This is a genomic window from Paenibacillus thalictri (assembly GCF_004307995.1).
In the GTDB taxonomy this organism is placed as follows: Bacteria; Bacillota; Bacilli; order Paenibacillales; family NBRC-103111; genus Paenibacillus_AF; species Paenibacillus_AF thalictri.
Genome location: NZ_SIRE01000013.1, coordinates 1 through 115,343, shown reverse-complemented (window position 1 = coordinate 115,343; position 115,343 = coordinate 1). Strand labels below are relative to the sequence as shown.

Annotated in this window: 100 protein-coding genes and 2 pseudogenes (1 of these 102 running past the window's edge); 17 read left to right on the top strand and 85 right to left on the bottom strand. The window is 49.3% G+C overall.

The window, feature by feature from the left end; genetic code table 11:
* On the bottom strand, nt 1-1,551 hold the 5' portion of the coding sequence (locus tag EYB31_RS19150; RefSeq protein ID WP_131015018.1) for a DEAD/DEAH box helicase. It extends 363 nt beyond the left edge of the window; only the first 1,551 of its 1,914 coding nucleotides appear in the window; it begins with the start codon at nt 1,549-1,551; the stop codon falls past the left edge of the window.
* Nucleotides 1,552-1,860: 309 nt separating this feature from the next.
* On the opposite strand from EYB31_RS19150, the gene EYB31_RS19145 reads away from it, so the two are divergent.
* Complete coding sequence (locus EYB31_RS19145) at nt 1,861-2,499, top strand: nitroreductase family protein (protein ID WP_131015017.1); 639 nt, start codon at nt 1,861-1,863, stop codon at nt 2,497-2,499.
* A gap of 136 nt (nt 2,500-2,635) precedes the next feature.
* Here EYB31_RS19145 and EYB31_RS19140 read toward each other — a convergent pair whose 3' ends face one another.
* From EYB31_RS19140 to EYB31_RS19060, 17 genes are all read right to left on the bottom strand, one after another.
* Nucleotides 2,636-4,525, bottom strand: a complete 1,890-nt coding sequence (locus EYB31_RS19140) for a D-apionate lactonase family protein (protein WP_165452490.1) — start codon at nt 4,523-4,525, stop codon at nt 2,636-2,638.
* An 80-nt stretch (nt 4,526-4,605) separates the two neighbouring features.
* Nucleotides 4,606-5,598 (bottom strand): ABC transporter permease, encoded by a 993-nt coding sequence (locus tag EYB31_RS19135; RefSeq protein WP_131015015.1) that lies wholly within the window; start codon nt 5,596-5,598, stop codon nt 4,606-4,608.
* Nucleotides 5,595-7,106: a sugar ABC transporter ATP-binding protein gene (locus EYB31_RS19130; protein ID WP_131015014.1), complete on the bottom strand. Its 1,512-nt coding sequence runs from the start codon at nt 7,104-7,106 to the stop codon at nt 5,595-5,597. The genes EYB31_RS19135 and EYB31_RS19130 overlap by 4 nt, the downstream gene beginning before the upstream one ends.
* A 27-nt stretch (nt 7,107-7,133) precedes the next feature.
* The gene (locus EYB31_RS19125) at nt 7,134-8,114 is read right to left on the bottom strand and encodes an ABC transporter permease (RefSeq protein ID WP_131015013.1); all 981 of its coding nucleotides are present in this window, start codon (nt 8,112-8,114) and stop codon (nt 7,134-7,136) included.
* A 124-nt stretch (nt 8,115-8,238) separates the two neighbouring features.
* On the bottom strand, nt 8,239-9,279 hold the full coding sequence (locus tag EYB31_RS19120) for a sugar ABC transporter substrate-binding protein (protein WP_131015012.1): 1,041 nt from the start codon (nt 9,277-9,279) through the stop codon (nt 8,239-8,241).
* 127 nt (nt 9,280-9,406) lie between these two features.
* Nucleotides 9,407-11,023 carry a response regulator gene (locus EYB31_RS19115; RefSeq protein WP_165452489.1) on the bottom strand — a complete coding sequence of 539 codons (1,617 nt, stop codon included), beginning with the start codon at nt 11,021-11,023 and terminating at the stop codon, nt 9,407-9,409.
* On the bottom strand, nt 11,001-12,749 hold the full coding sequence (locus tag EYB31_RS19110; protein ID WP_131015010.1) for a sensor histidine kinase: 1,749 nt from the start codon (nt 12,747-12,749) through the stop codon (nt 11,001-11,003). The genes EYB31_RS19115 and EYB31_RS19110 overlap by 23 nt, the downstream gene beginning before the upstream one ends.
* An 80-nt stretch (nt 12,750-12,829) precedes the next feature.
* Complete coding sequence (locus EYB31_RS19105; RefSeq protein ID WP_131015009.1) at nt 12,830-13,129, bottom strand: Dabb family protein; 300 nt, start codon at nt 13,127-13,129, stop codon at nt 12,830-12,832.
* 128 nt (nt 13,130-13,257) lie between these two features.
* The gene (locus tag EYB31_RS19100) at nt 13,258-14,877 is read right to left on the bottom strand and encodes a response regulator (RefSeq protein WP_131015008.1); all 1,620 of its coding nucleotides are present in this window, start codon (nt 14,875-14,877) and stop codon (nt 13,258-13,260) included.
* The gene (locus tag EYB31_RS19095; RefSeq protein WP_131015007.1) at nt 14,877-16,619 is read right to left on the bottom strand and encodes a sensor histidine kinase; all 1,743 of its coding nucleotides are present in this window, start codon (nt 16,617-16,619) and stop codon (nt 14,877-14,879) included. The genes EYB31_RS19100 and EYB31_RS19095 overlap by 1 nt, the downstream gene beginning before the upstream one ends.
* Before the next feature lie 7 nt (nt 16,620-16,626).
* Nucleotides 16,627-17,445, bottom strand: coding sequence for a carbohydrate ABC transporter permease (locus EYB31_RS19090; protein WP_131015006.1), 819 nt, complete (start codon nt 17,443-17,445; stop codon nt 16,627-16,629).
* On the bottom strand, nt 17,442-18,323 hold the full coding sequence (locus EYB31_RS19085) for a carbohydrate ABC transporter permease (protein WP_240762584.1): 882 nt from the start codon (nt 18,321-18,323) through the stop codon (nt 17,442-17,444). Before EYB31_RS19085 ends, EYB31_RS19090 begins: the two co-directional genes overlap by 4 nt.
* 72 nt (nt 18,324-18,395) lie before the next feature.
* The gene (locus EYB31_RS19080) at nt 18,396-19,733 is read right to left on the bottom strand and encodes an ABC transporter substrate-binding protein (RefSeq protein WP_131015005.1); all 1,338 of its coding nucleotides are present in this window, start codon (nt 19,731-19,733) and stop codon (nt 18,396-18,398) included.
* Nucleotides 19,734-19,838: 105 nt separating this feature from the next.
* Nucleotides 19,839-21,533, bottom strand: a complete 1,695-nt coding sequence (locus EYB31_RS19075) for a ribulokinase (RefSeq protein WP_131015004.1) — start codon at nt 21,531-21,533, stop codon at nt 19,839-19,841.
* The gene (locus EYB31_RS19070; RefSeq protein ID WP_131015003.1) at nt 21,523-22,239 is read right to left on the bottom strand and encodes an L-ribulose-5-phosphate 4-epimerase; all 717 of its coding nucleotides are present in this window, start codon (nt 22,237-22,239) and stop codon (nt 21,523-21,525) included. The genes EYB31_RS19075 and EYB31_RS19070 overlap by 11 nt, the downstream gene beginning before the upstream one ends.
* A 33-nt stretch (nt 22,240-22,272) precedes the next feature.
* Entirely contained in the window at nt 22,273-23,133 is an 861-nt protein-coding gene (locus EYB31_RS19065; protein WP_131015002.1) for a phosphogluconate dehydrogenase C-terminal domain-containing protein, read from the bottom strand.
* 84 nt (nt 23,134-23,217) lie between these two features.
* The gene (locus tag EYB31_RS19060; RefSeq protein ID WP_131015001.1) at nt 23,218-24,261 is read right to left on the bottom strand and encodes a Gfo/Idh/MocA family protein; all 1,044 of its coding nucleotides are present in this window, start codon (nt 24,259-24,261) and stop codon (nt 23,218-23,220) included.
* Nucleotides 24,262-24,451: 190 nt separating this feature from the next.
* On the opposite strand from EYB31_RS19060, the gene EYB31_RS19055 reads away from it, so the two are divergent.
* Both EYB31_RS19055 and EYB31_RS19050 read left to right on the top strand, forming a co-directional pair.
* Nucleotides 24,452-25,264 (top strand): sugar phosphate isomerase/epimerase family protein, encoded by an 813-nt coding sequence (locus EYB31_RS19055; protein ID WP_131015000.1) that lies wholly within the window; start codon nt 24,452-24,454, stop codon nt 25,262-25,264.
* Between the two features lie 69 nt (nt 25,265-25,333).
* Nucleotides 25,334-25,969, top strand: coding sequence for a GntR family transcriptional regulator (locus EYB31_RS19050; protein WP_131014999.1), 636 nt, complete (start codon nt 25,334-25,336; stop codon nt 25,967-25,969).
* Nucleotides 25,970-26,076: 107 nt separating this feature from the next.
* Here EYB31_RS19050 and EYB31_RS19045 read toward each other — a convergent pair whose 3' ends face one another.
* The 19 genes from EYB31_RS19045 to EYB31_RS18955 form a co-directional block, all read right to left on the bottom strand.
* Complete coding sequence (locus EYB31_RS19045; protein WP_131014998.1) at nt 26,077-27,108, bottom strand: Gfo/Idh/MocA family protein; 1,032 nt, start codon at nt 27,106-27,108, stop codon at nt 26,077-26,079.
* Complete coding sequence (locus EYB31_RS19040; protein WP_240762582.1) at nt 27,108-27,980, bottom strand: sugar phosphate isomerase/epimerase family protein; 873 nt, start codon at nt 27,978-27,980, stop codon at nt 27,108-27,110. Before EYB31_RS19040 ends, EYB31_RS19045 begins: the two co-directional genes overlap by 1 nt.
* Before the next feature lie 17 nt (nt 27,981-27,997).
* Entirely contained in the window at nt 27,998-29,629 is a 1,632-nt protein-coding gene (locus EYB31_RS19035) for a type 2 periplasmic-binding domain-containing protein (protein WP_165452488.1), read from the bottom strand.
* Between the two features lie 30 nt (nt 29,630-29,659).
* Entirely contained in the window at nt 29,660-30,532 is an 873-nt protein-coding gene (locus EYB31_RS19030) for a carbohydrate ABC transporter permease (protein ID WP_131015128.1), read from the bottom strand.
* Between the two features lie 23 nt (nt 30,533-30,555).
* The gene (locus tag EYB31_RS19025) at nt 30,556-31,407 is read right to left on the bottom strand and encodes an ABC transporter permease (RefSeq protein ID WP_131015127.1); all 852 of its coding nucleotides are present in this window, start codon (nt 31,405-31,407) and stop codon (nt 30,556-30,558) included.
* 165 nt (nt 31,408-31,572) lie between these two features.
* Nucleotides 31,573-33,216 carry a response regulator gene (locus EYB31_RS19020; protein WP_165452487.1) on the bottom strand — a complete coding sequence of 548 codons (1,644 nt, stop codon included), beginning with the start codon at nt 33,214-33,216 and terminating at the stop codon, nt 31,573-31,575.
* Entirely contained in the window at nt 33,209-34,963 is a 1,755-nt protein-coding gene (locus EYB31_RS19015) for a sensor histidine kinase (protein WP_165452486.1), read from the bottom strand. The genes EYB31_RS19020 and EYB31_RS19015 overlap by 8 nt, the downstream gene beginning before the upstream one ends.
* Nucleotides 34,964-35,064: 101 nt before the next feature.
* Nucleotides 35,065-36,132: a Gfo/Idh/MocA family protein gene (locus EYB31_RS19010; protein WP_131014994.1), complete on the bottom strand. Its 1,068-nt coding sequence runs from the start codon at nt 36,130-36,132 to the stop codon at nt 35,065-35,067.
* A gap of 215 nt (nt 36,133-36,347) precedes the next feature.
* A complete protein-coding gene (locus EYB31_RS19005) occupies nt 36,348-37,256 on the bottom strand; it encodes a dihydrodipicolinate synthase family protein (RefSeq protein WP_131014993.1) in 909 nt (302 codons plus the stop codon).
* Nucleotides 37,257-37,308: 52 nt separating this feature from the next.
* Nucleotides 37,309-38,271, bottom strand: a complete 963-nt coding sequence (locus EYB31_RS19000; protein ID WP_131014992.1) for a phosphoglycerate dehydrogenase — start codon at nt 38,269-38,271, stop codon at nt 37,309-37,311.
* 78 nt (nt 38,272-38,349) lie between these two features.
* Nucleotides 38,350-39,657 (bottom strand): nickel pincer cofactor-dependent isomerase, group 22, encoded by a 1,308-nt coding sequence (locus tag EYB31_RS18995; RefSeq protein WP_131014991.1) that lies wholly within the window; start codon nt 39,655-39,657, stop codon nt 38,350-38,352.
* 90 nt (nt 39,658-39,747) lie between these two features.
* Complete coding sequence (locus EYB31_RS18990) at nt 39,748-40,578, bottom strand: carbohydrate ABC transporter permease (RefSeq protein WP_131014990.1); 831 nt, start codon at nt 40,576-40,578, stop codon at nt 39,748-39,750.
* Nucleotides 40,579-40,589: 11 nt separating this feature from the next.
* The gene (locus EYB31_RS18985; protein WP_240762580.1) at nt 40,590-41,462 is read right to left on the bottom strand and encodes a carbohydrate ABC transporter permease; all 873 of its coding nucleotides are present in this window, start codon (nt 41,460-41,462) and stop codon (nt 40,590-40,592) included.
* Nucleotides 41,463-41,532: 70 nt separating this feature from the next.
* Nucleotides 41,533-42,858 carry an ABC transporter substrate-binding protein gene (locus EYB31_RS18980; RefSeq protein WP_131014989.1) on the bottom strand — a complete coding sequence of 442 codons (1,326 nt, stop codon included), beginning with the start codon at nt 42,856-42,858 and terminating at the stop codon, nt 41,533-41,535.
* A gap of 211 nt (nt 42,859-43,069) precedes the next feature.
* Nucleotides 43,070-44,740, bottom strand: coding sequence for a response regulator transcription factor (locus tag EYB31_RS18975; protein ID WP_240762578.1), 1,671 nt, complete (start codon nt 44,738-44,740; stop codon nt 43,070-43,072).
* Nucleotides 44,712-46,463, bottom strand: coding sequence for a sensor histidine kinase (locus EYB31_RS18970; protein ID WP_131014987.1), 1,752 nt, complete (start codon nt 46,461-46,463; stop codon nt 44,712-44,714). Before EYB31_RS18970 ends, EYB31_RS18975 begins: the two co-directional genes overlap by 29 nt.
* A 180-nt stretch (nt 46,464-46,643) precedes the next feature.
* Nucleotides 46,644-48,776, bottom strand: coding sequence for a beta-galactosidase (locus EYB31_RS18965; protein WP_131014986.1), 2,133 nt, complete (start codon nt 48,774-48,776; stop codon nt 46,644-46,646).
* Between the two features lie 222 nt (nt 48,777-48,998).
* Nucleotides 48,999-49,706: a response regulator transcription factor gene (locus tag EYB31_RS18960; RefSeq protein ID WP_240762576.1), complete on the bottom strand. Its 708-nt coding sequence runs from the start codon at nt 49,704-49,706 to the stop codon at nt 48,999-49,001.
* Between the two features lie 20 nt (nt 49,707-49,726).
* Nucleotides 49,727-51,838, bottom strand: coding sequence for a sensor histidine kinase (locus EYB31_RS18955; RefSeq protein WP_131014984.1), 2,112 nt, complete (start codon nt 51,836-51,838; stop codon nt 49,727-49,729).
* A gap of 219 nt (nt 51,839-52,057) precedes the next feature.
* Between EYB31_RS18955 and EYB31_RS18950 the strand changes: the two genes are divergently transcribed.
* A complete protein-coding gene (locus tag EYB31_RS18950; protein WP_131014983.1) occupies nt 52,058-52,786 on the top strand; it encodes a hypothetical protein in 729 nt (242 codons plus the stop codon).
* A gap of 341 nt (nt 52,787-53,127) precedes the next feature.
* Here the strand turns inward: EYB31_RS18950 and EYB31_RS18945 are convergent, their stop codons facing one another.
* The 3 genes from EYB31_RS18945 to EYB31_RS18935 form a co-directional block, all read right to left on the bottom strand.
* On the bottom strand, nt 53,128-54,333 hold the full coding sequence (locus tag EYB31_RS18945; protein ID WP_131014982.1) for a TolB-like translocation protein: 1,206 nt from the start codon (nt 54,331-54,333) through the stop codon (nt 53,128-53,130).
* 71 nt (nt 54,334-54,404) lie between these two features.
* Nucleotides 54,405-55,430, bottom strand: coding sequence for a LacI family DNA-binding transcriptional regulator (locus EYB31_RS18940; protein WP_165452485.1), 1,026 nt, complete (start codon nt 55,428-55,430; stop codon nt 54,405-54,407).
* An 80-nt stretch (nt 55,431-55,510) separates the two neighbouring features.
* Nucleotides 55,511-56,758: a nickel pincer cofactor-dependent isomerase, group 22 gene (locus EYB31_RS18935; protein ID WP_131014980.1), complete on the bottom strand. Its 1,248-nt coding sequence runs from the start codon at nt 56,756-56,758 to the stop codon at nt 55,511-55,513.
* Between the two features lie 370 nt (nt 56,759-57,128).
* Between EYB31_RS18935 and EYB31_RS18930 the strand changes: the two genes are divergently transcribed.
* Complete coding sequence (locus EYB31_RS18930; protein ID WP_131014979.1) at nt 57,129-57,446, top strand: hypothetical protein; 318 nt, start codon at nt 57,129-57,131, stop codon at nt 57,444-57,446.
* 126 nt (nt 57,447-57,572) lie between these two features.
* On the opposite strand, the gene EYB31_RS18925 is transcribed toward EYB31_RS18930, so the two are convergent.
* The gene (locus EYB31_RS18925; RefSeq protein ID WP_131014978.1) at nt 57,573-57,788 is read right to left on the bottom strand and encodes a hypothetical protein; all 216 of its coding nucleotides are present in this window, start codon (nt 57,786-57,788) and stop codon (nt 57,573-57,575) included.
* A gap of 553 nt (nt 57,789-58,341) precedes the next feature.
* Here EYB31_RS18925 and EYB31_RS18920 point away from each other — a divergent pair.
* Both EYB31_RS18920 and EYB31_RS18915 read left to right on the top strand, forming a co-directional pair.
* Nucleotides 58,342-59,505 carry an iron-containing alcohol dehydrogenase gene (locus EYB31_RS18920; protein ID WP_131014977.1) on the top strand — a complete coding sequence of 388 codons (1,164 nt, stop codon included), beginning with the start codon at nt 58,342-58,344 and terminating at the stop codon, nt 59,503-59,505.
* 33 nt (nt 59,506-59,538) lie between these two features.
* Nucleotides 59,539-60,249, top strand: a complete 711-nt coding sequence (locus EYB31_RS18915; RefSeq protein WP_131014976.1) for a cyclase family protein — start codon at nt 59,539-59,541, stop codon at nt 60,247-60,249.
* A gap of 217 nt (nt 60,250-60,466) precedes the next feature.
* Here EYB31_RS18915 and EYB31_RS18910 read toward each other — a convergent pair whose 3' ends face one another.
* The 6 genes from EYB31_RS18910 to EYB31_RS18885 all read right to left on the bottom strand — a co-directional run bounded on the left by EYB31_RS18910 (nt 60,467) and on the right by EYB31_RS18885 (nt 67,614).
* Nucleotides 60,467-60,946 (bottom strand): carboxymuconolactone decarboxylase family protein, encoded by a 480-nt coding sequence (locus tag EYB31_RS18910; RefSeq protein WP_131014975.1) that lies wholly within the window; start codon nt 60,944-60,946, stop codon nt 60,467-60,469.
* Nucleotides 60,947-61,039: 93 nt separating this feature from the next.
* Entirely contained in the window at nt 61,040-61,951 is a 912-nt protein-coding gene (locus EYB31_RS18905) for an RNA polymerase sigma-70 factor (RefSeq protein WP_240762610.1), read from the bottom strand.
* A 407-nt stretch (nt 61,952-62,358) separates the two neighbouring features.
* Nucleotides 62,359-63,354 carry a D-2-hydroxyacid dehydrogenase gene (locus EYB31_RS18900; protein ID WP_165452484.1) on the bottom strand — a complete coding sequence of 332 codons (996 nt, stop codon included), beginning with the start codon at nt 63,352-63,354 and terminating at the stop codon, nt 62,359-62,361.
* A 77-nt stretch (nt 63,355-63,431) separates the two neighbouring features.
* A complete protein-coding gene (locus EYB31_RS18895) occupies nt 63,432-64,310 on the bottom strand; it encodes a carbohydrate ABC transporter permease (RefSeq protein WP_131014973.1) in 879 nt (292 codons plus the stop codon).
* 69 nt (nt 64,311-64,379) lie between these two features.
* Nucleotides 64,380-65,348, bottom strand: a complete 969-nt coding sequence (locus tag EYB31_RS18890) for an ABC transporter permease (RefSeq protein WP_131014972.1) — start codon at nt 65,346-65,348, stop codon at nt 64,380-64,382.
* Nucleotides 65,349-65,376: 28 nt separating this feature from the next.
* Nucleotides 65,377-67,614 (bottom strand): helix-turn-helix domain-containing protein, encoded by a 2,238-nt coding sequence (locus EYB31_RS18885; RefSeq protein ID WP_131014971.1) that lies wholly within the window; start codon nt 67,612-67,614, stop codon nt 65,377-65,379.
* A 208-nt stretch (nt 67,615-67,822) separates the two neighbouring features.
* On the opposite strand from EYB31_RS18885, the gene EYB31_RS18880 reads away from it, so the two are divergent.
* The 4 genes from EYB31_RS18880 (at nt 67,823) to EYB31_RS18865 (ending at nt 73,265) form a co-directional block, all read left to right on the top strand.
* Nucleotides 67,823-69,391: an extracellular solute-binding protein gene (locus EYB31_RS18880; RefSeq protein WP_165452483.1), complete on the top strand. Its 1,569-nt coding sequence runs from the start codon at nt 67,823-67,825 to the stop codon at nt 69,389-69,391.
* Nucleotides 69,392-69,773: 382 nt separating this feature from the next.
* Complete coding sequence (locus tag EYB31_RS18875; RefSeq protein WP_131014969.1) at nt 69,774-71,312, top strand: type 2 periplasmic-binding domain-containing protein; 1,539 nt, start codon at nt 69,774-69,776, stop codon at nt 71,310-71,312.
* 114 nt (nt 71,313-71,426) lie between these two features.
* Complete coding sequence (locus EYB31_RS18870) at nt 71,427-72,350, top strand: ABC transporter permease (RefSeq protein ID WP_131014968.1); 924 nt, start codon at nt 71,427-71,429, stop codon at nt 72,348-72,350.
* 42 nt (nt 72,351-72,392) lie between these two features.
* On the top strand, nt 72,393-73,265 hold the full coding sequence (locus tag EYB31_RS18865) for a carbohydrate ABC transporter permease (protein WP_131014967.1): 873 nt from the start codon (nt 72,393-72,395) through the stop codon (nt 73,263-73,265).
* A gap of 88 nt (nt 73,266-73,353) precedes the next feature.
* Here EYB31_RS18865 and EYB31_RS18860 read toward each other — a convergent pair whose 3' ends face one another.
* Complete coding sequence (locus tag EYB31_RS18860) at nt 73,354-75,612, bottom strand: helix-turn-helix domain-containing protein (RefSeq protein ID WP_131014966.1); 2,259 nt, start codon at nt 75,610-75,612, stop codon at nt 73,354-73,356.
* A gap of 283 nt (nt 75,613-75,895) precedes the next feature.
* On the opposite strand from EYB31_RS18860, the gene EYB31_RS18855 reads away from it, so the two are divergent.
* Nucleotides 75,896-77,911, top strand: coding sequence for an alpha-amylase family protein (locus EYB31_RS18855; protein ID WP_131014965.1), 2,016 nt, complete (start codon nt 75,896-75,898; stop codon nt 77,909-77,911).
* Nucleotides 77,912-77,921: 10 nt separating this feature from the next.
* Nucleotides 77,922-78,257 (top strand): annotated as a pseudogene (locus EYB31_RS18850) (hypothetical protein); the annotation flags it as partial.
* A 41-nt stretch (nt 78,258-78,298) separates the two neighbouring features.
* Here the strand turns inward: EYB31_RS18850 and EYB31_RS18845 are convergent.
* The 3 genes from EYB31_RS18845 to hxlA form a co-directional block, all read right to left on the bottom strand.
* Entirely contained in the window at nt 78,299-78,721 is a 423-nt protein-coding gene (locus EYB31_RS18845; RefSeq protein ID WP_131014964.1) for a winged helix-turn-helix transcriptional regulator, read from the bottom strand.
* 187 nt (nt 78,722-78,908) lie between these two features.
* Nucleotides 78,909-79,466, bottom strand: a complete 558-nt coding sequence (hxlB, locus tag EYB31_RS18840) for a 6-phospho-3-hexuloisomerase (protein WP_131014963.1) — start codon at nt 79,464-79,466, stop codon at nt 78,909-78,911.
* A gap of 5 nt (nt 79,467-79,471) precedes the next feature.
* Nucleotides 79,472-80,104 carry a 3-hexulose-6-phosphate synthase gene (gene hxlA / locus EYB31_RS18835; RefSeq protein ID WP_131014962.1) on the bottom strand — a complete coding sequence of 211 codons (633 nt, stop codon included), beginning with the start codon at nt 80,102-80,104 and terminating at the stop codon, nt 79,472-79,474.
* A gap of 387 nt (nt 80,105-80,491) precedes the next feature.
* On the opposite strand from hxlA, the gene EYB31_RS18830 reads away from it, so the two are divergent.
* Nucleotides 80,492-81,454 (top strand): carbohydrate kinase family protein, encoded by a 963-nt coding sequence (locus EYB31_RS18830; RefSeq protein ID WP_131014961.1) that lies wholly within the window; start codon nt 80,492-80,494, stop codon nt 81,452-81,454.
* A 22-nt stretch (nt 81,455-81,476) separates the two neighbouring features.
* Here the strand turns inward: EYB31_RS18830 and EYB31_RS18825 are convergent, their stop codons facing one another.
* The 34 genes and pseudogenes from EYB31_RS18825 to EYB31_RS18660 all read right to left on the bottom strand — a co-directional run bounded on the left by EYB31_RS18825 (nt 81,477) and on the right by EYB31_RS18660 (nt 113,387).
* Nucleotides 81,477-82,157, bottom strand: a complete 681-nt coding sequence (locus tag EYB31_RS18825) for a class I SAM-dependent methyltransferase (RefSeq protein ID WP_131014960.1) — start codon at nt 82,155-82,157, stop codon at nt 81,477-81,479.
* 90 nt (nt 82,158-82,247) lie between these two features.
* Nucleotides 82,248-82,961, bottom strand: coding sequence for a glycosyltransferase family protein (locus tag EYB31_RS18820; protein WP_165452482.1), 714 nt, complete (start codon nt 82,959-82,961; stop codon nt 82,248-82,250).
* 175 nt (nt 82,962-83,136) lie between these two features.
* Nucleotides 83,137-84,255 carry a response regulator gene (locus EYB31_RS18815; protein WP_240762608.1) on the bottom strand — a complete coding sequence of 373 codons (1,119 nt, stop codon included), beginning with the start codon at nt 84,253-84,255 and terminating at the stop codon, nt 83,137-83,139.
* On the bottom strand, nt 84,242-85,993 hold the full coding sequence (locus tag EYB31_RS18810; RefSeq protein WP_165452481.1) for a sensor histidine kinase: 1,752 nt from the start codon (nt 85,991-85,993) through the stop codon (nt 84,242-84,244). The genes EYB31_RS18815 and EYB31_RS18810 overlap by 14 nt, the downstream gene beginning before the upstream one ends.
* Before the next feature lie 265 nt (nt 85,994-86,258).
* Nucleotides 86,259-87,197, bottom strand: a complete 939-nt coding sequence (mdh, locus tag EYB31_RS18805; RefSeq protein WP_131014956.1) for a malate dehydrogenase — start codon at nt 87,195-87,197, stop codon at nt 86,259-86,261.
* A 17-nt stretch (nt 87,198-87,214) separates the two neighbouring features.
* Nucleotides 87,215-87,475 (bottom strand): annotated as a pseudogene (locus tag EYB31_RS18800) (BMC domain-containing protein); the annotation flags it as partial.
* A gap of 5 nt (nt 87,476-87,480) precedes the next feature.
* Nucleotides 87,481-87,753, bottom strand: a complete 273-nt coding sequence (locus tag EYB31_RS18795) for a EutN/CcmL family microcompartment protein (RefSeq protein WP_131014954.1) — start codon at nt 87,751-87,753, stop codon at nt 87,481-87,483.
* Nucleotides 87,754-87,765: 12 nt separating this feature from the next.
* Nucleotides 87,766-88,482, bottom strand: coding sequence for a hypothetical protein (locus EYB31_RS18790; RefSeq protein WP_131014953.1), 717 nt, complete (start codon nt 88,480-88,482; stop codon nt 87,766-87,768).
* A 7-nt stretch (nt 88,483-88,489) separates the two neighbouring features.
* Nucleotides 88,490-89,146, bottom strand: coding sequence for a phosphate propanoyltransferase (locus EYB31_RS18785; protein WP_131014952.1), 657 nt, complete (start codon nt 89,144-89,146; stop codon nt 88,490-88,492).
* A 45-nt stretch (nt 89,147-89,191) separates the two neighbouring features.
* Nucleotides 89,192-89,485: an ethanolamine utilization microcompartment protein EutM gene (eutM, locus tag EYB31_RS18780; RefSeq protein ID WP_131014951.1), complete on the bottom strand. Its 294-nt coding sequence runs from the start codon at nt 89,483-89,485 to the stop codon at nt 89,192-89,194.
* A gap of 12 nt (nt 89,486-89,497) precedes the next feature.
* Complete coding sequence (locus EYB31_RS18775) at nt 89,498-91,045, bottom strand: acetaldehyde dehydrogenase (acetylating) (protein WP_131014950.1); 1,548 nt, start codon at nt 91,043-91,045, stop codon at nt 89,498-89,500.
* A gap of 57 nt (nt 91,046-91,102) precedes the next feature.
* Entirely contained in the window at nt 91,103-91,753 is a 651-nt protein-coding gene (gene eutL / locus EYB31_RS18770; RefSeq protein ID WP_131014949.1) for an ethanolamine utilization microcompartment protein EutL, read from the bottom strand.
* Complete coding sequence (gene eutC, locus EYB31_RS18765) at nt 91,737-92,825, bottom strand: ethanolamine ammonia-lyase subunit EutC (protein WP_131014948.1); 1,089 nt, start codon at nt 92,823-92,825, stop codon at nt 91,737-91,739. Before eutC ends, eutL begins: the two co-directional genes overlap by 17 nt.
* A gap of 35 nt (nt 92,826-92,860) precedes the next feature.
* Nucleotides 92,861-94,225, bottom strand: coding sequence for an ethanolamine ammonia-lyase subunit EutB (locus EYB31_RS18760; protein WP_131014947.1), 1,365 nt, complete (start codon nt 94,223-94,225; stop codon nt 92,861-92,863).
* Nucleotides 94,226-94,262: 37 nt separating this feature from the next.
* Nucleotides 94,263-95,699 carry an ethanolamine ammonia-lyase reactivating factor EutA gene (locus EYB31_RS18755; protein WP_170318253.1) on the bottom strand — a complete coding sequence of 479 codons (1,437 nt, stop codon included), beginning with the start codon at nt 95,697-95,699 and terminating at the stop codon, nt 94,263-94,265.
* Between the two features lie 132 nt (nt 95,700-95,831).
* A complete protein-coding gene (locus EYB31_RS18750) occupies nt 95,832-96,341 on the bottom strand; it encodes a EutP/PduV family microcompartment system protein (RefSeq protein ID WP_131014945.1) in 510 nt (169 codons plus the stop codon).
* 14 nt (nt 96,342-96,355) lie between these two features.
* Nucleotides 96,356-96,697: an ethanolamine utilization microcompartment protein EutS gene (eutS, locus tag EYB31_RS18745; protein WP_131014944.1), complete on the bottom strand. Its 342-nt coding sequence runs from the start codon at nt 96,695-96,697 to the stop codon at nt 96,356-96,358.
* Nucleotides 96,698-96,738: 41 nt separating this feature from the next.
* Entirely contained in the window at nt 96,739-97,872 is a 1,134-nt protein-coding gene (ald, locus tag EYB31_RS18740) for an alanine dehydrogenase (protein ID WP_131014943.1), read from the bottom strand.
* A 37-nt stretch (nt 97,873-97,909) separates the two neighbouring features.
* Complete coding sequence (locus EYB31_RS18735) at nt 97,910-98,557, bottom strand: RraA family protein (protein WP_131014942.1); 648 nt, start codon at nt 98,555-98,557, stop codon at nt 97,910-97,912.
* Nucleotides 98,558-98,571: 14 nt separating this feature from the next.
* The gene (locus EYB31_RS18730) at nt 98,572-99,111 is read right to left on the bottom strand and encodes an alpha/beta hydrolase (protein WP_131014941.1); all 540 of its coding nucleotides are present in this window, start codon (nt 99,109-99,111) and stop codon (nt 98,572-98,574) included.
* 304 nt (nt 99,112-99,415) lie between these two features.
* Nucleotides 99,416-100,381, bottom strand: coding sequence for an ABC transporter ATP-binding protein (locus EYB31_RS18725; protein WP_131014940.1), 966 nt, complete (start codon nt 100,379-100,381; stop codon nt 99,416-99,418).
* Nucleotides 100,362-101,360 (bottom strand): ABC transporter ATP-binding protein, encoded by a 999-nt coding sequence (locus tag EYB31_RS18720; protein WP_131014939.1) that lies wholly within the window; start codon nt 101,358-101,360, stop codon nt 100,362-100,364. The genes EYB31_RS18725 and EYB31_RS18720 overlap by 20 nt, the downstream gene beginning before the upstream one ends.
* Nucleotides 101,361-101,419: 59 nt before the next feature.
* Nucleotides 101,420-102,316 carry a nickel transporter permease gene (nikC, locus tag EYB31_RS18715; protein WP_131014938.1) on the bottom strand — a complete coding sequence of 299 codons (897 nt, stop codon included), beginning with the start codon at nt 102,314-102,316 and terminating at the stop codon, nt 101,420-101,422.
* Between the two features lie 15 nt (nt 102,317-102,331).
* Nucleotides 102,332-103,252 carry a nickel ABC transporter permease gene (nikB, locus tag EYB31_RS18710; RefSeq protein ID WP_131014937.1) on the bottom strand — a complete coding sequence of 307 codons (921 nt, stop codon included), beginning with the start codon at nt 103,250-103,252 and terminating at the stop codon, nt 102,332-102,334.
* 41 nt (nt 103,253-103,293) lie between these two features.
* A complete protein-coding gene (locus tag EYB31_RS18705; protein WP_165452480.1) occupies nt 103,294-104,865 on the bottom strand; it encodes an ABC transporter substrate-binding protein in 1,572 nt (523 codons plus the stop codon).
* A gap of 85 nt (nt 104,866-104,950) precedes the next feature.
* A complete protein-coding gene (locus EYB31_RS18700) occupies nt 104,951-105,730 on the bottom strand; it encodes an HpcH/HpaI aldolase family protein (RefSeq protein ID WP_165452479.1) in 780 nt (259 codons plus the stop codon).
* Nucleotides 105,731-105,749: 19 nt separating this feature from the next.
* On the bottom strand, nt 105,750-106,574 hold the full coding sequence (locus EYB31_RS18695) for a carbon-nitrogen hydrolase family protein (RefSeq protein ID WP_206105471.1): 825 nt from the start codon (nt 106,572-106,574) through the stop codon (nt 105,750-105,752).
* Nucleotides 106,574-107,173: a GntR family transcriptional regulator gene (locus EYB31_RS18690; RefSeq protein WP_165452478.1), complete on the bottom strand. Its 600-nt coding sequence runs from the start codon at nt 107,171-107,173 to the stop codon at nt 106,574-106,576. The genes EYB31_RS18695 and EYB31_RS18690 overlap by 1 nt, the downstream gene beginning before the upstream one ends.
* A gap of 115 nt (nt 107,174-107,288) precedes the next feature.
* Complete coding sequence (locus EYB31_RS18685; protein ID WP_206105470.1) at nt 107,289-108,191, bottom strand: acetamidase/formamidase family protein; 903 nt, start codon at nt 108,189-108,191, stop codon at nt 107,289-107,291.
* 30 nt (nt 108,192-108,221) lie between these two features.
* Nucleotides 108,222-109,121, bottom strand: coding sequence for a methylisocitrate lyase (prpB, locus tag EYB31_RS18680; protein WP_131014932.1), 900 nt, complete (start codon nt 109,119-109,121; stop codon nt 108,222-108,224).
* A gap of 31 nt (nt 109,122-109,152) precedes the next feature.
* Nucleotides 109,153-110,601, bottom strand: a complete 1,449-nt coding sequence (locus EYB31_RS18675; RefSeq protein ID WP_131014930.1) for a bifunctional 2-methylcitrate dehydratase/aconitate hydratase — start codon at nt 110,599-110,601, stop codon at nt 109,153-109,155.
* 291 nt (nt 110,602-110,892) lie between these two features.
* Nucleotides 110,893-111,387 carry a DUF2231 domain-containing protein gene (locus EYB31_RS18670; RefSeq protein ID WP_131014928.1) on the bottom strand — a complete coding sequence of 165 codons (495 nt, stop codon included), beginning with the start codon at nt 111,385-111,387 and terminating at the stop codon, nt 110,893-110,895.
* The gene (locus EYB31_RS18665; protein ID WP_165452477.1) at nt 111,377-112,702 is read right to left on the bottom strand and encodes a sensor histidine kinase; all 1,326 of its coding nucleotides are present in this window, start codon (nt 112,700-112,702) and stop codon (nt 111,377-111,379) included. The genes EYB31_RS18670 and EYB31_RS18665 overlap by 11 nt, the downstream gene beginning before the upstream one ends.
* Nucleotides 112,695-113,387: a response regulator transcription factor gene (locus EYB31_RS18660; protein WP_131015122.1), complete on the bottom strand. Its 693-nt coding sequence runs from the start codon at nt 113,385-113,387 to the stop codon at nt 112,695-112,697. The genes EYB31_RS18665 and EYB31_RS18660 overlap by 8 nt, the downstream gene beginning before the upstream one ends.
* Nucleotides 113,388-113,591: 204 nt before the next feature.
* Here EYB31_RS18660 and EYB31_RS18655 point away from each other — a divergent pair, with 204 nt between their 5' ends.
* From EYB31_RS18655 to EYB31_RS18645, 3 genes are all read left to right on the top strand, one after another.
* Nucleotides 113,592-114,131 (top strand): FMN-binding protein, encoded by a 540-nt coding sequence (locus EYB31_RS18655; RefSeq protein WP_131014924.1) that lies wholly within the window; start codon nt 113,592-113,594, stop codon nt 114,129-114,131.
* 10 nt (nt 114,132-114,141) lie between these two features.
* Nucleotides 114,142-115,011: an FAD:protein FMN transferase gene (locus EYB31_RS18650; RefSeq protein ID WP_131014922.1), complete on the top strand. Its 870-nt coding sequence runs from the start codon at nt 114,142-114,144 to the stop codon at nt 115,009-115,011.
* A 77-nt stretch (nt 115,012-115,088) separates the two neighbouring features.
* Nucleotides 115,089-115,343: helix-turn-helix domain-containing protein (locus EYB31_RS18645; protein ID WP_131014920.1), on the top strand; the 255-nt coding region annotated here is incomplete at its 3' end.

Sequence of the window (115,343 nt, the reverse complement as noted above, 5' to 3'; positions counted from 1 at the left end):
GTCGTAGCGGTCTTTGACTCTATACAAAATCAGCATGTCCGAATAAGGAATGCCGCGTTCATCCCGAAGGAATCGGATTTGCGCCGCAATATATGCAATCTCTTCATGCAAACTGCCAAAACGTTTGATCATCGGCTCGGGACCGGAGCGCCTTGTGCTTTGGGGCGGTATGATCTCCACGCCTTTGGTGGAGCCTTGAACTACACTATGCTTAAGAACCGAATGCCGTTGATAGAAATCCCAGGCGAACCGGACAATTTGGGCCGTGTTGCGGTAGTTGACCGTCAATATTTTGGAACGGCCGCGGAAGTTGAGGCCAATGTCTTGAAACAGGCTGTTTTTTCGCTTCTGAATCGATTGAGCCCGATCCTCCACAATCAGCAGGGACTGGGTCGCCGGATTCAACACATAGCTGAGCAATTTGAGCCATTCGGGCTCGAATTCCTGCCCTTCGTCAATAAGGATCGCGTCGTAAGTCGGAAGAATCGCTTGCTTTTTTTCCAGTTTGCCAAGCAAAGCGGGAATTGCCTCTTCTCTTGTTTGCAAATCGTTCTGCAGCCATTGGTGAAAGCCGCGGATCTTCACTTGATCTCCTGCTCTAAGCCCATTCGCATTGATCATTTCCAGCAGGTCGAGTAAATCCTCGGGTTCGCCGATCATACGTTCAATCAGTTGCTCCAAGTTACGAGCCAGCGGAATGCTGTAACAAAGCACAAGGATGTTCCAATCGGGGTGCGCTTTAGCCAAAATTTTAGTCCGTCTGGCCAGCACCCATGTTTTCCCGCTGCCTGCCACTCCGCGAATCAAGCGGTGCTTGTCTCCCAAATGCTGGGCAATGCTGTCCTGGCGCAGGTCCATCGTCATATTGTGCCGGGATAACAAATACTGGTCTTGGTATGAGGCAGCTGGCTTGTACGTCATGCTGAGCCTGGATTCGGGATAAAAGCTGTAGCGGATTGCGCGAATATCTTCGTTGGTCAGGATGTACCATCGATGATTCCAGCTCGTAAACATGTTATGTAATTTCTCAATCAGCCGATCGGTGGAGAAACCGTCTTCTTCCGGATCCATCTCATCACGGCACAATACAAGTTCCTTATTAATCGCTTCGAAAAGTCGTCCCTGTATGAACGCTTCCGTCTTCATGCGGGTGAATACCGCTCCAAAACCAATTTCAAATTTCAATTGACCGGCCCATTTGCCGCTGCGCACAATGAGCTTATCCTCTTTTTTTACTTGCTCCGCCACATGCTGTGCGCTTCGCTTGGCTTCCTTCAGCGGATTCTCTACTACTGACACACCATTGGAAGTATGTACTTGCCATTCGTGTTGATCGACATGCACCAAAGCATTCTTTTCGTAATCGTTTGTTTCCAGCACGACAATTCCAAGATCGGGACCAACAATCACAAAATCCGGCCGTCTTCCGTCAATCTCCGGCTTATACAGAACCATATAGTCGCTGGGCAAATATTGCTTCAACGTTTGAAATAATACACGTTCGCCGACGGAAGCCAAACGGGAAATCGTTTCCGGAATCATATAAGCCATTTTTGTATCACCCCATACCATTGTATTGACGGCACAGATCCATCGACGCCCTTCCATACACAGTCGCCAAAACTAAAAATGCCACCTCTATTGGTGACATAATGGAATAAGAGCTCCGACCTTTTTATACTTGTCTTCATCTTATCATACCGGTAGTCATTGTCAATAAACTTTGTGTTTGCACGGACCGGTACACGGTGCAAAGCGGGAATATATAGAAATTACCCTTGACATAACGAACATAATTTAATATCTTAATATTAAGATATTAAACTTTAAGATTATCCAACAAATGGGAGGGAACCCGTCATGAAATCGGAAACCGAAATGACTGCACTCATTAAAGCCCGCAGATCCCCCAATAAATTTATTCCCGGAGTGGAAATACCGGATGAAGATCTGCAAGAAATATTTAATCTTGTCAAATTCGCCCCCTCCGCCTTCAATCTGCAGCATGTGCATTATGTGGTCGTTAAAGATGCCGAGCTGAAAAACAATGCGCTCTACGAAGCCGCCAATAAGCAGTACAAAGTTAAGCTGGCTTCCGCGGCCATCGTGGTTCTCGGCAGCATGAACGCTTATAAAGACGTAGGCACGATCAATGAAGGACTGCTGAACTTGGGCTTCATGAGCAAACAGGAATACGACATGACGGTCGACTCCGTGCTCAGCTTCTACGAAAACAGAGGCCAAGTGTTCCAGCGTGAGGAAGCCATCCGCAATGCGAGCTTATCCGCAATGCTGATGATGCTGGTCGCCAAAGAGAAGGGCTGGGATACTTGCCCGATGATTGGTTTTGATCCTGAAGCTGTACGTCGTGTGCTGCACATTCCCGAGTCGTATGTTCCGGCCCTGCTCATTACGATCGGCAAAGAAGACGTCTCGAGCCAGGGGCCTCGCGGCTACCGCAAGCCGGTGGGCGAGTTCGTCAGCTTTAATACGTTTTAACCCATTTTACACATCGCCGGACAGGCTGGTGCGATGAGTTACTTTTTACGCATAGTTCCGGAAAATGAATTTGGAATGACAAACAGGGACTTCCATTGAAGTCCCTGCTCTATGAATTCACTTCTTGTACCGGGCATCAAGAGCGCGATGGCTGCTCGGCTGGATCGATTCGCACAACCGCATAAGGCTTTAATGCAAGCCGGATTACGGCCTCGCAGAAAGATTCATGTACCGCGTTGCGGTATGTTTCAGATTCATACATCGCCTCTTCGAACGTATCTTCATCCAGCTTGCGAACATTTCTGCCCTTCGCTTCAGCAAACTCCACGGTAACAGCTTGTGTTTCAGCGGTGAGGTTGGCGATTAGCAAGCTTGTTCTGCCATCCTTATGCAAACCAAGCGCTTCTATCGTTTGAGGAGCGGACGAACTTGCGGCCATCAGCTCGCCTCCACGGAAATCACCGATATCCGCCAAGATGTGGAACACGGGAAACATACACGCCGCATCGGCAGCCACTCCGCGATCCCCAAATGTTTCATAATAAGTAATGGCCTGAACGATTTCGGAGACGGACAAATTGTTCAGACTGCCCAAGGTCCATGCCGCGCAAAACAACGATTGCTGCCTCGGATCCGATCTTTCCTCTTCGCTTAACCCATCCGTTGTGCCGGCAGCATCGGGATTGAACCTTTTCTTTAACGTGACGGGGCCAACGGACAAGGGGAGTCCCCCCGTAAGGACGGCGGCCGAGCTCACAGTAGCCGCCTGAGCGGCCAGCGTTTCGACAAGCGAAGTCAGATCGAAAGCATGCACCTGTGGATTGATGCTGTATGCAGCCCAATCCATGTGGCTCAGGGGCAATATTGCCCGATTAAACTGAGCGAAATAGGCGCGGCTTCCCCCTCCGACAGCAACAGCGATGCCCGCTGTGACCATCAGTTGCCTCAGCAGCTGCAGCAAGGCCTCGGAGCTCACGTGGGTATCCTTTTCGTACAGGAACATACGCGAAATCAGCTCCGCTCGCTTGTTCAGCGCTAAGTATGACGTCAATTCGGCAAGCCGCTCGCCATGTCCGTCCGCAATCAGATCCAGCTCCAACTGCAGCTGAAGCCCCTGCGCCGTATCCAACGCTTCTTGCAAACTTACACTCCACTCCAAATCCGTGGTCAGATCCAGCTCGGCCCGCATATGACCCGGGTTGAGCCGCCGGACAAGCTCCATTTCCTTCGGCTTAAGATCATGTTTGGGCAGCAGCATGCCAATGGAAGGAAGTGCTTGTCTTCTCCCTTCATCCACTATCAGCCGTATTTGGCCGGTTGTCGCAGATCGTTCGAGCCGTTCAGAGTTGGTTAATGCGCTTGCTTGAAGCGTTATTTTCTGACAAAATCGCTCCCCCTGCCGCACCTCTGCCGGATAAGGATAGGCGAGCGGAGTGCAGTAGGTTTTGAAGGAAGCGTCGGTCCAATTGCGCTGATCCTCCATTTCGAATAATTCTCCCGTAAAAGCCAGCTCCGCCTTAACGCGGCCTTGCACCGCATACCGGATGCCGGTCATAGGAGGGAAGGGCTGATGTGGAGAGATGACTTGCGGAAAATGACCCGTAATCCAGCCATCCGGCGTCTTGACTTCGGTCGGAGTTCCGGCCAATTCCATCGGGTGCAAAATACAAAATCCGATGCGATTTTTGTAAAACCGGCGCCCGGCTGCGCCGTCCATCGTAAATTCCAACAGGCCGCCGCTTGTCCCCTTGATTTGTCCCTTCCATGCAAAATCAATATCGCCTCTCTGATGTACGGCAGTAAACGCCACTTCAAACACTTCAGGCTGCCGGCTTATGGACATCTCCGTGAACACAGGGACAATCGTGCCCCAGTTGCTGTCCCGGACAGCGGAATATAACCCGCGCACCACTTCAATTCCGCCGAAACGGATATCCCGCAGCATCCCCGCCTCAAAGACCGCGGAGAGCGGGCCGGCGTGCAGTACGGTTTTCTCGGGCAGCGGTTCATCGTTTCCATATCTCATGCGTGCTAATGTGAATGAATTGCGCTCCATTTTAAGCCTCCTTCGTTTTTTCGAATGCTGCAACAGCAATCCAACGCCGCTTACGATTGCCGTGCCGTTCGTATTTTTCTTTTTCCGAGTTTCTCCAATTGTTTATTTCTTACACTGTCAATGAAGACGGCGAGAAAAATAACTCCCCCGCTAATAATCGGATAAATATACGGATCTGCATTAATGATGACCAGCCCATTCTCAATCATAAGAATCAGAATCGTGCCCAGCACCGTACCCGGAAAAATATTTCCCCGGCCCCCGAATAAGCTGGTGCCTCCCAGCACCGCAGCCGCTACGGCGATAAACTCCCGTTGATCACCGAATTTGGGCGCAACGGTGCCAAGCTGCGCAATCGCCACAAGACCTCCCAGCGCCGCAGCGAAACCGCTGATGACATATACGCCGATCAGGATCCGTCTCACCGGAATACCCGCCTTCTTCGCTCCGTCGGGATCGTTTCCAACCGCATATACCTGCCTGCCGAAAGTCGTAAATTTCAACACAAAATAAGAAATGAGGATGACAACCGCAAACAGCAGTACCGGAACAGGAATGCCGGCCACCGAGGAAAAGCCAATTTTCAAAAACGCTTCCGGCAATTTGATCTCCCGGGTGTTGGTAATCATGAGCCCTAAGCCACGGCAAATATACAGCATACCCAAGGTGACGATAAACGCCATAATTTTGAATTTATACGACACATAGCCGTTGACCCATCCGACCAGCAAGCCGGCCGCCAAGATCATGATTACGCTTGCCCATATCGGCAGTCCGAGCTGCAGCATTTTGGCGGCAATCGTCGCGCATATAAACATGATGGAACCTACCGACAAATCAATTCCGGCAACAAGCAGCACAAACGTCATGCCGATAGCGACAATACCTATCGAAGAGGATTGCTGGAGAATATTGATGATGTTTTTCAAATCGAGAAACTTATCGGATAACATGCTAAAGACGGCAAACACAAGAACAAATAAAATGACAGATGCGTAAGTATAGATCACCTCCGTAATTTTCTCGAAGACTGTTTTGTTCATACGGATGCTCCTCCTAATGCATATTTCAAGATCGTTTCCCTGTCGAAATGCTCACGCTGCACATTTGCGGTAATTTCGCCGCTGTTCATGACAAGTATTCGATCGCACATCCCGATCAGTTCCTCCAACTCCGAAGATATCATCAATATTCCCGCGCCCTTCTCTGCAAGCTGGTTTATAATCGTGTACACATCGTATTTTGCCCCGACGTCTATACCGCGTGTCGGTTCATCCAGTATAAATACGGAAGGATCGTTAATCACCCATTTGCCGATGACGACTTTCTGCTGATTGCCGCCGCTTAACGTTCGAACCTCCTGAATTTCGGGATTTACAGAAGCAATACGAATCATGCCGGCTGTTGTTTGTACTTTTTTCCACAGGGGGGTCTTGCGAATGAATTTCCAGATGCCGCCGGCGAATTTGGGCAGCGCCACCAGAGACAAGTTGTCGGCGATGCTGTTTTCCATAAGCAGGCCCTCCTCGCGGCGGTTTTCCGTTAAGAACGCCATCCCCATCTCAATGCATAATCGGGGCGTCAGCTTTTTCAGCGGTTTCCCTTTATATCGCACTTCCCCAGCGCCGTAAGGATCCAGACCAAACAAAATTCTAGCCAGCTCCGACCGGCCCGAGCCCATTAAGCCGGATATCCCGACCACTTCACCGGCGCGCAGTCCCAGATGAATGTTTTCCACGATGCCTTCCTGGGACAACCCTTTAACTTCGAGAAGCATATCCCCGGTCTTGCTGTTTCGCTGGGGGTAGAGCTGATTCATTTGCCGGCCGACCATCGCAGTAATCATCTGGTCCATCGGAATATCCCGGCTGCTGTCTTGACGGACGACCTCTCCATCGCGTAACACAACGATTTCATCGCAAAGACGGTAAATATCCTGCAAAATATGCGATATATAAATCATCGAAATCCCCTGCCGCTTCAGCGTCTCGATCATGGCAAACAACTTCTCCGCTTCCCTTGCGGTAAGCGAGGTCGTAGGTTCGTCGAAGATAATGATCCGCGCCTCCTGGCTGATCGCTTTGGCAATTTCGACCAGCTGCCGTTCCCCTTGGGACAGCTTCTCCACCGGTGTATCCGGGGATACCGGCAGTTGAATCATCTGCAGTATTTCTTCGCACCTTTGGCGTATCCATTTCCGGTCAATGACCGGAAGCCCCATGAACCGTTTTTGGGGAAATTCGGAAATGAATATATTTTCGGCAATCGTCAAATTTGAAAATAAATTCAGCTCTTGGTGGATAAACGCAATTTTGGCTTTATAAGCATCTATTGGATTTTGGGGAGCATAAAGCTGGTTGTCCAGCAGTACCTGACCCTTATCATAAGGGAGCACCCCGCCAAGAATATTCATCAGCGTAGACTTCCCGGCTCCGTTCTCTCCGACTAAGCCTAGAACTTTTCCCTGCTCCAAGGAGAAGTTTACATTTTTAAGTACCGGGATACCGAAAAAACTTTTACAAACATCTTTATATTCAAGGATTGCCGCCATTTCTACACCACCTCCATAAGGTCACGATCACGCCGCAGATAACTTTCCTCGCAATGAGTCCACCAGCGCTGCGCCCAAAATGATGGCTCCTTTAATCATCATAATCGTAAAATAAGAAAAACCCATCAAATTCAAGCTGTTGTCAATCAAGGTAATAAACAGCACTCCAAAAAGCGTCCAAAGCACCTTCCCTTTGCCTCCGAACAAGCTGGTTCCGCCGATGACGGCCGCGCCCACCACATCAAGAAACATCCCTTTGGCCATAACCGGAGATCCCGTCTCCAACCGGCCGGTTAGCAGAATAGCGCCGATCGCGCCGCAAATCGCGCTTAAGACATACACAAAGATGATCATTTTATTCACTTGAATGCCTGAAATTTCCGATGTTTTGGCATTGCGGCCAATGGCGTAAATCCAGCTGCCAAACAAAGTTTTGCTGAGCATAAAATGAATCACGAGCATCGCCCCGCCAACGATGAATGCCGCATTAGGAATGGAATAAAAACTGCCTTTGCCCAGCATGGTGAACGATTTAGGCAAATTATATACGGGCAGAGACCGTGTATACCAAATGGCAATACCGCTTAAAATCATCATAAGCGTTAAAGTTACGATAAAAGGAGGCATCTTGATTTGCGTCACGGCAAATCCGTTAAACCAGCCGATCACCGCTGCAAGCAAAATAGTGATCATGATGGCCAGCGGGGTAGCCAGCGGACTTCCCGATAACGCGCCTCCATCGGATGTAATTAAAGAACCGCCTACGATACTGCATAAGGCGACAATCGAGGTGACAGATAAATCGATGCCTCCGGTAATAAGCACAACCGTTTGCCCGACTGCAATGACCAATAAAGGAAGCATGCTGGTGAAAATATTAAACAGATTGTCTCCCGTCGCAAAAATCGGATTAATGAACATAAATCCTACAAAATATACGATGCATAAATACAGCACAAGATATTCCGACAGCAGCGCTTTGCGCAATCGGCTTAACTTAGCAGCCATTTTAATACCCCATTTCAAACATTGTGTGTTCCGTTGCCGCGGAAAAAGGGAGGTGAAAGCTCCCCTCCCTTTTCTCGTGGCCACTGAAAAAGTGAATGCTGCATGAGCGAATCATGCTTGCCTGCTATTTCACGCTGGATCCCCACATCTGCGCTTCTTTTTCTTTCAGATTCCCCTGATGAATAACGAAGCCGGGATCATATATAAACTCCTGAACCTTTTTACCGTCCAGCATATCAACTACCGCTTGTACCGCAGACTTGCTTTCAAAATAAACGTCCTGCACGCCGTCTGCATCCAAATAATTGTCCTTCAGCATCTTGTAGGCGGTATCATCGCCATCAAACCCGCCTAATATGACATGCCCCGGTTCACCGATTTTCTTGTATTTGTTTGCCGCCTTCAGTGCGGATACCAGCGACGGAAATAAGAAGTCGGTCGAACTGAAGACAAAATTGATATCCGGGTTCGCTTGCAATGCGTTGGTCACTCCGGCAAGCGCTTTCTCCTGGTTCCATTCGGTTGGCACTTTGGCTACAACATCGATAATGTCTTTATTTTTTTCAACGACCTCCAGGAAGCCGTCTCTTCGCGCAATGCCGTTCTGATCGCCCAAATCGCCAATTAAGATCATCGCTTTGTACTTGCCGCCTTGTTTCCTTGCCTGATCCACCATGTATTGCACCGTTTCGGCCGTTATTTTTTTGTTGTCCGCTACAACCGTTGTGGAAACGGCATCGGTTTTCGCTGGAGGCCGGTTGTATAATACGATCGGAATCTTAGCATCATTAGCCGCCTTAATCATCGGAATAATCGTTTTTTCGTCTTTCGGGACAATAATAATTCCATCCACTTTCTGCGCTATAAAGTTTTTCACCTGTTCCAGCTGACGGTTCGAATCGCCGTCCGCAATCGCCTCAACAACATCGTAACCGCGGTCTTGAATATCCTTCTTGATTGCATTAAAACCTACAACCCAATACGAAGTTTGCAACGTCTCGAAGGAAACCCCGATTTTGAGCTTCTTTTTCCCCTTTGCCGCATCGTTTGCCGCAGGTGCCGCCGTTCCGGGCTTGGCAGACCCGTCAGAGCAGCCGGACATTACGGATACTGCCAACAATAGCAATGCCAGCACCGCAAAACCCGCCTTTTTGAACTTACTCATGTTCCCACCTCTTCTGAATTATTCGTTTGATCTCGTGATCTCGATCACTGAATTGATTATAACAACGAACCGTCGAACGCTGAATGAGGGTAATGTGTTGTCTTCTTTCAAAATCGAGCAAAACAAACTAACATTTTAATATATCGCTGGGGTTAAGCCCGTTCAATTTTTTAAATAATGAGCTGAAATACGGAACATTTTTATAGCCGACCATTTCGGCAACTTCATAGATCAGATGGTTGCCCTCAGCCAACAGCTTTTTGGCCTTTTCCATCCTCACTTTAATTAAGTAATTGGTAAAAGTTAGTCCGGTCGCTTTTTTAAACAGCTGGTTCAAGTAATATCTTGAAATAAACACTTTGGCCGACAGCTCGTCCAGCGTAATATCATCGGCGTAGTTTTCATGAATGTAATGAATCATAAACTCCACAGCCTGTTTATGCTTGAAGTTATCCTTGAGCCGGCGATGAGTTTGAGCAAAAATGACCGTAAGCTCTTGCAACAGCCATTGTTCCAATTGCCCGGTTTCAGTAATGGTGTTAAATGCATCCATGTGATCCGGCCTTTGTTCAAATGGTTCCACCGTTACCTCCGAATCATAAAGCGCATAGGTAATGATCGCCCACACTTCCCTGGCTAATATCCGCAGCTGCGCAGGGCTCAACGGCTCTGCCAGCTGTTTTAATTGGGCCATATGTTCTCGTATGCATGCAAATGCCTTCTCCTCTTGCTGCATGCGCAAAGCATCAGCCAACCGCCAGAAAAAATTCGCCGATCGGACGGTCAGTTTGCCCCATTCGGGATCAAAACTGTTCCCTCGGCCCGCGTCGTTACCCGACCGCTGCAAGCATACTTCCTGATACGCTTCTTCCGTAGATTCGAAAATATGCTCAATAGCCGTCTTCAAGCTCCCTATTCCAATACAAACATCCAGCCGTAAGAAATGTCCGATACATTGTTGAATATGCCCGCTTAATTTTCGCGTTTTCTCCATCACGGTATGGACATCGCTGCCGGGATCGGTGTGGAGCACCACGATCAAATATGTGCTGTGCATTTGTACGCAATCGGACAAAGGCCAATCTTGCTGCAAGAGCTCCTCGATGATGTTGGTGATCGCAAAGCGAAACAGATTGCGGTCGGTATTGGTCGCCTTCAGAAGCCGTTCGGTCGGCATCAATTCGATGCCTAACACCAAGTGGCTTTTGTCACGCCAGAAACGCTTCGATTCAGGGATCGACTGCTCGCCAATCTCCTCTTTCTGCAGCGATCCGAGCACAAGCGATTTCACCCATTCCTTGGCTGCAAAAGGTTCATATTGCATCAGCTTGCTCTGCAGCTCTCCATGCTCCAGCTTCTGCAGTTCCTCTTCCTCCAGTTGTTGAATCGCCTTTTCCAACACAAGGCGAATATCGTCTATCGTGACCGGCTTGCTTAAATAATCATTCACATTTAATCTCAGCGCTCTTCTCGCATAATCAAAATCGGAATAACCGCTTAATATAATGATTTGCCCCGGATAATGATCCTGCCGAAGCTGCTCGATCATATCCAGTCCGTTCATGACCGGCATGTAAATATCGGTCAGCACGATATCCGGCTTGGTTGAGCGAATCAGCTCCAGCCCTTTACGGCCGTCCATCCTTTCTCCCACACATTGGGCATCCAGTTCATCCCACGGAATTACGTTCCTCATTCCTTTTAACGCATTAAAATCGTCATCAATAATGGCTATCTTCCACAAAGTGTTCCCCTCGCTTTATTAACGTTTTCTCGTAAAGGGCAGGCAACTGCACAAGCACGTGCGTACCTCCGGCAGATCTGTTATTCATTTGAATGCCATAGGGTTGTCCGAAATACGCATCCAGCCGCTCCTTCACGTTCCGGATCCCATATCCCCCCATGCTGTTGCGGTCTGCTTCATTCCACCCTGCGTGAAGGCCGATGCCGTCATCTTTAATGTGTATCAGCACATCGTCCTGCTCGCGCAGCAAGGAAATGGTCAAATGGCCGGACGGCCGTTCATGAAATCCATGAATGACGGCATTTTCCACAAATGGCTGTAATGTCAGCTTAGGAATGTACAACGGATACAGCTCCGGATCGATAGCGATCTCATACGTCAGGCGGTTTTCCCAACGAATCCGCTGGATATCCAGATAACATTGAATATGCGTCAGCTCATCCCGGATGGTGATCATCCCTTCCCCCTTGGACAAGACGATCCGAAACATTTTGCCCATTAAAGACAAAATTTTGCTCATTTTAAGCTGACCTTCTTCAATAGCAATCCAGTTGACCTGATCCAATGTGTTGTATAAAAAGTGGGGGTTTATGAGCGCTTGAAGCGTCTGAATTTCGGCTTCCCGGCGCTGTTCGTACTGAATTTCCAACGATTTATATAAAGATTCGATACGTTCCACCTGCAGACGGTAACCTCGAAACAACAAGCCAAACTCATTCTCGTAATCATAAGGCAACGCCTTGGTATTAAAATTCAGGGAAAACGAATTCATTATTTTCAGCAGCAAATAAATCGGTTTTGTAAAATTTCTGGACAACGCAAGCGTCACGAAAAGAGCAAAAATCAGGGCGGCCGCGCCGACAATCAACAAAGTTAAAGCCATATCTACGCTTCCTTTAGTAATGAGCTGCCAAGGGGTCACTTCGATCAAATAAATATCGGTATAAAAAAATTTGGACCAGACAATCAGCCCGTCCTGCTCCAGCTTCTGAAAAAAACCGGCCTCCCCTTTCATTTGTTGAATATAAGGTACCGCCTTGGATAACAACGCCGTATCCCCGGTTACAGTAAGCGGATAACCGTCGGCGTTAACAAGGAAGCGGTTAGCGCCCATATAATCTTTGATCAGGGCAGTCCGCACATTAATCAGCAGGAATGCTTCCGTGTTCTTAGGCTGATCGGTTATCTTCAACATATAGCTGATAACCGGGATTTCTCCCCCCATGCCGCGTATTTGATGCTCGCCAATCCACATGGAATCCGTATTCGCGTTTTCGATTTGCGTATACCAGGATTCCTTAAACAGATCTTCTTTGGGAATAAAATATACAGTTGCCTTAGGGTCCTGCTCGACGGGATTGTCCACATACAAGTGCACCGATTGGATAATGGGCGTACTATATTTGATTTGAGCCATATTGTACTGCACATTGACATATTTCTGGGACAATTGCTCCGCAGAACCGGACTGGTCGGAAATGTAGTCCAATACTTTGTCGTCCCGTGAGGCGATCAGCGCCTTCTGTTCAATGATCAACAGCTGGGCCGAAATTTTTTTGCTGAATTCATTCAACAGCTGCTGCTGATAAAAAGACGTTGTGTTAATTAATTCTTTGGTGGAGGAACTGTAGCTGATCCAAGTCACTAAAATGAGCAAAATGGCTATCGTTCCCGCAAACGAGCCGAACAGCAAATAGTCGATTCGGTATTTTTTAAAAGGATTCATGGCATCTTCCCCTCAAGCCTTTACAAGGATAAAGCCACCAAGAAGGTGGCTTTAAGAAACGAATATAGGTAAATATATCATTATACAGTGAAATCGCAAACCGACACTTCCTGAATGCAGGAGAACACATAATCTGAAACTTTAACATGCTCGGGATGAATCAGATAGGCTTCGACGGCCTGTTGCGATTCGAATAACATCCTCAGTCCCATATGATAGCCGTTGGCAAACTGCGTCTCCTTCGTAATATTAATCCCAAACGAAACTTCAATCAAGCCTGGAATAATCCCTTTAAGCCTGAGAAACTGGCTCTTTATGTGTTCTATCTGCTCATGGCCCGTTTCCGGCTTGCATTTAAAAAAACAGAGATGCTCAAACATGATCCATATCCCCCTTGGTTAGTCGTGCAAACAAGCTTTATTCAGATTAACATAGCGCCTTATTATATACAATATAAATTTATTTTGTATACAATCCATACAACAAAGGACTCCCGATTTCTCCCCAACTAACCGGAGCCGTCCCGGTACTCCTGCGGCGTTAGCCCGTAATGCTTTTTAAACACTTTAATGAAATACGGAGGGTTATTATACCCCAACTGAAAGGTAATTTCATAAATTTTATCGTTTGTATGCTTTAACAAATGGGCCGCTTTCTCCATCCGCAGCTGATATAAATATTCGCTTACATTTTCGCCGGTGATAAGCTTGAATATTTTGGATACATATACAGGGTGAAGATGGACATGGTCTGCTATCGTTTGCAAGGAAACATCTTCAGACAAATGCTGTAAAATAAATGCCTTCACCTCGTCCACCACCAGGTCGTGCATATCCCGTTTCTCGTCATCCGCTTGTTTCTTGATTTCATCTATCACATTCAGAGCCCATTCCCGCAGCTGGGCATGTGTGCGAAACGGTCGTTTTTCCTCCAGCTTGCCATAATGAAGTCCGATCAAATCCATCAGTCTCTTGCCGTTCCGGTGAGCTATATAAACAAATGTAGCGGATAATGCAAAAAAAACTTCTTGAAGATGCTCTTGCGACTCCTGCCAAGAATGATCCAGCTCCTCAAATATCGCTGCAAGTTTCTCGAATGAAGCCTCCCACCGGCCGGCCTCCAGCAAATGGATTAGAAGAGGCGGTTCATAAAGTTTTTTTAGCGCCACAATGGAATCGGGTTCTCCGGTTAATGACAGAAACATGCCGCTGTCGTTCCCTATCCGGTTTCGTATGGCCAAAAGCGCATCCTGATACAATAGGTAAGCATCCTCGGGAAAGCAGCCTGTTCGGCTAATCACGACCGATATGTCGCCTTTTAAATAAAACTGTACATTTTCCTGCAGTTGTACGCTCAGCTTCTCCAATCGTTTTTGTTCCGCCGCGAAGGCGCTGCCGTCGATTGCTTGTTCGTTATATCCAACCAAAAACACTAAATAATCATAATGATCTTTGCAAAACCATAAAGAAAAATGTTCCGACAACAATTCTTCAGCAATATTCCGCACGGAATATTCCATAAGCGAACAGTCAAAGTCGTCAAACCGGTTGAAACGCTGCTCCAAGCGAATAAGCAGAACGGCAAATCGCAGCTCCGGCTTGAAGTTTATATTCAGCAGACCGGCGTGTTCGAAATTCCGTCCCCAATCCCGGCTTTTGCCGCTAAGTACGTTTAGAAGCATCTTTTCTCTCAAGAGCGGCAAGTTTTCGCGAAATGCCTGCATCGCTTTCTGATACGAAGCAACTTCTTCCCATTCCCTTCTAACTTCCGTTATAACCTTCCGCAGCTTCTCTATCAATTCCTCATCGCTGATCGGCTTGATCAAATATTCCAGCGTATTTAATTCAATCGCTTTCTGCGCATAAGAAAATTCCGCATAACCGGACAACAACATGCACTTTGTCTTTTTCCATTTGCTCCGTATCGTCTGAATGAGCTCCAGACCGCTCATGCCGGGCATCCGAATGTCGGTGATCACGATGTTGACGGCGGCATTCTCTAAAATTTCGATGGCTTCAAAACCGGAATAAGCCTTATGGACGACCGTCACACCCAACTGATGCCAAGGGATGGTATCGGCAAGCGTATCCACTACACTTGTTTCATCATCGACCAGCAATAATTGCATTAGCCATCACCCCCGCTTCCCGGTTCCATCGAAAGCCTGCCCACCGGCCAGCTCAGCTCCGCCCGAATCCCGCCATGCCGGGATTGCGCCAGCGTCAGTCCCGCCTGGCTGCCAAATTGATAAACCAGCCGTTGATGCACATTCCATACTCCGCAGCCGATTTCACCGTCATGAGACTGGTTTAACTTTCGCTGCAGCTCCTGGAGTTTGCCTGAGTCCATGCCCGCGCCGTTATCCTCTACAATAATCCGCGAGGTCATTGAAGTCATTTCTCCATAGATGTGAATGTATGCCGGGCCGATCTTTTCTTCAATTCCATGTACGATTGCATTCTCAACAATGGGTTGAACCAATAAGCGGGGAATTTGCAATTCCATCATCTCTTTGGGAATATCGATGTTAAATTTCAAGCGTTTCATTCTCAACCGCTGGATATTCAAATAATTGTGAACAAGTTGAATCTCTTCCTGAACAGAGGCATTTGCGTGTTCCAAGCGAGTAGAGTAGCGGTAATATTGGCCTAAATTCAAGGCCATCGCGACAACCGCGTCTTCGTCTTTGGCACGGGCCATATTTTTAATGAAAAAAAGCGAGTTGTACAAAAAATGAGGATTAATTTGCGATTGCAGCTGCTTGAGGGTAGCCTCCCGCGATCTCAATTTCTCGGCATACACCTTCTCAATTAATTGCTGGATTTGTTCAGCCATTTCGTTAAACCGCTTGAACAAAAAGTCGAATTCATTATTGATGCCCAGCTTCAGACGGTAGGAATAATTGCCGTCTTTCAGTCGCTGCACATTAATAATAAGCCTGCGAATGGGAATCTGCACGTTGCGGTACAAGAGAAAAGCAGCCAGGAAGCTGAGACACAGCAGTAATCCGAGCGAACAATAAAACAGGTTTCTGCTAAAGGTCACGGGCATCCAAACTTGTTTTAAGGATACGTAATCTACAAAATGCCACCCGAGGCTTTTCGATTGCACATAATTGACCAGATAGCTTTCACCGTCGATAGCAATCACCTGGTTGCCCGCCGTTTCCAAAGGCTGCTCGTCCAACACCGCAGCCAATTTCTTGATTTTCTCCGGATTGCCCGACCGGTTCATGATCGGCTCGATTCCTTTACGATACAAGAAAGGATCGCCTTTATCCCCTTTTTTAAATTCGTTCAGCACATTGATCAAATTTTCATATGAAAAACCAACCTCAACGATAAAATCGGCTTTGTCAATCTCGCTGTATGACACCGTCGGCTCCAGCGTATGCCTGACAAAAAGGCTGCGATTGGGGCCGCCAACCGACATGTTTTCATAAGTCCAGCCTTGTGAGAACTGTTTGCGCAGGAACGATTCCGAATTCATAAAATAGTCCGTTGATATCGTCTTGCGGATTCCGGGGAAATAGATGCTGAATTCGTTGATCCAGATGCTGGTGGCGCTTTGTAACGTAAGTTTGTCGACGATACTCATATCCAACCTGAGCTGATCAAATGAGTTGCTTGCCGCCTTCTTATCCAGATAATCTTTCAGCGCAGGGTCTCTGCTAATAATAACGGACAGCATGGACAGCTGATCCAGCGTAAGTTCTACCTGACTTGTCAAAAAGGCCAGTTTATTTAAGTTGGAATCTTCAATCTCATGTTCGATCACGCGAAGACTGGTGCGGTAAGAATAGCTGTATAACAATAAGATGGGTACGAGCAGCAAGACAATGAGCACGGCAATTTTGTTAAAAATATTCATTTACTTGCTAACCTTTGACAGCACCGGCGGCGAGGCCGCTTATAATGTAGCGCTGAGCAATCATGGAAATGATCAAGACAGGCAGCGTAATGATGCACGAAGCAGCCATCAGCGCCCCCCAGTTCACCTCTGAATAAGATAAGAAGTTAAAAACCGCGAGCGGCAGCGTCTTTGTTTTATCCCCGGCCAAAATAAGCGAAAACATAAAGTTGTTCCAGGAGAAAATAAATGACAACAAGGAAGAGGTGACGACCCCGGCTCCGGAAATCGGCATAATGATCCGTACAAATACCATCAGTTTGCTGCACCCGTCAATTAAGCCAGCTTCTTCAATTTCCATAGGCAAATTTTCAAAAAATGAAATCATGACCCAAATGATAAAGGGCAAGCCGACCAGCATATGACTTAAGATCAGCGCCGTGTAGGTGTCCACCAAATGCAGCTGGGAGAACAAAATAAACCACGGAATGAGAAACGTAATGCCGGGTATGATCCGCGCTACCAGCACAATGACACCTAGTCCCTGCAAACGATAACGTGCGATCGCATAAGCCGCCGGCAGTCCAAGTATGAGCGCCCCGACTGTGGAGCCGGCTGCGACAACAAAGCTGTGAAGGATAAACTTCAGAAAAGCGTATTGTCCAAACACCTTGACATAATTTAGTATAGTCGGCCGGAAAATAAGCAGATCTTTCGTCGACATGATTTGCGCTTGTGTCTTAAAGGAAGCGAGCAGCATCCATAAAAAAGGGAATGTAAATAGGAATAACACGAATACAGTCAGCATCGACAAGCTCAGATTCAGCATCCGTTTTTTATTTCTCATCGGTATACCTCCGTCCGCTTGCGCATCCACAACATAAGCAAGGTTAAACACAAGACAAGCAAGAAAAATAATACAATCAGCGCCGAAGCGAGGCCCAGCTTGAAATACTGAAACCCAAGCACATATCCGTAAATATTTAACGTTTCTGACTTAAAGTTCGGTCCGCCCTGTGTTGTTGCATAAATGATATCGAACGTTTTCAGAGCGTCAATTAAGCGCAGCAGCGCCGCCGCCATAATGGTCGGGCGAAGCAGCGGCAGCGTGATGTAGGCGATCTTTTGCCAGCCTCGTACGCCGTCAACGTCCGCTGCCTCATAAGGCTCCGCGGGCAAAGTCGCCAGCCCCGCCATGACAATTAAAGAGATCATCGGCGTCCATTCCCAAACGTCGATAATGACTAATGAAGGTATCACCTGGGAGGGAGAGGCAAGCCATTCTTGGGGAGGTATGCCGAGCAGTTTAAGAAAGCTGTTGGCCGCCCCGATGGTCGGCTCGTAAATCAGCTGCCAGACCAGTCCCATCGCCACCGGAGTCGCTACCATCGGGAGCAGCATCAACGTTTTGGCCAGCGATTTTCCTTTGAATTCCCTGAACAGGAGCAGAGCGACCGCCACTCCGAGCACCGTCTCCAGGGCGACTGCGATCAATGTAAAATTGATCGTAGTCAAAGTGGCGCTCCAGAACCGTTTATCGCTCACAAGCTGGATATAGTTGTCCAGCCCAACCCACTTGGGTGCGCTTGTCGCAGACATGCTCCATTCATAAAAGCTGATTCTGAATGTGTAGAGAATCGGAAATGCCATCATAAAAACAACAAACAAGACGGCAGGCAGTGTAAATACCCATTTTAAATTGCGATCCAGCCATCCGTAACCCAATGTAATTCCACCCTTCCGTCATATAAAAATCAAAGAGTCCAGCATCCAGACTCTTTGATCGCTTGGCAAATGCTATTTTTCCTTATCCATCAATGTCTGCAGCTCTTGATTGGCTTTGTCGGCGGCTTCCTTCACATTTTCGCCGAGAATCGCTTTGACGATGACGGTTCCCACGATATCGCGTGCTTCACCTACGTTAATGACTACCGGACGGTCATGGTCTACACCTATCTTATTGGCTTCCTTGGAAATCTCGTACAGCTCTTTCGGAAGATCCGCGATTGCATCCGGTTTTTCCCAAACTGAATTTCTTGCTCCCGTATTGCCGGCTTTCTGAAGCTTAAGCACCATTTCCTTGCTTGTGGACCACTTAATGAATTCCCAGGCCGCATCTTTATTGGCAGCTTTGGAGTTCATGGCGATCCCCATCGGCGTCACATTAAACGGCTTGGCCCCTGCTTTACCTGCCGGGAATTGGGCGAACCCGACTTTATCCTTGATTGTTGATTTTTCGGGATCGATTGCATTTTTGTATACGGAACTGATATCGGTGAAAAATGCGGCTTTGCCTTGCGCAAATACGCCCATCGCTTGCGGCCACGCCATATTCAGCACCCCTGGAGGCCCGTAATCTTTGAGCCAAGATCCATACATGCCAAACGCCTTAACGGCTTCAGCCGTGTTCACCGTCGCTTTTCCGTCTTTGGTGAAATCCGCTCCTTCCGAGAACAAGAAGGAGGAAAGCTGAGTTACAGCCGCAGCACGCTGCCCCCGAGCAACAAAACCGTATAAACCGTTACCCGGATCGTGCAGCTTCTTGATCGCTGCGTCTAATTCATCAAGCGTTTTAGGCACAGGAATGTTCGCTTTTTCGAGCAGATCTTTCCGGTAATACAAGATTTGCGATTCGGTATACACCGGAATACCGGCCAGTTTTCCGTCAACCGTAGTGGAACCGATCGAAGACGGGGAAAAATCCGCGATATCGTAGCTCGGGTCCTTCTTCACGAAATCGTCCAAAGGCTGAATCCAGCCGTTCTTGAAGAAAAGTTTTCCTTCTTGCGGCGGACGGTACATAAATACGTCCGGTGTAGCCGAACCTGTGGTCAGCTGGACTGACAGCTTTTGCGCGAATTGCTCGTCAAAAAAGCTTTGGAACTCCACCTTCATCCCGGTTTGTTGTTCGAATTCCGGTGCAAATTGCTTGATGGATTCTCCCCATGGGTGGCTAACCAGAAAAACTTGGAGCGTTTTACCGGCAAACGGCTTGTCTGCTTTACTGCCGCCATCGCCTGCTTGGTTCTGGGAATTAGCTGCAGGTTTGTCTCCATCCCCGCAGCCTGTAAGCGCTGCAGCCAGGAGCACTGCGCTTAATCCCATCCCCACATACTTCTTTAGATTGGGCTTCATCGATTTGACCCTCCTTTTGATGTTTGCATGTTTAGATTACACCCGGGTACAAGCATGGCGAAATAGCAAAGACTTAAAATCGATAACACTTTATTAGCCAATTCATCAAAGTGAATCATGATGAACATCGGTATGCATGTTCTCTTTGATTGTTTTCAACCGCTTCATGACGTCGTTGCCGCCTCGGCCGAAATAATCGTGAAGGCGCGAATATTCCTGAAACAATTGTTCGTATATTAAAACGTTTGCCGCAATCGGCCGGTAAGATTGTTCAAGCACCCGCGCCATCTTAGCGGATGCTTCCTGAATGGTCGCGTATCCGCCCCGTTCCGCTCCCGCCGCAACGGCGCCAAACATAGCGGCTCCCACCGCCGGCGTTTGCTTGGAGGCCGCTACTTTAATTTCGCGGTTCGTCACATCGGCATAAATTTGCATCAGCAGCTTATTGCGCTGAGGCAAACCTCCGCAAGCATACAGCTCTTGAATCTCCACCCCGCTCTGGGTGAATGCGTCTATAATTTTCCGCGTCCCGAAAGCGGTCGCTTCAAGGAGCGCCCGGTATATTTCCTCCGGTTTGGTTTGCAAAGTGCAGCCGAGAATGAGCCCTGTCAAGTTCGTGTCAACCAGAATGGAGCGATTGCCGTTCCACCAGTCCAATGCCAGCAATCCGCTTTCCCCCGGCTTGTAAGCCGATGCCCGTTTCTCCAGCCATTCGTGAACATGAATGCCTTCCTGCCCGGCCAACATATGCACATAATTGGGGACCGCTTCATCTACATACCAAGCAAAGATGTCGCCGACCGCCGATTGTCCGGCTTCATAACCGTAATATCCGGGGATGATTCCGTCTTCGACAACACCACACATGCCTTCGACTGCTTTCTCTTCCGTACCCAGCACCATATGACAAATCGAGGTGCCCATCGCCATGACCAATTTTCCAGGCGTGACCACACCGACGGCCGGCACGGCCGCATGCGCGTCGACATTGCCCACAGCGACGGCCGTGCCCGGTTTCAAGCCCATCACGCCGGCCATCTCCGGGGTAAGCTCTCCCGCTTTTGTCCCCAGCGGCATAATATTGCCGCGAAGCTTGGTAGCGGTTAAATTGTCCAAACGCGGATCCAGAGCACTAAAAAATTGTCTGTCAGGATAACCGCTATTCTTATGCCAAATAGACTTGTAGCCGCTCGCACAGCTATTGCGCACGATATTTCCGGTCATTTGCGAAACAACCCAGTCCGTCGCTTCGAAAAAGAGATCGGTTTGCCGGTATATTTCCGGCGCTTCGTTCAGAACTTGCCAAATCTTAGCAATCATCCATTCGGAGGACAACTTCCCGCCATATCTGCTCATAAACGGTTCTCCGCGACGGGCGGCGATCTCATTCAGCAAATCGGCTTCATCTTGAGCTGCGTGATGTTTCCATAACTTAACCCAGCTGTGTGGATTCAGCTTCAGCGACTCCTTGAAGCAAAGCGGGGTTCCTTGTTCATCCACCGGCAGCATGGTGCAGGAGGTGAAATCGATGCCGATACCGATCACATCTTCCGCCGATATCCCCGATTGTTTCATCACAGCCGGAACAGAACGTCTTAACACCTCCATGTAATCATCCGGATGCTGAAGCGCCCAATTGAGTCCCAGCTTGACTGCACTGTCAGGAAGAACCTCATCGATAACTCCATGAGGATATGGCGTTACATGGCTTTCGATTTCTTCTCCCGTAGACAACTCAACCAGAACCGCTCTCCCCGATTCAGTCCCATAGTCAATGCCAATCGCATATTTATTGCTCATGGGATCCTCCCTGCCCTTTTATTTGTCCGTAATACGCACCTGGACCATGTTTGCGTAAGAAATGCTTATCCTGCAGGGCTTGGTCAAGCGATGGGACGGAAGCATTCAACTGCAGCGTATGATAGGCGATTTGCGCGACCTCTTCCAGCACCATCGCATTGTGAACCGCATCATGAGGGTTCTTTCCCCAAGCGAACGGAGCGTGACCGTTCACCACAACGCCGGGAACATGCAGCGGGTTGATATCCTTGAAGGTTTCGGCAATGACATTGCCCGTTTCCGCCTCATAATCGAGCCGAATCTCGGATTCCGTCATTTTCCGGGTACAAGGAACATCTCCATAGAAATAGTCGGCTTGGGTCGTTCCCAAGATCGGAATCGCTCTGCCGGCTTGCGCCCAACTGGTAGCCCAAGGCGAATGCGTATGTACAATGCCGCCGATATCCCGGAAGACCTTATACAATACGATATGTGTAGGCGTGTCGGAGGAGGGCCGTAAATGGCCCTCCACTACACGGCCCTGCAGGTCGACGACAACCATATCGTCTCGCTTCATGTTCGCATACGAAACTCCGCTTGGTTTAATTACGACAAGCCCTGAGTCACGGTCAATGCCACTGACATTTCCCCACGTAAATTTGACCATGCCCTGCTTGGGCAGCTCCAAATTTGCTTCCAGCACGGCTTCTTTCAGTTTTTCTAACATAATCTCCACCCGTTCCCCAATGAGTTAAGCCGCTTATCGCTCATTCTGCTCATTCAAGTGCAGCATACGGCGCAGTACGTCATCAAGCGCTTCTTTCGTAAACACTTGCTTCCAATCCGGTTTGAAAATTTTCTCATAACCATAATCTATGGCGATTTTGGCAGCGTCTGAAAACGGATTGACATTATTGAAGGCAATCGCAAGCGGAATTTGGATATGTCCCAGCATAAACGAACGAGCCGCAGCAGCAGGAACTCCCATCTTAATGACTTCGTCCATTGCTTCCTTCATGATGCAGGCTGCCGCCGCCGCGACCACTTCCGCCGCCGCCGGCTCAAGCAGCGCCATATGCTCCACAGTAATGCGGTGACAAGCGACTACAGGAGCAAACATCTCAATACAAATTTGCTCAGCTACTTCAAAGTTGATCTGTTCCCCTTGTTGAAGCGCGATAACGATATCTTGCTTGGCGGCAATTCCGCCGAACATGTCCTGGCGGGCTTCCACAGAATCCTGCTCTTCAAACAACGCCGGATGGCAAGGATGCGTCACAACAAAGGTGCAATCGTCGCGCAAGGTTACCTGATTGGCATAGGCGGCCGCAGGGTCAAGCAAAATCAGCGTGGCCCCGGACTTCATCATAGGAACGACAGTTGCGGAAATTTTGCCTATTAGAGCATCCGGTACGGCAAGAATGATGTAATCCGCCTGCGGAACGGCGATTTCATTAGCGGTCGGCTGCAAATTCCGCTGTTTCAAACGTTCAATTCCGCTTTCCGCTTGTTCGCAAAGCAGCAGGCGATGATTGCCCTTCACCAGATTATCGGTGATACGGCAGCCCATTTTTCCTCCTGCGCCGATCACAGCAACGGTTGCTTGTTGTTGGTTATTCATTTCAGAACATCTCCCTATACATATATTTATTGGATGAATCTATTCCATTAGTGCGATGCCCCTGCGGGTTATCGCGAATATCTGCTACAAACTAATCGGCGCATGTTTAAACGCACTTTCATAAGTGCCAAAGGCCATGCGAAGTGTAATCAAATTATCTTCCCCACTCGTCTGAAACGGTTCACCGGAGTTCAGACAATGGATGCAATGGGAGGCCAGCCGGAAATGGCTTTCCTCATGATCCAGCGGACCATCTTCCAAGACGGTTTCCTCCGACACGCCATTGCGGTCAATGAAGGTGATCCGGCCGTCGGTGTACATTTTAACGGTGCCTTCGCTTCCGTCAATCACCAGCTGTTCGAGGTGCACAGGCCCTACTGTATCCCCAAGCGGGTAATCCAGCTTCTGGCGAGTCGCCCAGCTCATGTCCATGAAACCGTAAAAATCGTCATGCCCCAGCACGATAATGCCCGAATCCTCGCCGACAACGTACGGACTGACGGAAGCGGTCTCCGCGTACAACCTCCGGGGAGTGCCGAATAAAAATCGCCACGTATCGTACCAATGCACGCCCATTTCATAAAACAGCAGCTGCGGCATTTCGCGGAAAAAAGGCTGCGGAAGCTCGACCTCGGGTGCCATCCGGGGGGTGTAATAATCGGTATGGATATAACGCACCGCGCTGATTTTCCCTAGTCTCCCTCCTTCCAGCAGCGCTTTGACGGTTTGAAACCGGCTAAGCCACCGCCAATTTTCCGTCACCATCAGCCTTACTCCCTCCGCACGGCATACTTCCACCATTTCTTGTGCTTGTTCCAAGCTTGGGGCAAATGGCTTTTGGCACAAAATATGTTTGCCGGCAGCAGCGGCCTGCTTGACAAAATCCAGATGAGTTTCCGGTCCGGTTACAATATCGATGATGTCGACTTCACAACCGTCCAACAGCTCCTGCAGACTTTCGTAGCAGCGTTCCGGCGGGATTCCGAATTCCTCGGCTTTCTGCAGCATTTTTGCCCGGCTGCGGTTAGCGAGTGCAACAACTTGAACATTAGGAATTCTCGCCCATGCCATTAGATGCTTACTCGACCAGTAGCCGGTTCCGACAAGCCCGATTTTCCATGTTTTCATATCAGGCGCCATCCTTTCCATCAATTTAAGGTCAACCATTCAGCCATATACTGAAAGCATCCGCAACGGTTCGATGGTATCATAAACACAAATTGTATACAATATATATTTTTATTGTATTGACACCTTTTCACGTATCCGTTACCCTGTTGATATCCATATGGCAAAATAATGATCTGGAGGTACACATATGAAACTTGGAATTGGCTCCTATACGCTGACATGGTCGGTTGGCATCCCCAAGTACGAGAAACCGGAGAGTCCGCTGACGATGGAACAATTAATTCATATTGCTCACGACAATGGCTTAGAATTGGTGCAAATCGCCGACAACGTTCCTCTGCACCTCCTATCCGATGAAGAGCTCGACGATATCCTGCGTACAGCTCAAAAACTAAATGTGACACTTGAAATCGGCACCCGCGGAACAGCACCTCAACATTTGCTTAAGTATGCGGAAATAGCGCAGAAACTGAACTGCACTTTGCTCCGGACGATCATTACCGAACCGGAAACAACGGTTGCGGAAGCTCATATCCGGGAAGTGCTCCCCCAATTGGAAGCATTCGGCATCGTGTTGGCCATCGAAAATCACGGACTACATACGACACATCAGCTCGCCGGATTATTCGACCGTCTCAACAGTCCTTTCGCAGGCTGTTGCCTGGATACGGTGAACTCCTTCAGCGCGTTGGAATCGCCCGATCAGGTCATTCAGGCACTGCTGCCTTACGTTGTGAATCTGCATGTCAAAGACTTTGAAATTAAGCGGGCCGAGCACCAATTAGGTTTTATCGTGCAAGGTGCTCCAGCGGGAAAAGGCAGGCTGGATATCCCCGGTTTGCTTGCGTTGTTAAACAAACTGGGCAAGCAGCCCAATGTCATTCTTGAACTCTGGACGCCCTATGCCGGAACGATTGGGGAAACTGTTCGTTTGGAACAGGCATGGCTGGAGGAAAGCCTGGATTATTTGAAACAATTCCCTTTCCATACGTCCCGCTAATCCAACGTGCATAATGAATACATTTGGTATATAATATTGATTTAAATAAGTGTGAATTGAGGTCGCGTTATGGCAGGTTTAACGCTTAAAGAGAAAGCATATGAGCGCTTGCGGAATCTTATCCTAAACGGAAGTATTCCACCCGGGGAAAATTTAACGGAGCGGCATTTGGTCGAGCTTTTGGAAATGAGCAGAACACCGATCCGGGCCGCTTTAGAGCGCTTAGAAGCCGAGGGATGGGTCACTTATTCACCCAATAAGGGACTCAGCGTAAAGGAGCTTTCGCTTCAGAGAGTGATCGACTTTTTCGACTACCGCATGGCGCTTGAAGGTTATGTCATAAGCAAACTCGCTTCCCGGACCTTTTCAGACGAGGAAAAAAGCTGGTTCGAAAACAACTTGGCCGAACAGGCCAAATATATGGAGACAAATGACTTTCAGGAATTCACCAGAAGAGATTCCGATTTTCACCGCAAATTGATTGAAATATATGGGAATTATGAAATCAAACAAACATTTGAAAATTTGCAAGACAAGCTGTTTCAAATTGCGCTGAATGTACTTCGCAAAGATAACAAGCGAATCCAAAGATCGTATGAAGATCATAAGAACATCTACGAACTTATTAAGCAAGGCAATGCCGAAGATGCGTACAAGCTGGCGATCCAGCATTTGGAATTTGGCAAGCAAATCTTGATTTTATAATTGATCTTTTCAGGGAAGATAAGTGGAAGATGGACTGGCTTTGGGAGTGTCACTCGCCCTCAACCAGTCCATCTTCTCTCACTTACACTCATGTTTTTTACAGATGGTCAAATCCTTATTGTTTTCCCTTCCGACAACAAAGCCGCTTCATACACTTTCATCAGCTGTAATGCAAACTCCAGCGAACCTTTCTCCGGCTGCCGGGATTGCAAAATGCATTCGCAGAAATACATCATCTCGCCGTACACCCCTTGAGTGAACAATGCTTTGTTTTCCAGCGTGGCCAAATGATTCTGCGGTTCCCACACGATGGCTCCGGTGTCCGTCCCGGGCGGCGCATAGTTCCATGTCTTGTTATATTCAAACGGCATCCCGCGCTGCAGCTTCACCCGAAAGGAATTCTCAATCTCCAAGTGCCAATTCTCCCCGTAGAAGCCATAATGCTCGATCGGATGCGGACCTGAAGCCATATGGAAATTGCCGACCGCACCACTTGCAAAATCTAGCAAACATACGCTTCGCCCGTTACGGCCCTGATGAACGGTAACCGCCTCCACATCTCCCCCAACAGCCAGCATCAGCGATAACGGATGCACGCCATTGGCCAGCCAATTAACAAAACGCCCTTCCTCCAGCACTTGCTTGCCGTTTACGGGTATGCTCATCGGGTAAACCGCCAGCATCGATTGAAGATTTCCGTATTGCTCGGATTGGACTATCTCAATCGCTTTCTCCGTCGAAGGCATAAACGCCTTCTTGAAGCCAACGATGGCCACGAACCCATTCCGCATGTCGATCATTCGCTCTACTTCATGCGCCCTTAAAGATACGGGTTTTTCCATCCATACGTGAAGGCCCGCTTCAAACGCCTCGATCGCCAATTGCGGATGGAGTTTGGGGGATACGCATAAAAAGATCGCATCAAGCTGCTCCCGTTCATAAAGCTCCGCTGTGCTCGTATAAGCTTTGCACCCGAATTGCTCGGCCGTTACACGGGCCAAATCTTCATTGATATCACATACGGCCTTCAGCTTAACGGGCAAGTGATGGAGACAGGGGAGTATGTTCCGGTACGCATGATTGCCAACTCCGATAACCGCTACGGACAATCTTTTTGCAAATTCCCTTTGGTAAGTCATTAAATATCGCCTCCATGAATCAAAGACTGAAGATAACGCAAGTCCCGTTCGGTCAAACGGCTGTAATCGTAACCCTCTTTCTTGGCCCCATGCGACGGATTTAAGCAAATGACCGGGCTGACTCCATCGGCGATGGCCTGCTGTACAATGTCAGCCACGGGCCATGAAGCATCTTCGAGAGCCGACCTCCACTTTAACTCATTGGAGCCCTCCTCCGTTTGACCGCCCTTCAGATGCAAAAAGCCGATATGCGGTTTAAGCTCCTCGTATACATGAAGTGAAGGAAATGTCCCCATCTGCCATAAATTTTGCACATCGTACGTGTAATGAACTTTTCCGTGCCGGTTCAACTCATGGAAGAAGGTGACAATCTCTTGCGGGTTGGTCCAGATGCAGTCGTGAGCTTCATTTTCGATTGTTGCGTGAAAACCCGCCTCATAGATCCGATCGATTGCTTCCCGGTAAACGTCCAGCACCCAAGGTGCTTGCTCGGCCATATGCCGGGTGCTGTTAGTTATCCCGTTCCGCTGCATCATCTTGGCCGAAAGCAGACGGATCACCACCGGACGCAGCTTAGCGGCTGTGCGCAGAATCCCGTCCAGCTTCGCCAAATGCTGCTCGCGGAAATGACGTTCCCCTTTCTCGATATAATCGTAGAAAAGCTCGGTAGAGAAGCAATATGCGGTTAGTCCGCGTTCTTCCAGCACCTGAGCGGCAGCATCCGCCTCCTCTTCGGACAAATCCGAAATTGACTTGCCGAAGATGCCGTTTTTCAAATCGACGACCTTGAGCCCCCAAGCCCGGAACTGATCCATCGCAGCGGGGAATTCGCCGCCGGCCATCACGTTTAACATCGTGATTTGAGTTGTCATTTGCTTCTCTCCTTCGTCTATTGCCGTTTGTTGTACCGATCCAGAGCAGCCTGCTGAATTTTGACGGCTTCTTCGATGTTCATCTGCTTTAGCCTTTGCTGATAAGCGTCAAAGTTGGAAAGAGGTTCTTTCCCGTACACAAAACGCAGAAACATTTCGCTGTTATACGTATCGATGTCCGCCATGATGGAGGCAAGCTTCTGGCTCTCTTCCGCGGTAGGCGTCATCGAGATCGGCAAGTTTAGGCTGGAGTCTGCGCTGGCCCAAGCCTTGTTGGCTTCCAATTGGGCCGGGTAAGTCGCCACCTGTTCCGCCAAGCGGGAATCCTCCTCCCAAAATCTGCAGCAGGCGTTGCCGATGGAATATTGCCCCAACGCGTTTACGACCGACAATTTAGGATCTTTCATCACCGCATCGGACAGTTTAGGGTACCCGTTCACCATATTGTAGGACTTGCCTTCAATCCCAAAGTTGAGCAGATTGTGACCCCACTCGGAATAGGCAACATCCATCCATTTGACGACTTCCGCGGCTTTCTTGCTGCTGCCGCTGACCATCGCCAGCTCGGATTGGGGCGCGGATAAAGTGCCGCTTTTCAGGTTATACGTTTTCCCGTCCTTCGCTTGCGGGTTTGGCGCGCCGACAATTTTAAAATTCGGATCGCCTTTCATCAGATCAAGCAGGCGGCCCATCCCGCCGTTCAACTGGGCGTTCCAAGAGCCCGCTTTGCCGCCCGTAATCCTATTGTCCAGCTTTTTCGTATCGTTTGTCGCAAATTCCGGGTCCAGCAGCCCTTCGTCATACCATTTCTTCATCGTTGTTACATATTCCTTAAATTCAGGCTGGGATTGACCGAATTTGACCTTGCCCCCTACCTGATAAAAATCCCACTTCATCGCCCAAGCGGACATAAAGTCACGCCATGTCGGGTTGCTGGATGCTGCCGAAAACGGAACCGACTCCGGGTCCTTCTCTTTAAACGTTTTGAGTATTTTATACCATTCGTCCATTGTCGTCGGAACGCTGAGACCGTATTTATCCAGCCAGTCCTTGCGAATTTGGAAGCCGTCCGTAAATCTGTTGATCTTCTCGATTTTGAACGTTGGAAAAGCATAGATCGTGCCGTCATCAAGCACCATGTCCTTCTTGAACTGCGGATGCTCGTCGATAAACTTTTTGAAGTTGGGGGCGTTCTTGTCGATCAGCTCGTTTAGGCGGATAATGACACCGTCGCTCAGCATTTTTTGCGCTCCGCCATTGTAATAGGATGGAGGGACGGCCAAAATATCGGCCAGATCGTTGGAGCTGACCATCAGATTAAACTGCTCTTTTTCGCTGCCTGCAGGCGGGTGAAGAAATTTCACCTTGATACCGCTTTCTTTTTCCAATATGCCAAACGCTTCTACATCCCCGTAATTTTTTTTCGTTGCCGATATTTTGGGATCAAGCTGAGAAAAAAAAGTGAGTTCGATCGGCTTGTCCACAAGCGGCATTTTCGGCTTAGCCGAAGCTTGGGCTGCCGGAGATGCAGGATCGCTTCCTTTTCCCGGCTCATCTTGCTCCGTCCCCTTGGACGAACACGCGGCGGCAACTAACGACAAGGCCATCAGTGCCATGACGGCAGGCTTCAACTTACGACGAGTTGGCATTTCATTTTTCCTCCTTTTCATGTGAACAACTTATTCCTTAATGGCTCCTACCATAATGCCCTTGGTGAAATATTTTTGCAGGAAAGGGTAGACACAAATGATCGGGATGCAGACGACCATAATCGTTGCGTATTTAATCGTCTCGCCGATCGGCTCGGAATCCCTTGCCGAAACCCCGCTGGTCATCGTCTCCGTGCTGCTGGAGATGAGAATCTCGCGCAAAATCAATTGAACGGGGTACATTTCCCGGGTCCGCAAATAGATCATCGCCGGGAACCAGGAGTTCCAATGCTGGACCAGATAAAACAACAGGATAACCGTAAACAATGGCAATACGAGCGGTATGAAAATCCGAAATAAGATGATAAAATCGTTGGCTCCGTCGATTTTGGCCGATTCCTCCATGCTGTCCGGCACCCCGCGGAATGCCGTTCTCATCACGATGAGGTTAAACGTATTGATGGCGGAAGGAATGACAAGTGCCCAGACGGTATCCTGCATGCCCAAGCTTTTTACGTTAAGATACGATGGAATCAAACCCCCGCTGAAAAACATCGTAAACACGATCATCAGCATCACCCAGTTGCCAACTCGCAAATACCGCCTTGACAGCGCATAGGCGCCAAGTGAGGTCATCAGCATATTGATGCAGGTACCCAATGAAACGTAAAGCAGCGTGTTCTGGTAGCCTTTCAAAATCATCGGGTTTTCAAATACGTAATCGTAAGCTTTAAGCGTAAAACCAAGCGGCCAAAATAATAATCCTTGATGTTTCATGACGGCGACCGGCTCGCTAACGGAGGCCACCAGCACATAAATAAACGGATACAACGTAATTAGCGCCAGCGCGGAAAGAATCAAATAGATCAGCGGATCGGCTAACCTGCCGAGTGCGGACTTCATCGTCAAACGTGCTTCCCCCTTTATTACCATAACGATGTCCCCGTCTTGCGGGCCATCCGGTTGACCGAAAGCAGCAGCGCAAAATTAATGACCGAATTAAACAATCCGACAGCCGCACTGTAGCTGTAGCTCATCTCCAGCAGCCCTTTGCGATAAATAAAGGAAGAGATCACATCCGCGGTCTCGTATATTGACGGATTATAGAGCAAAATCACCTTTTCATAACCGACGTCCATCATATGGCCGACTCTCAAAATCAGCATGATGATGATCGTTGGCATAATCCCCGGAATCGTAATATGAAGCATTTGCGACCAGCGGTTGGCGCCGTCGACTCTCGAAGCCTCGTACAACTCGGGAGAAATCGCGGACAAGGCGGCGAGGTAAATAATCGAACCCCACCCGATGCCCTGCCAAATATTCGAACCTACGAATATCGTGCGGAACCAGTCCTGGTTCTGAAGGAACGAAACCGGCGTACTGCCAAACCAGGCCAACACTTGATTGATCACTCCGTCCCGCGCCGAAAAATCGATAATCATCCCGGCCACAACAACAATCGATATAAAATGCGGCAAATAAGAAACGGTTTGGACAAACCGCTTAAACGCCTGGCGCTTCACCTCATTGAGGATCAGGGCCAAAATGATCGGTGCGGGAAATCCGAAGATCAGATCATAAAAGCTGATCAGCACGGTGTTGCGAAGCAGGCGCCCGAAATAGTAGCTGTTAAAAAACGCTTCGAAATGCTTCATGCCAACCCAAGCGCTATTCCCGATTCCCTTAAACGGAGTAAAATCTTTAAATGCGATAACCAAACCGTAGATCGGAAAATAGTGGATCACGATGTAGTACATCACAACCGGCACCAGCATGATGTAAAGATACTTGTGTTTGCTAAGATCCTTAAGCACCAAATGCAACTGATATCCCCCTTTCGTTCCTCGTTATCATCCGGATGATTGAGGTGCTTACAAGTAAAATTATAGAGCAGGCCATCTGCGGCAGATATGGCATTCTTTTTAGAAAAGTGGCATTTTCTATTGCAATTTGTCTCTGAATTCCTGAGGCGTGCAGCCATATTCGCGTTTGAACAGCTTGCTGAAATATTGCGGGTTCTGGTAACCGAGCAGCTCGGAAATTTCATATATTTTGTAATGAGGCTGCTTTAACAAATACATGGCTTTATCCATACGCAGCCGGAGCGCATATTCGCTAATCCCTTCTCCGGTTTCCAGCTTGTATATTTTGGACAAATAAGCGGCGTTAAAACGCACATGATCGGCAATCGTTTGAAGGGAAATGTCGATGCCCAGATGTGTTTCGATGTATTGGTTAACCAGCTTGACAATCTGCGACCTGCCGTCCCGGGATATCGTATCCGTCATCACTTCCAGTTTCGTTAACAGCCTTTCTGCCCAACCCTGCAACTGACTGACCGACAAGATCGGCGAGTACTCATTGATCTGCCCTGCGACATGCTCATGGACCTGTGCCAGCTGTAGGCCGTTGCTGTGCATAAAATGGAGGAAGGCATGGGCCAGCGAATAATAAACCTCCAGCAAATGCTCATGGGACGCAGGCCATTTCGATTGCAGTTCTTCCACAATGTCCGCCAGCTTCGCCTTAGCGTCCACCCATTTTCCCAGGTCCATCATCTGAGACATCGTTAATGGCTCGTATAAGACAACTAGCGACTGGGCTTCCGCGCGTTTCGTCTCCATTTCATCCACATTAAGAAAGATCCCTTGGACCGTGCCTACCTGGTTGCGGAAACGGGTCACACATCGGCGGTATGCCTCCAACAGGCTGCGCGGAAATTCGAATGGCCGGCTGATTAAGATCGAGATGCTGCCTTGAAGGTAAAATTGAACCGCTCTTTGGAGCTGTTCGGCCCGCTCGGATATGACCCGGTGCAGCCACCGTTCCTTTTCTCCGCTATGCCCTGCAACCAGTGCGTCTTGCTTACTTTTGATCAAAATGACCAAATAATCGTGAACTTCCTTGCTGTGCCAGATGTAAAAATCATCGGCAAATACTTCCTGCATCATGTTAATTACGGAAAATTCCATCAGCTGCCTGTCGCTGTAATCAAACTGGGCCAGCTTGCCTTCCATGCGGATCAGCACGATGGATACCGCATCTTCCCTGGCGAACGGAATACCGTACGTATCCCGCAGATCGTCAATCAGCGACGGATGCATCCGTTTGCCGTGCAATAAATCGCTGAGCAGGTTGGCGCGCATGAGCGGCAAATTTTGATTCATCAGTTGCTGCTGCTTTAACCTCAAGCGGTAACTGTCCAATTCGGCGGTTAATCTCGCGGACACCTTGCTTACGGCTTCAGTAATATCTTCGTCGTTGACTGGTTTAAGCAAATATTCTGCGATTTTATGCTTCATCGCCGTTCGGGCATATTGAAAATCGGCATGGCCGGAGAGGATGATGATTTGGATGTGGCTCCATTGTTCGGCCAGCTTGCCGATGAGCTCCATGCCGTTCATTCCGGGCATTCGGATATCCGTCACTACAATGTGGACCGGCCAAATTTTAATCGTTTCCAGCGCCTCCACGGCGGAATATGCTTTAAATACTTCTTGAATGCCGTATTTCCCCCACGAGATCGTATCCGCCATGCTGTCCACCAGATGTTTCTCGTCGTCGACGATCAGCAAATTAAACATCGGCCGCTCTCCTCTCCTTTTTCGTTTGCTGCTGCTGCAAGGGCAATACGATGACTGCACGAGTGCCCCCATAAGGCGAAACCTCGTAATGCAATCCCGCTTCCTTCCCGAACTGATGCCTTAGCCGCTGATTGACATTCCATACTCCGCAGCCCATTTCTTCGGTAAGCGGCCCGTTGAGCCGCTTCATCAGCATGTCCCTCTCCTGCTCATCCATGCCTTGACCATCATCGTCCACCGTAATCGAGATCATCTTACCGTTTTGCGCTCCCGCGATTCGCAAATATCCCGCATTTACCTCCGGCTCGATTCCATGAATTAATGCATTCTCCACAAGAGGCTGCAGCAGCAGACGGGGAATTTGCAGATCAAGATAACATTCCGGCACATCGATTTCGTAACAAACCCGATCCATCCGCATTTGCTGGATATCTAGGTAATGCTTAATAAACGCCAGCTCGTCCCTTAGCCCGCAGAACGATGTTTCCGAGCGGGTCGTGTAACGGTAATACTTGCTTAAGCTGTAGGCCATGGACAAGATAGCGGAGTAGTTTTGCTGTTTGGCCATGCTCATCATAAACGCCAAACAATTAAATAAAAAATGCGGGTTGATCTGAGATTGCAGCTGCTTCAGCGTAGCCTCCCGCGAGCGTATCTGCTCCGTCAATACCGTCTCGATCAAATTTTCGATTTGCGCTGCCATGCGGTTAAAGCTGTTGAAGAGATAAATAAATTCGCTGGACGTATTCAGCCGGATTCGGCTTGAATATTGGCCTTTTTCAATGCGCCTCACACCGTGAACCAGCTCGCGGATCGGTACCTGCACATGGCGGTAAAGCAGGAACATCGCGAGGGTACTAAGCAGAATCAGCACAGCCACACAAGAATAAAAATAGTTGCGGCTTGTTGTAATCGGCGTAAGAATATTTTCCAGCGGCACGTAATCCACCACATACCAGCCAAGCTGCTTGGACTGGATATATGTGACCAAATATTTGTTGTTATTTACGGTAAGTTCCGAGATACCGGAAGATGCAAGCCGCTGCTGGCGAAGATTTCGGGCAAGCTCCTCGGTTGTTGCGGCGTTCATGCTGCTGCTCCCGATGACTCCATAATCCGGATGAAACAGAAACGGATCGCGGATACTGCTCGCTTTAAACTGGTTAAGCGCATTGCGGATGTTTCTTTCATAAAAGCGGATGCGGATGATATACTGCGCGTCTTTCACTTGCCCCGATGTAATAAAAGGGTATACCTCATAATAAGCAAAAGCGTATTCGTTATATTGATTCACCGTGACATGGTCCACCTGCCAGTTAGGCTTCACGCTGTATTGCAAATACGTCTCGTCATAACCAAGAGAAGGGTTGGTACTGACTATATCATTTTGCCTCGGGAAAAAAACCGACAATTCATTGTCCCAACTGGCAAACAACTTCTGAGTTTCGAGTTTCATCTTAAGTTTGTCGCGAAACGAATCCGAAATCGGATTCGATAAATCGCCATCCGTCACCGACAAACCGTTAAGCTCCCGATTCAAAAACGTCGTTGATGCCGACAACCGCTGAATCGCGGCATCAAATTGGCTCACGAAAAAGGAAAGCTGCTCGCGATTTGCGTTCTTTAACGTCTGTTCCACAACGTTAACACTAACAAAGTTGGAACGGGCATAAAGCAGCAAAACCGGAAGCAGCAGCACGGCAATCAGAATAATGATTTTGGTGAAGATGGACATTTTCTGCAGCAAGCAAAATCCCCCCTCCTTAATAAAATAAAGACACGGAATTAAAAAACCATTCCTCAACATGATTCCCATCGAGAAATGGTTGATTTATGCAAGATGAATCTTTACACCTGCTGCACCCTGCCCAAATGCTGCTGCAGAAATTGCTGCACGTCCACAAGTTTCCCGGTGAGACCGCTTTCAATAGCGGCATATTGAAGTGCCGTACATTGCATATTGTCTTCCAGATGGTTAGGCGGTGCTTCGCCTCCGTTCACCCAATCGATAAACATCTTCATAAGCCATGTATGAGTCCAATGTTTCTGCTCCAGCAGCGGCAATTCGGCAGTTCGGGGATGCGGGAAACCGAGGTCGCTTCTTGCGACCAGCTTTCGCCTGTCCAGCTCCAGCGTCCCGAACTCGCATTCGGCCCTGAAGTAGTCGTTGCTCCAGCCGTTTAATTGGGTGGCGTTGGACTTGGATCCTTCGAAAAAAACGCGAACCCCGTTTTCCATCTCCATCTGCACCAGCGCCGTGCTATGCTCCTTAAACGGAGCCCATTGCGGATTCCATGATTGAGTGTACACGGTTTTGGCGTTGGATCCTGTGATCGAACGAATAATATCGAATTGATGCACAGCGGAGGAGATCAAATAGTGGTGATGTGCATATTCGCGCGGATCGTTAACAGCCGAACGGTTGTTGCTCGTAAAGCGGCCGATTAAATAATGCAGCCGGCCATATAAACCGGATTGCACGTACTGCTGCAAAGTTTGCTTATCCTGATCAAAACGGTGGCTGTATGTGACGGCCAATTTGCGTCCGGCTCGTTTCACCTTGCGATATACACGGCAGCTCGATTCCATCGAATCGGAGACGGGTTTCTCCATAAGAATGTCGCATTCAAATTCCAAAGCCAAGTCCACCGCATATTCGTGGAGATGCGCCGGAAGCACGATAACAACGAAGTCGCACGGGTTCTCCTCCAGCGCTTGGCGCAAATCGGTGTAGCAGCGGGACGGATCGATACCAACGTTGCTGATGATGTTCTGATGGGCTTGCGGATTAATATCCACCGCTGCGACCAATCGGGCAGCGCCAAGCTCATGCACGATGGCCGGAAGCACTTTGCTGCACCAATACCCGCCAAAACCGCCTGTCCCCACTTGAATAAACCTCAATTGCTGGGTCATAAAAACCACCTCTCAATAAAATTAAAATATGTATCGTATAATTCAACAATGTTTACAGATCCATATTACTTCTATTTCCAGCTCACTGCAATCATTTCTTGTACATGGGGTGTACCATAAGCAAAATAAAAAGTCTCAGTCCCTTAAAATCCGGGACTAAGACCGCCTTACAATTTTACATATAGATTGTACACCACGATAAAAACCTTCCGTTTTCACGCTAAAACAGAGCTTGCCTCCTGATCGATTGCAGCGAGTTTTTGCTGCAGATCATGAATCTCGTCATCGGTCAAATCCAGCTGCGGCGCTTTCATGTACCCGGCGTCGATGCCGCGCAGCTTAAGCGCCTCCTTGAAATAAGACATGTTGCTGCCGTTTCTCAGCGCTTCGCAATATTTGACGGCAAGTTTCTGAATCCGTCTTGCCTTCTCCAGATCCCCGTCCTGAAAAGCTTTGTAAAGGGCGACAAACGGCTCCGGATACACGCAGGAAACGCCGGATACCGTTCCGTCGCAGCCCATCGCCATGGCGGGAAGGCATAACCGGTCGGGACCAAACATCACTTTAAAGCTCCCGTCGTTAATATTGAGGTATTCACTGGTTCTTAGAAAATCGGGATAACTGTATTTGATGCCAACGACATTGCTGCATGCCGATGCGATCCGCTGAGCGACTTCCGCTTTTAGGTCATTGGAAGCACATTGCGGGATGTTGTACAGATACACCGGGAAATCGGCGGGTACGCTGTTTGCTACAGCAATATAAAATGCCTCCATCTCCCTGTCGTTCACGCCAAAAAACACCGGCGTCACCGCGCCAATGCCGTCAGCGCCGATCTGATGGGCATGCTGTGCGAGCTCCACGGCCTCATCTTGCGTCATCGCGCCTACATGAATATAGACGGTGACACGGCCTGCCGCCGTCTTCACTACCGTTTCGGCGATCGCCTTCCGCTCGGCGATGGAAAGCTTCAGCATTTCACCGGTCGTGCCAAGCGGATACAAACATTGAACGCCTTTGGAAATGAGAAACTCGGTGAGCTGCGCAACTTTGTCCAAATCCACGCTGCCGTCTTTATGAAACGGAGTTACCATTGCTGTTGTTACGCCGTGCAAATATTTCATATCCAATAACCACCTGTCTTATTTGTAGTATGTAAAAGATAAATTTGCCGGTTTACACCTCAAGCAAGTTTTGCGGCTTCTTGCCGGACAATACGTCAAGCACAGCTTGCGCCGTGACAAGGCTCACTTTATGATATGTCTCATACGTTTCGGCCGCCGTATGCGGAGTGGTGATCATATTGTTCAGACGGAACAGCGGATTGTCCGGGGATACCGGCTCCTGCTGGTATACGTCGATTGCCGCTCCGGCTATTCGCGACGATTGAAGCGCGTCGTAAAGCGCATCTTCATCGACCAATGCCCCGCGCGCCGTGTTCACAAAAGCGGCCGTCGGCTTCATCATCGAAAATTGCGCGAAGCTCATCACTTTAAACGTTTCCTTCAAGCTTGGCATGTGCATGCTGACGATGTCGCTTTGACGCAGCACATCTTCGAAACTCGCAAGCGAGACATTCAGCTCCTTGGCTTTGGTTTCGTTCGGATATTTGTCGTAAGCGATGATATTTACGTCAAAGCCCTGCAATTTGCGGGCCACCATTTGAGCGATATTGCCAAATCCGAGCAGGCCGATTGTCTTCCCTGCCAGCTCCGTGCCTACGTGGCGGTCCCAGTACCCTCGCTTCGCCGATTGGTCCAATGCCGGGATATTGCGGACAGCGGCTAAAATCAGCCCGACCGTCAGTTCGGCCACCGCATTGGCGTTCCCGCCAGGGACGTTAGTCACTTGTACGCCGTATTCGCATGCCTTCACCAAGTCGATATTATCGACTCCGACGCCGAAACGGGCAATCACTTTGAGCTTGAGAGCGATCCGAAACACTTCTTCGTCCCAAGTGTCGACACCCGCAATCACGCCGTCGATGTCTCCCACCAATAACTTCAGCTCTTCAAAAGTATGAGGCCTTCCTAGCTGGTTCTCAATCAGCTCGCAATGATTCTGCTCCAGCAGCTGTTTGGCCTCCGCACACAATACCGAATAATTCGTCGCCGTCACCAAAATTTTAAATGTCTGCATGTGATGAAATCCTCCTGATCATGTGTAAACTTTAGGCTCCTGCCCTGCGACATTCCGGAGCCCGCAGACGCAGAGCGCTCATTCCTGCCCGGACTTGCCTGCACTCTCCGCATGGCTCCCGGCGCCTCCGAACAAGTCGGGACGCGTCAGCCAACCCTGCCCGTCAAAAGAAAACGGCTGCGGCGGCCCGATGATGCGCAGCCCTTCCGTCGCGTCAAGCAGCTCGCCATACGTTTCCGAAATGTAAATATGCTGCAGCGACAATGTATTTTGAATCCAGACGATGTTTACCCGCTCCGGATCAATCCGGTTGCAAGTCCGGATCGCAATCTCCAGCGCTTCGCGGTCATTTGGCGCGGTCAGCGGTATTTTCGCTCCGGTCAGCACGGTAGACGTGATGCAATTCGTATATGTCTTGTGAAAATCAATTTGCTCGACCAGCCGCTTGGTCGTAATGTCGGCGAGGCCGATGCCCGTAGCGTTGCCGTGCGACTGCGGCGTCAATTGGCGGACGATGATCTTTTGCACGTTCGGAGCTTTCGGCGGATAGTCAACCGGCCCGGCGAACCGGCCCGTAATATTCGGATCCATGCCCGCCCCGCTGATGTTTTTGCCGATCTCGTCAACGATAAGCACATCGATTTCCGCGAGCTGCAATCGCGGCATAAGGTTTTTGGCCTCGGCCAGCAATGCCGGTTCCCGGCTTGCGATGTCTTCAGCGGGAAGCACCTCGATGCGGGCGACTTCGTCGTAGGCATTTTCGATAATGGCGACACCCAACGCAATTGGCGTCTTTTCGATCAGAATGCGCCCGGCTCCGGGGATTAGGGAAGCAAAGCTGTCAAAACCTTGGCTGTGCAAAGCAATCGCGCCTTGATGTTTGCCAAGCCCGATCGCCGCCATCTTAAGCAGTCCGCTCTCCACCGTTCCTTTGAAATCCGTATGTGCCTTCACCCGCGCCACCAACACGATCGCATCGGCCTCATACGCGTGGCGGTCGAAGTATAAAGGCACGCCGTTTGCCGTATGTCCCGCCGGCACCGTCTCCATCGAGCTGACGATCGCTGCGCCTACCTCAGCTTCCGTGATGCCGTAATCCGCCAAAATGGCTGTTTGTCCCTCGGCTGTTGCGCCGCCGTGACTGCCCATGGCCGGCACGATAAAAGGTTCGGCTCCGAGCTCACGCAGCATTCGCACAACGCAAGTGACGATAAGCTGCAGATCGGCGATGCCACGGCTCCCGACCGCTACCGCTACGCGCGTGCCGGGTTTGATCGCGGCGCGGACGCGCTCCGTATCGAATTGCTCCCGCAGGGCGCCCGGCAGGTCGGCCACTCGCGGACGTTCGAAAAGCTGCTCGACCGGCAGCATTCGGGGAAAAATCATCGCAACCGCAACCTTTCGCTTAAGCTTTTAGCGAGTTCATTTATAGACAGGGCCAGCCTAACCTGACCGGCCCAATCATTTCGGAAGTTATTATTTTACGCCTCCTACCGTCATGCCGCTCACCATATATTTCGATGTAAACAGGTACATGATGAGAATCGGGATCGATGCGATGATCGAACCGCCCATTAACGGCCCCCATGCAAATACGTCGCCGACGATCAGATCGGATAAAGCCAGCGTAATTGTTTTGTCCGTGCTTTTGGTCACCACAACAAGCGCGTACAAGTATTCGCTCCAGCAAAGCGTAAAAGCGAATATAAATGTGGCGGCAATACCCGGCGCGGACAGCGGAAAAATAATTTTCAGCAGCGTCTGGACTCTTGTGCAGCCGTCGATCAGAGCCGCTTCCTCAATCTCGACCGGGATGGATTTAAAATACGATATCAGCATCCACGTCGCGTAAGGGATCGTAATTGTCGGGTAAATGATCATCAGCCCCCAGATCGAATCGTTTAAGCCGATGGACGATACCAGCATGTACAGCGGAATAAACAAGACGGCTCGCGGCATTAAATACGCGTACAAAATCCCTTGGGACATAAAACGCCTGCCGCGAAATCGCAGCTTTGAGATGGCATAAGCCGCTAGCACACTTACGACAATCGAACCAAAAGAAACAAGCAGCGAGACGACCACACTGTTTTTAATATTAACGAGAAAATGCTTCTCGGTAATCAGCTTCTCATAAGCCGACCAGCCGAAATGCTTCGGCAAGAAAGTCGGCACCATATTGTACACCTCTCCTTGCGATTTAAAGGAGGTGTTCAGCATCCAATACAGCGGAAACAAAGCACATACGAGCATAAAGGCCAATGTTGTATAAATGACGATATTTTTTCCCAGCGTGTTTTTCTCCATTCCTATATCACCTACTCTTTTGATGAAAGCGAGCGTTTAGTCACAAAATGGATAAGCATAATGAGCGGTGGCATTGTCAATATCGCAATCGCAATGGCTTTGCCCAAATTCAAGTTCAGGAAACCGACCGTGTAACTCAGCGTCGACAATACTTGCGTGCCGTTCGCCGGTCCCCCGCGGGTTAGCAGCCAGATGATTTCAAAGTCGTTTAACGTCCAGATCGTCGTCATCACCGCCGCCAGCAGCGTCACTTCCTTGACCGAAGGAAGTGTCATATAAATGAACCTTTTGATCGCTCCGGCGCCGTCCAGCATAGCGGCTTCATACATTTCCTTGGATACGGTCTGAAGCCCGGCCAAAATCGCAATCCCCATGAAAGGAATACCTCTCCACACATTCACCAAAATAACGGAAAACATCGCCAAACCGGGAGACGCCAGCCAGCCTATTTGCCTGTCGATCAAACCAAGCTTCATCATGATGTAGTTCAGAACCCCGCCGACATCGGAATAAATCCACTGCCAAGTAAATACCGAAACGATCGTCGGAATGGTCCACGGAAGGAACAGCAGCACGCGGAAGACGCTGCGCAGCACGATTTTTTCATTCAGCACCAAAGCCATAATCATGCCAAAAACGGTTTTGCCGATCACGGCAACTAAGGTAAATACGATTGTGTTCCATACAACCTTCCAAAACAGGGAATCTTTGATCAGCTCGGCATAATTTTTCAAACCGACAAACGTTGCCGGAACCCCAACCACTTTATTCGTAAAACTTAAGTACACCGCCCAAGCAAAAGGAAGCACCATAACGCCAAGCAGGTAAATCAAAACCGGACTCATGAGAACATAAGCAAGTTTGTTGTTTTCATTTGTTTTCAAGTTGCACCCCGCCTTACTAATTTGGCAATGGAACGTGGTGCAAGACCATCATTCCATTGCCAATGTCCAACTAATTTTTCTGGTTATATACATCCTGAATTTTGGAATGCAAATCTTTGACCGCCATTTCCGGAGAATAATTCGCATCCAGCAGGAGGCGTTGGAAGGCGTCATTCACAATCCGCAGGTTAAATATTTCGCCCGCTTTCGGATTGTATTCGCTTGGGTAACCCAAGAATGTAAAACCTTTCACCGAATCGACAAACGCCTTATTCATTGGATCCTGCCAAATCGGCTCCGTTGTTAACTTCGTGTAGATCGGCCCTGTCAGCGGAGCGCCTTTTTCAATCCATGTCTTATACCAATCCGGCGTGAGGATGTATTCGACCAGCTTCTTGGCCAGATCTTTGTTTTTCGAGTTTTTGAAAATACCCAGGTTGTTGCTGATCCCCGGAATAAAGCTGCCCTTCGGTCCTACGGGATAAGGAGCGAGCCCTGTGTTGGCGTACAGATCGGGGTTGTCTTTTTTCAGCGTAGCTATAATGCTTCCGACGTTCAGAATCATCGCCGCTTGTCCGCTCAAATAAGCTTTGTTGTTGCCGCTGTCATCCCAACCGACGGCGCTGGGCGGCGTGCTTTTATCGGTCAAGAAAATATCTCTGATGAACTTGGTCGCTTCGACCGTTTCCGGCGTATTGACGCTCACCGTCTTTCCGTCTTTCGTATCCAAAGAACCGCCGTACGACCAAATCACACTCCGCGTAAAAAATTCCGCGTCCGAATTCCCTTTGCCGTAACCGATGCCTGCGCCATAAATGCCTTTGCTTGGGTCCGTCAGCGCTTTGGCCATCTTCCTGAACTCGTCCCATGTTTTGGGAGGTTCGTTAAACCCCGCTTGTTTCAGCAAATCTTTGCGGTAATACAGCACCTGCGTTTCCGTCCAGAACGGGATCGCATATTGTTTTCCTTGAAAGCTGATCGCTTTTTTCAAGGACGGCTGAATTTCCCCGTTGGCCCCTTCCAGCTTCTGCACCAGGTCGCTTACATCTTCAAGCACGTTTTTGGCATAAAATTGCCCGACTTCCTGGTACCCGAAAAACGACACGTCGGGAACCGCTCCCGATTCAATCGCCGCCGTCCACTTCGGATAAAAATCCTCGTATGCGATCAATTCAATGTTGACATTCACATTGTTTTCAACGCCGAACTGTTTGGCCCGCTCTTGAATGACTTTATTCTGATCGTCAAACAGCTGCTTTTTCATCCAAAATGTGACGGTCTGCTTTGGCTTGTCGGCTGTTTTAGCCTTCTCATCCGTTTTACCCGCAGTGCTGCAGCCGGCTGCAAGCGAGGTGATGACGGTTACAGCCAACGTTGTTGTTACCCACTTTTTCATCTGCTGATCCTCCCTGAATCGTCTACTGTATCTATCTACAAATGTATTGTAATTCGAATGGCGGGTCCTGAAAATGACAACAATTTAACATCGGTAGAACAACCTTAACACGATAAAGATATTGCACGTAAGTTGCTCGGCGCCCCGCATTAGAAACAAAAAAACCATAAACAGGAAAATATCCGCTTACGGTTGTTCAAACTGCCCGTATTTATTTAGCCGCTCCGCCTTCCAGCTTTAAGCGGAATTCCTGCGGGGTCAGCGCATAATGTTTTTTAAATACTTTAATAAAGTAGTTCGGATTCGGATAACCCAGCTTCATGCCGATTTCGTAAATTTTCAGATCGTTGCTCCTCAAAAGTGATGCCGCCAGTTCCATCTTCAACCGCAGCACATAATCGCTCAAATTCTCGTCGGTTTCCAGCTTATACAACCGGGAGACGTGGACGGGGTGCATGTTTAAATAATCGGCGATCGCCTGCAGCGACACATCGTCGGCAAGATGCCGCTGAACAAACTGATGGATTTTGCTCACGGCGCTTTCCCGGTCGCTGCGTGTGTCGTGTTCCATGCTTTGCTGCAGTAAACGGGCCGCTTCAAAGATCCAATTCTCCAGAACCTCCAGCGAACGGTACGCCGTAATCCCCGTCCCCGCCACATGGACCATCTCCGAACCGATCATATCCGCCAATTCACGTCCGTTTTTATGAGCATAAGAGCTGAAAGCGGCATATATGGAAAAAAACGCCTCGATCAAATACTCCGGGGAATCGGCATGTTTTGTTCTGATTTCGTGAACAATGCCGGTCAGCTTCTCCCGCATGACCTCCCATTGTCCCGATTCCAGCAGGTGGATCAAAAGCGGCGGCTCATACAGCTTGTGCAGCGCCTGCACCGGCAGCTGCTCCGTTTCGTCCGTAACACAAACAAGCATCTCGCTTTGGTTTCCGACGCGGCGGCGCAGCGACAACAAGCTGTCCTGATACAACTTCGGGATGTCCTGCGGGAAGCTGCCCCATTTATGCAGCAAGACGGATACCGTGCCCTTTAAATATTTGCTTACATTCATCTGCAATTGGGAACCCATCAGCTCCAGCTGATGTTCCAGCTCTTCTCTTCCTTGCGCCGTCGCCCACTGCCCGTCGTTTGCCTGATCTTCCGGAAGCAGCACCATAAAGCTCAAATATCCGTGCACATCCTTGCAGGACCACAAGCGAAAGCCGGGATGAAAAATTTCCTCAGCAATATTGATAACCGCAAATTCCATCAGGGAAAGATTGTAAAAATCGAACTCCAGCATCTCTCCCTCCAGCCTAGCCAGCATAAGCGCAAAGCAATTGTGCGGTACGGCTATTTTCAGCGAATGAAGTTTCTCTGTCAGCACTTTGGCCGAAAACACTTTCCCCTGCAGCAGCTCCCCAAGAAAGTCGCCCCGCAGCTTCGGCAAATTTTCTTCAAACGCTTTCACAATCCGCTGGTAGTTCTGGCTTTCTTCCCGCTCCTTCTGCAGCGCCTGGACAACCAGTCCGACCTTCTCCAGCACTTCCTCGTCGCCGATCGGTTTTAACAAATAGTCGCATATGTGATGTTTGATCGCCTGCTGCGCATAAGAAAACTCGGCATGACCGGACAAAAGCAGGCACTTGACGCGCTTCCAATTGCGGTTCACCTGCTCCAGCAGCTCCAAGCCGTTCAGCTCCGGCATCTGAATGTCCGTAATCATGACGTCAATCGGATTAGACTTCAAGATTTCCAGCGCTTCGACACCGGAATAAGCCTTGTACACTAAGCCAATTCCGATTTCTTCCCAAGGAAGCGTATCGGCCAAATCATCTACAACAAACGGCTCATCGTCAACGATGAGGAGTTGAAACATTTCCATCCCCTTCTCTCTCTAACGTTTGTGCTTCTTCCCATACCAGTTCGACCCGCAGTCCGCCGAGCGGGGAACGCGAGAATAACAGCCCCGAACGGCCTCCATAAAAATGAACCAGCCGCTGGTGAATGTTCCACAAACCGCAGCCCATCTCCTCGTCGAGCTGCTGCGCTATTTTTCGCTCCAGCTCGCGAATCTTTTCTTCCGTCATGCCTTTCCCCGTATCTTCCACCACAATCCGGTGAAGCCCGCCGGACGACAGTCCTTTTATGTTGATTTTGCCGTACTCCAGACAGTTCTCCACGCCGTGAATCACCGCATTTTCGACCAACGGTTGAATGATGAGCCGCGGAATCATAAGCTCCAGCATCGGCGCCGGAATATCCATCTCAATTTCGAAACGCTGGATACGCAGCATTTGAATTTTTAAATAGTTGTCCACCAGCTTGATCTCATCGCTGAGCCGGGTCATCGATTTCTCGAGCCTTGTAGTGTACCGGTAGTATTGGCCCAAATTCAGTGCCATAGCAATGATCGCTTCGTGTTCGCGCAGCTTGGCCATACTTTTAATGTAAGAAAGGCAATTATACAGAAAATGCGGATTGATTTGCGATTGCAAATGCTTCAAGGTCGCCTCCCGCGATCGCAAGTTTTCTTTATACACTTTCTCGATCAGCTCCTGAACCTGCTCCGCCATTTCGTTAAAACTGATAAACAAAAAGTCAAACTCGTTGTTAGGCAGCTTCTGCAGCCGCGAAGAATACTGCCCTTGCTTGATGCGCTGCACGCCGCGCACCAGCAATTGGATCGGTTTCTGCACATTGCGGTACAGCAGGAAGGTAGCCAGGATACTTAACGCCATCAGCAATGCAACGGAGGTGTAGAACAGATTCCGGCTTGTCCGGATAGGGGAAAATATGCTTTCCATCGGAACAACATCCACCAAATACCAGCCCAAACTAGTTGCGCGGATGTAGTTGACGATATATCTTTCTTTCTGCAGCGTAAGATTCAAGCTGCCGGTGTACCCAAGCTGCTGCTGATCGAGCTGCTCGATTACCGAATTGACCAGCGTCCGGTTCGCTGTATAATTGATGATCGGTTCCCCTCCGCCGGCCATATACAGAAACGGTTCCCGCTGGCTGTCGAGCTTCAGGGTACTGAGCATATTTTTAATATTCGCATCCGCAAACCGGACCTCTACGAGCAAGTTGGGGATGTCGGTGGGAAACAGCCGGGAAAAATACGTCTGGTACATCCCGTATACCAACGAGCTGCGATGCTGCCACAGCTTCGACTGAGCGTCCTGCAAGTAGTTGTTATCGAATTTGGCTGAATAATCATGGGATAATACCTCTTCGGAATCCGTCAAATATAAAATAATTTCGTTGTTCCAGCCGCTGGTGGCCGTCTGAATATTCAGCGTATCCGCGATATGCAGCTGTTTCTGCAGCAAGGCAAGCGGATCTCCCGCATTACGTCCGTCAAAATACTGCTTAATGCTGTAATCGCGGCTTACGGTAACCGGAAACTTCGTCAATTGGTCAATCATCATCTCCATCTGGCTCATTACAAATGTAAGCCGGTTGTCGTTGCCGTTTTCGACCGTTTTACGCACGACATTGACACTGACCTGATACGAATAACTGTAGAGCAAAATCGTCGGAGCCAGCAAACAGGCGACCAAGATGATAACCTTGCTGAACGTATTCATTTTCAGAAACGCCAAATTTGTTCCCCTCTCCCATGTGACCATGTCATTAAACCTAAAGCCGCTGATCTTATTGTAAAATGTATTTGTTCGCCGGCATATGCAATTAAATTAACATACATGGAAACATATTAACCGTTCGCGAGTAAAAAAGAAAAACCAGCCCAAGGCAGGCTGGCATTCATTTTATCATATGGTTCATGAGGTTTCCATTTCAAAAATCAGCGCATCGCGGGCTGGAATAACCGCCGAAAACCCGCTCTCGTTGATGTTTACTTCGGCATCGCCCCATAATAGCTTCCCCGGCTTCATTTGGCCCCAGCCCGATGCCAGCTGCACGTTTGTTTCCTGCGCGGTTCGCCCGGGATTGACCAGCCACACATAACATGTTCCTGCTCCTTCGTGCAGCCGAACCTGGATGGAGGCATTGGACGTCCGCACATGACGGCTTGCGCCGGTCCAATCAAATAAATCGGCGAACAAACGGCGGTTGTTCTCCGTCCCGCTTCGATAATATCCAATGGAAGGATGTGTTCCGATCAAAATCGTCCGTCCTTTGCTATACCGATTTTCTACGACGGCCAACCGGCCGTCGTCGTACCAGCCGCGCGCAGTTCCGCCGTCCAATTCATAGGCCTGCAAGTAACCTCCCCCCTGAACGGACAATCCGTCCAGTTGAAGGCTGATTCGCTCGCCAATATCCGGCATAAACTCCACTTCGCTTTCGCGGGCGCCAAATACGCGGTGCAATCCATGGTTAGGCTGCATCGTCCCCGCTCTGCCGCGATCCCCGAAGTAACCGGGGCAGCCTTCACTGATCAACGTGCCGCCGCGCTCTACCCAAGCGGCCAGCCGTTTGGCTTGCTCCGAAGTAAACATGATCGGATAAGGGAAATAAACGATTTCATATTTATCCAGATCGTCGATATGCGCCCAATCCGCCTGAATGTTGTTATCGAAAAAGCCGCGGTAAGCGCCCCACATCGCTTCGGAATACAACAAACTGCTGCCGTAGAACGCAATATTGCCGCCGCTCTGGCGCAATAAATAATCAAACTCCTGTGCATCCGGCACAACGAGGATGCCGATTTCCCCCTTCACAGGGTTGGCCCGGAATAAGGGCTCTTGTTCGGGTTCATTCGCCCACTTGGCAATTGAGCTTCCCATCTGCGAACGTGCCGTTCGTGAACCGTCCAACCCGTACGATCCGAACGCCCCGAATAACGGGCCGTCAAGCAGAGGCCGCCATCGGGGATTAAGCAAACCTCTGGCTCCCCCGGCAAGTGAAATCATGTTCCACACCCGGATGTCCTCGGGTTCCGTCACCCGCCCGTCTTGTTTATCCCGGCCGATCACCTGCGGCTGCAGCCAAAGCGGTCCGCCCTGCATCTCCGCATGCCAGAACGGCTTCCCGCGCGAAGCGGATCGCACAAGATCGACTGCGTGCCATTGCTTCCACGGCTCGTTTCCTTTGCGGGATTGCACCCAGGTAAAGCCGTACAAGTCAACCTTGGACGCAGCCAGCCAATCGTCGGCGCCGCCCGCGGCCATATGGGTCATCGCCCCGGCCACGCCGTGAGCGGTCATCAGGTTATCGGGATCGACGCTGCGGATCGTATCGATTCTCCATTGCATCTGCTCGTAATAATTTTCCTTTTTAAATTTCAACCAGTCGATGCATTCGGGGTAAGGCGCAATTTGCACGGGAGGCTGAACCTGATCCCACGCGGAATAGCTGTACCGGTGCCAAGCGCGGCCAAGCTGTTGCAGCGTGCCGTATTTGCACTCCAGCCATCGTCTGAATTTGGCCTTGGTATGTTCGCAATAACAAGCTGTCGGCGAATAGTTGCACTCATTCCACACATCATATCCCAGCATGGCCGGATGATCCTTATACCTGGCAGACAGCGCCCTTAAAAACGCTCCGGCGGCTTCCCTGACCTCATCGCAATCCAAGCATAAAACGCCGCCATGGTTAAACCCGCCCGTGCTCGTACTCACGCCCATCATCGACACGGCCTTGGAACCGTTTGCATCAACCGTAAGCCCATGTGCGTAACGGGAAACGGCCCATTCCGGAACTGATGCCACAAATTCAGCAATGATGGTCTGGATGTTATTCTCCGCCGCAAGGTCCATCTGACGATCATAATCGGACCAATCATATTCGCCGGGTGCCGTCTCAATCGCCCCCCACATGAACCAATGGCGAAATATGTTGATGCCATCCTCCCGAGCAACCTGATAGTCCCTCTCCCAATCCTCCGAAGGGGGATTGGATTTGCGGAAATACACCGCTCCATAAGGCAATTGTAACTTCTTCTTGGACATGCCGGACCTCCTCCCGTTATCCGGCTAACCTGAATAAGGTTTTGCCGTCTACGTTTAAGATAAAGGATTGGCGTCAGGCAAGAAACAGACAATTTTTTTATAACGTTCATTCGCAGTTCAAATTATGTCTTGCTGATTTATAGTTAACGGATCGAAGAGCTTGTATCACAAGCCATTGTCTGTTCGGCAAGGTGCAAGAAATGTCCGCTGCACTTGAGGAAGCTATTTCACGCAAAATTTGTACCCAAATCCGCGCACAGTTACCAAATAACGGGGATTTCCCGGATACTCTTCAATTTTCTTGCGAAGATTGCTGACATGCACCATCACCGTACGTTCATCGCTTTCCCGGTCCCATCCCCAAATACGTTCGTATAGTTGTCCCACACTAAACACTTGGTTTGGGTTTTCGATAAAAAACATAAGCAGTTGCCTTTCCTTAACGTACATAGGAACAACAACTCCATCGACCTTTAATTCATAATTGCGGAAGTCCATCTCGAGACGCCCGTAACGCCAAGGAAGGCAATCTTTGCGTACAGCCGCGCCGGAAGCTGAGGCAAGGCTCGCACGGCGGAGATGACCTGTGATTCGCGCGACAAGCTGCTTGGGATTAAACGGTTTGATTACATAATCGTCTGCACCGATTTCCAAACCGGCGATGATATCATCGCTTTCCCTTTTGCACGTAAGGAAGAGGATAATCGCATTGGATTGGGCGCGGATACGTTGGCATAACTCCATGCCGCTCACATCGGGAAGCATAATGTCCAGCACATATAAATCAAACCGTTCCTTAAAGGCGAGCTCAAATGCCTGTTCCCCCGTCTCCGCTACAGATACCCGGTATCCTTCCTTAAGCAAATATAGTTGCACTAATTCGCGAATATCTTCTTCATCTTCGACCAGCAGGATATGTTCTCTCGCCACACATGAGCCCCTCTTCATCGTTATCTATTAAACAGTTCATAACCTGCCTGCAGTTTGAAATAAAATAGGCTTCCTTTTCCCGGAGCGCTTTCCACGCCAATGGTTCCCCCATGCGCTTGGATGATTTCTTTAGCGATAGCAAGTCCTAGACCCATCCCGGCGGTTCGCTGCCTTTTGGCTTGTTTGCCGCGATAAAACTGCTCGAACACAAACGGCAGATCCTCCTCCGAGATCCCCTCGCCAGTGTCGGCCACCCGCAAAGTGATCGTACCGGGCACATGCTCGTAATGCAGTTCCATCCGGATGATCCCTCCTTGCTCTGTAAACTTTCTGGCATTGGTTAGCAGATTGGAGACGACCTGTTCCAACCGCAGAGGATCCCCGGTAAATGCAACGATACGGTCATCCTTGCGCAAGTTTTCTTCAATTGTCTGGACATTGTGCCACTCGAGTATCTTGCCGTCGGATTGAAATTCCGGTTCATATTTTTCATAGATATATCGAAAATAACCTTCCGCGGGAAGCGTTTCAAAATGAAACGCCATTTGTCTGGCTTCCAGCTTGGACAATTCCACCAGATCGCCAATGATGCGGTCTAGGTATACGGTTTTTCCATAGATCAAATCCAAGTATTTGGGATTTCCCGGATCGATAATTCCGTCCTTCATCGCATTGACATATCCTTGAATGGACGTAAGAGGGGTGCCAAGCTCATGCGATATACCGGACATCAGTTGGCGCCGGGACGTTTCCAATTGGGAAAGCTCATCGTTGGCCTTCTGCAATTCGAATACCGATTGAGACAATAACGAAGTTCGTTTTCTAATTTTTTCCTCCAACGATTCGTTGACCAGCGTAAGTTCTCTGGAAAGATTCTCTTCTTGCTTGAAGGAACGGGCAAATTTACGCGAGAAAATAAAAGCTTGAATAAACAGGGCCCCCACCAAAGCGAAAGGTGTTACATCCCCGGTGGCAATGACATGATTATAATACAACGTGTCGTTAACACCGGCTGCGACCAATAGGAATATTGCGCCGCAATTAAACCCGGCGGCTTCCTTCCTTTTCAGCAGCGCGAAAAAGTACACGAAAGCAACGAACCCAAAGCAGATCATAATCCACAGCTGAATCGGAAGCATGATGCGAGTGTAAAATTCGGATGAGGTGAAGATCACCACAAGTGCGCCGGAGAGACTGCCCCCCAGAGCCGTTTTGTACAAGCTTCGGTTCATTTCATGCGGATATTGAGAGTACGCAAGCGCCACCAATAAAGCAATGCCAAGAAAAGCGCAGAGATACTCCATTTTAGTACCACATTCCCAGCTGATAAACGGAAAAAGCTGAAACACCAGTGCCTCGCCAACGCAAAGCGTACGTATGGCTATTGCCAAACAAAGCAAGCCCAGAAATAAAGGCGACCTGTCCTTTTGTCTGAACAGGAAAATGACAAGATGATAAAATCCCATGATCCCAAGACTTGCCGCCAAGGCGATTTCCAACGTAATGTGCTTGACCCATTCACTGACAATGTGCTGCTCGCTCCCAAGCCTGATGCTTGACCATACGCCAGCTTTACGCTGCTCGAAGCCCGCAACCTGCAGTACAAGCTCGACTTCCCCCTGATCCGGAGTAAACGTGACGACTTGGGCGTAACTTCTTGGGATCGTGCTGATCTTGTTTGTTCCGACAGTCCCGTTTGATGAAGCCAAACTTCCATTAATCCAAAGACGGTAAGCCGAATCAATTCCCGATATGTATAAAGCCATACGTTTATGAAGCTCTTCGGAACCCAAATTCAACCGGAGCCGATAGGTGGCATACCCGTAATAAGGAAGGGGCCGGCCATCCAGCGTATAACTGTGCCATTCTTTGGGAACGGTCACATATGTGAAATTCGAGGAAACGGGTATCTTTTGAAAATGGTCCGGCTCCAGCAGCTGGTTCCAATAAAATTCCCACTCGCCGTCCAGCGGGAGTTCTCCATCCCACTCCGCATGCCAGCCTGTCGCATCGAATACGCCTTGCTGAGCCGCCTGCGGCGCTTCCGCCGGAGCATATGCTCCTTGTACTAGAGTTAACGCCCAAAATAGCGCGATCAGCAGCGCAATTCTCCAGAGCGTCAACGCCCGCATTACATCCACCTCGATTGAACTCGAATTTTGTCAATAATTACAATATTATCACAAGAACGTTGAACCAGAAATACAGAATATAGCTTGATTTCACCATAACCCGGCAAGTTTAAAACAGGTTTAAAATAGAAATATTTTTTAAACCAGTTTTAAACAAGCTATGCTACTCTTCAAGTTGAAACAAATAAAACTACATTATTTTAAGGGAGAGAAATTTAGATGAAAAACATGGTGAAAAAATTAGCTGTAACCGGATTATTGAGCATGTCGATTTTTGGCACATCTGCCGTTGCTTTTGCGGATGCATCGATGGATTTTAAAGCGACAGGCGTATTGTACGATGAGAACAATGTGTTTACGCTGAAAGGCGAAGCTACCAATACAGGGGATAAAAGCATTGAAACGATTAACAAAGTCGTCATCGACCTGACATTGGCCAACGATGCCGGAGATAAGGCGCAATACGAATTGACGGCTAGCGGAATTTCCGTTCATTTGGCTCCGGGTGAAAGCAAGCCGGTTGAAATTACATTCGCCGATATCCCTTACTTCACAGATGCAACGACCTACGATACGGTTGAGAAAGATTGGGAATTCACGTATTTCGAAGCGGCGGAAGCGGCGGCGGGAAGTGAAGCCGGTGAAAAACAGCTTGTTACGGAGCAAGGCGGGTCTATTACCGTTTCAAATGTAAGCTCCGAAGCTTACGACGAAGCTACTCAGGATTGGATTTATACAGTTGCAGGTGCTGCAACCGTCACGATTCATGGCGATGCCGCTGCGGCAGACTTGGTGTACATATCCGAAGCCGGCGAGATGGAGCCGGTCGTATTTACAGATCACAAAGCAGAATTAAATAAGCCGGGAGTTTATACAGGAATGGTTGTTTTCGGTGAGCTTTCTGACAACACAAATACGGCCAGATTCTCGGTGAAAGTGAATCCATAATCCGGAGTACTCTGGAAAGTTTCAATCACGCACTACACAACAAAAAAATGCTTCGTTTACGGTCGGGTTGGGGCAAACCGATGTCGTAAACGAAGCTTTTTTCATTAGCTGTAATGTCAATATTTACCGATATCAAATGCAGTAAACTTATTTCGTTAAATCGGCAACGTCAAGCAAATAAATTTGCTGTGTTCCCTCGTGGGCGGAACTTCCGTCCCGGTTCCAGACGAGAATTTCCTCCTCCTTTTTCCAAACATTTGCGAAGCATACTAGTGATCTGTAACGTGTTTTAACCCGCCGTCTCGTTCCCACCCGAAAAGGGTAAACATGCCGCTAGCTGCCTAAATCAACAAGTCGCTCATCGCCTGCCGCAAATCCATATCGTAAATATGCCGCTGACCTTCGTGCATCGAATCGAAGCTGATCCCCGTGCCGGTACGATTCCATCTTGGATGCAGATCGCAGCGAATATCCGTCCCGCTGTCTCCTACCGCCCGGTTTAACTTCGGCTCGGAATAATAAGATGCAAGTGTGAGCCCTTTGCCTTTAGCAACGTTATATAAATATAAGTGCCTGTAATCGTTTGCGTCGGGGTAACTGTCGTACATAAGCCATTCGCGGTTCGGCGAGTAATTGCAATGGCCGTCCTCGAGAAAATAGCTTTTATCAATGGCTGCCGGTTCATTGGTTGTGCCATCGGGATACAGATACAACTGATCGCCTTCATGGTTTGCGCTGTGCAGCAGCAGATGTTTCGGATCCTTCCAATGATAATGCGAGGCGTATTCGTAGGTCGATAAACAGTGCAGCCCGCTGCCATCGGTATTGGCCGTCAAGGTGGCGGTGACCCGGCGCTGATCCGCGCCTTGTTTGCTGCGGGCCAGAAAAACAAACCGGGTGCCGTCGGTGTTAAACGTAATATGATTAATCGTCAGTTTTGCTTCTTCCAACTTGTAGATCGGTTTAATAAAATCCCAAATCTCTTCTAATGAAAGGATCATTCGGCTGCGCCCGCTCTTCAGATCGATCAAGGAAATCCCGTCGTCCTGCGGATGGTTCATGTTTTGGAATGGATCGACGATATCGGCATAACCATAACCCGGACGATAATCGAACAAGCGGCTGAAGTTGATGCTTAAGCCATGTTTACCGGTCGGGTCAACGTTTGCGACAGGCAGATCCAGATAATGCAGGGCCCCTGTCTCCACATGATGAATTACGCCGCGATAAGCGCCATCCAGAAACACATTATAAATGATCCGGCTGTTCGGCTGATTCGGGTCCCATTGCAGCATCGCTCCTTGCTGGAAGTTCCACGCGCTTGTCTCGGCAAGCGGGACCATACGTCCTGTATCGAGTTCAATCAGACCGATTTCCGCCCGGTCGCCCGCCGCAGAAAGACGATCCAGGAAAGAGCTTTTGGTGTAAAGATGCAGCCTGCCGTCCGCGCTAAATGCCGGATTGTCGTAATACCCGTAAAAAAACTGGCCTTCTCCGCCGGTTAAGCGGCGAGAAGGATAATGCTCTTGAGCAGCTTGCGGGTTCATAAGCTTAAATCCCCTTTCATAATATGTGTAAATGATCGCTTTAAGGTAAACGTTTACCTTGACCGAAAAAATTACACGGTTTCCCGTATAATCAATTCCGGCTGCAGCAGAATCAGTTTGCCTTGCCCCGTTGGTTTAACCAACCCCGTCATTTTATGGTGCAATACTTCAAACGCTCTGCTGCCAATTAAAGCCGTGTCCTGACGGACCGTCGTTAGCGGCGGATTCATCGCTTGCGCATAAGTGATATCGTCGAAACCAACGATGGCCAAATCGTCCGGGATTCGCCGCCCGCGTTCACGGGCCGCTATCATAGCTCCCATCGCGATAATATCGTTGAAGGCCAGAACCGCTGTGCAATCCTCGTTATGATCCAGCGCTTGCAGCATAGCTCTTTTGCCGCATTCGACGGTTGCATCGGGGAACGTCACTATGCAGCGTTCGTCCCACAAGACGCCGGCTTCGGCAAAAGCGCGCCGATACCCCTTGAGCCGCTCCGTGGATGGTGTAATCGGAAGTTCGTGAACAAGTACCGCAATACGGCGGTGTCCGCAATCGATTAAGTAACGGGCCGCCGCATATCCGCCTTGTTCGTCGTCAGTTCGGACGACCGTGTGTGAACCGCCGTCTCTCGGACTGCGGCTGATGAGCACATAATGGATCGCAAGATCGGCGAGCCGTTTCAGTAAAGGATGAACTTCCCCTGCTTCTTCGCGGTGCACCGGTGCAATGATGATCCCTTCTACCTGCTTTTCGATCAGAAGTTTGATCTTCTTTTCTTCAATTTCGATATTTTCGCTTGAATTGCAAAGAATCATATTGTAACCGGCCCGATCTGCCGCAGCTTCAATGGCCTTCACAATCGACGAATAGTTGGGGCTCGCGTTGTCTGAAATAACAACACCGATGGTCTTCATCGTATTGCCTTGCAGCCCGCGTCCGAATACATTCGGGACGTAGTTCAGTTCCTCTGCTTTGCGTAATATCGACTGTCTGAGCTCCTCGCCAACGCCCGGCTTATGATTGAGCACCTTGGAGACCGTCTTGGGCGTCACCTGAAAGAGCTCGGCTAATGTTTTGATCGTAACTTTACTCATAGCACCTCGGTACATGTTGGTAAACGTTTACCTATAGCGTAAATGAATGCAATTTTCCTGTCAAGATCAACTTCCTCTCATTACCATACCGCAACCTCCGGTTCTCCTATTATTTCCAGATCAGTAACCGTTTTTGCTTCCTCCAGCATGCTTTCGGAGATCCAAATCTCCCCCAACTGCAGCGTATTGCGAATTCTCACCAGCCGAACCGCATTGAAATCGAGGACATTGGACAGCTTAATCGCCGCTTTGACAGCTTGTTCCGCCGTATTCAGAAACATCGGCATACGCACAACGTCCGAAACCGTACTGGTCAAGGCATTGGCGAAACCTTTCTCCCATACCGTCTCCTCAAACACTTTCCGCGTAGTCACGTCGGCCAGGCCGATGCCGTTGGCATTGCCATGTGTTTTGGGAGTCAGACCCAGCACGGCAATTCGCTTTACCTGCGCTCCGCCGCTTGCGTAGGGTGTCGGAAAACGGCCGGTAATATGGGGATCGATGCCCGATCCGGATATGTCTTTGCCCAGCTCATTGATCACAAGCACATCAAACGAGTCAAACAGGATACGCGGCATTCGCGCTTTAGCTTCCAGCAGCAGCTGAGGTTCCACCTCCAGGAATCGCTCCGCGGGAACCGCAACCACCTTGCACAGATGATCGTAAGCGTTTTCAATGACGCCAAGTCCAAACACAATCGGTGTGCGGCTTAAGGAAATCCGGGCAATATCCGGAACATGCTCGGCCATGTATTTAAAGCTGTATGCATGGGCGGCTTCCGCCCCCTTCTGCTTCCCGAGCCCAATCGCCACCATTTTGCATAAACCGCTTTCGATGGAACCGCTAAATGCCGTATGCGGTTTGATGCGGGCGATCACTACAATTTTGTCGGCCTCGTAAGCGTGTTTGTCCATATACACCGGTAACCCCTTCGGCAGCCTGCCAATCTCGACGACCTCCATCGTGGCGCGGATTTGTGCGCCGATAAATGGCTCGGTAACGCCAAGCTGCTCCAGTACGTCCCGCTGCCCTTCCGCTGTCGCTCCTCCATGGCTGCCCATGGCGGGAACAACAAAAGGCAACCCTCCGCGGCTCACAATAGCCTGGATTGTTTCTTTGACCAAGATGGGCAAGTCGGCAATGCCACGGCTGCCAACCGCTACGGCGACCCGGTCACCGGGACCAATTCGCTCGAGCACTCCGGACTTCTGCAGCTCGTCCCGCACAGCCGATACAACATCAGGCAGCTCAGGCGCGTGAAAATGCTGTTTGACCTTAACCATCCGCGGAACGGGAATAGGGTGAACGATCGATTCAATCACATCCATTGTCCATATCTCCTTTTATATAGGAATCCATGCACAAGCATTAATCAAACCGCAGTTTCCTTCAAAAGCAGCATCCATTCCTCCCCATCGAAAATGTTCAATCAGGAAACATGATTCCAGCTCGCTCTGGAATAACATCATCATCCGGATCTCTTAACCTTAAGGACTCTGCTCCCTAGATAAGCCAATATGCCCCTGTACGAGGATTGTATCATTTGCCTCCGGCCTTGTCAGCCGGGTTAAGGAAAAATGCCGTGGCGGTGCAAATTGCTAACTTAAAATTTTTGCGTGCCAACCGCTTGATAATTTATATTATTCCGATTATAATACTTGGTAAAAAGACATACCGGACGAACGGAGTGCTGGCCTAATGGATTCCATAACTGCAGCTTGGGTGAACGATTACCTGGACTTATATAACTATGCACGCTCGATCGGAGATTCGGAGTGGGAGAAAGAGATTATTGCTTCCCTTAAGAATAAGAACCTTTTGGCCGAGTATCGGAGAAATATGATCTTAAGAGACTTGTGGAAAAGTTACGATATGATCAATCGCCAATTGTTGGAAGTATTCGCTGAACTGCGTTCATCGGCAGAAAGCAACCGCGAGGAAACGCTGCAAGACCGCTGGTTTCAGCTTAAGCTTGAGCGCATTCATGTTGCGAGGAAAATTTTATCATACCAATAAAATAAAAAAAGCTTGGCTGCAGTTTGTCTGCTCGTCCGAGCTGCCTGATCTCCGGATATAGACTTAAATTGCCTGCAGCTGTCTGCTGGGCAAAGTATATAAAGCGTGCCTGCTTTATGTACTTTATTACATCGAAGTTTGCTTCATACCACTCATCATGCTCATCATAGAGGTCATCATTTCATCGCATTCTTGCATGCGGGACATCATCATGTTCATGTCCATTTCTTCCATCATACTCATGTCTTGCATACATTGCATCATCATCTTCATCGATTTCATCTTCGCCATCATGTCTTCCATACACATGTTCATCATCATATTCATGCACATTTTTTCCAATCCAATCACCTCCCCAAGTTCCTTGTATTACTTCATAAGTGTAACTTAATATACCGGCAAAAATCAATAGAGCAGCTATTGATTTTTTTGTTTTTATATTGTATAATACCTATTTTTCCGATTAAGCCAGTCGGTTTAATTGTGAAAAAAGGGAACGAATCTAAGCATTCCCCCTATAACGTCCCCTCTGTTTTGATCAATGAATTGATCAATGAATGCTCCGCTGCTTTATGCAGCAGACGATAAACCATAACAGCCGCTTCAGCTCTAACTCCACCATTTCCTTTATCAAAAAATAATCGGCTGACCGAGTAACTTTTTTAGTGAATGTATGTCCGTTTCATTATAAAATACGAGTAGATGAACTGAACAATAGAAAGTTTCAATCCATCCGTTCAAATTATGTAAAAGGTCATCCAAGAACCTCCAATAGATATGAAAGCGTTTTTAGCGGACAAAACTTCCGTTTTCGAGGTTTGGTTCGGTTTGGTTCAGCTTGGTGCTTAGCGGGAAAAGGTTGCAATTACCACAAACACGGGAGGCGATCCTGCTTATGTTTTTCTCTTTTACCATCCCTACCTCCGTCGAATGCGGAGCAGGCATTGCGCGCAAAACCGGAGAGCTGCTGTCAGCCCGGCAAATCGGCAAAGTGTTGATCGTCACCGATGCCGGAGTGCGCAGGGCCGGGCTGCTGGATGCGGTCATCCCTTCGCTGATGGCTCATGGCATCGAATATGACGTATTCGACGAAACGGAGCCGAATCCAAGCGCGGAAAGCATCATGAAGGGGCTTGCCAGGCTGCGGCAAACGGATATCCGCTGCGTGCTGGCAATCGGCGGAGGAAGCAGCATCGACACGGCCAAAGGCATCGCCATCATGGGGCTCAACGAAGGCCACATACTCAATTACGAGGGCGTCGGCAAAATTCCGAACGCCGGTTATCCTGTCATCGCGATCCCAACCACAGCGGGCACCGGCAGCGAAGTGACGGCGTCAACGATCGTAACGAACGCGCAGACGAAGTTTAAAGCGGCGGTTATCAGCCCGCATCTGTATCCGAAGCTGGCACTGCTCGACGCCGAGCTGACGCTTGGTTTGCCGCCGGCCATTACGGCCGCCACCGGCATGGACGCCTTGACGCATGCGATCGAATCGTATACGTCCAAAGCGGCCTCTCCGGCCAGCCGGGCGCTTGCGATCGAAGCGGTGCGTATCATCGGCAAACATATCCGCAGCGCCTATTTTGTCGGCGATGACCTGCACAGCCGCGAACAAATGCTGATCGCCTCGATGATGGCGGGCGCGGCGTTCGCCCAGTCGCGGCTCGGCAACGTGCATGCGATTTCGCATACGCTCGGCGGCATATTCAACATCGCTCACGGCGTGGCCAACGCAGCGCTGCTTCCATACGTGCTGGCGTTTAATCTGCCCGCTTGTCCGGAGCTGATGAAAGATATCGCCTGCGCGCTGGACGTCGACACAGCCGGCCTGCCTGCGGATGCGGCGGCGCAAGCTGCCGTTCAGGCCGTGCTCCGCCTGAACGGGGATCTCGGCATACCGCGTACGATACGCGAGCTCGGCGTCTCTTTGGATCAGCTGCCAAAAATGGTCGAAGACGCGATGCGCAGCGGCAATGTCCGGGTGAATCCCCGTCTGACAAGGCCGGAGGACATTCAATCGATCATCGAACGCGCTTATCACGGAATTGTGGAGTAGATGTGTTTTTACATTATATGAGGAGGAATTCTTATGTCGAACGTAAAGCAGCTCGCAGCTCTGATGAACGAAATGAAAGTCATTGACCTGTCCCACACCTTGGAGGAAGGCATGCCGATCTACCCAACCCACTCGCGTTATTACCACACGTTGTGGGACACGTTTGAAACGGGCAGCCGGGCCCTCATTTACCAGCTGATCATTAACGAGCATACCGGCACTCATATGGATGCTACCGCGCATTTCATTCAGGAAGGCCATCCGGCCCATCTGTATATGGATCAAACGCCGGTTTCGCAGTTTTTCGGACGCGCGCTGACGATCGACTTTTCCCATTATGCCGACACCGATGTCGTATCGCTTGACGAAATCAAGACGTGGGAGCAGCAAAACGCTGCGATTGAAGCCGGCGACATCGTGCTGCTGCGCTTCGGCTGGGACCGCTATTGGGTGCCGCGCACCGAACATCGGCAATACAGCCAGTCGTGGCCGGGACTCGGCGGCGAAGCGGCCGAATATTTGGCCTCCAAAGGCATAAAAGTGGTCGGCTGCGACTGCCTGGCGATCGACAGTTCGTACGCCGAAGGTGCGCCCGCGCATTACGCGCTGCTCGGCAACGGCGTCAACATCATCGAAAATTTAACCCGGCTGGATGAAGTTTTAGGCGAATCGTATGTATATGCGTTTCCTTTAAAAGTTGCCAAGGGCTCCGGTTCCCCGATCCGCGCATTGGCGTTTAAGTAAGTCCCCGGCAGGCTGCCACCGCCATGTGGTGCGGGCCGCCTCCCTGCTGCATTCACTCGGCGTGCAGCTCCAGCGCACGGTGTTGCGCTGCATAACAACGGTCGATTAACCGGCTTAAACGCTAAAAATCAAGGCGCAGCGGACATTAGATTTTTTCTAATACCTGCTGCGCCTCACTAATGTCATTATGAATCCCGAACGATGTCACTTCGTCAGATTAACTCAAGCCGGCTTTTGTCAATCCAAATGCGGCATCGGCTGAGCCTGGTACAGTTTTAAACGCTACATTAATTCGGTTCCAAGCATTAATCGCCATGATCGAGAAAGTCAGATCGGAGATTTCCTTTTCGGACAAAAATTCGCGAACACGATTGTAGATTTCGTCAGGTACACCATGTGCCGGCAAATGGGTCAGCACCTCCGTCCATGCCAGTGCAGCTCTTTCACGTGGGTCAAATAGAGTGGATTCCCTCCAAATCGAAAGGTGGTAGAGCCGAAGTTCGCTCTCGCCATGAATCTTGGCCTGCTTGATATGCATATCCAGACAGAAGCCGCACCCATTTAATTGAGAAGCTCTGATGTGGACGAGATGAAGGATCTTTTCTTCGATTGCACTAGTGTTCTCGGCGTTGCTGAACTCCATCATTTTCTTGAAAAACTCCGGTGATTGCTGCATATATCCAATACGTTGTGCCATAAACTGTTACCTCCTTTTATTTTGACACTATAAAGACAATTGGCCGTCTACATGTGTGACACCGAAGCCGCTGAAAAAGTGAATCGGTCCCCGCTAGGCATGTACATGCTGTAATTTGTCCGGATTCACAATAAAGTAAATTCGTTGGATGTTCATCGCTTGAACATTCCATTCAAAACAAATAACCCCGGTTGGAATACCGTCGTTTGTTAACAATATACCCGGCTGATCGTTGACGTCGACCCGTTTGGCTTGGGATTGAGGGAATCGTCTTGATGAAAGGGCGTTTAATATGACAAGCACACGTTCTCTGCTATAGATCGGATTGATTGCGGCGGAAACTTTTCCTCCCCCATCGGCAATGAATATTACATCTTCTGATAACATGTTCACCAATGACTGAATATTCCCATTCGAAAGAGCGGATATAAATCGAGTGACCGATTCCTTTTCCTCTGGTTGATGAATCGAATCCGTTTCCAAGCTTTCAGCGGATAAATCAAGCTTTTTCTTGACGCGGCTGTAGATTTTACGGCAGTTGACTTCCGTTTTGTTAATCATTACGGCAATTTCGTTATGTTCATATGCAAAGGCTTCACGCAAAATAAACACAGCTCGCTCCACGGGTGTCAGTTTATCCATAAGAATAAGAAAAGCATAAGAAATCGCATCGTTTCTTTCGACATTGTCTAACGGACTATGCTCAGTGAGTTGTACTGTTGGTTCTGGAAGCCAATTACCGACGTAGCTTATTCTTTTTTTTCTTGAGGACTTTAATTCATTTAAACATCTGTTGATCATCATTTTGCTTAAGTATGATTTGATGTTGTTAAAATTATCATGAAGAAGTCCATGGATGTTTATGAACACGTCTTGAACCATATCTTCGGCATCCGATCTAGAGCCTAACATACGGTAAGCAATCGAAAATAAATGAGACTTGTAGGTTCTATACAAATCGTCCATGTCATTAGCTGCTGAATCCATCGTATAACTTTGCATCATATCCACCTTTCATTATTACAGTGGTAATTGCCCTATGTATCTCGCTTAATAATATGACAATTAACGAGGTCAAAGTGTGACAACGAATTTATGCAGCTGATTTCGGAATCACCCCCGTTTGCTTTCTAAGGATATGCATTGGCTTAAATACACAAAACCCCCGAAGACACGGGTGTGGCCACTGAAAAAGTGAACGCTGCATAAGCGAATCATGCTTACGCTCGCCAATTGTCCACGAATTTCTTGAATGTACCTGCTTGCGGCAGGTGAAATTCGGGGACAAAAGCAAACGCTGGCGTTTCTCCAGCATGATTTCGCTCACTTAAGCTGCTTTTTCAGTGGCCTCGACACGAGTCTCGGGGGTTCGTTATAAAGCAATATTTTTGTTGAATTCGTGTTCTTCAGCTTCAGCCTTTCGTATACACGTCCTTGGCCGTCAGCAAATTCACCATCGTCTCGCCCGCGCGGTAACGTTTGGCGTTCTCCGCGATAATATCCAGCGAACGGCCGATCCGGTCGGGCACCGCAGGTGTAAAATGCGGCGTCACCAGCGTGTTTGGCGCATCCCATAGCGGAGAATCCGCAGTGAGCGGCTCGGTCGCGAATGTGTCCAGACCGGCTCCGGCAATCGTACCGGACCGAAGCGCCGCGAGCAGCGCTTGTTCGTCAATGACGGCGCCGCGCGCCAAATTGATCAAATGCGCGCTGCGCTTCATCAGGCCGAGCTCCCGCTCTCCGATCAGATGATGCGTCGAATCGGACAACGGCACGACAAGCGCCACCACATCGCTTTCCTGCAGCAGCTCATCAAGCGTATCCCCGCGTTCCTCGCAATACAGCCGGTCGACGCCGGAAGGCGCAGGTGTGTCGCTGCGGCGGTAGCCAAGCACTCGCATGCCAAACGCGCTTGCTCTGACCGCCAGCTCTTTGCCGGTATTGCCAAGGCCGATGATGCCCATCGTTTTGCCGAACAAGCCGCGCTGGGCATCTTGGCCCGGCACACCCCATCGGTGTTCTTTTTGCGCTTCATAAAATAAAGGATACCGGTAAGCAAGCGCCAGTGCGAAAAACATCACGTGTTCGGCAAGCACCGGGCCGGAACGTCCCGCTGAGCTGGTGACCAGCAGCCCTTTTTCAAACACCTCGGGACGAGCCGATTTGTTCAGCCCCGCGTGATCGCAGTGAATCCAACGCAGCTTCGGCGCATCGAGAAAACGCTCATCCAAATCGCCGGCGAGCACCGCCACGTCGGCTACTTTCAGCGCTTCCGCCATAGCGGCGGAATCACGCCGGTCGACCTGGATGACCCGAGCCGGAGCAAATGCGGCAAGCAGCTTGTCGAGATGGGCCCCCTTATATTCGACGGTGGCCATTACGGTTTCGATATTGTGTGTTGTGGTCATGTTTTTTCTCTCCTTATTTAGAAATTTGTATTGGAAAAGCGAAGCGGTCGCCTTTAAAATGGGATTCTTACCTTGGCTCAGCCTTTGACGGAGCCGAGCATAACCCCTTTGGCAAAATATTTTTGCAGGAACGGGTAGACGACCAGGATCGGCAGCATCGCCAGCACGATGGAAGCCATCCTCACCGTTTCCTGGGGCACGATATCGGCGTCCGTGCTGCCCGATTGGCCTACGCCGGAGGCGTCGGCTTCGATGATCAGCTGTTTGATCAGCACTTGGAGCGTCCATTTTTTCGTATCCGAGATGTAGATTAGCGCATTAAAATACGTGTTCCAATGCTGCACGGCAAAAAACAGCGTAAATGCGGCGATCGCAGGCAGCGACAGCGGCACCACGATACGTGCGAACACGCCGATATCGCTGCAGCCGTCGATTTTCGCCGCATCCTCCAGCTCCGGATGCAGCGATTCCATAAAACTTTTGACGACGATCAGGCTCCATGCGTTCGATAAAGCCGGCCATATAAGCGAGCCGTACGAATTCAGCAGCCCCATCTCCTTGACGAGCAGGTAAGTCGGTATGACACCGGCGTTAAAAAACAATGTGACGATGACCGCTCCCAGAAAAAAATTACGGCCGAACACCCATTTTTTCGTAAGCCCATACGCCATCGTAAACGTAAACAGCAGGTTCAGCACCGTTCCTACTGCCGTTATAAAAGCGGTGCTCTTCAGCGAGTTCAAAAAGCTGTTTGTCGACAAAATGTACGCGTACGACGTAAACGACCATTTCTCCGGCAGCAGATAAAATTTCAGCGGCGTATACGCCGACGGATCGGTCAGCGAGATGCTGACAATGTACAAAAAAGGAAACACGCTAACAATGGATATGAGCGCCAGCGCCGAATAATTGATGTAATCGCCGTAAGCGGCTTTTTTCCAGCTTGTTCCGCCCATCCTTTCCCCTCCCTTCCGGCTGAAACAACGAAGCACTCCGTCAGCCCGATTCGTAGATACCTTTGCCGATTAATAAATACCTTCGTGGCCCATTTTCTTCACGGTATAATTCGAGGCCAGCACAAGCACAAGCCCGACAATGCCTTTGAACATCCCTACCGCAGTGCCAAGGCTGATATCTCCGCGCAGGATCCCCTGGTTATACACGTACGTGTCGAACACATCTGCCACCTCATTGACAAGCGGATTCATCATCAGCAATACCTGCTCAAAGCCGACGTCGGCCATGTGACCAAGCCGAAGTATAAGCAAAATGACGATCGTCGGCCGGATGGCCGGCAAGGTGATGTGCCATATTTGCCGCATCCGCGACGCTCCGTCCACCACGGCCGCTTCATAACGCTGCGGGTCGACCCCGGCGACCGCCGCCAGGAAAATGATCGTGCCCCACCCGGCTTCTTTCCATATATTTTGCACGGTCAATATGCCCCAAAACAGACGGGGATCGGACAAAAACGAATGGCTCTCCATGCCAAGGCTGATCATCAGCTTATTGACAAAACCGACGTCGGTGGACAATACAAAAAAGGTCATGCTCGCAACCACCACCCATGACAGGAAGTGGGGCATGTACACGATCGACTGGTTCCATTTTTTAAACCAGCCGTTTTTCACTTCGTTGAGCATCACCGCCAAGATGACCGGCACCGGAAAGTAAAAAATAAGATTAATCAAGTTGATGCATAACGTATTCCGCAGCATGACATAAAAGTGAGGGTCGCGGAACAAATCGGTAAAATGCATAAAACCGACCCATTCGCTGCCCGAGATACCGGCGAACGGATTGTAATTCTGAAAGGCAATCAACAGCCCCCACATCGGCAAATATTTAAACACCGCAAAATAAAGGAAACCCGGCAATATCAGCACATACATGTAACGGCTTGCGGCAATGCGAGGCCAGTATTTTTTTCCCGGCGCGCGGGCAGCCGCATGCACTCTCGTTTCGTATACGGTTTGGCCTTCCGCCACAAACATTCTCCTTTCTGCTTACCGGTGAATCAGCTTACCGGTGAATTGTCCGGTAATGGCTCGGCGACATTTTGAACAAACGTTGGAAAATCCGGTTAAACGTCCGCTGGGAATAACCTACGGCACAGGCGATTTCGTTGATCGTACGATCGGTATCGGTCAGCATTTTGCGGGCCTTTTCTATCTTGCAGGAGGTTACGTATTCCAAAAACGAACAGCCGGTTTCCTTCTTAAACAGCCGGCTTAAATAAGACGGCGCAATATGGAACAAATCCGCGCATTCGGCCAGCGATACGTCTTTCTCCACATGGGTTTCTATGTACTGCCGCACCTTCTGCACAGCCAGCTTGCCGGCGGTGCTGTAGTTCACATCGGCGACACGCTCGTACAGCGGGAACAATACGTCGGAAAACCAGCCGCACATTTCGCTTTTGGTCTCCATCGCCTTCAGTTGGTCGTACAAGTCGTATTCGAGAATATCGGGAATGCCGCCGCCTTTGTTTTCGATCGAAAAAACAATCGAACCCAGCAGCAACTGATAGCTTTGCGATATGAGCGCATACGACTCGGACGAAACGAGGGCGTCCGTAAACCGCTCCATTTCCTCCCGCGCCTTCACTTTATTTCCGTCTGCGAGCGCGGAAATGATCCGCAGCTCGATCGCCTTCGGATAACTGAAGGATGCCGCTTTGCCCGCTTGATCAAGCTCAGCGATACACAAGACAGATTGTTCATCCATGTAAAGCCGGTTTTGCAGCGCCAGTTTTGCTTCCTTATAAGAAAGCTGGATATCCGAAATGTGCCGGTAAAACCTGCCGATCCCCGCCGATGCGCACAACTTCAAGCTGCTTTGCAGCGCGCCAAGGACTGACTCGGCAAATCGTTTCGCCTGGGCAAGCGCCAGCTCCTCCGGGCAATTCGAATCAAAATGCAAAATCACGGTCCCCTGTCCGGTATGGTCGTGAATGACATTGCCCTGCAGCGAAGGATGATTCGCCAGCAGCTCCCCGATTACATTCACGACGGCAAAGCTGACCGTCGGCTTATCTCCGGGACGGAACCTTTTATCTTGGATCAAATTTTCCACTTTGACCAATACGACCACATACAGCCGATTAACGGCAATGCCGTAACTCATACATTCGTCCGCCAGCGTCCGGCTTTGGATATAGTTGCCTCCCAGCCACTGCTGCAGCATCCGCTCCAACAGCGACGGCTTGGAACGAGCGAGCTGCTCGCCAAGCTCTCTTGTTTCTTTATTTAATTCATCGACCCATTTGCCGATCGGACGGTAAGCCCGCTTGATAGCCAGCGCGCTGACGGCAATTCCCAGCAAAAGCAGGACGACGACCGCCAAGGCTGTAACCGGGCGGCTTGCCCCCACTTCCTTGGCAATTGTTTTGTACGGAATAGCGGAAATATACGTATTGCCCGATGCCGCTTTCCGGTAAGAGATCAGCACTTCTTCCCCTCCCGGCCCCCAGGTTTGGAAGCTGCTTAACTGGGCTCTATCGGCGCCGATGTCCAGCAGTGTCTGCTCACCGATCATCTCCCCGCCGGACGTTTCGTCCGCACCGGATGGCTTGCGGGTCTGAAAGAGCGTCCGGCGCTGACCGTCAACGACCATCACGGTTTGATTTTTGGTCAAAGAAAGCACACTCGACAAATATTTGTTGATCTGGCTGACGTCCACCTGCGTCACAAGCAGCCCTTGTCCGGCGGAGGAAAGCGAAGGCAATCTTAAAGCAAAGGATATGAAACCCCGCTGTTTGCTTGCCGGCAAATAAGCCCATTGACCGTCCAAATCGTTTTGCCCGAGACGTTCGATATCCTTTTTATAAGGAAAAAGCTCATATTCCATATGCCCCTCCGTGCTTGACAGCACAAAACCCGTGTCGAGGTTCGCGTAATAGACGCTGCCGATAAAGCTGTTCTTGTATTTCAGCAAAGAAAGCTTGCGCAGCAGGTCGATCTGCTTGACATAATCGTCCTTGAAGCCGGGTGATTCGAAAGAACCGGTCACAACAGGGTCCAGCGCCAGCTGGAACGAGTCGACGACGATGTCGCTTAGCGCTTTTTCCGTATATTGCTCGATTAAGGTCAGCGACGTCTGATTATCCTCCTGAAAGCGGGCGATTCCCCCCCTCATCGAAATTTGATCGTACACAATGCCCGCCACGATAAGCGGCACACATACCGAAATACAGCCAAACCAGAGCAGCCGGTAAAAATAGTTCGGCTTCATTCCTGCAACACCTCTGAACGTTGCCAAGCAAATCAGCTCCCGTGGACATAATGATAGCAATTTTCATCAACGGCACCTATAGACAATTGCTGCTTTCCCAGTCATTTTTTGCACAGCGCACAACCCGGACAAGGCTCAAAAAAAGAACATACGAATTGTCTGTTGAGCGCCATCGTTTGCGGAACCTATCATAATAATCAGAAACCTCATTAAACAATGAAAAGGGATGGTGCAGATGACTAAACACCGCCGTAAACTCTCAAGTGGCGCTTGTACTTTGGCCGCATTGCTGACGTTGGCCGGATGCGGGGGAGGCGCGGGCAGCGGGCAGACGGCAGCACCCGCAGGCGCTTCAACCACACCGCAGTCGGACAAAAAAAGCGAAACGCCGCTGGAAATGCAGATGACCGTGCAATTGTTCGACCAAGTTCCCAATATGGACAACGCCTATTGGAAAGAATTTATGAAACGGACAAACACCAAGCTGAACATCGAGTGGATACCGGACGGCGACTATACGACCAAGCTGAATCTGATTTTGGCTTCAGGTAATATACCTGAAATCTTGGTTGTTCCCGATTTGAAGCATCCTCCGCTGGTGAATGCGGTGAAAAACGGGGCGTTCTGGGATTTGACTCCACTTCTTGGCGATTTCAGCAAATACCCTAACTTGAAAAACTTTTCCGCGCCGGGCGCTTGGGATAACAGTAAAGTGTTGGGCAAAAACTACGCGATCCCGAAAAACCGGCCGCAATTGTCCGGTGGTCCCAAAATCCGCCAGGACTGGTTAGACAAGCTGGGCATTGCAATGCCGGAAACGCTGGATGACTACCGCGCCGCTTTAAAGAAAATCGTCGATGCCGATCTTGACGGCACCGGCAAAAAAAGCACGCTTGGCCTTGTTTCCAAGGCGAGCCTGCTGACCGGCAGCGCCGGCGGATTCGGTGATGCCTTCGGCACCTCCAAGCCGACATTCGATAAGGAAGGCGGGCTGATCTATGAAACGCTCACCCCGCAATACGCCGACCTGATCGCTTGGCTTCGCGATTTGTATAAAGACGGCATCTTGGCGAAGGAATTTTCCGTCATGAAGCCAACTCAGGCGGTTGAGCTGTTTGAATCGGGCAAGGCGGCTTCGCTTGTCAATGAAAGCTTCAGGTACGACTACACCTTCATGCAAAGCATCAAAAAAGTGCAGCCGTCAGCCGTTGTCGATTCGACCCCGCCGCTTAAAGGACCGGCCGGCTACGCGGTCCGCTATTCTACGGGAGTGTCCGGCGCGTTCCTGATTTCTAAAAAGGTGCCGGAAGAGAAAGTAAAGCGGATTCTCGATTATTTTGAGCTGACCAATAGCAAAGACTACTATGATTTCACCACTAACGGCCTGGAAGGCATCCACTATAATAAAGTGAACGGCGACATCGTTCTGACCGATCAGCATAAGAAAGACGTGGGGCCGACCTCCCCATGGCAGCCGATCACGTTGTTCTACGATAAATTCGGCAAAGTGACGACACCTGCAGCGCCCAAAGATTACAACGAAGCCAAGATGAAAAAACTCGACGCGCAAGGTTATTTTACAAAAGGGACGATCAGCCCGTTCTCCATCATCAATTCCAGCACATGGATTGCCACTTGGCCCAAATTTGAACAGGAATGGATCTCCATGTCGGTTAAAGCAATCGTCGGCCAAATTACGTTGGATGAGTATAAAACGTATGTCGCCAAGCTGAACGATGATCCCGGTTTAAAGAAGGCATTTCAGGAATTCGCCCAAGACTATAAGACGACGTTTGGCAAATAGTAGGAACAGTAGTTAGCCAATAGGATTATTCGCCTTCAAATGAGGAAACAAGGAACGGTTCCATGCTGCTGCAGAGGCCCGTTCCTTTTTTGTGTCACCCCAACTGTATGCGTTTTCATTTCCGTTTTAAATACAACAATTTCAAGATCATACCACATCGTTAACTTACCGCCTTCCTTTTCCCGCACACGATAACTTGGATGTCCTGAATGATCCGGACAACGGCCGACCTATCCTGCCGCTCGCCTGACCTGGACAGTTATTTACATATCCTGTTAACGAGCGGAAGTCATGAGAAGTCCATTGAGGCCATTCGCCCGAGCCTTTAATCTGAAGGTGGAACAAATCAGCGCCACTTTATCCGTATGGGGGGAAATATGTTATGCAAACGAAATGGATCAAAATCAGTCTGCCGGTTGTGATCGGCGGTCTGCTCGTATCCGGCTGCAGCGGCGGCGGGACCGGAACGGCCACACCCTCGCAAGAGCCTGCAAAAAACTCGCCGCCGGCAGCGGAGAAAAAGGACGCAGGTCCGCTCTCCATTGAAATTATGACGGCTTTTACAAACACCGTCCCCAAGCTCGATAACGCCTTTTATACCGAATTGCAGAAGCGGACAAACACCAAGCTGAATGTTACATTTGTATTGGATGGAAACGACTACAACACAAAGCTGGACCTTGTGCTTGCTTCCGGCGATATTCCCGAGGTGCTGAAGGCGGACTTTACGCGGCCCACCTTGGTCAACGCCATTAATGAAGGCGCGTTTTGGGACCTGACGCCTTTTCTCGGCGATTTCTCCAAATACCCGAATTTACGCGACAACATGGTTCCCGGCTCATGGAATTACGTTAAATATAGCGGCAAAATCATGGGCATTCCAAGAAGCCGGGCGCAAATCGACAATACGATTATGTTCCGTAAAGACTGGCTGGATAAGTACAACATTCCGATGCCCAAAACGGTCGACGAGTTTAAAGATGCGCTGAAAACGATCGTCAAAAACAACCCGGCCGGGGGCAACGGAACAATCGGTTATGACATCGCCGACGCCGTCAGCTCCCCCTCCCTCAACGCCGCTTTTGGCGTGCCCGACCCGGCATACGATGCGGACGGCGGCTTGATGTACTCTTACTTGAATCCGCAGTTTACCAAGCTGGTCGAATGGTTCCGGGGATTGTACGCGGACGGACTGATTCCGAAGGAATTTTCCACGCTTACCGTTACGCAGCAAAAAGATTTGTTCAGCTCGGGCAGAGCTTTCGCTTTCGACGCCAGCGCTTATTACAGCTTTGTGTACACGGATAATGTGAAAAAAACGCAGCCCGACGGCAATGTCATCTCCTTCCAGCCGTTAAAAGGCCCCGGCGGCGACGGGGCGATGCTTGATATCGGAACGCGCGGCGGCATGTACATCAGCAAGAAGGTGCCAAAAGAGAAAGTGACGCAAATCCTCGACTTTTTCGAGAAAACAGCGTCCCCCGAGCTTACCGAATTGGGCTACTACGGCAAGGAAGGCGTTCATTACAACAACGTCAACGGAGATAAAGTGCTGACCGATCTGGGCAAGCAGGAAATTACGGTGGACACGATCGCCGCCATGACGCCGGCTTATTCCAAGTGGGGCAAAGTCGCCTACGCCGGGGCGTCCAAAGCCGCCAATGAAGCGAAGCAAAAAGATATGGAGATTTACGGCAAAATCGGAAAAACGGACATGTTTGGTTATTTGTATTCGCCGACTTGGGTGGACGCATGGCCGACATATGAAGCCGAATTAAAAAGCAACCGGATTAAAGCCATCGTCGGCCAAATTTCCATGGATCAATACAAGCAATACGTCGATAAAGTGAACTCCGACCCAAAAATCAAAAAGGCATATCAAGAATTCGCCAAAGATCTTAAAGAGCGCACGCAAAAATAAGACAGGAAAATACCGGGGTGCGGGGTTGTGTTCTCGGGTTCAAGAGAGCTCTCCCCCTCCCTTCCTTTGGTCAGCTTGAGCTTTCGCTCATTACTTAAATGGAGGCAACCGTCCATGGAGCACATACCCGCAACTCGTAAACGTTGGGCCAGAATCAAAAGGAACCGTTACATCTACCTCATGATGTCGGCAGGGGTCATTTATTTCTTTTTATTTAAATTTTTGCCGATATGGGGGCTGCTGTTATCGTTTCAAGACTATACCCCGTTCAAAGGGTTCCTCGGCAGCAACTGGGTCGGCCTTAAGCATTTCTCCAATTTGTTTCACAGCGAGCAGTTTTACGTGATGGCCAGAAACACGTTTTTTATTAGTATTTTTAATCTCGTCTTCTACTTTCCGGTGCCGATCATCCTTGCGTTATTGCTCAATGAGGTCAGGCATGAGGTATTCAAAAAAATTAATCAGTCGATCGTTTATCTGCCCCATTTTTTATCGTGGGTGATCATCGTCAGCTTTACGTTTTTTGTATTTTCATCCGATGCCGGGATCATTAACAAGTGGATTGTCGCTTCGGGCGGCCAGCCGGTATTGTTTTTGTCCAACCCCAAATTTTTCTGGATCCTGCTGACTTTGCAAAATATATGGAAAGATGCGGGATGGGGCACGATCATTTTCCTGGCGGCTATCGCCGGGGTCGATCCGTCGCGTTATGAAGCCGCTGTCATCGACGGAGCCAGCCGGTGGCGGCAAATTTACCACATTACGCTCCCTGCGATCCGGCCGACGATTATCATTTTATTAATTTTGCGCTTTGGCAATATGGCAGACGTAGGGTTCGAGCAGGTGCTGTTAATGATGAATCCGCTCGTCAATTCGGTGGCCGATGTGTTTGACACGTATTCTTACATGCAGGGCATCGTAGGGGGCAAGATCAGCGTTGGCGTCGCCGTCGGGATGTTTAAAGGCGTGGTGGGTCTTATTCTGGTCGTCACCTCGAATTTCATCGTCAAAAAGTTAGGGTATGAAGGCATTTATTAGCAAGCATGAAATGCATATTATCGCTTAAGGCAGGTGGATGAAATGAGCTTGGTTCATCAAAAAAGGCTGACAGCCGCCGATTGGATCAATTACAGCGTGCTGACAGCCTTGTCCGTTATTTGTGTTTTCCCTTTTCTTTACATATTCAGCGTTTCATTTACGGACCCGGCGGTGTATGTCCCGTTAAAATTTTACTTGCTCCCGCCCAAATGGTCGCTGGATGCCTACAAATATATCTTGTCGACGCAAAACTTTCTAGATTCCATCAAAAGCACGGTTTTTATTACCGTCGTTGGCACGGTGCTGCAGCTGATTGTGACGTTTACGCTTGCTTACGGCTTAACCCGGAAAGACCTCGACGGTAGAAAAATCGTGCTTGGCTTCGTGATTTTCACGCTGGTTTTTCACACCGGCATCGTGCCGAATTATCTTGTCGTCAAAAACCTCGGACTGCTTAACTCGTATTGGGCGCTTATATGGCCAAACTTAACAAATGCCTGGACGCTGATCGTCGTCAAAAGTTTTCTGGACTCGCTGCCTGCCGAATTGGAGGAATCGGCCAAAATGGACGGCTGCAACGACCTCGGCATCTTCTGCAGAATCGTGCTGCCGCTTTCGATGCCGGCGATTGCCGCTTTCACCTTGTTTTTTGCCGTTTCGCAGTGGAATATATATTTTAACGCCTTGATATATATATCCGACGCCAAAAAGTGGACGCTGCAAGTATTAATTAAAGCGCTTGTGCTGGATTCCACGCCGCTGGGCGTCTCCGGTACGGCCGCAGACGGCATACCGCCCCTGGAGACGGTGCGTATGGCCGCGGTTACTTTTGCCATGGTGCCGATCCTGCTTGTATATCCTTTTCTGCAAAAGTATTTCGCCAAAGGCGTCATGCTCGGCTCGATCAAAGGATAACCCCGATGACCGGATCGGCGGAACAAGCGAGCAGTTGCCTTGTTCGTCAGCGGTGAACCTTGCGGTAAAAGAGCGGTTGCCTTGTTCGTCAACGATGAACCTTGCGGTAATCGCTCGGCGACGTCCCGTATAAACGTTGAAACACGCGGTTGAAGGTGCGATGGGAATAACCGATCATGGCGGCGATTTGACTGATTGTCTCATCGCTGTCCACCAGCAGCCGCGCCGCTTCATTCAGCTTGCAATTGCTCAAATAAGTGTGGAACGACTCGTTTGTCTCCTTTTTGAAAATCCGGCTTAAATAAGAGGCGTTGATATCAAACATCGCAGCGCATTCCGTAAGTGAAATATCTTTATCCAAATTATCGGCGATATATTTGCATACTTCCTTGACAGCGGTTTTGCCAAGCGAATTATTGTTTTCCCTCATAACTTTCATGTACAGCGGCATGACTACATCGATAAACCATAAACATATTTCCTCGGAAGTCTGGTATGTCCTCAGTTGATCGAACAAATCGTATTCCAAAATGCCCAGCGCGGTGCCGCATTTTTTTTCGGCGGAAGACACCAGGGCGGCAAGCAAAACATGGTAGCTCTGGTAAACGAAATAATACGACTCCGTTTTTTGGACACACCTGTTGAAATCCCGAACGCCTTGTTCAAACCTGGCCGCATCACCGTCAATCAACGCTTCCGTTATGATCGTTTCGATGGCGTGCGGATATTTGGGGAACGGCTGTTTTTCCGTATTGTCGTCGATCTGCAGGATCGATTCCGACTCCTTAAGCAGCCGGGTTTGCAGCGCGACCTGGGCTTCCCGGTAGGACAAAGCGATATCCGCGATATGCGGATAAGACCGCCCGATGCCCATGGATGCCCGGATATTCAGATACGTATATAACGCCGATTGCACCTTTTCCGCATAGGTTCTGGTTGCGCAAATGACGAAGTCGGGCAGCGCGGCAGAATCAAAACTTAATACCGCTACGCCGTAGCCGCGGAAATCGTGTATTACGTACCCCTTCTGGGACGACGAGGCCAACAGCTCGTTCATCACATTTGTTAACGCGTAGATCAGCAGCGGTTTGTCCTTGGGCTGGAACCGTCCGGTTTTGCCGAAATCCTCGATTCTCACAAGCAGCACGATATATGTACGGTCGGCTTGAATGCCGAACTCCCTGCAGCCTTCTTGCAGAAGTTGTGAAGACATATAGTCCCCTTCCAGCAGCTGCTGCATAAATTTCTCGATCAGCGACGGCTCCGACTGGGCGATCCACTTATTCGACACTTGCAGCTGATGGTTAAAATAGTCAAGACATTCCCGAATGTACGAAGTTTCTTCCCTATGTGCGCCGACCTTGTCTTTGCTAAGTTTCTTGCCGTAATCGACCAGCTCGCCGATCGGATGATAGACCCGCCTGGAGTTATAAATAGTCAGAAATATGCCCATAGCCAAAAAAATAGCAACCGCGGCGATCGTCGCCCATAATATCCACCGCAAATCTTTGACCATCTCATCGCGGGGAATGACCGAGACATAGGTCATTCCAAGACTAGACTTGCGGAAGGAGTAGAAATATTCGTTTCCGCTGTCATCCGTCATGGAGGCGTTATTCGATAGCTGCTGGCTGGCGGCAATGGTCTGCACAACCGGATCGATCACCCGCTTGTCTGATCTTGATTGATCGTTCGATTGAAATAGAACCTGACCCGACTTGTTCAGCACAAAAATCGATTCATTCCGGGTCAGCGGCAGGATCGTCGAAAGATATTCGTTGATTTTTTCAACTTCGACCTGCGCCACAAGCGCTCCTTGCGGGTTCGGGGACGTTGTGGGCAAAGTCATGATCAATGAGATATAACCGTCCTTTTGGCTTGCGGGAAGGTACTTCCAGTACGTTGACTTGCGGATGCCGCCGATGACCTGCAAATCGTCCCGGTATTTAAAATACGATTCGTGCACATTGCCCTGGGCGCTGGATAAAATCAGTTTGGAGTTCGAATTGAAGTAATACACGTTTTTCATGAACTTGCTGCGGTTTAAGAGCGCTGACACTTCCTTTAATATGGATATGTTGTTGTTCACCCTCCGGGTGTCTTCCAGCGGTAAAAACGATTCGTAAATAAAAGGCTCCAACGCGCTTTTGGACAGCTCCTCCACCACGCCAAACATGGCGTCGTCGATAAATCTTTGAACAATGCCCAAGGAATCCTGATTGTTGGTCTGGATATGCGCAATTTCGCGTTTCATCGAAGTATTGTAATACACGATACCAGCCAAAACGAGGGGCAAGCAAACCGAAAGGCATCCCAGCCAAATCAGACGAGATAAGTACGATTTCATTTCCTTATATCCTCCTTTTGCGGTTGAACCGATGGACTTAGTTCCATCATAAAATCGGGATGTCCGAGCCAACAACAGACACTTTTTGACGTAAGCGTTCCAAGACAGGAAATCATTGGATGACCAGTGGTGGCGAACTTGGCTGTATAGAGCGGTTTGGGACAATTTCCCGCCGTATCGGCAAGGCTGGCGCTGCCACAAAAATTGTCTATTATACGCCAGCAGCGATTGATGTAATGTATTGCATAGTAAATCCCATTCCCATTCGGAGGTGTTTCCTGTAATGAGCAGATCTGAAACCAAGTGGTGGCATAACCGCCCCTGGCGGCAGATTCAAACGAATCTGCGTGAAATTGACATGCTGGATATTAATGCGGAGCAGTTCGTGAACGATTTGCAAGCTTTTAAAGCGAATGTAGTGATGATTAACGCGGCGGGCATTATCGCCAGTTATCCGACCAAGCTGCCGTTTCATTTCCAAAGTCCTTATTTGACCGGAGACAGTCTGCAGACGATTATCGCCGCTTGCCACAAAGCGGATATTAAAGTTGTTGCAAGAACGGACTTTTCCAAAGTACGCAGGCCGATCTACGAAACGCACCCGGAATGGGCGTATATTTCGCCCGAAGGCAACATCATCGATTATAACGGCGATATTCATGTGTGCTTAAACGGCGACTACCAGCAGCATTATGCGCCGCAAATTATCGAAGAAGCGATTACGGAGCTCGACTTTGACGGCATCTTTTTTAATATGGGCGGTTATCAGGTCAAGGACTACAGTTACAACTACCACGGCATTTGCCAATGCGACAGCTGCAAAAGCAAATTTGCGGCTATGTTTGGCGCCCAGCTGCCTAAACGCGAGGATATGAATGATCCGGTATTCCGGCAGTACCAAGTGTTCAAACAAAAAACATTAAGTGAATACGCGGAAAAAATGTACAAGGTGATTCTTGGCGCCCGTCCGGATATCATGATCGCCAACAATTTCGAGCTGAAGGAAGGTATGGTCCGCCAAGAATCAAACACTGCGCTTGACCGCCCGCTGCCGCATTGGCAGTACAGCGCCTCCGACAACACCAAATGGGTCGTCAGCTCTTACCCGGCAATGGTTTCGAGCAACACGACCGTAGACTTTATCGATTATTATCACCGGCATGTGACCGTTTCCCCGCCTCAACAGAAGCTGCGCCTCGCGCAAAATCTCGCCAATGGCGGCGGTCTCGATTACTACCTGATCGGACGGCTCGATAACCATGAGGACCAATCGGGTTATGAGGGCATTAAAGAAATGTTTCATTACCATGCGGCCAATGAACGCGAATATCAGCATGTCACTTCCTGCTCCACTGTCGCTTTGCTGAACGGCCCCGGCGCCAATCAAGCAGAATTCCGCGGCTGGTACCGCTTTTTGACGGAACAGCATTACATGTTTGACACACTGATGGCACAAAATGCGCTCAACCTCAGCTGGGACAAATATAAAGCGATCATTGTGCCGGATTATCAGCCGCTCAGCGATGAGCTTGCCGCAAGGCTTGACGCATTCGCAAACGCCGGCGGTACGGTCATTGCGACCTGCCGCAGCGGACTTACGGACGAACAATACCGTCCGCGCAAGGACATTCCGCTGAAAAGTCTGGGCATTGAAGCGGTTCGCCTCGTACGTGAGGATAACCGTTCCGCTTATTTCAAGCTGGATCATAAAGAGCGGTTCCCGCGGTTTCCGGTCACCGATCTGATCTACATGGACGGCCCATACGTGTTCGCCGATTACAACGCCGATACCGAAGCTTATTTCCAGATGATTCCGCCCCATATGTTTGGCCCGCCTGAGCGCTGTTATTACACCCAGGTTACCGACAATCCCGGTTTTACGGTGCACAGCTACGGGCAAGGACAAGGCATTTACATGCCGTGGAAGCCGGGAGAGCTGTTCCACCGCCAAGGCTACACAAACACCAGCGATTTCGCCGCCGATCTGCTGGAGCATGTGGCCGGGATCACGCCGATTCAAGGCAATCTCTCCCCGATGGTGGAAGCGACATTATTCCAGCAGACGGATCAGCCGGCTAAGCTGCTTCATCTGGTCAACGGAACCGGACATTTTGGCGTGACGTTTTATGAGCCGGTTACCCTCTCCGACGTGGAAGTGAAGGTGCCGCAGCCGTCCGAGCCAACATCGGTGACAAGCCTTGTATCCGGCAAAGCGCTGCCTTTCAGTTATACGGACGGCGTGTTGACGGTCAAAGTTGACAAGCTTGGCTTGTTTGAAGCGGTCAAAATCGCCGAATAACTTCCGGTAATCCGGATCAACCGTAAAAATTGCCCTAGCGTTGGCGGATGCATTCTGTTGCAGCGTCAATGAACTGCCGGTGAGCATTGTCCTGTCCTGGTTCGAGCAAAAAGCGGTGGCGATTCTTCTCGGCTTGTTCAGCTTGGGCATTCAAGACATCCGCATCGGACCCAAGCGGCCGGAATTCGTAAGCCAAGGCGTCTTAAACGTATTAATCGAAAAATTCGGATTGAAACTGATCGGCAACGCCCAAGACGATATGAAGACCATGCTGGCCTTGCGCATTAATATTAAACGAAGAAAGCGGTTGTCCTCGGCACACGGACCGGGAGCAACCGCTTCTTAGTCAATATCTAACATTATAGTTACATAAAATGTGGCGCCGATTTAGTTCTGGATCGATTTGCAAATCTGTCCATTCGCATCGGCCAACTTGCTTTCCTGGCAAGCCCGTCCGTCTTTCCATATGAATTGTTCCCCATAATCTTTTCCCCAGTTGTACATCATTTTCAAGATTGGCATGAGACTTTCACCATGATCCGTCAAGGAATATTCGACCCGGGGCGGAACTTCGGGATATATTTTACGGAATACCAAATGATCCTCTTCCAATTCGCGCAATTGATTGGTCAACATTTTTTGCGTAATATGGGGAATCAATTTTTTCAGTTCGCTAAACCGTTTGGTTCCTTCCAACCCGAGATGCCACAAAATGATTAATTTCCATTTGCCTCCTATTAAGGCCAATGTCAATTCCTTCTCACAGTTAATCGCCATTAAATCGATTCGATCTTTTACCTCGTTCGCCATCGTCATCCCCTCCTTGATAGTATATCATAAGTAACTACAGTAGATAAAAGGATATACTTTCTGTTTGGAAACCGGAGGGGTTGACGAAGGTCTTTCGCCCAAGGCGATGACTGAAAATACTTCACATGGCTTCATGTATGAATGAAAGTCCTCACCAAGAGCAGCGAGGACTTTCAGTACATTTGACTTACTCCAGGTTGGCATGCCTGCCGTACATCCGGTCGGAGTCCAATCCCAGTTTGTCCATCATCCGGAGAATGACAGCATCGTAAAATATCAATAATGTCTGTTCGAACAAAGAAGCCATCGGCTGGATCGTCGCTTGTCCGCCGCTTGCTTGATCTTTAGGCAATCCCGGCAGCTCCACCACAGTATCCGCCAATCTTCCAATCGTCGACTCAGGATCAATCGTGATCGCAACAACGGATGCGCCCAAACTTTTCGCTTTTTGAACCATGGGGATCAAACTTTTTGTTTCCCCCGAGCCTGTGCCAATAATCAGGACATCGTGCTTGTCGATGCCCGGAGTTACCGTTTCCCCGACCACATAGGCGTTTATCCCGGTATGCATCAGACGCATGGCGAAAGCCCGGCCCATTAAGCCCGATCTTCCCGCGCCAGCCACAAATACTTTGTTGGATTGCAGAATGAAGTCAGCCAATGTTTCAGCTTCTTCCTCGGCAATTCGTTCTACCGAACGATGAAGCTCCTTAACGATTTCAGCCGCATAATTTATCGTTTCCATGACGATTAGGCCTGACTAACCAGTCTCTTCATTTCAGCCGCAGTTGCCTTTTTATCCTCTTGTCCGGTTATGCCGCCGCCGACAATAACCAGGTCCGGATTAGCCTTTATGACCTCCGGCAGCGTATTCAGCTTAATGCCGCCTGCAATCGCCGTTTTTGCATGTTTGACGACACGTTTGATCGCGGTAAGCTCTTCAAAAGAGTTTTTGCCTATCGCCTGATGGTCGTAACCGGAATGGACGCAGATGTAATCAACACCAAGCGCGTCGATTTCTTTAGCCCTGCTTTCAATGTCCTTCACGTTGATCATGTCGACCATAATTTTTTTGTTTTGTTTTTTCGCTTCTTCGACAGCACCCCGAATTGTCGAATCATCCGATGCCCCCAGAACGGTAACAATATCCGCTCCTGCTTCCGATGCTTTCATGACCTCATATCCACCTGCGTCCATAATTTTCAGATCAGCCAGAACGCGCAAAGACGGAAATGCCTCTTTGATTTCCTTTACCGCTCTTAACCCTTCATTAATAACGACCGGCGTGCCGATTTCGACGATATCTATATGCTCCGCCACTTCCGCAACCACTTGTTTTGCTCCGGGAATGTCTACAAGATCCAGTGCCAATTGAAGTTCCATATGAATGATCTCTCCTTGTAAATGATTGTTGTTGTTCCAACACAAGCCTATTGTAGAGCAACCATTTCACTTTAGGAAGTACGCACTTTGCCGTGGGATAGTTACTTGGACGATACTTACCCGCGTTGTACACTGCGATCGCGTTAGAGCATTCTCAACATCAGGCGTCTGGCTACGAGGAAGATTCCGTTTTGAAGATTCAAAGACTCCCCGATCAAGGTTTCGGCCATTTCATTCGTTTCAGAAAGGAGCTCCCCCGCTTTATACGGAAGCAAACCTCAGAGCTATTGTGCCGTTGCAACTATAAAAAATAGTCCCTTGCTGATCTGTTAATCTTCGAATAAACTAATTTTAAAACAATCCCCTTTCCATATTAAGGAGATCATTATGACAAAAACAGTGTATGTAATAGGCGAACTAAACGTGGACCTCATTTTTTCGGGGGACGACATCGTGCCTGAACCGGACAAGGAAAAATTGGTTGAACAGTTTGAACTCACACTGGGTTCCTCTTCGGCTATTACCGCATGCCGCCTAGCGCAGCTGGGTCTTGATGTCAGGTTCGTATCGATTGTCGGTTGTGATCCATTCGGCGATTATTGTGTGGAGCGGCTGAATCATTTTGGGGTATCGACCAAGCACATCGTCAGAACGAAAAGCAAGAAGACAGGTGTTACCGTGTCTTTGTCCGACGCAAACGATCGGGCTTTGCTCACGTTCCTGGGGACCATTGCTATGGTCGATCAGGAGATTGTTCCGCTAGCAGAAATACTCGACGAAGCGGATCATGTGCACTTCGGTTCGTATTTCCTGCAGCGTGAAATGCGGGAACATTGGTATGCATTATTCCAGGCAGCCAAGGACCATGGTGTCTCGACCAGTTTCGATGTGGGGTGGGATCCTTCTGAGACGTGGGATCATGAATCAATCGGGAGGCTGACCGAAGTCGCTGATTTATTTATGCCAAACGAGACGGAATTGACGCATCTGTACCGTACCTCCGACTTAGAGCGGCTTTCTTCGCTGCTGCCGCACAGTCATGGGATGGTTGCCGTCAAACGGGGAAAACGCGGAGCATCCCTGCTGACTCCCGATCAGGGGCAGATTCATGCGGATCCGTTCCCAGTCAAGCCGCTTGACACCACGGGAGCCGGAGATTCATTTAATGCGGGACTTATTTTTGCATTTTTGAACGATTTCACATTGCTGGAAATGCTGCGGTTCGCCAATGTGTGCGGCGCAATTTCAACCGAAGCCCTTGGAGGTACCGGCGGGGAACTCAATGAGGAAATCGTCCGGGCGAAGATGGATGCGAACCCCGAACCTGGCGGGTTGACGGGCGATAGTTGAGATGCAGCTGCGGCTGCTCTCTTTAACGGAAATAACGAATTAACTTTTTCAGGGGAAATTTATGCGGTGTTAATAACCCCAGGCCAAACTGGTCATGAGATTGGTGAAAATCATATTTTATTGGGGATTGTTTCAGAAAGTCCTCTACCGCGGTTAATACGCCGTTGCGAGTGCCGCCTTCATAAACAGCATTATATGCATCAGAATTCAACCCATGTTCAGTGAGCTCTTTTACCCCTCGAGTCATCCCTTTCTTTGCATATGGTTTCCTGTACTTATCGGGGATCTGTTTCGGGTTGAAGTAAGCATCCCTGCGACCGTATGGCCATCCGGTATCGTGCAAAAAGATTAGCGGCCTTTTCCCGGACACAACCGCCAAGCTCTCGATGGCCTTTAATTCGTGGTAGACCGTGTACCAATTATGGTCCCCGTCGATTAAAATGGCGTCATAAGGATGCAATAAAGGCAATATTTGAAGGCTTATAGATTCATAAATCATTAAATGAGAACCATATGTTGCTCTGAATTTCTGCACGTCGAATAACGGAAGAGGGTCGATAACTTGCACTATCCCGCCCTTCTGCCGGCAGTAATTAAGCAGGTTTACTGTGTTTTTCCCGTTAAAAGCCCCGATCTCAACAATGCGTTTTGCACCGGATAATTCCAAAACAGGTTTAATCACTGATTCCCAAAAATAGTTCATTTTCAACTCTCCTCGTAGGGAATAGCGCCTTCTTTCCGGTAAACCCTTTGTAAAAACCGTCTTTTCTTCACTCTTCGCACAAATAGGCGCTTATTCAAATATCCACCGGATATCGTGCCGCTTGCGCAAATCTTCTGTTCTAGCGGCCATTTTACGATACTCTTGCTCCAATTCCGTTCTTGTGACAAAGTGCTGTTTGCCCCATCCTTTTTCCTTATCACTTTGGGGTATTCTTGTTTGAATAAACAGTTTTCGTCTAATCATTTCTTTATTCCAAGGACTAAATCTGAAATGAAGTGTATATGCGCCTGATAAATAAGCTTGATCTGGATTACGTGAGGTATGTCTGCCAGGTCCATATGCCCCATTCGAACATTTGTGGATAAACCGATCCCTAAAAAAAGATTCAAGCTGAACAATTCCATGATGTCTTTGCTTGACAAGCGGAATAGACGGACTAGGATCTTTATATATTGGGCGCAAAGGATCGATCATCGAAATGCCCGTCGTTCTATACATGGAATGGCCGTGTTTGTTCAAGCGGCTGAGGAAAGCGGCTTTATTCTGAACGCATAAAAACTCTGTAGTATTCAAAACCATTTTCCAACAGTTAAACTCTCGTTCAAAATCCATAATTTCGGCATCACAACCGCGGATATCAAAAACCTTGTTTCGAGATTTGCGAATTTCCCAGTTTGGAGCCATCTGACGGATTAACTTATTGGACGTATCTGTCGAACCGTAATCGATCATGACTCCATGGTCGAACAACTGGTAATGGTGCTTAAGCCACCATTTAAGCATGTACGCCTCATTGTAGTAATGGCAAAAAACGATCAGTTTAGATGGCACGAGAACCTTCTCCTTAGCTTGGACGGCTGTATATTTTACAATATATTCCCATGTGGAGTAAAGGATTGGGTGAATTTACATTGACTCGGCATCTATTTTTTATGCGTCCCACATACTCTCAGACCTGTTACGACCCGCATCGCGCTTGCGCATAGGCCTGCTCTATACGTGGCGAAGGCTGGAGTCCCAATTCCTCATACAGCAGCTGTCTATACCTCCCCTCATGTTCCAGCAGAGCCTTCTGGTCACCCACCGCCGCAAGCAACCGAATGAGCAGCAGATTCGCTTCCTCATCGAATTCATTGCGTGCCACCAATCGGACCGCAATCCGCAGCGCTTCTCTGTATTGTCCGCTGTCAGAAAGCCAGCCGGCAAGCAGTGCGGCAAACGAGACATAAACATTCGATAATCGTTCTTGCTCTGCAATCACCCATTCGAATGCGGTATCCTCAAACAGTCCGCCGGAAAATGCTTTCTCCAATTCGACCGCCGCTGCCGCATTGGTTGCGTCAATCACCTTTAGCTGCCCCAGCTCCTGCTCCCAGCGGATAAAATCGGCGTCGATCTGCTCCAGATCAAGCCGATATTTCTCTTGAGAGCAATGGATGACTTCCTTGAAGCCATGCTCCGCCAATACTTTTCGCAGCTGATACGCAGCCGTGCTCAGATAGGATTCGGCATTTGCGATCGACAGGTGCCCAAAGATATCTTCAATGATCCGGGCCTTATGTATCGGACGCCCGCGATGAATAAGCAAATAAGCGAATACTTCCTTGCTTTTTCTGGATATCCACTTCACTTCTCCTACCTTTTTACTGACGACATCCAGGCCGCCGATTCCTCTTACGCTCAGCCTTTCGATTTCGGCAACAATACCGCGGCTGACCGAAGCCAAACGTTTGGAGTCCGCTCTGGCAATCGTCTGGGCGAGCCGCTGTCTGGAGATCGGTTTAACCATATAATCCAGCGGGTACACATCATAAGCCTGCATCGAAAATTCCGTATGCGAGGTGGTGAAGACGATGTCCAGATTGGCATCCTTAGCACGCAAGCGGCGTGCCAACTCCAGCCCGCTGTCCCCATTAAGCTCGATATCCAGAAATGCCATGTCTACCTCGACATCGTCTATAAAAGCAAGCGCCTCCGCGGCCGTCTGAAAGCAGCTGACAAGCTTTACGCCATCAAGCCTGGATAACAGCATTCTCATCGCCAGCAGCATCGCCGGCTCATCATCAACCAGAATCACGTTCAAGCCGTTGACCTCCCTTCATTGTAAATTGAAATACACTTCCCTCCCCCTTGCGGCTTTCGGCCCGGAAGCTCCCGCCACTCCGCTCAATAAACAGGCGTGTGACAAACAAGCCAAGTCCTGCACCTTTCTCCCCTGCGGTACCCATCGCGGTACGCAACTGCTGATCCTCCAGCAGCATCCGAAGCCGCTCTGGATCGATGCCAATTCCATTGTCCCGCACGGAAATGAGCACATTGCCTTCTTCCGTCAAACCGGCATCCAGTTGAACTAAGCCACCCGGCTCAGTAAATTTAATCGCGTTGGACAACAAGTTGCGGATAATTAGCCCGATCGCCTCGCGGTCCGCATAGACCCACAGACCGTCAACAACGGTATGGGTGAGCCGCACTTGCTTGGTCTCGGCATGTATTCGCAGCAAATGCAGGCATTCCTCCATGATATCCGCCACGTTTAAGGACATCGGCCGAAGTCCCATCTCTTCCCGCTGACTGCGGAACCATTCCAGCACATTCGTCGACATACTGAGCGTATTGCGGATTTGACTGCCCAGTTGGGCCAAAATCTCCTGATGCTCGGGGCTAAACCGAGCCCGCTCCTCCTCCAGCAGCTCAACCAATTGATACTGCAGGGCAAGCGGTCCGCGGATATCGTGCGATACGATCGTAATCAACTGGTCCTTCAACTGGTTCAGGTCGGCAATCTGCTCCAGATGCCGCTGATGTTCGGTTCTGTCGATCAGCAGCGAAAGACTGCCTTGTTTCTCCTGGCCCATTGCCCGGATCGGGTACACATTCACTTGGTATACGCGGCGTTCTCCGTCCAGCCAAACCTCCGCCGAGACGCTGCCCTGCTGCATATTTCCACACAAGGCATGCCAATCCGGCCACTGCCAAAGCACCTCCGCGAGCCTTTTCCCGGTCAATTCGGCCATCCCCAATCGGGAGAACCACAAGGAAGCTTGCTTGTTGGCGTCGATGATCCGGCCGGCGGAATTGGCGATAACAATACTTTCTTGTATCGTGTCCAATGCGAAATTTCTGGCTAAGGGAACCAGCGAAAAAAGCTTGTATCGCAAAACAATGATCAGCATCAAGCTTCCGGAAAAGCTGCAATACACGGTCATCGGCAGCAGCCATGACGCCCATTGCGGGCTGACAAATTTCAAAATTTCGAGCACAAATAAGATAGAAGCCAGAGCCAGCACCCACAGACCCGGTTTCCGCAACTCGTTGTCGCTATTGCGTATGTATTGGGCCAGTAAATAGATGCAGCCGGCAATCAGCATGAAACACAACATCGAAAACGCCAGTGAATAACCCGTTCGGGTTATCAGCAAATAACCGTCCGCCTGCTCAACCGTGTGATAGATCAGATTCCAATCGGCAGGCAGCCACATCTGCACCGACCAGAGCACAAACGCCGTCAACAACGCCATTTTCCATCGCATGCGCAGCGGCCTGTCCCGGAATACCCATTCCAGGACAAATAAGATGATAAACGGCACCATCATATTCACCGCTGTCTGGTACACATTGCGAAAAAAAAGCTTCTCTGCCAACGTAGGCACACTTTTCTCTAGAATGACGCTGCATACATACACCAGGCGGCACGCCATCAATCCAAGCAGCCAGCGGATTCCGCGCTGCTTTCTAAAGCGGTAGACGAAGATAAACATGATGCTTATCAGGAAAAAAGAAGCGATCATGAGAAGGAACTCTGCAGTTTCATACATGGAACAAGGTCCTTTGGCTCTAGAATAAAAAGCAATCTCGACACTTCTATTGTAAACAAGAAAGGACGATCTTGCCATACTCCATCCAGCAGCTTACATCCCTTCACGCTCCTGCTTAGTATTTTTCAGTGATTTCCCTTACGTGTATATATTAATAAACTGCTCTGAAAGAAAAATGAAAGACAAAGAAACCGCTCCTTTCGTAAATACGGGGGTACTCCCCTTTTACTAAAGAACGGCCTCTTTTTTGTTTTACAATTTTTTATCAATTAATCATTTGCAACACGTCACGAACGGACTGGGCGGATTGATCAAGATCGGCTTGCTCTTTTTCCGTTAATTGCAATTCCAGTATTTTCTCGATACCTTCTCCGCCAATGATCGTTGGAACGCCCAGGTATATAGAGCGATAGCCATACTCCCCTTCCAAATAGGCAATGGCAGGCAACAGGCGCTTCTTGTCTTTAATAATGGCTTCCGCCATTTGAACCAGAGAAGCTGCAGGCGCATAATAAGCGCTGCCGTTTCCAAGCAGGTTTACGATTTCACCGCCCCCCTTACGTGTCCGCTCTACAATCGCGTCAATACGTTTACCAGTGATTAGTTTATCTATTGGAATGCCGCCAACGCTCGAATACCGGACAAGCGGGACCATATCGTCCCCGTGGCCGCCAAGCACAAATCCCGTAACGTCTTCTACAGATACGTTTAATTCCTGGGCAACAAATGTGTTAAAGCGGGCCGTATCCAAAACTCCGGATTGGCCGATGACGCGATTTTTCGGGAAACCGGTCGTTTTGTAACATACATACGTCATGGCATCTACCGGATTGCTTAATATCAGGATATAGCTGTTTGGCGCATACTTGGCTACATGTTCGGAAACACCTCTCATGATGCCTGCATTGGTAGCGACCAAATCATCGCGGTTCATTCCAAGCTTACGGGCCATACCCGCCGTAATAATGACCAGATCCGCATCCTGAATATCCTCATAATTGGATGTACCTGTGATCGCGGCGTTAAACCCTTGCACGGGCCCGGCCTCGAGTATATCCAAAGCTTTACCTTTTGTGGGGTTCTCCAAGCTCGGGATATCGACCAGCACCACGTCGCCGAGCTCTTTTTGCGCCAGCATCAGCGCAGCCGTAGCGCCGGTAAATCCAGCGCCAATGACGGCAATTTTCTTCCTTTTAAATGCCATACAGACTAGCCCCTCCCCAGAATCGTATGAATCCCGTCATCAGGTCTGGGAATCAGATGCGCCGCAACCAGTACCCCGACTCGTTTGGCGGCTTCTTTCCCTGCATCCAGTGCGGCTTGCACGGCTCCGACATCACCTTCGACAAGAATTACTACAAGACCGGCGTCAACTTGCTCTTGTTTAATAAGTTTTACATCGGCAGATTTAATCATGGCATCGGCTACTTCTACGGAAGCGATAAACCCTCTCGTTTCAATCATACCTAACGCTTTGGACAATCCGATCACCTGCTTTCCACATCTATAGAGTCGACAATGCCGATAATGACGGCATCAATGGGCAGCTCTTTATCCTTAATCACAAATCGGGCCGAGCTGCCTTGGGTAACCATCACTTTATCCCCGATACCTGCACCGATTCGATCCAAAGCGACAAAAGGAACATCAATCGGTGACCCGGTAGGCCCTTGCGGTTGAACAAATAAAAATTTCAGTCCGGTCAAATCATCTTCTTTCCGCGTTGCCCATACATTCCCGATTACAGTGCCAACTTGCATGGCTTCACCACCTCATGATTCTTGGACAAGAATCGTTACCCCTTTGTCTCTTGCGGTATCACGTGCTAATGGGGTCACGAGAGTCGACCGGGAAACAACAATAGTGCCGACATCGCTAACCCTTACATCTTCCTGGGTCAGTACTTTTTGCTCAAAATACAACGTCTTCCCGCTTTGGGTGTTATCATGATCGGTCCGGTCGCCGCCAATAGGGGCAATTTGCAAATCGGACAAGCCGGCAAATGCGGCTCCAAAAGAAGCAAGAATGTCTTTATGTTTGCGAATATGCTGTCTATAACGTCTGGCGGGCTCCGGAAGATCATCGTCCGTACCCTCGGGCCGAAGTATCCACTCCAATGAATGGGTAAGCACCAACGTCACCGGTATGCCGTTGTGCAAAACAGCTGCCAACAGCTCGTTTGGTGCTGAGCCGATGAATCCTAGTGCTCCCCGGACCAATATATCCTGGTTAACATCCAGCATAACCACATGCTTGATATCGCTAATCGCGGATACAAGATCAGGCGAGCGAAATGGCATCCGAATAACATGCCAACCGGCCTCCAGAGCCGCTGCAATTTGCTTGACTTCATCTTGCTCACGGTTTTCGTCATAAACGATCAGCAATTTTGATTTCCGATAGACAAGTTCAGATTTCGCCGCTTGCAAACTTTGGATAACTTCTCTCACGATATGTTCAATGACGGCTTTATCGATGGATAATGTCATGAAATGATCAACCCTTTGAAACCGCTGATTTTATTAATGTTCCGGTATCTCCGGTTGTAAGAAACGCGGCATTTGCTTCATCCGTATCTATGTGCATCTCCAGCTTATAACGTTCGGAAATACGAATAAGCACGTTTTCGAATGTTACCGGTCTTGGGCCCTTTGTTTGCACGCTAACCATCTCGCCATGCACGACCCCGTAACCTGCTGCGTCTTGAGGGGTCATATGGATATGGCTCTGAGCGACAATTAACCCTTCGGCAACATAAACGCTGCCCTTAGGACCAACTATTGTCACGGGAGAAGCACCTTGGATATCTCCCGATTCCCGGAGAGGCGGATGAAGTCCGAGCTTAACGGAGTCGGTCCGGCTTACCTCTACTTGTGTCGCTCCACGTACGGGCCCGAGTATTCTGATCCGCTCAATACTCCCCTTTGGTCCGGCGATCAGCACCGTTTCATTTGCGGCAAATTGACCGGGTTGGGATAAATCCGCCTTTTTCGTCAGCTCGTATCCGGCGCCAAATAACACCGCCAAATGTTCTTTCGACAAATGCGCATGCCGTGCGGATACGCCGATCGGTACGGCAGGATTTATGTTATCTTTCTGATTGAGCTGAAGCACCACTTCATCAACAATCGACTGTATCATTTGCGGGTCCATGATTCGCACACCTCACTTTCCAGTCGCTGAATCTTGCAGCAGCTTTTACTTTTCCAGCTCAAACTTAGGCAAAATGCTTTCCAGCTCATTGTGCGGACGAGCGATGACATGAACGGATAAAAGCTCGCCAACGCGCTGCGCCGCAGCGGCTCCTGCGTCCGTAGCCGCCTTCACTGCGCCGACATCTCCGCGAACAAGCACCGTTACAAGTCCGCCGCCAACATGAACCTTGCCGACCAGATGGACATTTGCCGCTTTTACCATTGCGTCCGCCGCTTCAATAGAAGCAACCAGGCCTTTTGTTTCAATCATTCCCAATGCTGTAAGTTCTCTTGTCATTGTAAATTCCTCCTAAAGTTTTATGGGGTTTATTTGTGAAATCACTTGATTTACTAACTGGATGACCGTTTCCTTATCGATATTGCCTGCTGCTCCAACCTTGGCTAAAACTTGGCCCACCACTTCTTCAATCCGCTCTTCTTCCGTGTTGCCTGCCGCAGGCTTCGAATTTGCCGAAACTTTCGCAGTACCCGATTTAGGGACATCGAGATGTTTGATGCCATAAGCAAGACGTTTCACATTCATCAAATGATGAACCGTTACATTATCGGAGGTTATATTGCCGCCAAACGAACCGCAACCTAACGTAAAGGAAGGCTGGAGTCCGGTCGTTCCACCGACGGCGCCAAGAGCGGACGGCGTATTCACGACAATCCTTGAAACCGGCATTCGTAATGCAAAAGTACGGGCGACTTCATCATTTGTCGTATGAATAGCTAAGGTGTGCCCCCTGCCGCCTAAATCCAACAGACGTTCACAGATGTCCGCGGCTTCCACTGAATCGTCAACCGTGTAAAAAGCAAAAACCGGAGCCAGCTTTTCGATTGAAAAAGGAATCTCTTTCCCGATACGGGTTTCTTCAGCAATCAGTAAGCGGGTATCGGCAGGTACCGTAATGCCGGCCATTTCTGCAATCACCCGCGCACTTCGGCCTACGATCTTAGGGTTGAGTTTACCGGGCGCCGGCGAAATGACAGGTTCCAGCTTCTTCTTCTCCTCCGCGTTCAAGAAATAAGCGCCTTGGTTCTTAAACTCGCGAACGGCCATCTCACGGATGTTCCGATCCACAATAACGGCTTGTTCGGAAGCGCAAATCGTCCCGTTATCAAATGTTTTGCTGTCAACAATCCGCTGAACCGCTTTGGATATTTCGGCGGTTTTCTCAATGTATACCGGCACATTCCCCGGTCCCACACCATAAGCCGGTTTACCCGAGCTGTAGGCAGCTCTGACCAAAGGACCGCCTCCTGTTGCCAAAATCAGATTAACGTCTTTATGCTTCATCAAACCTTCCGTCGCTTCCATTGTCGGCTGCGGAATCCAGCCGATGATTCCTTCAGGAGCTCCCGCGGCAACAGCTGCTTGCAGGCAAATGTTTGCGGCTTCGACCGTACATTGGGCTGCGGAAGGGTGAGGGCTAAATACAATCGCGTTGCGCGCTTTCAGTGCAATCAAGCTTTTGAAAATCGCTGTGGAGGTTGGGTTGGTTGTAGGCACAATCCCTGCGATCACGCCAAAAGGAGCGGCCACCTCTACCATATTCTTATCTTTATGTTCGTTGATGACGCCAACCGTTTTTTGGTCGCAAATGGATTGATACACATCCCGTGACGCTACTTGATTTTTAATCACCTTGTGTTCGGCAACGCCTAGTCCTGTTTCTTCGACGGCGAGGGAAGCAAGCGTATATGACTTCTCATAAGCCGCATCCGCCATCGCTTTTACGATGCGGTCCACTTCATCTTGCGAGAAAGCTTGGAACTTTGCTTGGGCTTCTTTTGCTTTCTTAACGGCATCTCTCATGTCCTGAACGGATTGTAAGTCTTTATCCAGCTGCATCCTTTGATTGCTCCTTTCTTCTGGTATTCAAAACATCTTCCTAGGTAGGTACCACTCCTAATACGCGACAGGCTGTTTGGCAATTCCGATAATGCTTTCCCGAAAAGCATCCGCTGCAGCGCGGCAAGCCGATTGCGTACCTGTAAGTAATCCGCCGCCGAAATTCGTCTCCGAAGGCGGGCAAAACAACTTGACAAGCCGCACATCCGCCGCCTTTAATGCGGCATCGAGGCCGTACATAGCCTCCAGAGGCGGAGCGATTAAATAAGCGAGCGGCTCTCCTTCCTCAATGCCGGCCAATCGGGAAAGATAACTGCCCGTTCTTGCTACGACATGCGCATACAAGGCGTGGGTACGGTCCGCATTCAGCGCTTCGAAAAACGCGTCATATTGAATCGTATGTTCGATCGCTTCGATCCCGCTTCTGACCTCGTCGGGGTTGGGCCCGGCGATAATGCCGATGAATTCGCCCGATAATGGACCGGATGCATGACTCGCGCCGGCATAGAAGGAACGAGCATAAACAACTTCCACTTCCGCTCTCTTGGTCCCTTCGTCAAGCGCCGTATACCCGATATCGTCAATCGTCGTTGTAAGCATTCCTATGCTTCGAAAACCGGGTTTTAATCCATACTGCGCAGCTAACGACTCATCTACGTTCGGAATTATACGGACAGCCAGCACTTCAGCTTTAATTCTGTCCAGCATCGCTGACCGACGCCTCCTTCTGCACAAGTGAGATGCCACTTGCTTTGTATTTGACCATTTTTTCAACGACGCTGCCTAAATAAGCTCCTGCTTCAACAGGAGGGATACCTCCCGAATGAATATTGGAAATAACCATTCGTTCTGCTTCAATTGTTCCTTTTCTCGGTTTATAGCACATATAAGCACTTAATGATTCGGCGCTTAACAAGCCTGGCCGTTCTCCTATAAGAAATACGATAACTTCCGGACGCAGCAGTTCTCCGACTTCATCCATAACCGCAACCCGGCCCTTTTGAATATAAAAGGGAGTACCGTACCTCAGTCCCAAACTTTTTAAAGATTGCTGAAGGGATAAGAGCACATCCTCCGCATTTTTTTCAATCGCTTGGGCACTGAGTCCGTTGGAGACGATAATCTGTACTTGGGGTTCCATCTCGCAACGGTTGGAGATGGTTTGTATGGCTTCATCCGACAGCCGCCTGCCAAGGTCCGGACGGCGAATATACTCTTCTTTATCCGAGACGCGAGTTTCAACCGTAAATAAATCTAAGCTTTTCAGCAATTCCGGCGATACTTCCCCATATACGGCATCAACCGCTGCAGCATGGTCAAGCCGAAACTTTAACCAAACCTCCGTTTTCGGCCGCAGCCCGGCTCTGCCGATTCCGATCCTGGCAGGCGTTTTACGGACGAGATGCAACAGCTCTTCCTTATTATGCGGCTCGTCTATGCCCAAACGTGTCTGTAATTCCGGCAAAACTTCATCATGCTGATTCACCAATGATTCCTTCTCCTCTGAAGGTTCGGGAAACGTCCGGTGATCCCAAATGTTCACCTTTCCCCCCTGATCTCTCTGTAACTTTTGAGGGGAAAGGATGGGTGGCAATGCTGTCTGAACAAGCGGGTATGACTCTCTTGACTCAGGGGCGCTTTGCAAGTGATTCCATACCTTTACCATGCCATCCGCTTGTTTGGGCGTTTCCTTGCTGGGGGCAGCCGCAGAAACGTCTTGGCGGGAATTGATTTTCTCCAGAATAATCGTTGTAATTGTTTCAATCAGCCCTTCGTTCATGTTCATTCACCTCCCGAACCGATCGTGAGATTAGGCTATCGCGTAAAGAGGCTAGGATCCCCGGCCCTTCTGCTTAACTTGCCCTGTTCCATAATCCCCATTTTCTCCAACCAGGCTTCAAATACAGGGGCCGGTCTGCGATACATCGTTTGCCGCAGCGTTGCTACATCGTGATAACTCATCGATTGGTAATTCAGCATACAGTCGTCCCCCATCGGAGTCGCAATAATAAAGTTGACGCCCGCCGCGGTTAACAAAACCCCTAAGTCTTCGATATCGTTCTGATCCGCTTTGATATGGTTGGTATAACAAATGTCTACCCCCATGGAAATCCCATGCAGCTTGCCCATAAAATGATCTTCAAGACCGGCGCGGATCACTTGCTTGTTGTCGTACAAATATTCAGGGCCGATAAATCCAACGACAGTGTTTAATATATAAGGGTTATAACGCCGAGCAAATCCGTAATTACGCGACTCCATAGTCAGCTGATCAATGCCGTAATGAGCTTCTGCCGATAACTCCGACCCTTGCCCGGTTTCAAAATATAACCGCTCAGGGCCTGTTCCCGTCCCCAGCGTTCTGGCCATATCATCGGCCTCATCCAGCAATGCCGCTGTGATGCCAAATGAGCGGTTCGCCGCTTCCGTTCCTGCGATGCTTTGAAAAATCATATCCGCGGGAGCACCTTGTTCAATGGCTTTCATCTGTGTAATGACATGGGCCAATACACAGTTTTGCGTCGGTATTTCCCAAGTGTTCATAAAATCATGTGTGGCATGCAGCAGCCGCTTCACACTCTCGACAGAATCATCGACCGGATTGATGCCAATCACCGCATCACCCATGCCATACGACAAGCCTTCTTTTAAAGAAGCGATCATTCCTTCTACCTGATCGGTAGGGTGGTTGGGTTGAAGCCGGGAAGCAAGTACCCCTTTGTGCCCGATGGCTATATTGCATTTGGTTATGACTTCTATTTTATTGGCGCAATGAATCAGATCGAGATTGGACATCAATTTGGTCACTGCCGCTATCATTTCACTTGTCAGCCCTCTGCTGATGCGTTTTAAATCTTCTCCTGTCGTACGATCATCAAGAATGTATTCCCGCAATTCAGATACGGACCAGCCCTGCACTTGCTTGTAGACGGGACCATTAACTTGTTCCTCAATGATACGGGATACTTCATCTTCTTCTGCAGGGAGCAGCGGATGATCGCGAATATCGCTCAGCAACAACGCGCCAATCACTTGCTTGGCTGCAATGCGTTCTTGCACCGTTTCAGCCGCAAGTCCGGCAAGTCTATCGCCTGATTTTTCTTCGTTTGCTTTGGCGAATACTTCTTTCAGGTTTTTAAATTGATAAACTTGACCCATGAGCAAGGTCTTCAGAATCATCGGCCAACCATCCTTTCTCTAAAAGTAAACTCTCATTTCATGAATGAAAGGCAAGTGTCTTTACAACGACAGGCACAACTTCGCTTTGCAGTTTGCTCCCAATATCCAAATAATCGCCATGTTCGACGAGAACTTGATCGATACATACGATGTCGCGTCCCGGGTTCATGGCCTGCAGAGTTTGACCTAAAACTTTGGCCATATCATTGGCCAGCACCACCACCAATGGTTCAAGTTGATTCGGCTGCAACCGGTACGATTCAAGCAGCCATCCGGCCAACTGCTGTACTTCACGAAATCGCAGCGCCGTCAATCCCGTAATATAAAGCGCAAAGTTAATCCCTTCCCGCTGGGGGTCATAAGTGCGCAACGCCTGTTCCATCGCCTGATGAACGATTTGTTTGCCGCTTGGAAGACGATCGTGCAGCTCCAGGTGATATACAGGCAGGTTTTTGACGGGTAGACGGGAGCCTTCGGCATGAATGGTCGCACCGCTAATTTCCGACGTGTGCATGCCGGCTCCAAGCACTGTCGCTCTGACCGTTTCTACCGGAGTAATCCATTTCCACCGCTTCAGACCAGCACTTTGCCGTAACGATTCGGCCAACATGAAACCGATATCCTCATAAACGGCATTTTGCGCTTGTTCCGAATGGGTCTCCAACCCGTACATACATTCGCTAACTCCGCCCGAAAACATAATTTCATCGATAGGGATCCCCCAATCGGGCGGATGCCCCAGCAGGAGTACCTGGTCTGGTCCACCGGCTTCTCCTCCGAGAATACGAACTAACGTTCGAATCATCACACGAATAATTTCCTTTATTACGTCATGAATATCGTCCAAATGCACAGGATCACCGGTGGAAAGAGAATGGCCTAATTGGGCAAGCAGATTCTGCATAGGTGGTGATATCGCTTTAATTCTCGCTTTTTCCAGCTCAATTAATTTGCCGCCTATGTGCAGGGTACACGTTCCTTTGAGGTAGCCGGATTGGTAAACAGCAATATTCGCCGTTCCTCCCCCGATATCGATATTGGCGACCGTCTTGCCCGTTTGTTTGGAATATTGGTACGCTCCGGATCCTTTTGCCGCAATGATTGCTTCCAAATCCGGGCCCGCCGTCGCAACCAGAAATTCACCCGCTTCTGCAGCAAGAATGTGAATCATTTGCTCCGCATTGAGCTTGGTAGCGGCTTCGCCGGTAATGATGACGGCCCCCGTCCTGATATCCTGCGGCTTAATGCCGGCTTTGGCGTATTCTTTCCTGACGATACTTTGCACCGCTTCCATATCAATCAGCATAGGAGCACGTAAAGGCGTCCGGTAAACCGGGCTTTTATAAAAAACTTGTTTGCCGATGATCTCGATCCGCGGCACATGGCTGGCGCCAGCCGTATTCATTAGCGAAAACCGGCTTAATATGAGTTTGGTCGTACTGGTGCCAATATCGATGCCCGCGCTTAGGATCATTTCCGCTTCTTGACGCTGCTGCAAGTCATCACCTCCCCGAAGAAAAAAAAGCCTTTAACACTATCTAAAGTGAGATAGTATTAGAGGCGTTTTTGCCTTTTCACCATCAACCGGCGCTCTTTATCCCGAGCCTTACATGTTTTCATGATAAGACACATGATTTTCTTCCGATTGCGTGCAGTACGCCTTCATGGCTTCAAATGTCGCGCATTGGACCAGTTCTTGAATTTCCTTGATCCCTTGCCCCGTTAACGATGAAGAAATAACAAGCGCCCCCTTCGGAATGGCCTGTCTTAACTGGTTTAATGCCCGTTCTATATTCGCATGATCCGCATCGGCTTTGGTTACAACGCCGATGGGCAGTTTGGTAAAACCGGTGGCGAACCCCGGCGGGAAAATCGTCTTCGGGTTTGTTGCATCCTGGATAAATACGATATGGGTAACTTCAAGCATAGTGGCCATCAGACTTTTGTAAAAAAAAGGATTCTCCGTATATTCACCAGGGGTATCGACAATCCAGTCGGTATAAACTAAAGTTTGGGTTTTGACGGCATCGGCCTTGCGGCCAAGCAAAACATTGGTCATCGTTGATTTTCCGGCGCCAATCGACCCGATGATCATAACGCGGTGATTGGTGTTCATGGCATGCACTTCCTCTACGACTTCGTGATACGTGATGATGTGTATCCAAGCTGTGCGGAAAGAAAAACATTGATTTGCTGCATCGCCATTTCGACTTCGGATACACTGCCTACCAACACAAGACTTCCGGTAAAGCGGTCGAGAAACCCAATCGAAACGTTCGCCGCTTTGGTCGCCAGATCGGCGGCAATAATAACCGTTTCACTCGGTGTCAAAGTTAGAATGCCGATAGAACCCGCCTGCGTAATACCCAGTTTGTTAAACAAATCGTCATCGGGGTTGGCGATTAAATGACTTAAGGTGACCTGTTTGCCGGGTACGAATTCCTGTATAAACCTCTTTTTCTCTTCTTGCACCGCAGTTCATCCCCTTTCAAGAAAAAAAGAAGCCCCCAACGTTAAACGTGAACGTCTTGATTGGTTAAAAAGGAATCCATAGGCACATAAGCATAGCCATGTGCTTCGGCAACCGCTTTGTACACCACTTTGCCGTCCATTACGTTCATTCCCTTGGCCAGCGCTTTATTTTCTAATGCCGCCTGTTTATATCCTTTGTTGGCAATTTGAATGCCATAAGGAATCGTCACATTCGTTAAGGCGATAGCCGATGTTCTTGCCACAGCCCCAGGCATGTTTGCTACGGCATAATGGACAACCCCGTGTTTTACATACGTAGGTTCACTATGTGTTGTGATGCGGTCGATGGTTTCGATTGAGCCGCCTTGATCGATCGCTACATCCACGATGACGGAACCAGGCTGCATCGATTTTACCATCTCTTCCGTAACCAGACGGGGAGCGCGCGCACCGGGAATCAGAACCGCTCCCACAAGCAAGTCCGCTTTTTTCACGGTGACGGCAATGTTATAACTGTTGGACATCAATGTTTTTAGACGGCCTTGGAACTGATCGTCAAGCTGGCGAAGCCGGTCTGCGTTAATGTCAAGCAAGGTCACGCTGGCACCCAGACCAAGCGCCATTTTGGCCGCGTTGGCCCCTACGATGCCGCCGCCGACAACGACAACTTCAGCCGGTGCAACTCCCGGTACTCCGCCAAGGAGAACACCTTTTCCGCCTCTGGATTTTTCCAAAAATTGAGCGCCGATTTGAATGGACATTCTCCCCGCGACTTCGCTCATAGGCATCAACAAAGGAAGTGTGCCATTATCCAGTTGAATGGTTTCATAAGCGATGGCAACGACCTTATTGTCCACAAGAGCTTTTGTTAATTCCGGTTCCGGCGCAAGATGGAGATAGGTATACAGAATGAGGCCTTCGCGGAAATAACCATATTCTTCGGGCAGCGGCTCTTTTACTTTAATTACCATATCGGCAGACCAAGCCATCTTCGCGGAAGATACGATCTTTGCGCCGGCTTCCGTATAATCTTGATCGGTAAAACCGCTGCCTGAACCGGCACCGGTCTCGATCCATACTTCATGGCCATGATTCAGAAATGCGGTTACGCCCGCAGGAGTCATGCCTACTCTGTTTTCGTTATTTTTGACCTCTTTTGGAACCCCGATCATCATTTCTAATTAACCCCTAACTGTAATGAAATTAAAATTGTCACTCAAACCATTTGTCGGCTCCGCTTATCGATGCCAGCGAAATGCCTTTATCCAATTTGCGCTTTAGCTCTGCCTCGCTATCTTGTATTTGAATGGCTTCCAGCCCGTATTTCATGGCGTCTCTAGGATCGGCCGCAAACACCCCGTCGCCATCGGCTGCAATCAAATCCCCCGGCCGCACGGCGACTCCGCAAATACTGATCGTTGTGTTGATTTCTCCCTCAAGCCCCAAAATTCTGGTCGTCAGCGGGCTGACGCCTAACGAAAAAACAGGAAGCTGCAAATCGAGTATTTCCTGAACGTCGTTCACGCAGCCGGCAACGATCACCCCGGCTACTTTTTTCGTCTTGGCGATATAAGAGCAAATCCCTCCCCAGCAGGACCGGTCCGTGTCGCCCGACATGTCGATCACAAGCACGTCGCCCGGTTCGACGATATCCAGCGCTTTATGAACAGCGGAAGAATCCATATGGGGAATTCGTACGGTTACCGCATTACCCGCAAAATGAATGGGCCGGAATAACGGTTGAAGGCCTTTCATAAAACCGAAATCAGTCATATGGCCGATCGTTGAAGGCATCACCTTATTATAAATGGATGACAATTCCGGAGTGACGCCTTGAACTCTCGGATGTAAGCGAAACATAAATTCAGCCCCTTCTAATTCGTATTTAATATGTCTGCAAAAAAAGCTTTAACCGCAGGAAGCAGCTTTACTCCTTCATGAGCCGCTCCCGGAACTTCATGATACTGAACCTGAATCCCTTGAGATGTCCAATTTTTCCATAACGATCTCACTCGTTCGAGGCGCGTATTTCCGGCAATGTCGACGCCAGGAAGCCAGAACGGATTATCTTTTCCGCTTTCCAGGAGCTTGTTGTCTTCGCTGCCAATGACCAATTGCGCTGGTACACGGCGCATCTCGTCCCAGTTTAGATCGTTGCCGAATTGCTCCTTAAAGTCGCGGATGCCCGTAAACCAGTCCATCGCCGGATCCAGCAAAGTCACATTGCCCGGAGAAGCGACCGAAACACCCAAGAGTCGCTCGGGATGAAGGTAATAGAAACGATGAACAAATTGAGCGCCGCCGGAAAAACCGAACAGATAAGATTTCTCTCCCGAAATCCCATATTGTTCTGTAAACTCGTGGATCATGGCCAGCAAAACGTGGTCAAAACGAATATCCCGATACTTAATCATTTTGTACGAATTTAATTCGCCCGGTTCACCAATTCCTCCCGGAAATAGCGGAGCCAGAATAACGGCACCGGTTTCCTCGGAAAATGACTTAAACTCATCCCTGTAAAACTGTACAGCACGTTCCGTCCCATGGATAACGACAAGCAGCGGATGTTTTAAAGGGTCTGTTTCGTCAAAATGACTGGGAATATAGGCACAATATGAAAACCGTTGATCGAATTGACAGGCATATAATGATGTTGCACCTCTTTCCAACCTTCTGGATGGATTTCGAAGCGAGCTCATATTTTATTTCCCTCCACTTTCAATTGTATAAATGACAGGCGACGTAACGGCCTTCCACCAGCTTTAATTCCGGCTTTTCCGTCTTACATACGGCCATGCATTCGCTGCATCTTGGGTGAAACGTACAACCTGCAGGCGGATTGGCCGGACTTGGCACATCCCCTTGAAGCATAATCCGCTCTTTCTTGATTAACGGATTCGGAGTTGGCACGGCTGATAATAACGCTTGTGTATACGGATGCTTAGGGGAATCAAAAAGATCCCGTTTATCCGCCAGTTCCACCATTCGTCCCAAATACATAACGCCAATCCGGTTGCTGATATGCTTCACTACACTTAAATCATGAGCAATAAATAAATACGTCAGACTAAATTGCTCCTGCAAATCTTGCATCAGGTTAATAACCTGGGATTGGATCGACACGTCCAGCGCCGATACCGGTTCGTCGGCGACAATCAGCTTGGGGTTTAACGCAAGCGCTCTGGCAATCCCAATCCGCTGCCGTTGTCCGCCGCTGAATTCGTGTACATACCGTTTGGCATGATAGCCGCTTAAGCCAACGACATTCAGCAGTTCTTCCACGCGACGCATTTTATCTTTTCCTTGGGCGATATGGTGAATGTCCAGCGGCTCGGCGATAATATCGAAAACCGTAAGTCGCGGGTCAAGGGAAGCATAAGGATCTTGAAATACCATCTGCATGTCCTTACGAACCTTTCTAAGATCGTGTGCAGGCATGCCGACAAGGTTTTTCCCTTCGTAAACAACCTCACCTTCCGTCGGACGAAGCAGCTGCAGAAGTGTTCTTCCCGTTGTTGATTTGCCGCATCCGCTTTCTCCCACCAAGCCAAGCGTTTCCCCTTTATAAATCGTAAAGTCCAAACCGTCCACTGCTTTTACATGTCCTACCGTCCGGCTGAAGATCCCTTTTTTAATGGGAAAATACTTTTTTAAGTTGCGGACCTCAACTAAAGGCTGCTTCATAGTGATTACTCTCCCCTTCAGGTGCATGGAGCCAGCATCTGGTGAAGTGCCCCCGCTCGACTTCCACCAATTGCGGTGACCATCTTCTGCACACATCCGACGCAAATTCGCAACGCGGAGCGAAATGGCACCCTTCCCGCAAGCTGCCGGGAGCCGGTACGCTGCCCTTGATGGAATACAAACGTCTCTCTTCCGTTACGAGCGTTGGCATCGACTTCATCAGCCCTTGCGTATACGGATGCTTCGGCTCGGTAAACAGTGTAACGACATCGCTTTCTTCAACGACTTTCCCGCCGTACATCACCACCACACGGTCGCACATTTCCGCCACGACACCCAGATCATGTGTAATCAACAGGATCGCCGTGCCCTGCGTCGATTTCAATTCCTTCATTAAATCCAATATTTGCGCTTGAATCGTCACATCCAGAGCGGTCGTCGGTTCGTCGGCAATAAGCAGTTTGGGATTGCAGGCCATTGCCATCGCGATCATCACCCTCTGCCTCATCCCGCCGGATAAACGATGGGGATACTCATCCACAATTTGTTCCGGTCTCGGGATACCGACCAGCTTCAGCATTTCGATAGACTTGGCTCTAGCCTGCGCTTTGCCGTAATTCAGGTGGATCCGAACCGCTTCCCCAATCTGATCCCCGATCGTAAATACAGGATTCAGCGAAGTCATCGGCTCTTGAAAGATCATGGCGATTTCGTTGCCTCGAACACCTTGCATTTCCTGCTCGGTTAAAGCCAGAAGGTCTTTCCCGCCAAGCATGATGGAGCCTTCCACTACTTTCCCGGGGGTTAATCTCATGACCGTCAACGATGTTACGCTTTTTCCGGAACCTGACTCTCCGACAACACCTACGGTTTCCCCTTCTCGGATCGTGATATCCACGCCGTCAACTGCCGGAATCACACCTTCATCTGTAAAAAAATGCGTCTTGAGTCCTTTAATTTCAAGCAATACACGCTCCAATGTTATTCCCCCTTGTGTACGACTTTTGTTCCGAACGCTTGATTCTCAGCACCGCGTGACTACAGCTTCATTTTCGGATCAAGCGCGTCCCTGATGCCGTCCCCCAACATGTTAAAGGCAAGCACGATAAACATAATGGCAAGTCCCGGTATCGTACTCACATGAGGGGCCGATCGCAGAAACTCCCTTCCCGTGCTTAGCATGGCTCCAAGTTCCGGTGTAGGCGGCTGCGCTCCCATCCCCAAGAAGCTCAGTCCGGAAGCTGTGAGAATGGCCGTCGCTATACGCATGGTAGACAATACGATAATCGGCGCGATGCTGTTCGGAATGATATGCTTGAAGATGATGCGTATATGACCCGAACCCATCGATCTTGCCGCTTCGATATATTCCTTATTATTTACCGCCAAGACGGAGCTGCGGGAAATTCTCGCAAAAGTCGGAACCGAGAAAATGCCGATCGCAAGCATGACGTTCACCATACCCGGCCCTAACACACTGACGATGGCCAGCGCAAGAAGAAAACTTGGAAATGCCATAAAGATGTCAATCAGCCTCATAATCAGCATATCCGTCTTCCCGCCGAAGTAGCCGGAAATCGTGCCCAGCGCTACTCCAAACAGAGCGGAAATGATCACCCCGAAAATACCGACCATTAAAGAAATTTGCGCTCCGTACATCACTCGCGATAATATGTCCCGGCCATATTCATCCGTCCCGAACGGATGGCTGAAAGACGGAAGATTCAGAATGACTTCCATATTTTGCTCGAACGGATCGTACGGCGCTAACCATCTGGCGAATACCGCAACAATGACAAAGATCGCAACCATCCATCCCCCCGCTATGGCGCGTTTGTTTTTTTTGAACCTGCGAATCATTAGCGCAAGTGGCGAACGCCATTGAACCGGATCCGCAGTTTGCTTATCTGCCACAAGGATCGAGGACTCACTCATTGCCTGATCTCCTTTCTACTCATATCTGATTCTGGGATCCACAGCACTATAACACAAGTCAACGATGAGATTAACTACGACAAAAATCGTAGCGACAAACAGGATGCTGCCCTGAACAGCCGGATAATCCCGAAACTGAATCGCTTGGATAATGAACCGGCCCAGTCCGTTCATTGAGAACACGGTTTCCGTTAGCACCGCGCCTCCCAATAAAGTGCCGAACTCCAGTCCAATGATTGTAATAATCGGAACTAACGCATTTTTCAAAGTGTGCTTAAAAACGACCAGCCTTTCCTTAACCCCTTTGGCGCGTGCCGTACGAATAAAATCTTGGTGAATCACTTCAAGAATACTGGAGCGTGTTAGCCTGGCTAACACGCCGGAAGAGGAAAGACCTAAAACGATAGAAGGAAGAATGAAATATTTAAAGCCGCCGCTGCCCCCCGAAGGAAGCAGCTGCAAATAATAAGAAAACACCAGAATAAGCATAATCCCAAACCAAAACACCGGCATGGATATACCAAACAACGAGAACATCATCGCAGCATTATCCCGGATGCTGTTTGGTTTCGTAGCGGACATGATACCGGCCAAAAGACCGACGATCACCATGATAATGACTGAATACAACGTCAGCTGGATCGTGTTAGGAAACCGCATGATGATTTCTTCGAGGACCGGCCTCTCCGAATGCAGCGATATGCCCAAATCGCCTCTCAGCAAACCTGTGACGTAATTGACGTATTGTTCATATAAGGGGCGGTCCAAACCTAACCGTTCACTGACGCTCTGCACCTGTTCCGCAGTTGCATCGGCCCCCGCAATTAATTGCGCCGGATCCCCCGGAACCGAATGGATGATAATAAAACTGAGGATCGATACGCCGATCAAGGTCGGAATCATTTGCAGCACCCGTTTGATGACATAGTTAAACAATAGGATTCCTCCTCCACTGGATTGCAGCTACATAATTCCGATTATTTCTTGACCACATTGCGCAAGTCATAAATATAAGTCGGAAGGAAGGTGATGCCCTCCACATTTTTCGTATATCCTGCATGTGCCATGTCGTTATGGAGGAAAATCCATGGCGCATCATCTTTGACCCGCTTTAACACATCCGCATATGTTTTTATACGATCAGCCGGTTTGACCTGCTCTTGCCCTGCCAAGATCAGCTTATCGACCTTCGGATTGTTATAACGGGCGTAATTCGTAGCGCTGGTCGACAGAAGGGCGTCGCGGAACAACGGATCGGCATCGCCTGTCGTCGCTAACGCGCCTCTCATGAACAAATCGTATTTGCTTGGATCTTTTAATGTTTGCAAATAAGTTCCCAATTCCAGCTTTTGCAATACGACCTTGAACCCTAATTGCTGCAAGCTGTTCTGAACAAACTCGGCGGCAGGTAAATCCTGCGTTACGTTTGCGGCAAAAATCAATCGGAGCGGCGATACATTGCCCGGCACGATTCCCGCTTCTTGAAGCATTTGCTTCGCTTTGGCCATATCGAAAGGATAGGAGCCTACATTGCTGTAACCGATCGTGGTCTCCGAGATGGCCGAGGTTGCGGTATTGACCAAACCGTCATACAATTTGTTGACCATGGTATCCTTGTCAATCGCATAGTTTAACGCTTGGCGCACCTTGATCTGATTAAACGGCTCTTTGGTTGTATTAAATCCGACATATGCAATGCGATTGGCTTTGAAGGAATTAACGACGATTTTACCTTCGCTTTTCAGGCGTTTTAATTCCGGGAGCGGAAGACTGCCAATCAGATCGGCTTCTCCGGTTTCAAGCATAATCACTTGGGCTGCGCTTTCCGGAACATTTCTGAAAATAACGCTTTTTACTTTCGGTTTTCCAGCCCAATATTGCGGATTGGCTTCAAGCACCACGGAGTTGCCGGTCGTCCATTGTTTTAATTTAAACGGACCGGTTCCAACCGGTTCTTTACCGATTTTTTGCTCGTTTTCTTTAATCGATTTGGGGCTAATGATACCACTGCTGGAAGCAGCCAGATTGCCCAAAAAGGCTCCTTGGGGCGCTTTCAAATGGAAAACCACTTTTGTCTCGCCATCGGTTGTAATATTGTTAATAAAAGAACCTACCAGCGTATATTGACTTAAGTTTTTGTCCTTGTTAGCCACCCGTTCAAAGCTGGTCTTTACCGCTTCCGCATTAAACGGCGTTCCGTCGGTAAAACTGATTCCCGAGTTAAGCTCGAAGGTCCAGGTCTTTCCGTCCTCCGAGACGGTCCAGCTTTTGGCCAATTGAGGCACAATCTCCATTTTCTCATTAAACGTGACAAGTCTGTCATAGATTTGATAATTGATCAGGCTGGATATCGTATCTGTCGTATTTTGCGGGTCGAGACCTACCGGGTCGCCGGATACCAGTACGGTAAAATCTTTGGCTTCAACCGCCGCGGCCGTCCCTTTTTTGGCTTCCGGTTTGGGTTCCGGTTTGGAGCTGCACGCAGATACCAACATAGACAAAACAATCAACATGAGACCCATTACTTTCATAGACGAATTCCATCGCATATTCATTTCCCCCTTGTATATGGTAATAATCCCTTGCCTACCAGCCCATCTTCAGACAACTTTAACTCTCCCATAAACGTTCCCGTCATACCGTTATGCCTGCTTTCTGCTTTACATCATGCAAATGGGATGACAATGCCCGGCTAAGAAGAAGTGCATCAATCGGCGGTACTGTAAAATAATTCACCCCCATCCTGGAATACCGGTCCACCTCTTCAGGTGTAAAAACCGGAATGCCGATCCCGAGATTGGCTTTTCGTGCAGCCGCAATCACTTCTTCTATTGCCTCCATGACGGCCGGATGATCGAATTGGTCTTGATACCCAAGCGAAGAGGCCAAATCTGCAGGACCGAGGAAAAGCAAATCCAGCCCGGGAACGCTTACAATTTCATTAATATTCGTTACAGCGAGCGCATCCTCAATCATTCCTATTACGGTGACGGTTTCGTTTTGCCTTCTAATATGCTGCGAAAAAGGGATCGTACCGTAATGCGCGGCTCTTGAAGAGCCATCCAATCCACGATAGCCGATCGGACGGTATTTGGCTGTGCCGACGATCCGTTCCGCTTGTTCCCGTGTTGTGAGGTGGGGAACCATGATGCCATCGGCGCCTGCATCCAGAACACGCAGCATAGCGGCATAATCGTTTGGTGCGGTTCTAACTATAGATGTTACCTGAACGCATTGTGCCGCCCGAATCATATGTTCAACCAAGCCGTAATCCATTGTTGTATGTTCCATATCGATGACGGCAAAGTCATATCCGGCGAATCCCAGCATCTCGACAACGGCCGGATCCTTCAAAGTGACAATGATTCCATAAGCGGATTGCTGATCATGTATTAATTGGCTTAATTTATTCATAGTGATGCTCCTTCTGAATTCAATTCGTTTTGGTGTACAGCTCGGATCTTCGATGCTCATAAGACGGCAGCTTGGTGCGCACACTTTCAATTCTGGACAGATCAATTTCACAAGCGAGCAGCGCTTCCGTTTCCGGACCGGTAACCATCGGTACCCCCATCGGGTCTACGACAAGACTTTGTCCGCTATAAAAATCGCTTACTTGATTGCACGCAACCACGAAAACCGTATTTTCCAATGCCCGAACCGTTACCAGATGGCTCCAATGATGTTCCTTCATCGGCCCGCGAACCCAGCCGGAAGGGACAATAATCACTTCGGCGCCTCTGGACGCTTGATAGCGGGCGATCTCGGGAAAACGCAGCTCATAACAGACGAACAATCCGATTTTTCCGAAAGGAGTCTGAATCGGTTCGAAAAGGTTATCGCCGGGTGCAATCGTGTCGGATTCCTTAAATCCGAAAGCATCGTACAGATGTGTCTTTCGATACGTCCCGGCAATCGAACCGTCGCTTGTCACGATGACGACCGTGTTAAACACACGGCCTGCATTCGGTTCTTCTCCCAACTCCTTCATTCCGAATATCAACCATACTCCGTTCCGGACCGCCAGCTCTCTCATCCTGGTGACAAACGGTCCTTCCAAAGATTCCGCGTCATCCACGATCACCTGCTTTGCGGTATGCGCAGGGAAAAAACTCATAAAAATTTCCGGAAAGACAACCAGCTGCGCCCTGTGGCGGCTTACCGCATCCCGAACGGCGGAAACCGCTTTTTCAACATTCACTTCTTTATCGGGCGTCGATTCCACTTGCGCCATAACGACACGAAATTTAGTCTCCACTACAACTTCCCCTTTTCTAGATGCTCCTTCAAATATCGGGTCGCAGCCGGTATATCCTTTTGAATGATCGCGTTTAAAATAACCTTGTGGTCTTCAATAAACGTCTGGAGCACATCCGGTTTATGCTTGAGCCATTTCCCGGCCCGCACAGTGAACTGGCGTTCCCTTGCCTGACGATACATTTTGATGAACTGGGAGTTACCGACGATTTCCAGCAAGTAATGATGAAACAACGCGTCTTTCTCAATCAGATCGGCAAAATCATCCGCCACATAAGCACTTTCTTGCATATTGATGATGCCGGAAAGCTCCTTGATATGGTCGGCGGTGATTCGGGTGGCGGCAAGCTCCAGCGAATACGTCTCAATCGCAATTCTCATGTCGATCAGCTCGTTGCGCGCTTCGACTGACAGTTCAGTAAAGAGGATGCCCCGATTCGGCATGATTTTCAGGAACCCTTCGTGCTGCAAGCGGTTTAGAGCTTCGCGGATCGGAGTCCGGCTCATGTTTAATTCTTGAACCAGCGTATTTTCCGAGGTATAGCCTTCATCGCCTTTGATCATTTTTTCTTTTATTTTTTCATACGCAATGTCTTTCAAAAGCAGCTTTTCACTAGGTTCTATCAAAACCAAATCACACCTTTTGTCCGTTTTTTGCAAACGTGGATTTTAACTTACATGTAAACCTGTATACAAGTTGATTATAACATAAATGTTACCCGATCAGTACCGGCATTCCTTTCAGTTTGGGCATTCGTATACGAACGACCGTCTCTACCGGGCAAGGTTTGCAGACTTGGCTCATTTGCACGTCACCTGCCGCTCCCATCAGCAAATACGCATCTGTCGGCGACAGCTCCCAGCTACGGACGATCATTTCCTGCATACGTTCACTCGCCATCCGGATTGCGGCAAGAACATCGTGATCGCTGGAGACGGTATACCAAGCGTGGTTGGTTTCGACTACAGGTGCAGGAAGTCGCATACCTTTCAGTACGGTCAGACGCACCTCGACTTCACCGGCTATTTCCACACCGGTTCCGCACATTTCTCCGTCCCCCATCGAAGCGTGGAGATCTCCAAGCGCAAACAAGGCGCCGGGCACAAACACTGGCAAATAAACCGTTGATCCTTCCGCGATGCAGTTCGTATCCAAATTTCCGCCGTGCAGTCCGGGATGCCCGCAGGCCGTTTCGCCCTCTGACGGCGCTACGCCGATGACCCCAATCATGGGGGCGCAGTCGAACTGAATTTTGTCGGAAAACTGAAGGCGCCTTCCTTCCTTGACGGGGATTATTTTTGTCTGAATCTCCGATTGATGGATCAGCGTTCCGATTCCCGGAAGTGTCGTGATGACCCCATGACTGTCCAGCGAAATCCGGACGATTTCCGCCTTTAATACATCTCCCGGCAGCGCGCCCTCGACAAAAACCGGACCGGTCGCCGGATTAATTTTCCCGTAATCGATGGAAGTAACAAGATCCTGATCCCCCTTGATTTGTCCGGAAAAGCAGTCATTCGTACGCAATACCACATGTTCCCCGCTCGTGACGGTCAAAACCGGCGCGTGTTCGCCGGAGAAACTGAATATGAATTGATCGCGTTCAATCACATGCATCAGCAACCATCCTCCAATCCAATGCCCTGATTAAGGCAAAATGGTCCTTGCTATTTTCCCGTCCAACGCTTCGTAATCGTAATACCGGATCGTTTCGTACAATTGTTTGCGGGTTTGCATCTCTTGCAGCGACCCGACTTGCGTTCCGTTTTCGCTGATCTCCGCAAAAACCCGCTCATACGCTTTGGCGGCTACACGCAGCGAAGTCACAGGATAAATAACCATGTTAAATCCCCATTGTTCAAACTGCTGGGCTGTATAAAACGGCGTCTTTCCAAATTCGGTCATATTGGCCAGCAAAGGACCGGTTACAGATGCACGGAATCGCTTGAATTCCTCTTCGCTTTCCAGTGCCTCGGGGAAAATGCCGTCCGCCCCGGCGGCAACATATTGCTTGGCCCGGTCAATAGCCGCATCCATTCCTTCCACGCTTTTGGCATCCGTACGCGCAAGCACAAAAAGCGTAGGGCATATTTCTTTGATCGCGCGAATTTTTTGCACCATCTCTTCAATCGGTACAAGTTTTTTGCCGTTTAAATGGCCGCATTTTTTCGGCATTTCCTGATCCTCAAGTTGAACGGCGGCCGCTTTCGCTTCTACCATCTCTTTGGCCGTACGGGCTGCGTTTAATACCCCGCCGAAGCCGGTATCGATGTCCACCAGCAGCGGCAGTCCCGATGCGCGAACAATTTCCCGGGCGCGATCCGCAACTTCGTTGGAGTAGATGATGCCTAGATCGGGCAGCCCCCGGCTGGCCGTATAAGCGGCGCCCGAAAGGTAGATCGCTTTAAAATCAAATTGCTTGGCCACTCTCGCGGCCATTCCGTCATGGGTGCCGGGCATTTTTACAATCGATCCCGTACTGACAAGCTTACGGAATTCGCCGGCTAATTTTTTTTGATCGGGTTCTTCTTCAATAAGCCACGCCATAATGACCTCCTACGCAAGCGTATTCCGACAATCAAATTACCAGCATATTCATCAATTGGTGAACCGGCGTTTCGCTTAAACGATCAAAATCCGTGCATAATTGCAAAATTTCGGACGTCTTTTTCCGTGGGAACCGGGTCAACAAATGGGATTCGTACTTTTCCAAAACTTTCGGCAAACCTTCCGCCCGCCGTCTGCGATGGCCAATCGGATATTCGCATACAATCTTTTCCGTGTGCGTCCCATCCTTGAAATGGATCTGAACCGCATTGGCGATGGAACGTTTTTCCGAATCGAGGTAATCTTCGCTGTACCGCTCATCTTCGATGACGGCCATTTTGCTCCTTAACTCATCGATTCTCGGGTCGGCCGCCGTTTCATCTTCGTAGTGCTCAGCGGTTAAAGTGCCAAACAACAAGCCGATGGCAACCATATATTGCAAACAATGATCCCGGTCTGCCGGATTATGCAGAGGGCCTGTTTTATCAATGATCCGGATGGCGGATTGATGGGTTGTCAATGTAATTCGATCAATTTCAGCCAATCGGCGCTTCACCGATTCGTGAAGTGCAAAAGCGCATTCCACCGCTGTCTGTGCATGAAATTCGGCAGGGAAACTGACTTTAAACAGCACGTTTTCCATCACGTAAGAGCCCAGCGAACGTCCCAGCACCAGGTTGTTCCCTTTGAACAATACATCCTGGAACCCCCAGTTGTCGGCGGAAAGCGCAGTTGCGTACCCCATTTCTCCGTTTAACGCCATCAAAGCTAATCGTACAGCCCGGCTGGTCGCATCACCGGCGGCCCATGATTTGCGCGATCCCGTATTCGGGGCATGGCGGTACGTCCTTAAGCTTCCCCCGTCTAGCCAGGCATTGGAAAGCGCATTCAAAACCTGCTCTCGGCTCCCGCCTAACATCACGGTAATGACGGCTGTAGAAGCAATTTTTACAAACAACACATGATCCAGACCTACACGATTCAAGCTGTTCTCAAGTGCCAGCACCCCTTGAATTTCATGTGCTTTAATCGCAGCGGTCAGCACATCCTTAATCGTTAACGGCGATTTGCCTTCCTGTATCCGGCTGCGGCTTATGTAGTCCGCCGTGGCAAGAATACTTCCCAGATTGTCCGACGGGTGCCCCCATTCGGCGGCAAGCCACGTGTCATTATAATCCAGCCAGCGAATCATGCAGCCGATATTAAACGCAGCATGAACGGGGTCAAGTTCGAATCTTGTTCCCGGCACCCGGGCCCCTCCCTGCAGGAATGCGCCTGGAACAATCGGCCCCAATAACTTCGTGCATTCCGGAAAACGAAGCGCCAATATCCCGCTCCCGATCGAGTCCAACAATACATGTTGGGCGATGCGATAGGCTTCATCACTTTTAATGACATAATCCAATGCATAATCCGCAATATCGATAAGCAATGGATCCGTCTGTATCTCATTTCTTACGGCGAATTCTTTTATACTCATATCGCTGCCCTCCCCTCTTGCAACCCCAATCATCAAAAGACTTCATATAATCAAAAACAGTTCTATAAATCTTGAAAATCGTTTCACTACTTGAATACCAACTTGTATACAGGTTGCTTATGAGCTAATTATATGACAGTCCTCTCTATTATTCAACAGAAATTTCGTAAAAATTTTCTTGAATTTCATTTCAAAGCGTTGTCTTCACTATTTCCGTCCGAGAAAAAAAAGAAAAACCCGCAATTTACACGGGTTTGGATTTTGCTTGGCAACCAACGGTTTTAGTGGTTCCTACTGAGCTTTTTCGGCCTGCTTAATATGGCGGGCTTTGGGAGGATTAACGTCGTTGCCGTTCACTTTAACTCCCACTCCGTCGCTATAAACCATCTTTCCTCCGTAATACCCGGTCCCCAGAACCAGCACACAAGAAAGCAAGGATAAAATCAGATAGCCGGCCAGAGTCACTTTGACGAAAGAACGGTTTCCTTTCCATACCATCCATAAGCGCCATGCCAACAATAAAGTCACTGCCCAGGCTGTAATATCGGCAAGGGTTGAATGAAGATCCAGAAAGGACGTGTTTCCCCTGGCATCATGCTCGGGTCCGGTGGCTACCGACAGCCAGGCGGTCAGCGCCGACACGAACCAAATCCATAAACCTTTACTAGGCGTTAAAGAACGATTTTTCCAAGCGGCAAACAGGTCGTAACATAATCCGATCACAATCATGGCGATCGGAAAATGTACGAGGATCGAATGGATATGAGTGACTATTTCATTGATCATGGTTATTCTCCTTTTTTATCGAGGATTCAGGCAGCACGATCTCGAAAGTGCTTCCCTTGCCCGGTTCGCTTGTAACTGAGATTTTCCCGCCATGCATTTCAACAATCCGGTAAGCAATGGACAAGCCTAATCCCGTCCCGCCCAACTCCCGAGAACGTGCTTTGTCCACCCGGTAAAACCTTTCGAACAAATTAGGAATATCCTCAGCCGGGATTCCAATCCCATGGTCCGTTACTTTAATAACCATATCGCCGGCTTCGCTCCGAAAAGTCTGAACCATTATCTTCTCTCCAGCAGAGGAGTATTTAATCGCATTATCCAGAAGGATATAAAGAAGCTGATTCATTTGATCGGCGTCTCCGAAAAATTTGAGTGAGTCGGCTGCAGGTCCGATCATAGCGATGGTTATATTTTTTTTAGAGGCAGGAATCTTCATTCTCTCCACAATGGTTCGGATAATTTGCCGCAAGCTCGATACGGCATATCCGCTATGCGGCGGATGCGAGTCGCTTCGCGCAAGCGCAAGCAATTGTTCCGTCAATCGAATCATTCTGACAATTTCTTCTTTCATATGCTGTAACACCTTCTGATGAAGGGGGGGCAGCTGTTGCTTTTGTTCTTCCAAAATTTCGGCGGAAGCCTGTAAAATGCTTAATGGAGTCCGCAGTTCGTGAGAAGCGTCGGCTGTAAATTCCTGTTGTCTTTTAAAATAACGGGTAATGGGAACCATCGCTCTGCCGGCAAGGACGTACCCGGTCGCCGAAGCTACCGCAAGCAGCACAAGCGTAAATCCTGCAAGCAGCCATCTCATCTCGCTGAGCAACCTCACTTGGGAGCTCACTTCTTCAGCGATGTATAGGGCGTTGCCCGAATTGTTGACATCGGCAATATGGGAAACCACATAAGTTTGATTCGCTTCTCCATCCGTTTTATCCAAGTAAAAATAATCACGCCCCTTATTCTCCCCTCTGAGCTGCTTCCGAATCGTCTCGTCTTTGAATGGGTTTCTAGTGCCGGGAGAAAGGACACCCACATTCTCCTGCGGGTCTTCAATCAGGGCAAATTGATCGCCTTGCAAATACTCCCACTCCATCTTGACTTTCTGAAGCGGATGCTTATTTTCCCCGTCCATACGGGAATTGCGGCGCTGCCATTCCTCCGCCGCTCTCTTCCCTGCAATATCGATACGGTAATGTTCATCCCGATGGATGATGCCGGACAAAATCAAATAAAAGGAAATGGCCATAATAACAAGAATTAAACCGATAATCCCACTGTAGATAAATACCAGCTTTCTCCGCGTTTCTTTAATCATGAGGTTCATCCTGACTGTCGGTCAAGCGGTAGCCTTGTCCATGAACATTATGAAGCATTTTTACATCAAACGGATCGTCCAGTTTTTTGCGGAGGAGCTTCACGATGGCATCGACGGCGTTAGAGGTTACGTCGGCCGAGCTGCCCCACACATAATTTAAAATGCGTTCCCTGGACAATATTTCACCCGGATGCCTCATCAAATAAGTCAAAAGCTGCAGCTCCCGTTTAGTCAATTGAATTGGCGCCCCTCCACGGATCACTTCCTGGGTTAACGGGTTCAAGCTCAAATCGCCAAGCGTATAAATTGGTTCGTAACCCGCGCTTTGCTTTCTTCGATCCAACGCAATGATTCTGGCGAACAATTCTTCAAAAGCGAAAGGCTTAACCAAATAATCGTCCGCTCCCTGCATGAGACCGTTCACCCGGTCTTCCACGGCGTCCCGAGCGGTCAGCATTAAAATTGCCGTCTTATCCTGCCGCTCTCTCCGCTGTTTGCACAATTCAAGACCGGTTTTCCCGGGCAGCATCCAATCCAAAATATATAAGTCGAATGTTCCCGCGGCCAGGAAATCTTCCGCTTCCTCCGAATTCTGAGCCCAATCCACCTGATAACCGCCGGCGGCAAGCTTATACTGGATCATAAAACCGAGTCTAGCATCGTCTTCAACAAGCAAAATACGCATCGCCTTCACCCATCTTCCAAAAAGCTCCTTCTACAAAGTATAGACAATAACCATGAAAAAATAATGAAAACCTATAGGTTTCCGTTCCCTATTTAAGCAGCATAAATTTCAGTACTTTTTCATATCCCCCATTTATGATTAGAAATAAAAAGATAACCTTAAGGAGCAAAGTGCCTTATTTTATGAAGAGATCGGGGGATTCTAATGGCAAAAATGAATAAAAAGTGGGTGGCCCTTTGTTCATCGGCTATCGGTGCGATATACGCCGCCGGATACTTCGTAACGGAGACAGAAGCATCGATTCCGCAACCTCCGCCGCAACAAATCCAAGCCAGCGCTCAATCCAATGGCGAATTACAACACCTCCGTCACGATAAAGATCATCGGCGAGGACAAAACGGACTTAATCAGGATCGGCAGCAGGAGCAGTCACGGCAGCAACAATCGCGAGTTCAGAACAGCCCGCAATCAAAAAACACGTATAAGGACGGCACTTACCAAGGGTCGGGTTCGAATCGCCGCGGGTCCATCCAAGTGGCTGTCACCGTTAAGAACAACAAAATTTCTGACGTGGAAATCAGCCGATTTGCCATGCATTATTCTAAGAAAGATGTCGAGGGACTACCGGAGGAAGTAATACAAAATCAAAGTGCGCAAGTTCGCAATGTATCGGGAGCGACATATAGTACCCAGGCTTTCAAAGATGCGGTGCAGAATGCGCTGGAGCAAGCGCTAACTTCTTAGGGGTAAAAATATGAAGAAGTCAAAAATATTCATGGATACCGTCATTGACATTGAAGTCGTCACTCGAAAATCAACGGATGAGGCGGAAGCGGCAATCGATCGCGCCTTTGCTGCATTTCGCAAAGTGGAGCAAGCCTGCAGCCGGTTCAGTCCGGACAGTGAATTGATGATGGCTTGTCAACAGTATGAAGCCCCGGTCCCGATTAGCCCTTTTTTGTTCGAACCCCTCCGCTTCGCTCTGGAGGTCGCCAAAAGGACAAACGGAAAATTTGACCCGGCCATTGGGGCAACGATGACAGCTCATGGATTTGACCGGCATTATTTAACCGGTGACATCATGCATGGCCCTCCCTCCGATTCGGCGACTTACCGGGATATTATGTTAAACGACCGGAACCGCACGTTGTATTTGCGAAAACCGCTGACCATTGATCTGGGAGCCGTAGCTAAAGGATTTGCCGTTGATCTGGCCTCACATGAGTTAAAACGCTATGAAGGATTTGTCGTCAACGCAGGCGGTGACCTATATGCCGGTGGAGCCGATGAAAACGGAGACAGCTGGAAAATCGGGATTCAGCATCCCATCTATGAAGACGGGCTTATTCAAACGGTCGGCCTGTCCAACGAAGCGGTCTGCACCTCAGGCAGCTACGAACGCAGGAACGCCGCGAAAGCCGGCATGCATCATATGATCGCCCCCATAACAAAACAATCGCCCAACGAATGGATCAGTTGCAGTGTGATCGCCCCGTACGCCATGATGGCCGACGCTTTCGCAACAGCTGTTTTCCTGCTTGGTTTGGAACGGGGGAAACGTCTGCTGGAGCAGCTTGGTCTCAAAGGAATATTAATTACACCACATCTATATAGATTGAATTAGTGATCTTCCAGTATTAGGAAGGATTTTACTCCCTCACTGTCGAATTCAGAAAGACCTTGAAGAGGGTGGTGAACGGGATGGAAGCCAATGAAGCCCTGACGGCTATTGAAGAACGAATGAAGTCAACGAAAGACCGTCGAATGTACGAGCGACTTCAGACGATTCGTCTACGATTAATGAACATGCCTGTAAGTGAAATCGCTACGATCATGTGTCGTTCTGAAAAAACAATTCGCAGCTACATTCATGCCTACGAAAAGGAAGGCATCTCCGGTCTCATCATGCGGTTCTCGCCAGGACGCTCCTCGCGTCTGACGAAAGATCAACGAGAC

What these genes read in the sequence shown, in the direction of transcription:
- EYB31_RS18930 (WP_131014979.1), top strand. Translation starts at nt 57,129, where the DNA reads ATGGATTCCATAACTGCAGCTTGGGTGAACGATTACCTGGACTTATAT.
- EYB31_RS18795 (WP_131014954.1), bottom strand. Translation starts at nt 87,753, where the DNA reads ATGCAAGTTGGCACTGTAATCGGGAATGTATGGGCAACGCGGAAAGAA.
- EYB31_RS19050 (WP_131014999.1), top strand. Translation starts at nt 25,334, where the DNA reads ATGGCAGGTTTAACGCTTAAAGAGAAAGCATATGAGCGCTTGCGGAAT.
- EYB31_RS18990 (WP_131014990.1), bottom strand. Translation starts at nt 40,578, where the DNA reads ATGGAGAAAAACACGCTGGGAAAAAATATCGTCATTTATACAACATTG.
- EYB31_RS19095 (WP_131015007.1), bottom strand. Translation starts at nt 16,619, where the DNA reads ATGAATATTTTTAACAAAATTGCCGTGCTCATTGTCTTGCTGCTCGTA.
- EYB31_RS19000 (WP_131014992.1), bottom strand. Translation starts at nt 38,271, where the DNA reads ATGCAGACATTTAAAATTTTGGTGACGGCGACGAATTATTCGGTATTG.
- EYB31_RS18855 (WP_131014965.1), top strand. Translation starts at nt 75,896, where the DNA reads ATGAGCAGATCTGAAACCAAGTGGTGGCATAACCGCCCCTGGCGGCAG.
- EYB31_RS18685 (WP_206105470.1), bottom strand. Translation starts at nt 108,191, where the DNA reads ATGCATGTGATTGAACGCGATCAATTCATATTCAGTTTCTCCGGCGAA.
- EYB31_RS19025 (WP_131015127.1), bottom strand. Translation starts at nt 31,407, where the DNA reads ATGCTGGTGCCGGTTGTGATGTACTACATCGTGATCCACTATTTTCCG.
- EYB31_RS18905 (WP_240762610.1), bottom strand. Translation starts at nt 61,951, where the DNA reads ATGATGCAAAGTTATACGATGGATTCAGCAGCTAATGACATGGACGAT.
- nikC (WP_131014938.1), bottom strand. Translation starts at nt 102,316, where the DNA reads ATGAGTGAGTCCTCGATCCTTGTGGCAGATAAGCAAACTGCGGATCCG.
- EYB31_RS18735 (WP_131014942.1), bottom strand. Translation starts at nt 98,557, where the DNA reads ATGTTTCGCTTACATCCGAGAGTTCAAGGCGTCACTCCGGAATTGTCA.
- EYB31_RS18750 (WP_131014945.1), bottom strand. Translation starts at nt 96,341, where the DNA reads ATGAACACCAATCACCGCGTTATGATCATCGGGTCGATTGGCGCCGGA.
- EYB31_RS19145 (WP_131015017.1), top strand. Translation starts at nt 1,861, where the DNA reads ATGAAATCGGAAACCGAAATGACTGCACTCATTAAAGCCCGCAGATCC.
- EYB31_RS19040 (WP_240762582.1), bottom strand. Translation starts at nt 27,980, where the DNA reads ATGACAACTCAAATCACGATGTTAAACGTGATGGCCGGCGGCGAATTC.
- EYB31_RS19135 (WP_131015015.1), bottom strand. Translation starts at nt 5,598, where the DNA reads ATGAACAAAACAGTCTTCGAGAAAATTACGGAGGTGATCTATACTTAC.
- EYB31_RS18660 (WP_131015122.1), bottom strand. Translation starts at nt 113,387, where the DNA reads ATGCGTATTTTGCTTGTTGAAGACGATGCTAGACTCGGTTTTATGATC.
- EYB31_RS18900 (WP_165452484.1), bottom strand. Translation starts at nt 63,354, where the DNA reads ATGACCACAACACACAATATCGAAACCGTAATGGCCACCGTCGAATAT.
- EYB31_RS18825 (WP_131014960.1), bottom strand. Translation starts at nt 82,157, where the DNA reads ATGAACTATTTTTGGGAATCAGTGATTAAACCTGTTTTGGAATTATCC.
- EYB31_RS18700 (WP_165452479.1), bottom strand. Translation starts at nt 105,730, where the DNA reads ATGAATAAATTAAGCCAATTAATACATGATCAGCAATCCGCTTATGGA.
- EYB31_RS19125 (WP_131015013.1), bottom strand. Translation starts at nt 8,114, where the DNA reads ATGGCTGCTAAGTTAAGCCGATTGCGCAAAGCGCTGCTGTCGGAATAT.
- EYB31_RS18965 (WP_131014986.1), bottom strand. Translation starts at nt 48,776, where the DNA reads ATGTCCAAGAAGAAGTTACAATTGCCTTATGGAGCGGTGTATTTCCGC.
- EYB31_RS18820 (WP_165452482.1), bottom strand. Translation starts at nt 82,961, where the DNA reads ATGCTTAAATGGTGGCTTAAGCACCATTACCAGTTGTTCGACCATGGA.
- EYB31_RS18830 (WP_131014961.1), top strand. Translation starts at nt 80,492, where the DNA reads ATGACAAAAACAGTGTATGTAATAGGCGAACTAAACGTGGACCTCATT.
- EYB31_RS18845 (WP_131014964.1), bottom strand. Translation starts at nt 78,721, where the DNA reads ATGGCGAACGAGGTAAAAGATCGAATCGATTTAATGGCGATTAACTGT.
- EYB31_RS18790 (WP_131014953.1), bottom strand. Translation starts at nt 88,482, where the DNA reads ATGACATTATCCATCGATAAAGCCGTCATTGAACATATCGTGAGAGAA.
- hxlA (WP_131014962.1), bottom strand. Translation starts at nt 80,104, where the DNA reads ATGGAACTTCAATTGGCACTGGATCTTGTAGACATTCCCGGAGCAAAA.
- EYB31_RS18865 (WP_131014967.1), top strand. Translation starts at nt 72,393, where the DNA reads ATGAGCTTGGTTCATCAAAAAAGGCTGACAGCCGCCGATTGGATCAAT.
- EYB31_RS19140 (WP_165452490.1), bottom strand. Translation starts at nt 4,525, where the DNA reads ATGAGATATGGAAACGATGAACCGCTGCCCGAGAAAACCGTACTGCAC.
- EYB31_RS19110 (WP_131015010.1), bottom strand. Translation starts at nt 12,749, where the DNA reads ATGAATCCTTTTAAAAAATACCGAATCGACTATTTGCTGTTCGGCTCG.
- EYB31_RS19060 (WP_131015001.1), bottom strand. Translation starts at nt 24,261, where the DNA reads ATGAAAACATGGAAAATCGGGCTTGTCGGAACCGGCTACTGGTCGAGT.
- EYB31_RS18655 (WP_131014924.1), top strand. Translation starts at nt 113,592, where the DNA reads ATGGCAAAAATGAATAAAAAGTGGGTGGCCCTTTGTTCATCGGCTATC.
- EYB31_RS19055 (WP_131015000.1), top strand. Translation starts at nt 24,452, where the DNA reads ATGAAACTTGGAATTGGCTCCTATACGCTGACATGGTCGGTTGGCATC.
- EYB31_RS18920 (WP_131014977.1), top strand. Translation starts at nt 58,342, where the DNA reads ATGTTTTTCTCTTTTACCATCCCTACCTCCGTCGAATGCGGAGCAGGC.
- EYB31_RS18675 (WP_131014930.1), bottom strand. Translation starts at nt 110,601, where the DNA reads ATGAGTATAAAAGAATTCGCCGTAAGAAATGAGATACAGACGGATCCA.
- EYB31_RS19005 (WP_131014993.1), bottom strand. Translation starts at nt 37,256, where the DNA reads ATGAAATATTTGCACGGCGTAACAACAGCAATGGTAACTCCGTTTCAT.
- mdh (WP_131014956.1), bottom strand. Translation starts at nt 87,197, where the DNA reads ATGGCATTTAAAAGGAAGAAAATTGCCGTCATTGGCGCTGGATTTACC.
- EYB31_RS18895 (WP_131014973.1), bottom strand. Translation starts at nt 64,310, where the DNA reads ATGGGCGGAACAAGCTGGAAAAAAGCCGCTTACGGCGATTACATCAAT.
- EYB31_RS19030 (WP_131015128.1), bottom strand. Translation starts at nt 30,532, where the DNA reads ATGAAGTCCGCACTCGGCAGGTTAGCCGATCCGCTGATCTATTTGATT.
- EYB31_RS18730 (WP_131014941.1), bottom strand. Translation starts at nt 99,111, where the DNA reads ATGATTAAGTATCGGGATATTCGTTTTGACCACGTTTTGCTGGCCATG.
- EYB31_RS18860 (WP_131014966.1), bottom strand. Translation starts at nt 75,612, where the DNA reads ATGAAATCGTACTTATCTCGTCTGATTTGGCTGGGATGCCTTTCGGTT.
- EYB31_RS18875 (WP_131014969.1), top strand. Translation starts at nt 69,774, where the DNA reads ATGCAAACGAAATGGATCAAAATCAGTCTGCCGGTTGTGATCGGCGGT.
- EYB31_RS18910 (WP_131014975.1), bottom strand. Translation starts at nt 60,946, where the DNA reads ATGGCACAACGTATTGGATATATGCAGCAATCACCGGAGTTTTTCAAG.
- prpB (WP_131014932.1), bottom strand. Translation starts at nt 109,121, where the DNA reads ATGGCGTGGCTTATTGAAGAAGAACCCGATCAAAAAAAATTAGCCGGC.
- eutL (WP_131014949.1), bottom strand. Translation starts at nt 91,753, where the DNA reads ATGCTGGACAGAATTAAAGCTGAAGTGCTGGCTGTCCGTATAATTCCG.
- EYB31_RS19070 (WP_131015003.1), bottom strand. Translation starts at nt 22,239, where the DNA reads ATGTTAGAAAAACTGAAAGAAGCCGTGCTGGAAGCAAATTTGGAGCTG.
- EYB31_RS18880 (WP_165452483.1), top strand. Translation starts at nt 67,823, where the DNA reads ATGACTAAACACCGCCGTAAACTCTCAAGTGGCGCTTGTACTTTGGCC.
- EYB31_RS18975 (WP_240762578.1), bottom strand. Translation starts at nt 44,740, where the DNA reads ATGGAAATGTTTCAACTCCTCATCGTTGACGATGAGCCGTTTGTTGTA.
- EYB31_RS18705 (WP_165452480.1), bottom strand. Translation starts at nt 104,865, where the DNA reads ATGCGATGGAATTCGTCTATGAAAGTAATGGGTCTCATGTTGATTGTT.
- EYB31_RS18915 (WP_131014976.1), top strand. Translation starts at nt 59,539, where the DNA reads ATGTCGAACGTAAAGCAGCTCGCAGCTCTGATGAACGAAATGAAAGTC.
- EYB31_RS19090 (WP_131015006.1), bottom strand. Translation starts at nt 17,445, where the DNA reads ATGAGAAATAAAAAACGGATGCTGAATCTGAGCTTGTCGATGCTGACT.
- EYB31_RS19010 (WP_131014994.1), bottom strand. Translation starts at nt 36,132, where the DNA reads ATGACCCAGCAATTGAGGTTTATTCAAGTGGGGACAGGCGGTTTTGGC.
- EYB31_RS19130 (WP_131015014.1), bottom strand. Translation starts at nt 7,106, where the DNA reads ATGGCGGCAATCCTTGAATATAAAGATGTTTGTAAAAGTTTTTTCGGT.
- EYB31_RS19080 (WP_131015005.1), bottom strand. Translation starts at nt 19,733, where the DNA reads ATGAAGCCCAATCTAAAGAAGTATGTGGGGATGGGATTAAGCGCAGTG.
- EYB31_RS19100 (WP_131015008.1), bottom strand. Translation starts at nt 14,877, where the DNA reads ATGCAATTATTGCTGGTCGATGATGAAACAAGTGTAGTGGATACGCTT.
- EYB31_RS18785 (WP_131014952.1), bottom strand. Translation starts at nt 89,146, where the DNA reads ATGGACCCGCAAATGATACAGTCGATTGTTGATGAAGTGGTGCTTCAG.
- EYB31_RS18935 (WP_131014980.1), bottom strand. Translation starts at nt 56,758, where the DNA reads ATGGATGTGATTGAATCGATCGTTCACCCTATTCCCGTTCCGCGGATG.
- EYB31_RS18945 (WP_131014982.1), bottom strand. Translation starts at nt 54,333, where the DNA reads ATGAACCCGCAAGCTGCTCAAGAGCATTATCCTTCTCGCCGCTTAACC.
- EYB31_RS18955 (WP_131014984.1), bottom strand. Translation starts at nt 51,838, where the DNA reads ATGCGGGCGTTGACGCTCTGGAGAATTGCGCTGCTGATCGCGCTATTT.
- EYB31_RS19045 (WP_131014998.1), bottom strand. Translation starts at nt 27,108, where the DNA reads ATGACTTACCAAAGGGAATTTGCAAAAAGATTGTCCGTAGCGGTTATC.
- EYB31_RS18760 (WP_131014947.1), bottom strand. Translation starts at nt 94,225, where the DNA reads ATGATTCTGAAGACCTTGCTCATGGGTCAAGTTTATCAATTTAAAAAC.
- hxlB (WP_131014963.1), bottom strand. Translation starts at nt 79,466, where the DNA reads ATGGAAACGATAAATTATGCGGCTGAAATCGTTAAGGAGCTTCATCGT.
- EYB31_RS19120 (WP_131015012.1), bottom strand. Translation starts at nt 9,279, where the DNA reads ATGAGTAAGTTCAAAAAGGCGGGTTTTGCGGTGCTGGCATTGCTATTG.
- EYB31_RS18650 (WP_131014922.1), top strand. Translation starts at nt 114,142, where the DNA reads ATGAAGAAGTCAAAAATATTCATGGATACCGTCATTGACATTGAAGTC.
- EYB31_RS18810 (WP_165452481.1), bottom strand. Translation starts at nt 85,993, where the DNA reads ATGTATGAAACTGCAGAGTTCCTTCTCATGATCGCTTCTTTTTTCCTG.
- EYB31_RS19105 (WP_131015009.1), bottom strand. Translation starts at nt 13,129, where the DNA reads ATGTTTGAGCATCTCTGTTTTTTTAAATGCAAGCCGGAAACGGGCCAT.
- EYB31_RS19020 (WP_165452487.1), bottom strand. Translation starts at nt 33,216, where the DNA reads ATGTTTAATTTGCTGATCGTCGACGACGAGAAACATCTGGTGGACAGC.
- EYB31_RS18890 (WP_131014972.1), bottom strand. Translation starts at nt 65,348, where the DNA reads ATGTTTGTGGCGGAAGGCCAAACCGTATACGAAACGAGAGTGCATGCG.
- EYB31_RS18725 (WP_131014940.1), bottom strand. Translation starts at nt 100,381, where the DNA reads ATGAAGCAGCCTTTAGTTGAGGTCCGCAACTTAAAAAAGTATTTTCCC.
- EYB31_RS18665 (WP_165452477.1), bottom strand. Translation starts at nt 112,702, where the DNA reads ATGATTAAAGAAACGCGGAGAAAGCTGGTATTTATCTACAGTGGGATT.
- EYB31_RS18670 (WP_131014928.1), bottom strand. Translation starts at nt 111,387, where the DNA reads ATGATCAATGAAATAGTCACTCATATCCATTCGATCCTCGTACATTTT.
- EYB31_RS19075 (WP_131015004.1), bottom strand. Translation starts at nt 21,533, where the DNA reads ATGAGCAATAAATATGCGATTGGCATTGACTATGGGACTGAATCGGGG.
- EYB31_RS19035 (WP_165452488.1), bottom strand. Translation starts at nt 29,629, where the DNA reads ATGCCAACTCGTCGTAAGTTGAAGCCTGCCGTCATGGCACTGATGGCC.
- EYB31_RS18995 (WP_131014991.1), bottom strand. Translation starts at nt 39,657, where the DNA reads ATGATTTTTCCCCGAATGCTGCCGGTCGAGCAGCTTTTCGAACGTCCG.
- EYB31_RS18980 (WP_131014989.1), bottom strand. Translation starts at nt 42,858, where the DNA reads ATGAAAAAGTGGGTAACAACAACGTTGGCTGTAACCGTCATCACCTCG.
- ald (WP_131014943.1), bottom strand. Translation starts at nt 97,872, where the DNA reads ATGATGATCGGGGTTCCAAAAGAGGTCAAAAATAACGAAAACAGAGTA.
- EYB31_RS18940 (WP_165452485.1), bottom strand. Translation starts at nt 55,430, where the DNA reads ATGAGTAAAGTTACGATCAAAACATTAGCCGAGCTCTTTCAGGTGACG.
- eutM (WP_131014951.1), bottom strand. Translation starts at nt 89,485, where the DNA reads ATGACAAGAGAACTTACAGCATTGGGAATGATTGAAACAAAAGGCCTG.
- EYB31_RS18775 (WP_131014950.1), bottom strand. Translation starts at nt 91,045, where the DNA reads ATGCAGCTGGATAAAGACTTACAATCCGTTCAGGACATGAGAGATGCC.
- EYB31_RS18755 (WP_170318253.1), bottom strand. Translation starts at nt 95,699, where the DNA reads ATGATCCTAAGCGCGGGCATCGATATTGGCACCAGTACGACCAAACTC.
- eutC (WP_131014948.1), bottom strand. Translation starts at nt 92,825, where the DNA reads ATGAACGAAGGGCTGATTGAAACAATTACAACGATTATTCTGGAGAAA.
- EYB31_RS19065 (WP_131015002.1), bottom strand. Translation starts at nt 23,133, where the DNA reads ATGAATAACCAACAACAAGCAACCGTTGCTGTGATCGGCGCAGGAGGA.
- EYB31_RS18950 (WP_131014983.1), top strand. Translation starts at nt 52,058, where the DNA reads ATGAAAAACATGGTGAAAAAATTAGCTGTAACCGGATTATTGAGCATG.
- EYB31_RS18870 (WP_131014968.1), top strand. Translation starts at nt 71,427, where the DNA reads ATGGAGCACATACCCGCAACTCGTAAACGTTGGGCCAGAATCAAAAGG.